107 protein-coding genes and 1 pseudogene (1 of these 108 running past the window's edge) are annotated in these 115343 nt (G+C 49.7%); 68 read left to right on the top strand and 40 right to left on the bottom strand.

The annotated features are described in order from the left end of the window. Positions 1 to 722, bottom strand: the 5' portion of a protein-coding gene (locus A7K91_RS04205) for a ParB/RepB/Spo0J family partition protein (RefSeq protein ID WP_068679980.1). 514 nt of this gene lie to the left of the window's left edge; 722 of the gene's 1236 nt are visible here — the first part of the coding sequence; the start codon lies at positions 720 to 722; the stop codon falls past the left edge of the window. Between the two features lie 160 nt (positions 723 to 882). Between A7K91_RS04205 and A7K91_RS04200 the strand changes: the two genes are divergently transcribed. The 7 genes from A7K91_RS04200 (at position 883) to A7K91_RS04170 (ending at position 7348) form a co-directional block, all read left to right on the top strand. Then, positions 883 to 3612, top strand: a complete 2730-nt coding sequence (locus A7K91_RS04200; protein WP_068679978.1) for a hypothetical protein — start codon at positions 883 to 885, stop codon at positions 3610 to 3612. A gap of 200 nt (positions 3613 to 3812) precedes the next feature. Next, entirely contained in the window at positions 3813 to 3974 is a 162-nt protein-coding gene (locus A7K91_RS25940; RefSeq protein WP_082967226.1) for a DUF1328 domain-containing protein, read from the top strand. A 106-nt stretch (positions 3975 to 4080) separates the two neighbouring features. Then, a complete protein-coding gene (locus A7K91_RS04190) occupies positions 4081 to 4518 on the top strand; it encodes a YflT domain-containing protein (protein WP_245697232.1) in 438 nt (145 codons plus the stop codon). An 80-nt stretch (positions 4519 to 4598) separates the two neighbouring features. After that, positions 4599 to 5738, top strand: coding sequence for a SpoIIE family protein phosphatase (locus tag A7K91_RS04185; RefSeq protein ID WP_068679972.1), 1140 nt, complete (start codon positions 4599 to 4601; stop codon positions 5736 to 5738). A gap of 144 nt (positions 5739 to 5882) precedes the next feature. Beyond that, complete coding sequence (locus A7K91_RS04180) at positions 5883 to 6485, top strand: hypothetical protein (protein ID WP_068679970.1); 603 nt, start codon at positions 5883 to 5885, stop codon at positions 6483 to 6485. A gap of 111 nt (positions 6486 to 6596) precedes the next feature. Further along, complete coding sequence (locus tag A7K91_RS04175) at positions 6597 to 6932, top strand: STAS domain-containing protein (RefSeq protein ID WP_068679968.1); 336 nt, start codon at positions 6597 to 6599, stop codon at positions 6930 to 6932. Next, complete coding sequence (locus A7K91_RS04170) at positions 6929 to 7348, top strand: ATP-binding protein (protein ID WP_068679966.1); 420 nt, start codon at positions 6929 to 6931, stop codon at positions 7346 to 7348. Before A7K91_RS04175 ends, A7K91_RS04170 begins: the two co-directional genes overlap by 4 nt. A gap of 56 nt (positions 7349 to 7404) precedes the next feature. Here the strand turns inward: A7K91_RS04170 and A7K91_RS04165 are convergent, their stop codons facing one another. Together A7K91_RS04165 and A7K91_RS04160 are read right to left on the bottom strand one after the other, a co-directional pair. After that, on the bottom strand, positions 7405 to 8286 hold the full coding sequence (locus tag A7K91_RS04165) for a CheR family methyltransferase (RefSeq protein ID WP_082967221.1): 882 nt from the start codon (positions 8284 to 8286) through the stop codon (positions 7405 to 7407). Further along, on the bottom strand, positions 8286 to 11069 hold the full coding sequence (locus A7K91_RS04160; RefSeq protein ID WP_068679964.1) for a response regulator: 2784 nt from the start codon (positions 11067 to 11069) through the stop codon (positions 8286 to 8288). Before A7K91_RS04160 ends, A7K91_RS04165 begins: the two co-directional genes overlap by 1 nt. A gap of 227 nt (positions 11070 to 11296) precedes the next feature. Between A7K91_RS04160 and A7K91_RS04155 the strand changes: the two genes are divergently transcribed. The 3 genes from A7K91_RS04155 (at position 11297) to A7K91_RS04145 (ending at position 13242) form a co-directional block, all read left to right on the top strand. Continuing rightward, complete coding sequence (locus A7K91_RS04155; RefSeq protein WP_068679962.1) at positions 11297 to 11764, top strand: DUF948 domain-containing protein; 468 nt, start codon at positions 11297 to 11299, stop codon at positions 11762 to 11764. A 258-nt stretch (positions 11765 to 12022) separates the two neighbouring features. Further along, on the top strand, positions 12023 to 12469 hold the full coding sequence (gene rsbW, locus A7K91_RS04150) for an anti-sigma B factor RsbW (protein WP_068679960.1): 447 nt from the start codon (positions 12023 to 12025) through the stop codon (positions 12467 to 12469). Then, positions 12466 to 13242 (top strand): sigma-70 family RNA polymerase sigma factor, encoded by a 777-nt coding sequence (locus tag A7K91_RS04145; protein ID WP_068679958.1) that lies wholly within the window; start codon positions 12466 to 12468, stop codon positions 13240 to 13242. The genes rsbW and A7K91_RS04145 overlap by 4 nt, the downstream gene beginning before the upstream one ends. A 273-nt stretch (positions 13243 to 13515) precedes the next feature. Here A7K91_RS04145 and A7K91_RS04140 read toward each other — a convergent pair whose 3' ends face one another. Continuing rightward, positions 13516 to 13923 carry a YtxH domain-containing protein gene (locus tag A7K91_RS04140; protein WP_068679956.1) on the bottom strand — a complete coding sequence of 136 codons (408 nt, stop codon included), beginning with the start codon at positions 13921 to 13923 and terminating at the stop codon, positions 13516 to 13518. A 178-nt stretch (positions 13924 to 14101) separates the two neighbouring features. Here A7K91_RS04140 and A7K91_RS04135 point away from each other — a divergent pair, with 178 nt between their 5' ends. Then, positions 14102 to 15061, top strand: coding sequence for a 1,4-dihydroxy-2-naphthoate polyprenyltransferase (locus A7K91_RS04135; protein WP_068679954.1), 960 nt, complete (start codon positions 14102 to 14104; stop codon positions 15059 to 15061). A gap of 139 nt (positions 15062 to 15200) precedes the next feature. Here the strand turns inward: A7K91_RS04135 and A7K91_RS04130 are convergent, their stop codons facing one another. The 3 genes and pseudogenes from A7K91_RS04130 to A7K91_RS04120 all read right to left on the bottom strand — a co-directional run. Beyond that, complete coding sequence (locus A7K91_RS04130) at positions 15201 to 16883, bottom strand: alpha/beta fold hydrolase (protein WP_082967220.1); 1683 nt, start codon at positions 16881 to 16883, stop codon at positions 15201 to 15203. Positions 16884 to 16952: 69 nt separating this feature from the next. Further along, on the bottom strand, positions 16953 to 17246 hold the full coding sequence (locus A7K91_RS27420) for an SdpI family protein (protein ID WP_425415639.1): 294 nt from the start codon (positions 17244 to 17246) through the stop codon (positions 16953 to 16955). Positions 17247 to 17434: 188 nt separating this feature from the next. After that, positions 17435 to 17722: pseudogene (locus A7K91_RS04120) on the bottom strand (autorepressor SdpR family transcription factor); the annotation flags it as partial. Between the two features lie 180 nt (positions 17723 to 17902). Here A7K91_RS04120 and A7K91_RS04115 point away from each other — a divergent pair. Together A7K91_RS04115 and A7K91_RS04110 are read left to right on the top strand one after the other, a co-directional pair. After that, complete coding sequence (locus A7K91_RS04115; protein WP_082967219.1) at positions 17903 to 18463, top strand: sigma-70 family RNA polymerase sigma factor; 561 nt, start codon at positions 17903 to 17905, stop codon at positions 18461 to 18463. Then, complete coding sequence (locus tag A7K91_RS04110; RefSeq protein ID WP_068679947.1) at positions 18450 to 19253, top strand: DUF4367 domain-containing protein; 804 nt, start codon at positions 18450 to 18452, stop codon at positions 19251 to 19253. The genes A7K91_RS04115 and A7K91_RS04110 overlap by 14 nt, the downstream gene beginning before the upstream one ends. 113 nt (positions 19254 to 19366) lie before the next feature. Here the strand turns inward: A7K91_RS04110 and A7K91_RS04105 are convergent, their stop codons facing one another. The 5 genes from A7K91_RS04105 to A7K91_RS04085 all read right to left on the bottom strand — a co-directional run bounded on the left by A7K91_RS04105 (position 19367) and on the right by A7K91_RS04085 (position 24510). Beyond that, complete coding sequence (locus A7K91_RS04105) at positions 19367 to 20476, bottom strand: GerAB/ArcD/ProY family transporter (RefSeq protein WP_068679945.1); 1110 nt, start codon at positions 20474 to 20476, stop codon at positions 19367 to 19369. A 6-nt stretch (positions 20477 to 20482) separates the two neighbouring features. Continuing rightward, positions 20483 to 20713: a hypothetical protein gene (locus tag A7K91_RS04100; protein ID WP_068679942.1), complete on the bottom strand. Its 231-nt coding sequence runs from the start codon at positions 20711 to 20713 to the stop codon at positions 20483 to 20485. A gap of 13 nt (positions 20714 to 20726) precedes the next feature. Then, positions 20727 to 21935 (bottom strand): Ger(x)C family spore germination protein, encoded by a 1209-nt coding sequence (locus A7K91_RS04095; RefSeq protein ID WP_068679940.1) that lies wholly within the window; start codon positions 21933 to 21935, stop codon positions 20727 to 20729. Next, positions 21932 to 23470: a spore germination protein gene (locus tag A7K91_RS04090; protein WP_068679938.1), complete on the bottom strand. Its 1539-nt coding sequence runs from the start codon at positions 23468 to 23470 to the stop codon at positions 21932 to 21934. Before A7K91_RS04090 ends, A7K91_RS04095 begins: the two co-directional genes overlap by 4 nt. Positions 23471 to 23610: 140 nt before the next feature. Further along, positions 23611 to 24510: a TIGR01777 family oxidoreductase gene (locus A7K91_RS04085; RefSeq protein WP_068679936.1), complete on the bottom strand. Its 900-nt coding sequence runs from the start codon at positions 24508 to 24510 to the stop codon at positions 23611 to 23613. Between the two features lie 191 nt (positions 24511 to 24701). Between A7K91_RS04085 and A7K91_RS04080 the strand changes: the two genes are divergently transcribed. Both A7K91_RS04080 and A7K91_RS04075 read left to right on the top strand, forming a co-directional pair. Continuing rightward, positions 24702 to 25208, top strand: coding sequence for a CYTH domain-containing protein (locus tag A7K91_RS04080; protein ID WP_068679934.1), 507 nt, complete (start codon positions 24702 to 24704; stop codon positions 25206 to 25208). 3 nt (positions 25209 to 25211) lie between these two features. Continuing rightward, positions 25212 to 25979 (top strand): AAA family ATPase, encoded by a 768-nt coding sequence (locus tag A7K91_RS04075; protein ID WP_068679932.1) that lies wholly within the window; start codon positions 25212 to 25214, stop codon positions 25977 to 25979. 36 nt (positions 25980 to 26015) lie between these two features. Here the strand turns inward: A7K91_RS04075 and A7K91_RS04070 are convergent, their stop codons facing one another. Next, entirely contained in the window at positions 26016 to 27404 is a 1389-nt protein-coding gene (locus tag A7K91_RS04070; protein ID WP_068679930.1) for a DUF5808 domain-containing protein, read from the bottom strand. Between the two features lie 93 nt (positions 27405 to 27497). Here A7K91_RS04070 and A7K91_RS04065 point away from each other — a divergent pair, with 93 nt between their 5' ends. Continuing rightward, on the top strand, positions 27498 to 28487 hold the full coding sequence (locus tag A7K91_RS04065) for a Gfo/Idh/MocA family protein (RefSeq protein ID WP_068679928.1): 990 nt from the start codon (positions 27498 to 27500) through the stop codon (positions 28485 to 28487). 803 nt (positions 28488 to 29290) lie between these two features. Here the strand turns inward: A7K91_RS04065 and A7K91_RS04060 are convergent. After that, the gene (locus tag A7K91_RS04060; protein WP_068679926.1) at positions 29291 to 30121 is read right to left on the bottom strand and encodes a WYL domain-containing protein; all 831 of its coding nucleotides are present in this window, start codon (positions 30119 to 30121) and stop codon (positions 29291 to 29293) included. Continuing rightward, on the bottom strand, positions 30108 to 31415 hold the full coding sequence (locus A7K91_RS04055) for a helix-turn-helix transcriptional regulator (protein ID WP_068679924.1): 1308 nt from the start codon (positions 31413 to 31415) through the stop codon (positions 30108 to 30110). The genes A7K91_RS04060 and A7K91_RS04055 overlap by 14 nt, the downstream gene beginning before the upstream one ends. 271 nt (positions 31416 to 31686) lie before the next feature. Between A7K91_RS04055 and A7K91_RS04050 the strand changes: the two genes are divergently transcribed. Beyond that, complete coding sequence (locus tag A7K91_RS04050) at positions 31687 to 33123, top strand: RtcB family protein (protein WP_068680023.1); 1437 nt, start codon at positions 31687 to 31689, stop codon at positions 33121 to 33123. Between the two features lie 15 nt (positions 33124 to 33138). On the opposite strand, the gene A7K91_RS04045 is transcribed toward A7K91_RS04050, so the two are convergent. Continuing rightward, positions 33139 to 34116, bottom strand: a complete 978-nt coding sequence (locus A7K91_RS04045) for an aldo/keto reductase (protein WP_068679922.1) — start codon at positions 34114 to 34116, stop codon at positions 33139 to 33141. A 159-nt stretch (positions 34117 to 34275) separates the two neighbouring features. Here A7K91_RS04045 and lplA point away from each other — a divergent pair, with 159 nt between their 5' ends. The 13 genes from lplA to A7K91_RS03980 all read left to right on the top strand — a co-directional run bounded on the left by lplA (position 34276) and on the right by A7K91_RS03980 (position 44732). Next, positions 34276 to 35268: a lipoate--protein ligase gene (lplA, locus tag A7K91_RS04040; RefSeq protein WP_068680021.1), complete on the top strand. Its 993-nt coding sequence runs from the start codon at positions 34276 to 34278 to the stop codon at positions 35266 to 35268. Between the two features lie 24 nt (positions 35269 to 35292). Next, the gene (locus A7K91_RS04035; RefSeq protein WP_156739313.1) at positions 35293 to 35682 is read left to right on the top strand and encodes a hypothetical protein; all 390 of its coding nucleotides are present in this window, start codon (positions 35293 to 35295) and stop codon (positions 35680 to 35682) included. Between the two features lie 259 nt (positions 35683 to 35941). Further along, positions 35942 to 36841, top strand: coding sequence for a GNAT family N-acetyltransferase (locus A7K91_RS04030; RefSeq protein ID WP_068679918.1), 900 nt, complete (start codon positions 35942 to 35944; stop codon positions 36839 to 36841). Between the two features lie 344 nt (positions 36842 to 37185). Then, positions 37186 to 37851 carry a winged helix-turn-helix domain-containing protein gene (locus tag A7K91_RS04025; RefSeq protein ID WP_068679916.1) on the top strand — a complete coding sequence of 222 codons (666 nt, stop codon included), beginning with the start codon at positions 37186 to 37188 and terminating at the stop codon, positions 37849 to 37851. 89 nt (positions 37852 to 37940) lie between these two features. Beyond that, positions 37941 to 38117 carry a hypothetical protein gene (locus A7K91_RS04020; protein ID WP_156739309.1) on the top strand — a complete coding sequence of 59 codons (177 nt, stop codon included), beginning with the start codon at positions 37941 to 37943 and terminating at the stop codon, positions 38115 to 38117. 69 nt (positions 38118 to 38186) lie between these two features. Then, a complete protein-coding gene (locus A7K91_RS04015; RefSeq protein ID WP_068679912.1) occupies positions 38187 to 38675 on the top strand; it encodes a hypothetical protein in 489 nt (162 codons plus the stop codon). Further along, positions 38668 to 40401, top strand: a complete 1734-nt coding sequence (locus A7K91_RS04010) for an ATP-binding cassette domain-containing protein (RefSeq protein ID WP_068679910.1) — start codon at positions 38668 to 38670, stop codon at positions 40399 to 40401. The genes A7K91_RS04015 and A7K91_RS04010 overlap by 8 nt, the downstream gene beginning before the upstream one ends. Further along, entirely contained in the window at positions 40398 to 40829 is a 432-nt protein-coding gene (locus A7K91_RS04005; RefSeq protein ID WP_068679908.1) for a TlpA family protein disulfide reductase, read from the top strand. The genes A7K91_RS04010 and A7K91_RS04005 overlap by 4 nt, the downstream gene beginning before the upstream one ends. A 35-nt stretch (positions 40830 to 40864) precedes the next feature. Continuing rightward, a complete protein-coding gene (locus A7K91_RS04000; RefSeq protein WP_156739305.1) occupies positions 40865 to 41371 on the top strand; it encodes a MauE/DoxX family redox-associated membrane protein in 507 nt (168 codons plus the stop codon). After that, positions 41364 to 41771, top strand: coding sequence for a hypothetical protein (locus tag A7K91_RS03995; protein WP_068679904.1), 408 nt, complete (start codon positions 41364 to 41366; stop codon positions 41769 to 41771). The genes A7K91_RS04000 and A7K91_RS03995 overlap by 8 nt, the downstream gene beginning before the upstream one ends. Positions 41772 to 41812: 41 nt before the next feature. Further along, positions 41813 to 42217, top strand: a complete 405-nt coding sequence (locus A7K91_RS03990; protein ID WP_068679902.1) for a hypothetical protein — start codon at positions 41813 to 41815, stop codon at positions 42215 to 42217. A 74-nt stretch (positions 42218 to 42291) separates the two neighbouring features. Further along, positions 42292 to 43641, top strand: coding sequence for an ABC transporter substrate-binding protein (locus tag A7K91_RS03985; RefSeq protein ID WP_068679900.1), 1350 nt, complete (start codon positions 42292 to 42294; stop codon positions 43639 to 43641). A 92-nt stretch (positions 43642 to 43733) separates the two neighbouring features. Continuing rightward, a complete protein-coding gene (locus tag A7K91_RS03980; RefSeq protein ID WP_068679898.1) occupies positions 43734 to 44732 on the top strand; it encodes a serine hydrolase domain-containing protein in 999 nt (332 codons plus the stop codon). A gap of 59 nt (positions 44733 to 44791) precedes the next feature. On the opposite strand, the gene cobA is transcribed toward A7K91_RS03980, so the two are convergent. The 4 genes from cobA to nirB form a co-directional block, all read right to left on the bottom strand. Next, the gene (cobA, locus tag A7K91_RS03975; protein WP_068679896.1) at positions 44792 to 45565 is read right to left on the bottom strand and encodes a uroporphyrinogen-III C-methyltransferase; all 774 of its coding nucleotides are present in this window, start codon (positions 45563 to 45565) and stop codon (positions 44792 to 44794) included. Positions 45566 to 45605: 40 nt separating this feature from the next. Next, positions 45606 to 46445 (bottom strand): formate/nitrite transporter family protein, encoded by an 840-nt coding sequence (locus A7K91_RS03970; protein WP_068679894.1) that lies wholly within the window; start codon positions 46443 to 46445, stop codon positions 45606 to 45608. A 33-nt stretch (positions 46446 to 46478) separates the two neighbouring features. Further along, positions 46479 to 46805, bottom strand: coding sequence for a nitrite reductase small subunit NirD (gene nirD / locus A7K91_RS03965; protein WP_068679892.1), 327 nt, complete (start codon positions 46803 to 46805; stop codon positions 46479 to 46481). Positions 46806 to 46910: 105 nt separating this feature from the next. After that, complete coding sequence (gene nirB / locus A7K91_RS03960) at positions 46911 to 49355, bottom strand: nitrite reductase large subunit NirB (RefSeq protein ID WP_068679890.1); 2445 nt, start codon at positions 49353 to 49355, stop codon at positions 46911 to 46913. A 278-nt stretch (positions 49356 to 49633) separates the two neighbouring features. On the opposite strand from nirB, the gene A7K91_RS03955 reads away from it, so the two are divergent. The 7 genes from A7K91_RS03955 (at position 49634) to A7K91_RS25935 (ending at position 56057) form a co-directional block, all read left to right on the top strand. Beyond that, positions 49634 to 50251, top strand: a complete 618-nt coding sequence (locus A7K91_RS03955) for an ANTAR domain-containing response regulator (protein ID WP_068679888.1) — start codon at positions 49634 to 49636, stop codon at positions 50249 to 50251. 15 nt (positions 50252 to 50266) lie between these two features. Then, positions 50267 to 51307, top strand: a complete 1041-nt coding sequence (locus A7K91_RS03950; protein ID WP_068679886.1) for an anthranilate phosphoribosyltransferase — start codon at positions 50267 to 50269, stop codon at positions 51305 to 51307. 258 nt (positions 51308 to 51565) lie between these two features. Beyond that, positions 51566 to 52156, top strand: a complete 591-nt coding sequence (locus A7K91_RS03945; protein ID WP_068679884.1) for a TetR/AcrR family transcriptional regulator — start codon at positions 51566 to 51568, stop codon at positions 52154 to 52156. After that, positions 52146 to 52757 carry a hypothetical protein gene (locus tag A7K91_RS03940; RefSeq protein ID WP_068679882.1) on the top strand — a complete coding sequence of 204 codons (612 nt, stop codon included), beginning with the start codon at positions 52146 to 52148 and terminating at the stop codon, positions 52755 to 52757. The genes A7K91_RS03945 and A7K91_RS03940 overlap by 11 nt, the downstream gene beginning before the upstream one ends. Positions 52758 to 52821: 64 nt before the next feature. Further along, a complete protein-coding gene (locus A7K91_RS03935; protein ID WP_068679880.1) occupies positions 52822 to 53376 on the top strand; it encodes a GNAT family N-acetyltransferase in 555 nt (184 codons plus the stop codon). A gap of 48 nt (positions 53377 to 53424) precedes the next feature. Next, complete coding sequence (locus A7K91_RS03930; protein ID WP_068679878.1) at positions 53425 to 54375, top strand: metallophosphoesterase family protein; 951 nt, start codon at positions 53425 to 53427, stop codon at positions 54373 to 54375. Beyond that, positions 54372 to 56057 (top strand): aminoglycoside phosphotransferase family protein, encoded by a 1686-nt coding sequence (locus tag A7K91_RS25935; protein WP_082967217.1) that lies wholly within the window; start codon positions 54372 to 54374, stop codon positions 56055 to 56057. The genes A7K91_RS03930 and A7K91_RS25935 overlap by 4 nt, the downstream gene beginning before the upstream one ends. Positions 56058 to 56098: 41 nt before the next feature. Here A7K91_RS25935 and A7K91_RS03920 read toward each other — a convergent pair whose 3' ends face one another. Genes A7K91_RS03920 through A7K91_RS03905 form a run of 4 tightly spaced genes read right to left on the bottom strand, consistent with a single transcriptional unit; the run spans position 56099 to position 60215 of the window. Beyond that, positions 56099 to 57214, bottom strand: a complete 1116-nt coding sequence (locus A7K91_RS03920; RefSeq protein ID WP_068679876.1) for a GerAB/ArcD/ProY family transporter — start codon at positions 57212 to 57214, stop codon at positions 56099 to 56101. Between the two features lie 17 nt (positions 57215 to 57231). After that, entirely contained in the window at positions 57232 to 57450 is a 219-nt protein-coding gene (locus A7K91_RS03915; protein ID WP_156739304.1) for a hypothetical protein, read from the bottom strand. Between the two features lie 21 nt (positions 57451 to 57471). Beyond that, positions 57472 to 58680: a Ger(x)C family spore germination protein gene (locus A7K91_RS03910; protein WP_068679872.1), complete on the bottom strand. Its 1209-nt coding sequence runs from the start codon at positions 58678 to 58680 to the stop codon at positions 57472 to 57474. Positions 58681 to 58682: 2 nt separating this feature from the next. Continuing rightward, a complete protein-coding gene (locus tag A7K91_RS03905; protein WP_068679870.1) occupies positions 58683 to 60215 on the bottom strand; it encodes a spore germination protein in 1533 nt (510 codons plus the stop codon). A gap of 130 nt (positions 60216 to 60345) precedes the next feature. On the opposite strand from A7K91_RS03905, the gene A7K91_RS03900 reads away from it, so the two are divergent. Both A7K91_RS03900 and A7K91_RS03895 read left to right on the top strand, forming a co-directional pair. Further along, a complete protein-coding gene (locus A7K91_RS03900; protein ID WP_068679868.1) occupies positions 60346 to 61281 on the top strand; it encodes a DMT family transporter in 936 nt (311 codons plus the stop codon). A 76-nt stretch (positions 61282 to 61357) separates the two neighbouring features. After that, a complete protein-coding gene (locus A7K91_RS03895) occupies positions 61358 to 61771 on the top strand; it encodes a VOC family protein (RefSeq protein ID WP_068679866.1) in 414 nt (137 codons plus the stop codon). A gap of 74 nt (positions 61772 to 61845) precedes the next feature. Here the strand turns inward: A7K91_RS03895 and A7K91_RS03890 are convergent, their stop codons facing one another. After that, on the bottom strand, positions 61846 to 62004 hold the full coding sequence (locus A7K91_RS03890) for an asparagine synthase (RefSeq protein WP_068679864.1): 159 nt from the start codon (positions 62002 to 62004) through the stop codon (positions 61846 to 61848). A gap of 186 nt (positions 62005 to 62190) precedes the next feature. Here A7K91_RS03890 and A7K91_RS03885 point away from each other — a divergent pair, with 186 nt between their 5' ends. Next, positions 62191 to 63060: an SDR family oxidoreductase gene (locus A7K91_RS03885; protein WP_156739302.1), complete on the top strand. Its 870-nt coding sequence runs from the start codon at positions 62191 to 62193 to the stop codon at positions 63058 to 63060. 370 nt (positions 63061 to 63430) lie between these two features. Here the strand turns inward: A7K91_RS03885 and A7K91_RS03880 are convergent, their stop codons facing one another. Beyond that, positions 63431 to 64315 carry an SDR family oxidoreductase gene (locus tag A7K91_RS03880; RefSeq protein ID WP_068679862.1) on the bottom strand — a complete coding sequence of 295 codons (885 nt, stop codon included), beginning with the start codon at positions 64313 to 64315 and terminating at the stop codon, positions 63431 to 63433. A gap of 168 nt (positions 64316 to 64483) precedes the next feature. Between A7K91_RS03880 and A7K91_RS03875 the strand changes: the two genes are divergently transcribed. The 6 genes from A7K91_RS03875 (at position 64484) to A7K91_RS03850 (ending at position 71492) form a co-directional block, all read left to right on the top strand. Next, complete coding sequence (locus A7K91_RS03875) at positions 64484 to 65479, top strand: helix-turn-helix transcriptional regulator (RefSeq protein ID WP_068679860.1); 996 nt, start codon at positions 64484 to 64486, stop codon at positions 65477 to 65479. Positions 65480 to 65515: 36 nt separating this feature from the next. Next, positions 65516 to 66760: an aminopeptidase gene (locus tag A7K91_RS03870; protein WP_068679858.1), complete on the top strand. Its 1245-nt coding sequence runs from the start codon at positions 65516 to 65518 to the stop codon at positions 66758 to 66760. Positions 66761 to 66879: 119 nt separating this feature from the next. Next, entirely contained in the window at positions 66880 to 67932 is a 1053-nt protein-coding gene (gene desA / locus A7K91_RS03865) for a Delta(5) desaturase DesA (RefSeq protein ID WP_068679856.1), read from the top strand. 133 nt (positions 67933 to 68065) lie between these two features. Further along, positions 68066 to 69244: a sensor histidine kinase gene (locus tag A7K91_RS03860; RefSeq protein WP_068679854.1), complete on the top strand. Its 1179-nt coding sequence runs from the start codon at positions 68066 to 68068 to the stop codon at positions 69242 to 69244. After that, positions 69241 to 69843 (top strand): response regulator transcription factor, encoded by a 603-nt coding sequence (locus A7K91_RS03855; RefSeq protein WP_068679852.1) that lies wholly within the window; start codon positions 69241 to 69243, stop codon positions 69841 to 69843. The genes A7K91_RS03860 and A7K91_RS03855 overlap by 4 nt, the downstream gene beginning before the upstream one ends. A 140-nt stretch (positions 69844 to 69983) precedes the next feature. Beyond that, positions 69984 to 71492, top strand: coding sequence for an ABC transporter substrate-binding protein (locus tag A7K91_RS03850; protein WP_068679851.1), 1509 nt, complete (start codon positions 69984 to 69986; stop codon positions 71490 to 71492). A gap of 147 nt (positions 71493 to 71639) precedes the next feature. Here the strand turns inward: A7K91_RS03850 and A7K91_RS03845 are convergent, their stop codons facing one another. From A7K91_RS03845 to A7K91_RS03830, 4 genes are all read right to left on the bottom strand, one after another. Further along, positions 71640 to 72605 (bottom strand): acetylxylan esterase, encoded by a 966-nt coding sequence (locus A7K91_RS03845; RefSeq protein ID WP_068679849.1) that lies wholly within the window; start codon positions 72603 to 72605, stop codon positions 71640 to 71642. 104 nt (positions 72606 to 72709) lie between these two features. Beyond that, the gene (locus A7K91_RS03840; protein ID WP_068679846.1) at positions 72710 to 73582 is read right to left on the bottom strand and encodes a tetratricopeptide repeat protein; all 873 of its coding nucleotides are present in this window, start codon (positions 73580 to 73582) and stop codon (positions 72710 to 72712) included. Between the two features lie 2 nt (positions 73583 to 73584). After that, positions 73585 to 74550, bottom strand: a complete 966-nt coding sequence (locus tag A7K91_RS03835; protein ID WP_068679844.1) for an ATP-binding protein — start codon at positions 74548 to 74550, stop codon at positions 73585 to 73587. Between the two features lie 191 nt (positions 74551 to 74741). Beyond that, the gene (locus A7K91_RS03830) at positions 74742 to 77252 is read right to left on the bottom strand and encodes a beta-propeller domain-containing protein (protein WP_068679842.1); all 2511 of its coding nucleotides are present in this window, start codon (positions 77250 to 77252) and stop codon (positions 74742 to 74744) included. A 434-nt stretch (positions 77253 to 77686) separates the two neighbouring features. On the opposite strand from A7K91_RS03830, the gene A7K91_RS03820 reads away from it, so the two are divergent. Together A7K91_RS03820 and A7K91_RS03815 are read left to right on the top strand one after the other, a co-directional pair. Next, positions 77687 to 79171 (top strand): glutamate synthase subunit beta, encoded by a 1485-nt coding sequence (locus tag A7K91_RS03820; protein ID WP_068679838.1) that lies wholly within the window; start codon positions 77687 to 77689, stop codon positions 79169 to 79171. Positions 79172 to 79780: 609 nt separating this feature from the next. After that, positions 79781 to 81694, top strand: a complete 1914-nt coding sequence (locus A7K91_RS03815; protein ID WP_082967214.1) for an MFS domain-containing histidine kinase — start codon at positions 79781 to 79783, stop codon at positions 81692 to 81694. Positions 81695 to 81786: 92 nt separating this feature from the next. Here A7K91_RS03815 and A7K91_RS03810 read toward each other — a convergent pair whose 3' ends face one another. From A7K91_RS03810 to A7K91_RS03800, 3 genes are all read right to left on the bottom strand, one after another. Next, positions 81787 to 82023 (bottom strand): NHLP leader peptide family RiPP precursor, encoded by a 237-nt coding sequence (locus A7K91_RS03810; RefSeq protein WP_068679836.1) that lies wholly within the window; start codon positions 82021 to 82023, stop codon positions 81787 to 81789. Positions 82024 to 82341: 318 nt separating this feature from the next. Beyond that, entirely contained in the window at positions 82342 to 82587 is a 246-nt protein-coding gene (locus A7K91_RS03805) for an NHLP leader peptide family RiPP precursor (RefSeq protein ID WP_068679834.1), read from the bottom strand. Between the two features lie 113 nt (positions 82588 to 82700). Further along, on the bottom strand, positions 82701 to 83687 hold the full coding sequence (locus A7K91_RS03800) for a hypothetical protein (protein ID WP_068679831.1): 987 nt from the start codon (positions 83685 to 83687) through the stop codon (positions 82701 to 82703). Between the two features lie 355 nt (positions 83688 to 84042). Between A7K91_RS03800 and A7K91_RS03795 the strand changes: the two genes are divergently transcribed. From A7K91_RS03795 to A7K91_RS03780, 4 genes are all read left to right on the top strand, one after another. After that, positions 84043 to 84612: a C40 family peptidase gene (locus tag A7K91_RS03795; protein ID WP_068679829.1), complete on the top strand. Its 570-nt coding sequence runs from the start codon at positions 84043 to 84045 to the stop codon at positions 84610 to 84612. Between the two features lie 130 nt (positions 84613 to 84742). Continuing rightward, positions 84743 to 85120, top strand: coding sequence for a LapA family protein (locus A7K91_RS03790; RefSeq protein WP_068679827.1), 378 nt, complete (start codon positions 84743 to 84745; stop codon positions 85118 to 85120). 14 nt (positions 85121 to 85134) lie between these two features. After that, positions 85135 to 86091, top strand: coding sequence for a TRM11 family SAM-dependent methyltransferase (locus A7K91_RS03785; protein ID WP_068679825.1), 957 nt, complete (start codon positions 85135 to 85137; stop codon positions 86089 to 86091). Between the two features lie 14 nt (positions 86092 to 86105). Beyond that, on the top strand, positions 86106 to 86321 hold the full coding sequence (locus tag A7K91_RS03780) for a hypothetical protein (RefSeq protein ID WP_156739300.1): 216 nt from the start codon (positions 86106 to 86108) through the stop codon (positions 86319 to 86321). Positions 86322 to 86387: 66 nt separating this feature from the next. Here the strand turns inward: A7K91_RS03780 and A7K91_RS03775 are convergent, their stop codons facing one another. Next, on the bottom strand, positions 86388 to 86702 hold the full coding sequence (locus tag A7K91_RS03775; RefSeq protein ID WP_068679823.1) for an ArsR/SmtB family transcription factor: 315 nt from the start codon (positions 86700 to 86702) through the stop codon (positions 86388 to 86390). A 136-nt stretch (positions 86703 to 86838) separates the two neighbouring features. Between A7K91_RS03775 and A7K91_RS03770 the strand changes: the two genes are divergently transcribed. From A7K91_RS03770 to A7K91_RS03730, 9 genes are all read left to right on the top strand, one after another. Further along, the gene (locus tag A7K91_RS03770; protein WP_068679820.1) at positions 86839 to 88242 is read left to right on the top strand and encodes an MFS transporter; all 1404 of its coding nucleotides are present in this window, start codon (positions 86839 to 86841) and stop codon (positions 88240 to 88242) included. Between the two features lie 165 nt (positions 88243 to 88407). Then, positions 88408 to 89100 carry a hypothetical protein gene (locus A7K91_RS03765; protein WP_068679818.1) on the top strand — a complete coding sequence of 231 codons (693 nt, stop codon included), beginning with the start codon at positions 88408 to 88410 and terminating at the stop codon, positions 89098 to 89100. A 75-nt stretch (positions 89101 to 89175) separates the two neighbouring features. Continuing rightward, entirely contained in the window at positions 89176 to 89820 is a 645-nt protein-coding gene (trhA, locus tag A7K91_RS03760) for a PAQR family membrane homeostasis protein TrhA (RefSeq protein WP_068679816.1), read from the top strand. Between the two features lie 207 nt (positions 89821 to 90027). Further along, complete coding sequence (locus tag A7K91_RS03755; protein WP_245697228.1) at positions 90028 to 90990, top strand: ABC transporter permease; 963 nt, start codon at positions 90028 to 90030, stop codon at positions 90988 to 90990. A gap of 54 nt (positions 90991 to 91044) precedes the next feature. Next, on the top strand, positions 91045 to 91935 hold the full coding sequence (locus tag A7K91_RS03750) for a carbohydrate ABC transporter permease (RefSeq protein ID WP_082967213.1): 891 nt from the start codon (positions 91045 to 91047) through the stop codon (positions 91933 to 91935). Between the two features lie 122 nt (positions 91936 to 92057). Beyond that, positions 92058 to 93827, top strand: coding sequence for an extracellular solute-binding protein (locus tag A7K91_RS03745; protein WP_068679812.1), 1770 nt, complete (start codon positions 92058 to 92060; stop codon positions 93825 to 93827). 121 nt (positions 93828 to 93948) lie between these two features. Further along, positions 93949 to 95733: a sensor histidine kinase gene (locus tag A7K91_RS03740; protein WP_068679810.1), complete on the top strand. Its 1785-nt coding sequence runs from the start codon at positions 93949 to 93951 to the stop codon at positions 95731 to 95733. A gap of 7 nt (positions 95734 to 95740) precedes the next feature. Continuing rightward, entirely contained in the window at positions 95741 to 97291 is a 1551-nt protein-coding gene (locus tag A7K91_RS03735) for a response regulator transcription factor (RefSeq protein ID WP_068679808.1), read from the top strand. 15 nt (positions 97292 to 97306) lie between these two features. Further along, positions 97307 to 99073: a type 2 periplasmic-binding domain-containing protein gene (locus tag A7K91_RS03730; RefSeq protein WP_068679806.1), complete on the top strand. Its 1767-nt coding sequence runs from the start codon at positions 97307 to 97309 to the stop codon at positions 99071 to 99073. 43 nt (positions 99074 to 99116) lie between these two features. On the opposite strand, the gene A7K91_RS03725 is transcribed toward A7K91_RS03730, so the two are convergent. Continuing rightward, complete coding sequence (locus tag A7K91_RS03725) at positions 99117 to 99935, bottom strand: lipase family protein (RefSeq protein WP_068679804.1); 819 nt, start codon at positions 99933 to 99935, stop codon at positions 99117 to 99119. Positions 99936 to 100101: 166 nt separating this feature from the next. On the opposite strand from A7K91_RS03725, the gene A7K91_RS03720 reads away from it, so the two are divergent. After that, positions 100102 to 101079 (top strand): Gfo/Idh/MocA family protein, encoded by a 978-nt coding sequence (locus A7K91_RS03720; RefSeq protein ID WP_156739298.1) that lies wholly within the window; start codon positions 100102 to 100104, stop codon positions 101077 to 101079. A 141-nt stretch (positions 101080 to 101220) separates the two neighbouring features. Here the strand turns inward: A7K91_RS03720 and A7K91_RS03715 are convergent, their stop codons facing one another. Continuing rightward, positions 101221 to 102501, bottom strand: a complete 1281-nt coding sequence (locus A7K91_RS03715; RefSeq protein WP_068679800.1) for a magnesium transporter CorA family protein — start codon at positions 102499 to 102501, stop codon at positions 101221 to 101223. A gap of 197 nt (positions 102502 to 102698) precedes the next feature. On the opposite strand from A7K91_RS03715, the gene A7K91_RS03710 reads away from it, so the two are divergent. After that, a complete protein-coding gene (locus tag A7K91_RS03710) occupies positions 102699 to 103259 on the top strand; it encodes a general stress protein (protein WP_068679798.1) in 561 nt (186 codons plus the stop codon). Between the two features lie 258 nt (positions 103260 to 103517). Here the strand turns inward: A7K91_RS03710 and A7K91_RS03705 are convergent, their stop codons facing one another. From A7K91_RS03705 to A7K91_RS03695, 3 genes are all read right to left on the bottom strand, one after another. Then, positions 103518 to 106232 (bottom strand): CARDB domain-containing protein, encoded by a 2715-nt coding sequence (locus tag A7K91_RS03705; RefSeq protein WP_068679796.1) that lies wholly within the window; start codon positions 106230 to 106232, stop codon positions 103518 to 103520. Positions 106233 to 106431: 199 nt separating this feature from the next. Then, a complete protein-coding gene (locus tag A7K91_RS03700; RefSeq protein WP_068679794.1) occupies positions 106432 to 107646 on the bottom strand; it encodes an NAD(P)/FAD-dependent oxidoreductase in 1215 nt (404 codons plus the stop codon). Between the two features lie 58 nt (positions 107647 to 107704). Beyond that, positions 107705 to 108574, bottom strand: coding sequence for an AraC family transcriptional regulator (locus A7K91_RS03695; protein ID WP_068679792.1), 870 nt, complete (start codon positions 108572 to 108574; stop codon positions 107705 to 107707). A 313-nt stretch (positions 108575 to 108887) separates the two neighbouring features. Between A7K91_RS03695 and A7K91_RS03690 the strand changes: the two genes are divergently transcribed. The 4 genes from A7K91_RS03690 to A7K91_RS03675 all read left to right on the top strand — a co-directional run bounded on the left by A7K91_RS03690 (position 108888) and on the right by A7K91_RS03675 (position 113711). Next, on the top strand, positions 108888 to 110060 hold the full coding sequence (locus A7K91_RS03690) for a galactokinase (protein WP_068679790.1): 1173 nt from the start codon (positions 108888 to 108890) through the stop codon (positions 110058 to 110060). A gap of 396 nt (positions 110061 to 110456) precedes the next feature. Further along, entirely contained in the window at positions 110457 to 111446 is a 990-nt protein-coding gene (gene galE / locus A7K91_RS03685; RefSeq protein ID WP_068679788.1) for a UDP-glucose 4-epimerase GalE, read from the top strand. Positions 111447 to 111469: 23 nt separating this feature from the next. Next, on the top strand, positions 111470 to 113062 hold the full coding sequence (locus A7K91_RS03680) for a UDP-glucose--hexose-1-phosphate uridylyltransferase (protein ID WP_068679786.1): 1593 nt from the start codon (positions 111470 to 111472) through the stop codon (positions 113060 to 113062). Positions 113063 to 113255: 193 nt separating this feature from the next. After that, complete coding sequence (locus tag A7K91_RS03675; protein WP_068679784.1) at positions 113256 to 113711, top strand: hypothetical protein; 456 nt, start codon at positions 113256 to 113258, stop codon at positions 113709 to 113711. A gap of 224 nt (positions 113712 to 113935) precedes the next feature. Here A7K91_RS03675 and A7K91_RS03670 read toward each other — a convergent pair whose 3' ends face one another. Beyond that, positions 113936 to 114166 (bottom strand): DUF1128 domain-containing protein, encoded by a 231-nt coding sequence (locus A7K91_RS03670; protein ID WP_068679782.1) that lies wholly within the window; start codon positions 114164 to 114166, stop codon positions 113936 to 113938. Positions 114167 to 114306: 140 nt separating this feature from the next. Between A7K91_RS03670 and yyaC the strand changes: the two genes are divergently transcribed. Continuing rightward, complete coding sequence (gene yyaC, locus A7K91_RS03665; RefSeq protein ID WP_068679780.1) at positions 114307 to 114993, top strand: spore protease YyaC; 687 nt, start codon at positions 114307 to 114309, stop codon at positions 114991 to 114993. The last annotated feature ends 350 nt before the right edge of the window (positions 114994 to 115343 follow it).

Raw genomic sequence — 115343 nt, 5'->3', positions numbered from 1 at the left:
TTGGCGCGTTCCTTGCGATTTTGCTCATAAACCGACCAGGTTTCGATCAAGCCATCGCCATTTTTGAGCAGCAGCTTTTCCTTCGTATTGTCGGAAATCGTTTTGTCCTTAAACAGCTTGGCAATTTTTTTGACATCGCTGACGGCCAGCTCGTCCCGGGCCGCAATAAGCGCAAGCGGGTCGCGATGCTCCATCGGCAAATCCTTTAATGGAATCAATTGATCCTCCGTCAGCTGGTCCTTGCGGATTTCTGTGCCGCTCACGATCAGTTTTTTAACGGCATTGCTGAATTTGAGCAGCTCCAGCTTGTTTTTTATGTAGCTCTCGGGTTTACCCAGCTTGGCTGACAAAAACTTGGTCGAGCTGCGGAAGCGCTCGTCATTAAGCAGCTTGTGGAAGGCCTCGGCCTCCTCAATCGGCGAAAAGCCCTCACGCGTCAGGTTTTCAGCGATTTGCTCCAGATAAATTTCCATTTCGTCCGTTGCGCTGGAGATGATACATGGAATGGCCTCGCGGCCGAGCATTTGGCAGGCCTTGTAACGGCGGTTGCCATAAATGATTTTGTAACGTCCTCCCGCTTCGGGCCGAACCTTGATCGGGGAAAGCAGGCCAAGCTCCTCAATGCTGTTCATCAGCTCCTGAAGCGCCTCTTCGTTAAACTGGTATCTGGGCTGATCCTTATCCTCGTCGATCAACGCCATTTTTATTTCAACAACGTTCATTCCGATTCTCCTTCACCGTTCTCGCGATCTCTATTATCTGTCCTTATTATATAATAGCTCAAAAGCAAAAGGTAACAAATCTTCCCTTTACCTCGTCTTATAAAAGACAACATGATCTACCCGCTGAGAGATTTTATTTCAACGGATAGGAGTATGGAATATGAATAAACCATTTTGGATGACGGCTTTGGCTTCCGTTTTTTTGTTGGCATTATTGATTGTTCCTGTATTAAGGACGGGAACTGATCAAAGCATCGACGCGGGCGACGAGAAGCGTACCCCAACGCTAGAAAGCATAGAAAACACGAGCCGTGAGCAGCACCGTAATCCAGCACAGGAACTACAACAGGCCGAGGTTATTCCGCCTTCCTTCACGCCAGTGGATGTAAAACCAAAGACGATTGCGGAGTCAATAACAGCCGCGGACGTCGACGGAGGAGGCTTCAAGCTTTCGTTTCCAGCAGACTCTTATGTTAATCTGCTGGCATTGGAGCGGACGGGGGACTCTTTTGTCCAATTGATCTCCTATGAGGACGGAAGCAAAGGCGAAGGGGAAATGGAAACGATTCGTTACGAAGCGCTGGTAGTGAATCCAGGCGAAAAGGAATGGAGAAGCATCCCTCTTTACGAGAGATATGGACATGAATATAGCTGGAATAACTTGTTTCGCGCCATCGACGACCGTCACATCCTGTTTGTAAGGCAAACAAGGACAGGTGACATTCTTCAATACGATTTGGTCCGTTTGGATGTGAAATCGGATAAGGTAGAAACTGTTGCGCCAGGATTCTGGATACGGTATCAGGAGCCGAACGTCTATGTTGATGATTTTTTGCTTGCAGACTGGCAAAGCGACAGCGGCGACAAATTGCTTTTATCATCGTTTATGGGAAAAATGTGGCTTTTTGACAAATTTAGCGACCGCGTTACTTCCTTCTCGCAAACGTTCCCGGCATATGGCGATACCGGCAGCAAGCCGCTACGAAGCTTGTCTTACCCTTCACCGGATTTGAGCCGGATGGTGTACCAGGTTGTCAACGGCTCACAGATTGAGCCAAGCCGGCATTTTCAGATCGTTGATTTGGAGAAAACCGACATTCTCGCCCAAATCAGCCTGGAGGATAGCGATATCGCAGGGGATGGAAGCGTGGTATGGAACGGGAGCGGAACGGCTTTTTTTCTGGAATATGCCAGTGGTAATGAACCTATGGGAAGCGTGTTGGAAAACGGCCAGACCGTATCAGCTCAAGGCATTGCCTTGTATGACCGAAACGGAAGGGAAATACGCAAGCTGACAGTTCGCCCCGGCTCACGGGAGCGAATGAACGTGTTTGGGTGGATTGGCGATGACGAGCTGCTGGTGGAGCATCATGTCCCGGCACTGCAGGGTGAGAACGGATGGAAGAAAAGCAAAGTTGTCTACAAGATCCATCATGTGAAAACCGGACAAACAACAGCTTTGGCGACGGTTTTGAATGGGAACGATTTGAAAGAACCGCAGTTGATCAGACGGCATGAAGGGGTAGCCGTTGGTTTATCGGGGTTTGTGCTGCTGGACAGGAGTACCAAAAAGATTTGGGATGCCGGGACGGAAGGGAGGACATGGGAAAACGAAGGCGAGGTTTACTTCCAGCCTTATAGCGGGGAGGCTACTTTTTTGTTCCGCTGGAATGAAGAGACGAGGGAGCTGGAATGGGTTTCCGATATGAGGAACCAATACATCAGCGCTTTTGCCGGAGACTGGCTAGCCTCATGGGATGATGACGGAGCATTACAATTCAGACCAACAACCCTCGAGCCATTTGATGTAAAAGACGATTTACCTATCCTTCCGGCGGCATTTTCGGAGGAGCTGTCGAACGGAGAGTGGTGGAAGGGAATAGGCGGGCACGTGACGACTATATCAAGCCTGGGCGAGAAACGGGCCGGGGGGAAAGGGAAATACGGATACATTGAGCTTTTGGCCAAGGACGGGGAGCAGTACATGCTGGACGGGGGGGAGCGCAGCTATTACGGTACCTATGAAACGGTATATATTGGTCAAGACGGGAAACGCCGTGTGCTGCAGCCCGAGCTTCGAGAGCTGTCCCTCGTCTTGGAGTCGGAGACGGCCTCTATGGGGGCATTTACAATGGGAGAGCATGACCTGTTTGTACTGGATACCGACCAGAACCGTTTTAACAGAGGCTTCAGAAGCGGCGTCCGCCCTATCGTCGCTTACGCCGCAACCAAAAGCGGAGAAGCATGGCCGCTGGAATTTCAATTCGCTTTGCCCGGCCAGATAGCTGCAGCCGAACGCATTTCGATCATTGGCGCCAGCCCGGCCATTACCAGTCAAGGGAATTTATTGACGGAGGCTGTTTTGGGAACGGCACGGTATGAGCTGGAGTGGAAGCTTGATCCCGACAACCGGGCATTAAAGCTGACAGCGATGCGTGACCGATCGGCAGAATATGCTGCGTTAGCTGAAATTTCCGGCAAGCTATCCTCAATTATGGAGCAGGGGCTGGGACTGGAAGACATCGCTTTGCCGGAAGGAAGGCTGCATGAAGAACTCTTGCGGGAGTTTTTTGGCGATAAAGCTTGGAGCAATCCCGGATTTCAATATTTGCGAAAAGATTTTGCAGCGCAAAAAGAAGGGGGAGAGCCTTCGCGCGCCTTTGCCTGGAAACCAATCAATCCGCAGTTTGATGGGAGGGGAAATATTTCGGTTACGTTTTCGCTTAATTTGTTTCATGCTATCGGCCATGCCGCCCATCTGGAAGCCTATCTTAAGCCGGTCAACAGAGAATGGCAAATCTATGATTTTGGTACGCTTGAAACGGAAAAGGTTGATGGCTGGCCGGGCTACAATGGATTTAAGCTTCAGGATCAGCTTGATGTGTATTAACGGCTATATACGGTAACAGACGCTTTACATGCGCCGCGCCAGGCAGCAGCACTTTCACCAAGTGTTGCTGCCTGGCGCGGCGTTGTTTGCGCAGACCCTATTGTTTCAAAGCGGGGAGATGCGGTTAAGAACTAACAAGCCGGCAGCAACTGATTGCATGAACAAGGATTACATTCTCAAAAGAAAGCGTGGTGACACTCATGTTACGTTGGGCATTGGCATTTTTTATATTCGCTATAGTAGCAGGTATATTCGGATTTATGGGCATCGCTTCAGCTATGGCAGGAGTAGCCAAAATCTTGTTTGTTATCTTTATAGTCCTGTTTCTTGTATCTCTCATTTTTGGCCGAAGACGCGCTTGACCAATGTACTACTCATGCAAGTTGAACCATTGAAACAAGCGGCTCCTTTCGCTGAAGCCTTATGTTCAACTGATATAGGTTATAACACTAGCAAATGGAGGGATTTATGATGAAAACAACGAATACAGCTATAACAAGAGTGTTTACAGTAGATTCCCGCGAGGAAGTGCAGGAGCAGGCCGAGAAATTCCGCCGGGACGGGTATAGAGATGAACATATTTTTGTATTGACCCATGATAAATCCAGAACTAAACGGATCGCCGAACAGGAAAATGTAGAGGAGATCGGGATTAGCGAGGAGGGTCTGGGAACGGCGATTGCCAATTTATTCCGCTCCACTGGCGATGAGCTAAGAGCCAAAATGAAATCGCTTGGCATATCTCCTAGCGAAGCGGAACGGCTGGAGCGGGAGATGGACCGCGACCGGATTGTTGTTATCGCATGGGGAGGCAGGGAGTACGGTGAAGACGATTTTGACCGGGATATTTATTATCATCCGGGACTCAACCATGGAAGCTTTCCGCATAACCGCCCGCCATTCTAAAAGGTTGCTATAGCCTGCTCGAAAGGGTAGGCTATTTATATGTCGCAGCAGTTGGGATTTGTTCTTAGGAGGATAGGCAGATGCGTATTATAATCGTAGACGATAATGTAACCAACCAGATGATTATAAGAACGATACTGAGCAAGGAGGGATATTCCGATCTGCGCATTGCTTCATCGGCCTCGGAGCTTTACGGCATGCTTCATCTGGACTCGGAATGCGGGGCGGAGGAGCCGGTTGATTTGATTTTGCTGGATATGATGATGCCGGAAATCGATGGTCTAGAGGCTTGCCGGCGTATCCAGTCGGAGGAGCGGTATCGCGACGTGCCTATTATTTTTGTCACGGCGGTTGGAGAATCGACCAAGCTGGCGGAGGCGCTGGATGCCGGAGCCTCCGATTATGTCATGAAGCCAATCAACAAGCTGGAGCTGATGGCGCGCATCCGTTCCGCTCTGCGTCTCAAGCAGGAAAAGGACTGGCATAAAAAGCAGGACAAGCGTATCCGCTACGAATTGGAGCTGGCCAAGCAGGTGCAGCGCAGCGTGCTCAGCGATCCTATTGTAAATGAGCGGATCGAAATCAAGGCGGAATACCGTCCTTCCTCGGAGCTGGCGGGTGATTATTACGCCTGGTTCCGGATTGACCGGAACCGATACGGTATTATTTTGCTGGATATGATGGGGCATGGCATTTCCTCTTCATTGGTATGCATGTTTATTTCATCGGTGCTGAAGGATTTGATCCTGCGAATTACGGACCCCGAGGAAGTAATGGTGGAGCTGAATCGTTATATGGGGCAGCTTTATCGCAGAGATGAACTGATAAATTATTATTTTACAGGCATTTTTCTTGTCGTCGATACAGATAGCCAAACGTATGAATATGTTAATGCAGGCCATCCGTCCGGGCTTGCCATTACGGAGAGCGGCTGCACAGAGCTTACCTCGGGTGGACCAGCAATTGGCTTGTTCCAGCAAATAAAGGTAACCAAGGAGGTCGTAGCTTATCAGCCGGGCACTGTCATTGCGCTTTATACAGATGGCTTGCTTGACGCAATGGATGACCGTGACGACGACGCACGCCGCGAAGTCATCAGCGGCGCTGTAAGGAGCGGGCGGAGCGTCAGTCCCGATATGCTGGTCAACAGCATGCTTGGCGAAGGAGCAGATAATGCGCAACGAGATGATATTTGCCTGGTTACCGTTACCTTGAGCTGATTTCCCCCATCCTTTCCGCTAATGTTTGAGCCAGTCCAAATTTACTCTCACCCGAATTGCCGAGTTATGGTTTCAAAATTCCGATTTCGGTTTATAAAGATAGTATCTAACTCTTAAGTGGCAATAAGCTGGGAGGCGACGGACATGAGAGTATTGTTTCTCGTCACGTTGATCATATGCGGAGCATTAGGAACAGCGGCCGGAGGCCAGGAGACGGATATTGGCGCTTCAATGCCGGAAAATCAGCCTTCATTTAGTTACGAGCAAGTAAAAGAGGATTCATCATGGATGCAGGATGCTGAAGGTGCCGTATCGGCAACAGAATCCGAATCTTCGGAACAGAGTGCTGCAACGGCGGAACCGGCGACTTTCAAGCTGGAGACGGTATGCGGCATTTCGCTGTACGACAGCCGTGAGGATGTTGTTGCCAAGCTGGGTCAGCCGTCCGAAATCGACAAAGATGAGTTTTTTGCCGATCTGGAGGTTTACCGGTACGAAGGATTGCGTGTTGCCTTTGCGGGCGATTTCATTCAATACGTCGATATTGATCCGGCGCATGGTCTGGACATTGACGGCAATCCGGTGGAAGCCACCCGGGAGGCTTTGGTGAAAGCTCTGGGCGAGCCGGATTATAAAGCCGAGGACGGGATTGTATTCCAGCGGGATGAAGCGTTGCTCAAGCTGTTTTTGGACCCGCAAACCGGAAAACCGCAAGCCGTCAGCTATTACCATATAGCGACTGTTTAACAGCCATACAATAGGTTTTTTCAATACAGTCCTATATTTTCCAGATCAAAGCTTGTCAACCATGTTTGCAACCGATAAGATTAAATTAAGATAACAGGGCGGAGTGAATCGATGATGAAAATGGTACCTTTTGCAATCCAGCAAAGCGAGCAGGATGGAGTTTATACACTAAAGCTGAGCGGCGAGCTTGATTTGTCTGTTGTGCCTCAGCTTCAGAAGTCGCTCCAGCACGTGCTGGAGCGTACGGATGTGGCGTTAAGTCTACATCTGGGAGGTCTGACCTATATAGACAGCACGGGCATTGGCATTATCGTATCCATATTGAAAGCCAGAGATGCCATAAACGCCCCGTTTTACGTGCAGGAGATTCCTTCCTCGATTCGCCGTTTATTCGATTTGACCGGATTGTCGGGTTATTTGAAGGAAGGGACAGAGGCGCAGGGATGAAAGCGATAGGATTGCAGATACCGGCTCAAGCCGAGTATATTGATGTAGCAAGATCGTGTCTCTATGGAGTAGCTGTAAAATTGGGCTTTACCTTTGAGGACATCGAGGATATGAAGGTTGCGTTATCGGAGGCTTGCAATAATGCCGTGTTGCACGGCGGCGCAGAGGGGCAAGAGGTAATCGACATCTCCTTTCAGCCGGGCGATGGCGTCCTTGTTATTTCCGTTACCAATAATGGTCCTTCATTTCTGTACGAGACGGCCAAGCATGATTCCTTGCCGCTCCAGGGACAAGATAGCAGCGAGCTTCGAGTTGGCGGACTCGGCATCTATTTGATGGAGGCGCTTATGGACGAGGTTAGTGTGCAATCGCTGGAGGGATCTACTGAGGTGCGATTATTAAAATACAAATCCTGAAAAGGAGGCCGGACCTTTTTGCCGACCTCCTTTTTTTGTACCCTATTCATGCAAGTTTAGTCCTCCACCGGCAGCTTACGAAAAATACGCTCATCCGGCATAAATTCGATAAACTGCGACTTGTGTGAGGAGATAAACGACTCCTTGCTGCCAAGCGCAAGAAATCCCCCCTTGGCCAGACTATCCGTCAATATTCCGTGTACGCGATTTTGAAGCTCCGGATTAAAGTAGATAAGCACGTTCCGGCAAAGGATGACGTGAAACTCGTTAATGGAGCCGTCCGTTGCCAGGTTATGCCGGGCAAACATCATTTGTTTTTTGATCTGATCATGAAAATAGGCATAGGAATGATCCGTGTCGTAATAGGCGGAAAACTCGCGCGTCCCTCCGGCCTGCAAATAGTTTTTTGTATAAGCCTGCATCCGTTTTAACGGAAAACGCCCCTTTTTTGCCATGGCGATGGCATCCTTGCTCATATCCGTTGCGTAAATCGTGGAGCGCTCCAGAAGCCCCTCCTCCTGCAGCAGAATCGCCATGGAATAAACCTCTTCGCCCGTCGCGCAGCCCGCATGCCAGATGCGCAGCTCCTTTTTTTCACGCAGGATGGGCGCAACATGCTTCCGAAAAGATAGGAAAAACTCCGGATCGCGGAACATCTCCGTCACCTTGATCGAAAAATCCTCCAGCAGCTTATCCAGAAAGCCCTCCTCATGAAGAACCCGGTTCAACAGAGATGTGACCGTAGGCAGTTTGTCCTGCGTCATCCGATTACGAATGCGCCGGCGCAGCGACGAATGCAGGTAATTGTGAAAGTCGAAGCCGCTGCGCCGGCGAATCGCCTCAAGCAGCAGCTCGATTTCAAGCTCCTCCAGCTCCGCGGGCTCCTCGTCGGTATCGGCATAGGGAATAACCTTGTTTTGCCACCATTCAATCGGCATTATTGATCCACCTGCTTTGTCAGCCAAACGCGCATCAGGGAGAATAGCTGCTCCATCTGAATCGGCTTGCTGATATAATCGGAAGCGCCCGCCTCCAGGCAGCTCTCCATATCGCTTCTCATAGCTTTGGCAGTTAACGCGATAATAGGCGTATTTTTCATAAGCGGATGGCGGCGCAAGGCGCGGGTAGTCTCAAAGCCGTCCATAATCGGCATCATAATGTCCATAAGGATCAGATCGAACCGGGAATCAGCGTCAACCATCTCCATACATTCCTTGCCGTTGCTTGCTACCGCTACCTCTAAGCCGCGTTGCTCCAAGGCCTGAATAATGGCAAAAACGTTCCGTGCATCATCCTCCACCAGCAGCACTCTTTTGCCCGGGAACGGATTATGCTTGCTGTCGCCGCTTTCCGATTCGCCGGCCAAGGGCGGTTGAGCGGTTTCCCTGAGCGCCAGTGCGTCGCTTGCCGCCGGAACGCCCGTATGCAGGTTATCTCTGGATGCGGCGGATTCCTGAACGGACTGCTCAACCTCCATAACGGCCGCATCATAATCGACTGGCATATACAGAGTAAAGGAGCTTCCTTTATGCAGCTCGCTGTCCACCACGATGCAGCCATGCAGAAGACGGGCAAACTCGCTGCAGATGGACAAGCCAAGCCCGGTACCTCCATAAATACGGTTCGTGTTGCCGTCAACTTGCTGGAATGCTTCAAAAATCAGCTCCTGCTTGTCTTTCGGAATGCCGATGCCGGTATCAATGATAGAAAAAGCGACAATACGTTCAGGATCGGCGTTTGGCAGGCGATGCTTTGCGACGATGGGGTCCGCTTTATGAATTTTCAAGGTGACGGAGCCGCTGTCGGTAAATTTGAAAGCGTTGGACAGCAGGTTTTTCAAAATTTGCTGAAGCCTTTGGCCGTCCGTGCGAATAATTTGAGGCACATCCGGCTGCATTTCGTGCTGGAACAATACCCCTTTTTTCTCGGCAACCGGATCAAAGCTCAGCTTCATCAAATCGGGAATTTCCGTTACATTAACTTCATCCAGCACAATCGAAACTTTGCCGGCTTCGATTTTGGACAAATCCAGAATATCGTCAATCAGGGTGAGCAGATCATTGCCGGATGAATGAATGACGCGAGCATACCCCTCCTCCTCGGAGGTTAAAGAGCCATTTCCATTTTCATATAATAATTGCGATAAAATAAGAATGCTGTTTAGCGGCGTGCGCAATTCATGCGACATATTGGCAAGGAAATTCGTTTTGTACTGCGCGCTTTGCTTCAGCCGTTCCGCATATTGCTCCAGCTCGGCCTTTGCGTATTCCAGCTCCTTCGTTTTTTGCTCGGCAAACAGATTTTGCTCCTCCAGATGCTCCGTTGTTATTCGCATTTCCTCCTGCTGCATCTGAAGCTCCTCGGACTGGGCCTGAAGCTCCTCTGTCTGAGCCTGAAGCTCCTCGGTAAGCGCCTGGGATTCGCCCAGCAGCCGTTCAACCTCCATACGTCCCGCGGCATTGTCGATGGCAACGCCCAAATGGTCCTCGATGGCCTCCAATAGCTGCAAATGCTGGGTTGTAAAAGGCTCCAGCGACGCAAACTCAATAACGGCGATGGCATGGCCCTGAAATTCCACCGGCACAACAAGCACGCTTTTTGCCCGGAACTCGGCCAGCCCGGATTGAATGCTCGCTTCGTAATCCTCGGGCTGATTCAGCAGAAAAGCCCTCTTATCCTGAGCGCATTGGCCAATCAGGCCTTCGCCCAGCTTAAAGCTTCGATTGTCCTGTTCCTCGCCAAATCCGACATAGGAAGCCAGCTGCTCCAGCCGATCCCGGCCGCCGCTGCTTCTGCGGATATAAAAGGCTCCGTGGCTTGCGGAGACCATAGGCGCAACTTTGCTCAGGAAGGATGAAGCCAGCTTGCCCAGATCGTCCATGCCCTGATTCATGGTAGCGACCTCCGCCACTTTTTCCTGCACCCAGCCTTTGGCCTCCAAATTATCCAGAAGAATGTTCATGGCGTTTGCCAAATCCCTGATTTCATCATTGCTTTGAACGGTAATGCGTTTGCTTAAATCGCCTTTTGCCCGCGAGATTTCTCCGATCACCGCAACAACCTGCTTAATGGTTTGCACGATGGAATTGGATACAAGCAGCACAATAAGCAAGGCAACAGCAGCGACGGCGGTTACAAGGATATAAAGTCCCGTTGTAAGCGCGGTGTTGCGGACATCCAGATCGTTCAGATAGGCCTCATTGTCTGCCAGATGTTTGACGCGCAGCGATTCCAGCAGCCCTCTCAGCTGTTCAATATCGCGTTTGCCGGGATCATCCTGGAAAAATTGAATAATGGCATCAGTCTGATTGTTGCGTCTCATCTCGATGGTTGGTTCGCCTGTTGTGGAAATCCACCGCTCAATCGTTGTTTTGATTTCCTCCAGCTCGCCTTGCTTGGAGGGACTGTCTCCAATAAAACGCTGAAGCGCTTTAAACTGTCCCTCCCATTCCATAATGCTGGTTTTGTAAGGCTCCAGATAGTCCTCGTTTCCGGTAATGAGAAAACCTCGCTGGCTTGTTTCCATATTTATGACATTGTAGCGGATCGTGGTGATCAGATTGGTGATCTCCATGTCTCTTGCCGTCATCGTTTCGATTTCGTTCTGAAGAGAGGCAATCCGGTTGGTGACAAGAAGAATAGCTGCTCCCATGCAGCAAATAATCAATAGATATCCAATAGCTATTTTGAGCCGAATCCCGGCCCGGAATGCTTTCGGCATAATGGCCTCCTTTAAGCGGCTTAATGTTTGGAGTGACTGCTGTATGTGTCGTTTTGCCTTAGGTATTGCCTTTGCGGAATGCCAGCTTTTCACGCGGTTATCCTGGTGTTGATGCGTTTTCGTGTTCTATTATACCATGCCGGAAGCAGGGGGGAGGTCCTTTTTTGGAGTTGTCGTTTCAAAGATAGAGTAGGCGGGTATATCGTTACAAAGGGAGTTGATGATGAATGGAAATAGTGATCGGTGTATGCGCAAGCGTGCTGACGGTTGTTCTGGTAGTGGTGCTTTTGGCGCTTCTCAAAACATTGCGGCAGGCCACGATGGCGATAGATGAGGCAAAGCGCACCATGAGCGAATTGCGGGCAGAGGTTGTTCAGGTCAGCCAGGATGCGCGTTCCGTCATTCAGCATACAGATGCAGTAACTCAGGATATCCGCGACAAAATGAAGGAGCTGGATGCCTTGTTCGGCAGCGTCCGGGAGATCGGTCATGCCACATACGCGTTAACCTCGGCTGTCCGGCAAACCGCAACTGGCGTGGCTGCCAAGGTAAAGAAGGCGGGTGCCGCAGTCACTCCCGCGGCTCCTCAGCCGCCAGAAAACCGCAAGGAGCAGGCAACAGTTGCAGCCATTGCGGACGGCGTGGCATCGGCGATACGTATTTGGAGCAAACTACGGCAGAACTATACCAGTTGAACAAAAGAGAAAGAAGCGTTTGGCCAGAGTGTGAGGGGGTCTGGAGAAAAGCTTATGCTTACGATGCAACGTTCTTTCAGAACGTTTTAAGCGTTCGCTTGTGTTCCCGGATTTCACCATTTGAAAAGTATATTCAGGAAATCTGGGAACAATTGCGATCGGAAGAACTTTTCACACGTCGGCCCACACCGCGGATACTCTTTTGTTCAACTAATATAGTTTATAATAATAAGACTTGGGAAAGGAACGTGCCGCAAAATGAAACAACCGCCGATCCTATTAAACATACCGGCTTCGGCCGATTACTTGGATATTGTAAGAACAACGCTTTATTCCGTTGCAAGCAAATCCGGTTTTCCGTACGAGGATATTGAGGACATGAAGGTTGCCGTAACGGAGGCTTGTACAAACGCGATACTGCATGCATACGGCGGAAGCGAAGAAGGCATTATTGAAATTGCCTTCCAGCAGTGCGAGGGCGGTGAGCTTCAAATAACCGTCCGCGACAATGGCAAAAGCTTTCCTTATGTCCCGTTGGACCCTCAGAGCGCTACGCTGCATGATACTCCGCTTCGTGATGCGGCTATCGGGGGGCTTGGCCTGTTTATGATGCAGGCGCTTATGGATGAGGTGGATGTGCGGTCGGGACAAGGCACCGAGGTTGTGCTCATCAAGCGCAGGAGCAGAAACGAGGAGATGGTATGACCCTTCATTCCTCAAAACTTACCCCGCAGCAAGCAGCGGAAATGATGGAGCTGTACCGAACGGAAGGCTGCAATGACAGCGCAACAGAGCTGCTGCGGCATTACGAGCCGATTGTCCGGATGGCGGCGGGGAAGATGTCGCGCAGCCGGCCGGATCTGTATGAGGACCTTTACCAGGTTGGCCAAATGTCGATGCTGAGGCTGTTCAAGCAATATAACGCCGATCGTGAAATTCCGTTTGAGGGCTACGCCATGAAAAGCATCATCGGCCACCTGAAAAACTATTTGCGCGATAAATCGTGGTATATCCAGGTGCCTCGCCGAATCAAGGAAAAAGGCTTGCTTGTCCAGCGCGCGATCGACGAATTAACGGTGAAGCTGGGACGTTCGCCTCAGGTCGAGGATATCGCCGAATATTTAGAGCTATCGGTGGAGGAAACAATCGAGGTGTTGGCTTCGAGGGATTCCTATCAATATGTTTCACTGGATACGCCCCTGTCGTCAGAGGGTGAAAGCGCGGCGACGATTGGCGACATGATCCAGTCGGACAACGACGACCTGCTGTCCCTGGACGGCCGGCTTGATTTGCGCGATGCGATCAGCAAGCTGAAAATTCAGGAGCAGAAGGTATTGGCGCTGGTCTACGACAAAGGACGCTCCCAGCGTGAAATCGCGGATGAGCTGGGCATTTCCCAGATGAGCGTATCCCGCATCCAACGCAGAGCGATAGAGCAGCTCAAGGGCTTGCTGGGAGAGGATTCCTCTTCCGGCTAGCCCGGTTTGCGGTTAAGCATTATTTCCTGCTGTAAGCCATACATAGAATTAAGACAAAGTTGGATGCTGCTGAAGCTGGCTATGCTGATAGCCGGCTTTGGCGTTGGTGATTTTATCGGCAAAATCCGGCGGGGGATGGCAGCCCGACAGGAGGGATGTTTTCAGTAAAAAAGTAAACTCCAGGAATATCGTATGAACGACGTTCCTGGAGTTTGCTTTACAAGGAGCGGATATTGGGCAACCCCTGTTCACTAAGAAGCTTTAAGATTCACCTTAGTTAGAAGAATTCCCATTAACCGGAGGCAATGAAGCAATATCTGCTTTGATGCCTTCAGCGGCATCCTGAATGGCCTCCTTGGTACCCGTGCTGAATGCTTCAGCGGCATCCTTGACCTCAGAGCCTACAGCTTCAGCCGCCGCTTTGGCATGCTGGCCAATGCTGGATGCAGCCTGACCGGCATTGCTGACTGCCTGGCTTGCTGTTTCTTTAGTGGTGCTGCATACGGAATCCGCCAAATCCTTGGCGCGTCTTCCTACAGCTTGCAGCTGTTGTCCCAGATCGGATCGAAGCTCCTGCCCCGACTTAGGCGCCAGCAGCAAGGCGGCAATGACTCCTACAGCTCCTCCAACCAGCGCTCCCGTAATAATTCCCGATGTTGATGTTGACGTATGCTTGGACATGGTACATCTCTCCTTTACCTGCTTTATGTGTTGTTGCCTATATTGGATACTTACCCTTGTTGTATGAAATTGAATCAGGAAGTTTCATCCGATTGCAATTGCTTTCGGTGTTTTGTGATAAAAGTCACTTTGGAGAATTTGGCATGGCGTTATACTGGCATTGAAAGGACTGATAGTCATGAACAGTATACGTAAATTTCTCCGTCTGGTGGAAATTCAGACCAAGGTCGCCAGCATGCTGCCCTTTTTGCTGGGCTCCGTCTATGCCTGGTTTCGATTTCAATCCTTCGATATCAGCTTGTGGCTGCTTATGTTTGCCTCGCTGCTTTTATTCGATATGACGACAACTGCAATCAACAATTTATACGATTATGTCAAAGCGCAGAAAAAACAGGGCTACGGCTACGAGGAGCATAATGCAATCGTCAAATACGGCATGAATCCGATTGCGGTCTTTATTTTGATCGTCGTGATGTTTTTAACATCTGTTGCCGCAGGCTTGCTGCTTGTTGCCCAAACGGGACTGGTGGTGCTGGCGTTGGGGGCCTTGTCCTTTGGAGTGGGCATCCTGTATTCCTTCGGACCGCTGCCGATTTCCCGCATGCCCCTTGGCGAGCTGTTTTCGGGTTTGTTTATGGGGTTTGTCATTACCTTTGTCGCCGCCTACATTCATACGGACGGCAATCAGCTAGCCGCTATCACGTTGGAAGGCGGAATGCTTGGCGTAAGCGTCAATCTGCTGGAGACATTTCTTCTGCTATTGGTTTCCATGCCAGCCGTGCTGGGCATTGCGGGCATTATGCTGGCCAATAACATATGCGACATGGAAGACGATCTGGCTAACAAGCGTTATACGCTTCCCGTGTACATCGGACAGGAAAAAGCGTTGCTTTTGTTCCATATCATCTATTATGCCGCGCTTCTGGATGTGCCGATTCTGCTCATTATGGGCGTTCATCCCCTTATCGCGCTGCCGCTGCTGCTTACGCTAATTCCAGTGCGCCGGAATATTAAGACGTTCTCTAAAGCTCCCGCCAAGGCAACAACCTTTGTCCTTGCGGTCAAAAATTTCAGTTTGACTACAGCGGCCCGTATAGCCGTCATGCTGCTGGCGATTTTTATCCCTTGGCATTATTAAAAAGGGGCTGCCCAAAAAGTCTGATCCGGTGAATAATTATTGGGCAAAACAGGTCCCTTCTGCCCAATAATTATTGCTTCCTCTTGACTTTTCGGACAGCCTCTTAATAGAGGGTCCATACTATTAAATCCAGGTGGATTTATTTGGCAGTGCTGTTGTTAACCCAATTGCTGATGTCGTTGATGACTTCAATCGGGATGTTGCCCGGCTTGAGGTATTCATTTGGCGTGCTCATGGCACCTTCGCCTTCGGTATAAAAGTGATTGAGTTTTGGATACAGCCGATAAGTTACGTCATTGCGATCTTTTAAATTTTCCTTCCAGATATCAAGCTGTTCCGGCATAACTTGATAATCGCGCCCTCCCTGCAGGATCAGCATTTTCCCTGACTGGTCCTTCGCCATTTCAGCTGGCTCATATCCGCGCAGATCCATAAACCAATATCCGAGCGAATATTCTTTGGGAGGGTTGGCCGTGGACAAGTTAGGGTCCTTCAAGATGGCAAACTGCCCTTTATAATATTCCAACACTTGGAGAGGCATCTGGTTCAAATCTACGAGATAAGAAAATTGCTTTTCCATTAGGTCAAAAAAGGAACCGCCTGGTGCTGACATTAGAACTGTTCCGGCAATTTGCTTATCTTCATCTGCTTCCACAAGGCGCGGCATCATAAAACCTCCTTGACTGTGTCCCAGCACGTAAATCTGTTCCGGATCGATGCCTTCCGTGTTACTCATTTGTTTGACAGCGGTAAGGGCGTCGTCGAGCGCTTCTTCTTTCATCGTTAGATTTGGCAAAAGACTAAGCTGCGCTGCATATTCAAGGCTGCGTTTTTCGTAACGCAAAACGGCAATTCCTTGTGACGCCAAGCCTGCTGCAAGATCGCTGAATGGCTTCAGCACGCCAAGCCACTCGTCGCGGTCATTCGCTCCTGATCCGTGAACGAGCACAACCACAGGATGAGGACCCTCTCCTGCCGGCAACGTCAGTGTGCCAGGCAAAGCCCAGCGACCTTCACCAACCATAACTTCTTTTTCGGTATAGGCCTGCGGATTTGCATAGCTTGGCAATTTGTAGCCTTCCAGCTTCGTTGCCGCGGAAAGATCAAGCAAAAAGTCATCGATCTCGCTACCATGATTAAATCTAAGGACGAACGGTACTTCGCCTTTTTCAAAAGCGAGCGCGAGCCGCACATTTTCATGTACGATGGTTTTATCGGTTGTGAGGCTGGTAATGCCTTTAAAGCTCCCAAGTTGACCTGTTGCGTTTCTAAAAAAATAGTCGATACGCTCCGCCGTAGCAACTGACCCAAGATTGGCGCTAAAATACTGTGTCGAGCTGATATTCGAAGAGCCCAAAGCGGAGGCAATAAAAGCTGTCACTTTGCTAGTGAGATCCATCTTGTCAACGATGATGGCTTGGGATTGTTCATCCCAACCGATTGTGATACCGAGCGCTTCATTAAGAGCTTGAAGTGTAATGTGGGTGCGTTTTTCAACGAGCTGCGCCGCCGATGGCATTGTGATCGCCTTGCCGTCGCTTACGGCTTTATTGCTCCCTATTTTCAAGGATAATGTATGTCCGAGATACTTGACGCTTACAGTCGAGCTGGTTTCGTCCCACAACACTTCTCCACCTAACATTTCGACAACTGCACGTAAGGGCACGATTTGCTCTGAACGGTCAGAGTCAATTTGGATATTTGAAGCTGGAGTAAGCACCTGATTATTCATTGACGCAGCACTTGAGATGGTCGGAAGACTGATGGACAAGGCCAGTATTGCCGAGATTGCTTTTAAGGGAATTGTTGGATTAGTTCTCAATTGTACATACCTCCATAATTTAAAATTTGAAATTTGAACGCCACTTCTGATCTTGTATATAAAATGATCTCATCGGAGCTTCCGACTTATTACATAAGAATACATTGTCGGGATTATGATCAACACTAAAAATGCGAATAAAATAATCCATACAGGTTTTTCGAAAAATAATGAAATAAGCATTAGAATTCCTGAGACTATAAAGATAGGTCCGCCAAAACGATGGGTGCGTCTCCACACATCCTCGTTCGCAAGCGTCCAGGGTGTTCGAAAGCCGATGAAATAATTGTAACGAATGCGTCCTGTTATGTTTCCGATCAAGATGAGAAAAACTCCTAACACAGGAATACCCCATCGTTCCATCGTGATCGTATAGCCTATGTTATACAAAATAGTAAGTATGAACAAAACACTCAATAAAACCGTTATTAAAAGGCGAATCATTTCGAAAGTATCTTCAAATTTAATGTAGTTAAATCGTTTTGGATCTATTTGACGTGTTATTTTAAACAACAAAAAACAACAATATATCCCGTCGTCCCAATTTAAGCTTACTTATCATGTTTAAAACCCTCTTCCTGAACCTTGTCTGAGAACATTTCCAAAAACCATCCCATGACTTCATGCACGACAGTTGTATTCAATGAATAAATGATGTTTTGGCCATTACGTTCATCCAAGACGAGTTTAGCATTTTTTAAAGTGCTTAGATGATGTGAAATACTTGGCTTTGTCATATTAAATTGATCTGCAATTTCTCCTGCTGTCAAATCCCTCTCTCGTAACAAGCTAATAATTTTACGTCGGGTAGGGTCAGATAAGGCTTTAAATGCATCGTTCGTTGTTGTTCACCTCATTCCTTCTTTATTTAGATGATTGTCTAACAATCTAATAGTAGCATTGTTAATACCATTATTCAAGTTTCAAACGCCCTATTGATTTTTATGTTGAAATTTTTTTGTTTTTCATGAAGCGAAATTCTGCCTTGGGGAGTCTAATAAGCAGGAGGTGGTTGAGGGATGAAGGAGCCGGCCGGCCCAATGGTTAAGGAAAGCTTTCCGAAGCATCCGGATGATGCGCTTGAAATGATGATGACGCAATATGGAACAACTGTGCTTCGTTCCGCCTATTTCTATATGGGTGATCGGCATCTTGCCGAGGATATGAGTCAGGAGGCTTTTTTGCGGGCTTATCGGGCTTGGCCCAAGTTTCGCGGAACCAGCTCGGTCAAAACGTGGCTAATGAAAATAACGATAAATGTATGCCGGGACAGATTGGGTTTAAAAATGTCGGGCGAGGAGCCTGCCGACCCGCAAACACTGGAGACGTCCCGCAGCTTTCATGTCGAGGAGGAGGCGCTGAGCAAGCTGGCGCGCAGCGAATTGCTGCAGCATGTTATGAAGCTGCCGATGGCGTTTCAGGAGGCGCTGTATCTGTATTATTATCTGGACATGAGCACGCGGGAGATGGCGGAAAGCCTGGCGCTGCCGGAAGGCACTATTCGCGGCAGATTGCATAGAGCGAGGGAGCAGCTTGGGATTTTGCTAACCAGGGAGGAGAGAGATCATGAAGGAGCTTGAGCAGCAATTGAGGGAGCAATACAAGGCGGAGAGCGACAGCTATATTTTTGGCGATATGGCAATGAACGATAAATTGAAGCAAAGCATCAGAGAAAGGGCAGGTATAAAAGGAGGCGGCGTCATGACAAACATGCAAGCGGATAATATTTCGCCGGTTAGCGGCAAGGATGGGAAAAGCAAGCGCGGGACGATTGTGGCCCGTTACAGATGGCTATCTGGAATAGCGGCGGCAGCACTGGTTATGACAGTAGCTATATCTGCTCCGCAGCTATTCACGGGAGGCAGCGACGGCGGGGCGGTCATATCGAATCCGGGAAGCGAACATGGGGTCATTACCGAGCCTGGAGACGGGAGTCATGTCACGACCCCTGGCGGCGAAGCGTCAGGCGGAACCAGCTTGTCTCCGCTCGTAACGGTTGAGGCCGGTTCAACGGAGGAAGCAAAAGGTTTGTTCGGGAATGATCTGCTTGCGCCATCGTTTGTGCCGGAAGGCTTTCAATTATCCAAAATTGAAGCTACCGGCATGAAGGAAGGAGAGAAGGCGGCGGTAACGCGGGTTGTTTATTTCTACCAGTCGGGCGAGCGGGAATTTACGTATATGATTGACCGGGCGGAAGCCGTCATCCCCATGGAGTTTTTCAGCGAGTCTGAGGTTTCGGGGACAAAGGCATATGTTTTCGCGCAGCCTAACATGACGGAGCTGTATTGGAAAAACGGAGGCCTGCAATTCAGCGTAGTTGGCGGCATAAGCGAGGAAGAGTCTCTTACGGTGGCGGAATCGCTGCAATAGCTGCGATGCAGAAATTGCACCTTAGCGGGAGTTGCTGCCATAACAACGCTGCAATGCTCCGCTTGGATTGCGGAGCGCGGGAGTAATATCAGCAGCGCAGATGGACCGGGGCGTCAAGTCGCCCCGGTCTTTTTTTGCCTGGATTTGAAGAGGTGGAGGAGATAAATCAATCCTACCAGCACGATGAGATTGGAAAGGGACCAGAGCGACCAGAAAGGGGCCAGCGAATTGAGAAAAACGATATCCGGCGCCATGATATAGGAGAAGCCAAACATCAGCAAGCCGACCGGCATAATAAATGCGCGGCCGTACCGCAGCTTGAACAACTGGATAATTGCCTGTTTGGCTGCGTAGATGAGAATGGCGCATTTGAAAAAGGTGGACATAACGTAGCTGATGACCAGAATAAACTCCAGCCGTTGAAGAAAATCGCCGATGCTGATTTTTTTGGCCATGGTATAGGTGGGGTAAAGCTGCTGTTCGGTCAAATAAGCTCCCAGCGACAGCAGAGACAACATTACCAGCATAATAATCATTAGGCCGCCCCACATAACGGCATGCAAATAATGCTTGAACATGCGCTCTTCCTTTTTCACTGCGGGAAAAATCATCAAAAAAGCCGTCATTTCCCCATAGGGAAAGACAGATAGCATCAGAGCCGACCTGGCAAATTCGGCGGGCGAATGATTGAGCACAGGGAGCAGATTACTAAATTCGAGTTCGCCGGTAAGCAGGGCCAGCAGCAGCACGGACAAGCCGACAAATAACAGAAAGAACACCTGCGCGGTGAGCGAGAGAGCCTCCAAACCCGCAAACAGGGCGATAACGACCGTTGCCGAAAAAACAAACAGAATAACGCGCATAGGGGTCTCCATCATAATTTGGGTGGTGACGAACTGTCCGATTGCTCTAACCTCCGCGGAAGCAGCGGACAGCATATGCACAATAAAGAAGAGCGACAGCAATCCGCCTATCCACTTGCCCGCAACATCCCGATGAATGTCTACAAGCGTTTTTCCCGGAAAACGCATGCCGAACCAAAAAATAAACGCGGCAAGTCCCCAGCCCGCAGCGCTGCCGATGATGGTGGCAATCCAAGCATCCTGCTGTACGATACTGGCGGCCAGGGACGGAAGGAACCAGGCAATATCTCCCACGATAAAGAAAATAACCAGCACTTTAAGCTGGCGAACCGACATATATGGCTCTATCTTTGAAGTCATGTCTAATCATTCCCCCATTCCAAAAAGCTTGATTGCCGGAGCGAATGCGGCTTTCAGCAGAAGAAAGGGGCTTGGAAGCGTGATTACATTAAAGGTACAGATGCTGAACCAGCCCCCCAGTGACAGCAAGAGCGTATAGAGGGCTGCCTCTTTATACCATCGCTTTTTGAAAAGAGTTAAGCCTTCCGCAAGAAACGGAATTAGGATGATCCCCAGCGTTATTAAAATGCCGAACACGGCAAACGCCCCCCTACTTTTTCAAGTGGTTAATAAATGAGTCGCGCGTAGTCCCGATCTTGTGGATCTGGCACTTAACATCGTATTTTATTTTCAGCTTGGGCCAATATGTTGTCGCCCATTCGTCTTTTATTTTTTTCCATTGCCGCGGATGGCTCTGATAAAGCTTTTGCCCAAAGCCGAATATATCGAAATCAAAGTTTTTCTGTGCGTAGACAACGGTTTGCTCAATGACATTTTTAAGCTTTTCACTGGCCTGATGCTCCAGATCCGTGATGGTTGCGGGATCGGACAGGTTAATCCTGCATTCCGTATCGGCAATGGTGTTAATATTGGTGACCTTGATTGAAATCAACGGCTCTCCATCAACAATGTCCGCCTTAACAACCGTCTGATTCCGCAGCGTTTCAAGTCCGATTAATCCGCCTGAGGGACAAGCCACATGGCCGGCAGAGCTTTTTACGTTATCCAGGATGTAGTTGTAGCCCCTGCTCTTGGATTCGTCAAGCCACCCGGCCAGCTTATCGCTGGAGAAAACGGCAAGTCCTGTGAAACGCACCTTCGCATCTGGCTTGACTTGCTGGACGTTGGAGATTTTTTTTCCCTGCTCCTTGTTGCCAAAAAGCTGAACGCCGGTTAATACGGGATTAATCCCTTCCGAGACCAACTGCTCAATCAAATTCTCAATTGTTACGGTTGTGGTAGGCGACCAATTTTTGGCGGAGGTGTCCAGCGCATAAAAGAGATTTTCTGCCGGTATGCGCTCCATGGAGGTTAAGGTTTCCAGTATGCTGATGGCGGAGCTATGCCTTGCCACTATGATATAAAAGTCGGTTCTGGTCTCGGGATTACGGGAAAACAAATCCAATACTTCGGAAATACCGTCCTCCGCCAGATTTTCGTCAATAATCAAAACCCGCAGGTGGGCGGAATAGATTTTGCGGGAGCTGCTCTCCGTCATTTTGCGGAAGGCTTCAATCATCGTAGGCGCAGTTGCTTGAAACAGGGTGACAGGAGACATGCCGCTGCTTGTTGTTTTGGCGGAAACTTCGCTGGGTATGACCACCTGGGAGGCTACCCGGTATTGCTTGCCCTCCTTGTCGATAGATGCTGCGAGCTGAATAGCGAGCTCATTCAGCTCCTTCCGGTTCCAGCAGCCGGTGGTGAGCATCATACAGCAGCACAACACCAGGATGGAGGCGGTCAATTTTCGCAGAGTCATGAGCCGGAGCCTCCTTTATTGTTGCCGGTAGGCCAATGACGCGGGTTCTGCCGGAAGCGGTTTAATTTGCCTGTTGATGAAGGACGCGTTTTCATCCATACCCATGGAGCGCGAAATAGGGCATCCTTCTGGTCGCGCCAATTAAACGGAGCGAAGGTATGCAAATAATGTACGCCAAATGATTTGATCGTTCCAAGGTGCAGGACGATGATCATCATGCCTAGCAGAATGCCCAGCAATCCGAAGGAGGCGGAAAGCCCCATCAGCGGAAAACGCAGCATGCGCACTGTTATTGAAAAATTAACCGCCGGTATAACAAAGCTGGAGATTGCCGTGATGGATACGATAATAACCATGGCGGCGGAAACGATGCCGGCGTCGACGGCGGCTTGGCCTATAACGAGGGTGCCGACGATGGAGACAGCTTGACCGACAGTTTTGGGCATGCGGACGCCTGCTTCCCGCAAAATTTCAAACGTAATTTCCATCAGCACTGCTTCCACAAAGGCGGGGAACGGGACCCCTTCCCGCTGCGCGGCTAAATTGATCAGCAAGCCGGTTGGGAGCATTTCCTGATGGAACGTAGTAATGGCTATATAGATGGAGGGCGCAAGCATGGCAATAAAGAAGGAGATATAGCGCAGCATTCGAAGCAGCGTGCTTATGTCTGCCCGCTGGTAATAATCCTCGGCAGATTGGAAAAATTGAACGAACAAGGCTGGCACAAGCAGCACAAACGGCGTTCCGTCCACCAGAATGGCAACTTTGCCCTCCAGAAGGCCAGCCGCGATCGTATCGGGCCGCTCCGTATTGTAGATTAACGGGAAGGGTGTATAGATTTTATCCTGGATGAAGCTTTCGACATAACCGCTTTCCAGAATGCCGTCGATGTCAATCCGGTTCAGCCGCTCCATTACCTCGTCAACGATGTGTTGCTCAGCAAGGCCTTCAATATGCATGACGGCCACGTTGGTCTGTGTAACGTCCCCGATTTTTAGCTCCTGCACCCATAGCCTGGGATCTTTGATCTTGCGGCGGACTAATGTTGTATTGGTGCGGATGTTTTCGGTAAAGGCCTCCATAGGCCCGCGAACGACGGATTGGGAGGTTGGCTCGCTGACACTGCGGTCTTTCCAGCCTTCAGCGATAATAGAGAGGCACTCCGTGCTGCCTTCCAGCAGAAGAATGATGCCTCCCGAAAGTAGCGAGGCGTAAATTTCGTTAGTGTGACTCAATATATTCGTATTGCCCGCTGTAATCACTTTGCTGCTTAAAAAGGAAACAGGGCTTTCGTGAATTTCGGAAGTATTGCGGGACTGGATATGCAGGAAATCCTGAATGGCGTGACGAATGGCTACGCTGTCCGCCAGGCCGTCTATAAAAAGGAGGGCTCCGGTCCAGCCTAAATTGTTGGTCAGCTCTTTGAATATCAGGTCCGAGCTGCTGCCCATTCCGCGTTGAAGCTCATCCAGATTGTTTTTTAAGTCGGGCTGAAGCGTTCCGTTACCGGGTTGAGGTTTATGTGTTTTTGGCACGCCGCTGCCTCCTTTCCATCCCTAAGCTCCCTATGTATCATCTCCGGCTGCCAAGTTTTTCATTCGCAGGAAGAGAATACAGGCATGGAACAGAGAGGAAGCAAAAAACGGCGATAACAGATAAGCTGCATGAGGCTTTTTTAAGGGAGCAAGCAATCCTTCAAGGAGGCTTCCGGCGAGGAAAAGAGAAATTCAAAGCAGCTTTCAACCAGCTTCTGTGGCAAGACGGCTTGTCCTTCAAGCGCCATAACGCTCATCTCGCCTAATAGAAGCTTGATTGCAAAAGCAGGAGCGGGGAGATAATGAGGTTTGCCCAGCACTTTACCAATGGTTTGGCCAAATGCTTTCATTGTTAAAGGCTTTGGAGACGTGAAGTTGACGGGACCCTGAAGAGAAGGCTGTTCCATACAAAACAGCACAGCTCTGACAACATCTCTAATATGAATCCAGGAAACGATTTGTCTGCCGCTGCCTAATGTTCCGCCAAAGCCGAGCTTGTAAGGCAGCGCCATACGGGGGAGCGCGCCTTCGCCCTGGCCCAATACAACGCCAAACCTCATCAGAACGGTGCGAATGCCGGCTCCGTCGGCTTCGGCCTCCCATTGGGAAACAACCTGCGAAAGAAAATCCGACGGCTGAACCTGGTGCTCCTCCGTGAAGGTTTGGCGCGTCGACGTACCGTAATAACCAACTGCGCTTGCGTTTAGCAAAACGGAAGGTTTATGGCTCAATGAGCGAATGATGCGTTTGATCTCGGCGGTTGCATGCAGCCGGCTTTCCAGTATCCGGCTTTTGCGGGCGGGGGTCCATCTTCCGCTGCTGAGGGATTCTCCGGCCAGATTAATGATGGCGTTCACGCCTTCCAGACGGTTTTCCGGCTGATCGCCTTCGTTTAGCCACTGTATATATTCGACATTTCTTTTGTTAGCTGCAGAAGCGGCGTCACGGGTCAACCAACAAACCTGATGGCCGTGCTTCAGAAGCTCGTCAGTGATCGCCTCTCCAATAAATCCGCTGCCTCCGGCAATGGCTACCTTCATCCGTAACGCCCTCCTTGAGTTGAATAATTCTATTATAGGCCAATCTTCATCTGGCGGACAAATTAGTTTTTTACGCCAGGCTGCAGGAGGGACTTGCTTCCGGCCATACATTTTGGTAGCGTTGGGAGAAAGTCGATGCTGACAGCTTTTAAATGGTAAAACCTACTATGACGCGGGGGGACGCAATTTTTATGGCGATGGAAATAGAACGTAAATTTTTGCTTGCAGAACAGCCGGAGACCTTGATTCAAGAAGGGAAAATAAAGGTTCGGCACACACAGAGCATATGGCAGACCTATTTGGCCATTGACGAAACGCAGGAGCTGCGCGTTCGCAAATTAAAAAATGAGGCTACGGGAGCCGTCTCTTATACGCATACCTTCAAAAACGGAAATGGGCTGCAGCGGGAGGAAATCGAATACGAGATTACAGAAGACATTTACGAGCAGGTAGTAGAGGCCTTTGGATTTGTGCCCCTGACGAAATCAAGAATAACTGCGGATTGGGAAGGCAGAACCGTTGAAATCGACGTCTATGATCAGATCCATCTGTCCGTGCTTGAGGTTGAATTTGACACGCTTCAGGAAGCAAATGCTTTTGAAGCGCCGTCCTGGTTTGGTGAGGATATCAGCACGCAGAAGCAATACAGCAACAAGACGGTATGGAAGAAGCTTCAAGGGAAAAAATGGGTTGATTAATGTATGTCAATTTATGAGCGCACAGCTTTTTTGCGGAGGGTGGAGCTGCTGAAGGAGGATATTGCGTCCTGGGAAGCTTATCCGTTTCAAATTGAAGCCGTTCGCCAGCTGGGGGAGCTTGCTTTTCATCCCAAGGTGACGTTTCTAATAGGTGAAAATGGCAGCGGCAAGTCAACCATTACGGAGGGCATTGCGGTAGCACTGGGGTTTAACGCCGAAGGCGGCACCATCAACTTTTCGTTCCATACTGAGGAGTCGCATTCGGAGCTTTATCGCTATTTGCGTCCTGTGAGAGGGCCGCAGCGGCCAAGGGATGGCTTTTTCTTTCGTGCCGAAAGCTACTATAATCTGGCTACCAATATAGATCAAATGGACCGCGAAGCATCGTTTGGCCCGCCGATATCTCATTCCTACGGAGGGAAGTCGCTTCATCAGCAATCCCATGGCGAATCCTTTTTTTCAGCGTTCCTTCACCGCTTTGGCGGAAAAGGACTATATATCATGGACGAACCGGAGGCGGCGTTATCTCCAACCCGCCAGCTTTCCATGCTGGGGCGCATCCATGATCTAGTTGACCAGCAATCCCAATTTATTATAGCCACCCATTCGCCCATCCTGATGGGATACCCCGATGCCTGGATTTATGAAATCGGCAGACACGGCATCAGAAGGGTAGAATGGGAGGAAACCGAGCATTATATCGTTACCCGCCAGTTTTTGGGCAATCGGGATAAAATGCTGGACGAGCTGCTGGGGGGACAGCATGAGTAATAGATTTGGAAATAAACAACTCAATAAGTCCAAGTGTTATTCAGAAGGAAGCTTTTTTAGGGCGGCCAGCCGTTCATACAGCTCCGTGGTGGCTGCGGCCTCTTCTTCGTTAAAAATAACATGAAGATCGGGCAGCTTGATGACAATAAACGGCGGCGATTTTTTGAACACGTACAGCTTGGAGTCTCCCAGCTCGTTTAAGGAGAAATTTCCTCTGGCATAGACCGAGGTGGCGATGCCGTTGCTGCGAAAGCCGGAGGGCAGCTGCTCCTCAAGCGTAACATCGAGCATGTCGTCCAGACTAAAGGTGTAAGAATACTTTGTATTTACAATGGAAACGGTACGATTCTCATTTATGACAAGAGAAGGTGAAACGGCATCGTTGTGCGCAAGCATAAGCATGACGGGGAGAAGGATGGCTGCGATTAAGGGCACACTCCCGTAAAAAAACAGCTTGCCGCGTTGCGACGCCATATTGACGGTGGAGCCGATACCAACCCGTTTGGGTACAAGCAAGGCTTGATCATCCGGATTGTAGTAAACCATGCCGTAGCGCCAATATTCATCATCATCATTGAAATACCTTTTTCCATCGGTATGGGCATAACGGTATTCCAAGCCGCGAATTTTATTATGCACCGCAATAATGACAGCTAACGGAATAAGCGAAACCATCAAAATGCCGCCAACCCAAATGCTAAAGTCGACGGACAGTCCATCTCGCAAAACAGCATAGGCAATAAAGGCATTGATGGCTTCAAAGATAGCCAGCGCCACCCACATGACAGACCAATACCGTCTCGCTGCGTTGTGAAGAGCGGAGCTTGGCCCGGAGCCGCCTTCCGGCTGGCTTTTACCCTTGCTGAAAATCCGGTATAGCAGAAACATGACCCCGGTCATAATCAAGGATGCCAGCCCTGCAAGGCGCAGCGGCCCCTCTGAGCCGACAGCCGCAACAAGCAGCAAGGCGCATGAAATAAGGGCCGGGAGCAGAAACCAATAAGACGATATCGGCTTCATTGCAGCCAAACGCTGTATTTCCGGCTCTATTGAAATTTCTCTTTTGGACTCTCCGAACCACTCTTTTTCATGCTTTAACCTGGTCGCCAGATAATGATAACGCCTGAACAAAATAGCAGGGGCATAGAGAGCTCCAGCGGTCCAAAATAGCAAATAAAGATAAGTTAACAAAGGCAAATTTGCAAGCAAAAGCAGCGGCAAGGCGGCGATCAGAATACATGCTGCAAAGATGTAATAGGTCCGCCGATATTGGCTTTGCAGCTGCCCCAGACGTTTGTCCTTAAGCGCTTTTTTGGGCAGCGATACGCCAAACCAGATTCCGTTCCGCGGCTTTGACTGGCTGAAATAAATACTCAGCACGGCTGAGAGGATAACGATGACGAGCAGAATTATTGGGATGATCACTAATCTCTTCCTCCTACTGATTTGCCGATCGTGTGTTCTGCCCCACTATAATACAAGAGATTCCATTTTGTCAAAAAAGAGAGGATACTAGCTATGATACGTTTTGGAGTGGTAGGCACCAACTGGATTACGGACAGATTTTTGGCCGCGGCGCTATTGCATGAAAAATTTTCATTGACTGCGGTTTGTTCCCGTTCCCGGGAGCGCGGCCTTGCGTTTGGCAGCAAATATGGAGTCGGTGCCGTATTCGGCAGTGTGGAAGAAATGGCTGAAAGCGGCGAGGTGGATGCCGTATATATCGCTAACCCTAACAGTCTGCATGCACGCACAGCCATTGCGGCAATGGAGCGCGGGGTTCATGTGCTGTGCGAAAAGCCTATAGCCTCCAACGCCATGGAACTGGCGGACATGCTGGCAGCCGCGAAGAGCAGCGGCGTTGCCCTGATGGAGGCTGTCAAATCAACGCTGATGCCCGGCTTCGAGGCTGTGAAGGAGCATTTGAATGAAATTGGGCCAATCCGCAGATATGCCGCAAGCTTCTGTCAATATTCCTCTCGTTATGATGCCTACAAAGCGGGTGAGGTGTTAAACGCTTTCCGTCCCGAATTGTCCAATGGCGCTTTGATGGATATCGGCATTTATTGCATTTATCCTGCGGTTGTGTTGTTTGGGCGGCCTCGTTCCGTCAAAGCTACGGGCTTTATGCTGGATTCTGGCGTGGACGGGGAAGGGTCTGTGCTGATGGAATACGAAGGAATGGACGCTGTTTTGCATTACTCCAAAATAACGAATTCCACAATGCCTAACGAAATTTTAGGCGAGGCTGGAAGCATTGTTATTAACAAAATCAGCGAGCCGTATAAGGTTGAGCTGCATCGGCGCGACGGCAGCGTTCGGGACTTGAGCCGGCCGACTGTGGAGCACAGCATGTATTATGAGGTGGGGGAGTTTATAGATATGATCCGGGAGAAGCGGCAGGAGTCGCGCGTCAACTCCTGGGAAAATTCCGTCATCGCCATGGACATTATGGATGAGGTCAGACGGCAAATCGGCCTTTCGTTCCCAGCGGACAACCGATCATAAGGCGCAATGGGAGCGGCATTAACTGATGCGTACTGCGGGCTTGATAGTAACTGATTTGTGTCAGGTGAATGGCAGCATTTGATGGGCGGAATGGACTCGACCAGTAGCTTATACGTGCCAAGTAATCAGCACAATATCTTGCTGCTGGGGATTTTGGGGATTTAGGAATTGTTACGGACATGAGTGACCGTAAGAAGCGAAAAATGATATTTTCTTTATTTGTACCGGACATTTTTGTCCGTCATCGCCTCAAAAAGGCGGATTCTGGCGTGATTTATGCCTGGAACGGACATGAATGACCGTTACAATAGTCAAAAGTGTTAAAAACACAATCTACCGGACATTTTTGTCCGGTAGATTTGATGTGCCAGCAAGCCAGATGTGCCAGCAAGCCAGATGTGCCAGCAAGCCAGATGTGCCAGCAAGCCAGATGTGCCAGGAAGCTAGATGTGCCTACAAGCTAGATGTGCCAGCAAGCCAGATGTGCCTACAAGCCAGATGTGCCTACAAGCCAGATGTGCCAACAAGCTAGATGTGCCTACAAGCCAGATGTGCCAGCAAGCTATATGTGCCTGCAAACTATTGATGTGCCTGCAAACTATAGATGTGTCAGCAAACTTGATGTGTCTACAGGCCTGCTGCTCTTCAGATGCACTGTGTCGCACTCCAGCTATGTTTTGTAACCCCGCAATGCACTACCGGTTTGTCAGCAACCCGGTTGGTGCTATACCGATGGGTCCTATAGCAGCTGCGTTTGCATAGATAGAGCTTCCTAGCAGCTGCCGAAAGCTCCGGTGGTGCTTCTATCCGTCCGGGGAAGCTTCGGTAGTGCTTGCTTCATAACGCGCCAATGCCCAGGCGGCTGTCTGGCGCATACGCTGGATGAGCCGGTCTCCGGTTACTACCCGGACTCTTTTGCCCAGAAAGCGTAGTCTGGAGAGCACAAATTCAGTTTCATTTTGCGAATAGTTCAGCTTGATGATGTATTCATCCTTTTCGGCATCGTAACGGACATCCCGCTCAAAGCATGAAAAAGCGTAGAGGATTCGTGAAAGCTCGCCGTTATAGGCGGGAATAACGGCGATTTCAGCGTAAACCGCCGCCGCCGCCAATCCGGCCTCCGCTTCGGAGGCGCGGGCAGCAGCAAGCTCAGGACTTAGCGGCTCAGCATGCCTCTTGACTGCGCTTATTTTGTTCAGCCGCGTACTCATAACCTTGCGCTTATTCCGGCTCAGCCACAGCAAATACCACTCCCGCTTGACCATGGAATATTCCAGCTTGTAAGGAAATGCATGATGCTCGACCCGCGTTTCGCCGTTTTTTAGCGTAAAGCTTATCGTCAGGGCATATCCGCCTTGAATAGCGCGTCTCAGCTGCCGGATAAGGGGGTGGTAAACCATAACCTCGCGGCTGGCAGCTTTGTGGATGAGATGGGACTCCCAATGCATCTCGGCTTCGTCTTGCAGGATGGATTGGAGCTTGGCTAGCGTTCCCGGCAAAAAGGCCTCGCTGGCAGCGGGATGATTCAGCATGCTTTTCAGCCAGGCGCGTTCATGGGAGGAAATCAGGCAAGCGCCGCGGTCCTCAAGCCGCGACAGAAGCTGATAGTTGAATATTTTTTCAAAAGGATTCATAATAATCTGCCAGCTCCTTCCATTCCTGAATCAGCTCATCCCGCAGTTGTCCGGGCTCAAGCACCTCACAGCTGGAGCCGAAGCTGCGCAGCCATGGCTTGATTTCCAATATGCCGTTTACCTCGATTTCATAAATAAAATCCTCAATGCTTTCTTCGGTAATGACGCCCCATCCGCCCTGATGCTGAACCCGCTCCTTCACAAAATCCGGTATGCCCGGACCGGGCTTGAAAAATTTTGCCCGCACCAAAACCTTTCTCCCCGTATCCAGCAGCCAGCTATCCCGTATACGAAGCTCCAGCAATTGAAGCTTTTCCTCCATAAACGCCGGACTGACGGCATCCTCCTCCTGAAGTCCCGTTACACCCTCCAGACGAAACTTCTTGATGCCCTGTTTGCCGCACCAGGCCAGCAAATACCATCTGCCATATTGATGATCGTAGACCACCTTAAGAGGCAGCACGGTCTGGCGTTTGACGGCGGCTTCTTTTTCATAGAGCGGATTTGTATTTTGAGAGGTATAACTGATGTCGCGTTTGGGAGAAAAGTAGAGAAAGGAAACTCTCCTGCGTTTCTCTATAGCCCTGAATACATTAAACAGATGCGCTTCATCCAAAATGCGAGAGTAATAGTGATATTTGTAGAGCAGCGCCCCGTCCGCTCCAGCTCCTTGGAGCAGCCTTCCCAAATTGTCTCGGAGCAGATAGCCCTGAATGGAGGGAAGCTGGGTATTTGCCATCATATCGGTAAAATCGTATAAATCCAGCAGCTCGTCATAATCCAGAGCTTCCGCAAAACCTCTCCACAGCCTGTAGCGGTAGGGACGCGGCCCCGGCTCTTTGATAATTGCGCCAACGCTCTCCAAATATTTAAGGTCGCCGCGGATCGTTTTTTCATCGGGCAGAGGCAGCTCGGCCGGCATGCTTTCGCTTGCTGCATCCAGCAGCTCCATCGCAGTGAGAGAATTCTCTCCCATGGCTGCAATAAGAATGGAAAGCCGCTCGCTTTCCGAGTCCTTTAATGACTTGGCCCGGAACAGAAACAGCAAGAGAGGGTCGGAGGAGTCCAGATAGCTGTAGCGGACCATTTCCGTCATGTCCCGTCCGCCCTCCGCGCTTCGAGAGTTGCGTGGACCGGTTGTTCCTGCAATAGTCTTGAGTCTTTTCATCATTTTATCAAAGGTGTGGATGGATATCCCGAGACGCTGCGCGTATTGCTGCCGGTTGTAGGCGGAGCCCGTCAATGCCAGCATGCGCAGAAACTGGATTTCCTTATCAAAGCTCTCCTGAGCCATTGTTGTCCTCCCTCCTTTTTTTACATTGTAGCAGGATTTAGAGGCTAGTAATACTTTTGCCATGTTCGCAGGCATGCGGTACGGCTACTATAGGAATCAGCCATACGATACCAAAAGAGGAAGCTCTATAAAGCTAACAAAGCGAATAACAAGTCGGGCGGCGGAGCTCAAATATACGTGATCAAAACTTTAGATGGAGGAATGAAAAATGAATATGAGCAAAATTTTGAATGAAAGAGAGAATGCAGAGAGTGGAATAAAGGACAATATGATGCAAAAAAATCTGCAGTTTAAAGGCCATTATGTGCATCACGGAAAAAATCATCATGAATGCGAGCTGGAGCATGGAAAGGTCCATGTTTTTGCCAACGATGATGTGTTTGGTTCATTTGAGGCTGGCGTCTACACGATGGCGGATAATAATTTGCGTATTCCGCGCAATCAATATTTCAGCTATACGCCGGATGCCCATATCGGAGTTGGGACTTGCATCGGTACAACGGCTGTATGGCGGATGAGCGACGGCTTCGTGTCGCCTTCCATAGTCGGGTCCGATATCGGCTGCGGGATGCGGGTACATCTGACGCCGTATCATAGCAGCGAGTTATCTCATAAGGATACGCTGAAAAAGCTGGTTGATGCCATTGGGAGATTTGTCCCGACGAATGAAATAACCAATACGAATTATAGCGATATTGATATATTGGAGGTTGTCCGCTACGGCTTAAGCGGCTTGCCGGAGAAATATAGGTCTGACCAGCAATGGCTTAGTCATGTTGAAGCGGCTAACTTCCCCTATGACCATGCTTATCTGGAGAAGCTGCCGCCGATAATCCGGAAATATGCACAGGGCCAATTGGGGTCGCTGGGGGGCGGGAATCATTTTATCGAGCTGCAGCGCCTGGAAATTCCTCAGGACAAAAAGGAGCTGGCGAAATCATGGGGAATGTTCGACGGTCAATTGATCGTGATGATCCATTCCGGCTCCAGAGCGTGGGGAGCGATGGTGGGCAAGGAGCATAACAAGGTCATCAAAGCAGCTATGGATTCATGGGGGATCAGCAACCCTGACCCCGCGCTGATCTATGCGCCTATAACCAGCGAAGAAGGGAAGGCTTACCTTAACCTGATGTATTCCGCACTTAATTTTGCTGTTGCCAATCGGCATATGATCGCGTTTGGGGTGCAGGAGGCTTTTCGCGAGGCGTTAGGGGAAGACATTAAGCTTCCGGTATTGTACGATTTGATGCACAACTATGCGCTAAAAGAATTCCATCGCGGCCAGCCCATGCTTGTTCACCGCAAAGGAACAACGCGCGCGCTGCCGCCGGGACATTTCCTGAACGTCCCGGCTTATAAGGAAACGGGACATCCCGCTTTAATTCCCGGTTCCATGGGGACGGCCTCCTACATTATGGCGGGAAGAGCGGAAGGGGCAAAAAACTTTTATTCCATCTGCCACGGAGCGGGACGGCTTCGTTCCCGGAAGGCGACAAAAGCGCTTGTCAGCGTTGAGGAATTCCAGCGCTCCATGAAGGTTGGGCTGGAGGATGAAATTTTGGTCAACCATGACTCTCTGGAAAGCATTCTGGATGAATGCCCGCAGGCCTACAAGGATGTGGATGCTATTATTGATAGCGTGGTAGGCGCGGAGCTGGCGGATGTTGTAGCCAAATGCTTGCCGCTCGCCGTTATAAAAGGACGTTAAGGATGGCGGAATAAATCAATCATTCAAGCGGTAAAAGCCAAACGGCTCTCCCTGGGCAAAAGGCGCGCTTATTTTATCCAGATGCTCAAGGGTGGAAGCCTCCAGCTTGATAGTAAGACTGTCCATATTAAGCTTAAGCTGCTCCGGCGAGGTTGCTCCCGCAATGACCGTGGATACAGCCGGCCGCGTCATGAGCCAGGCCAAAGACAAAGCGCTTGGCGATTTACCCAACTCATTCGCTATTCCGGATACCTGCTCCGCCAGCTTCAATTGCGCCTCGCCCAGAAACCGCTGAAAGCCGGGGTCGGAGTCGCCGCGCGAGCCTGCGGGCGGCTGAGTTCCCTTGCTATATTTGCCGCTTAGAATACCGCCCGCGAGCGGGAAATAGGGAATAATGCCAACGCCTTGGTCCAGGCATAGAGGCACCATCTCGCGCTCCGGCGTCCGGTCGGCGAGGGAATAGCTTGTCTGCATGGAAACAAAGCGGTTTAAACCCAGCCTGTCGCTGATGCCAAGCGCCTTCATCAGCTCCCATGCGTAATAGTTGGACGCCCCGATATACCGAACCTTCCCGGAGGTTACCATGTCCTCCAAAGCCCGGAGTGTTTCCTCCAGCGGCGTTTCCGGATCAAAGGTGTGGATTTGATACAAATCAACATAATCGGTGCGCAGCCGCCTAAGGCTCCCCTCCAGCTCCATGGTGAGATGTCTGCGGGAGGAACCGCTCTCGTATGGCCCCTGGCCGCGCGGCAAGCCGGCTTTTGTTGTTAGTACAGCCTCATGCCGCCGTCCCTCAAGCGCTTCGCCAATGATGCTTTCCGAAGCGGTGCCGGCATAAATATTTGCTGTATCAATAAAGGTAATGCCGTTGTCGAGCGCTTCTTCCATAATCCGTTTTGACGTTCCTGCATCGGAACGCTTGCCAAAAGCATTGGTTCCAAGCCCCAGCACCGAAACCTTAAGCCCGCTATTGCCTAATCTCCGATATTCCATTATGAATCCCTCCCGGCAGTTTTAAAACTATCCTCCTATTTTACCTCCTTTTTCTCGCAATCGCTAATTTTGACGCTGTTTCTTGCGTTATGTTAAAATGTGTGGATTAGGGCGGGGCGGGTTTGCAGATACACGCCCTGTAGGAGAGGGATGAGTATGATGCGTTTTGCGGACAACAAGGGAATTACAGATCCAACGCTGAATCTGGCGCTTGAGGAATATATTTTGAGAACACTGCCGGAAGGCGAAAACTGCCTGCTTTTTTACATAAACGAACCTTCGATTATCATTGGCAAAAACCAGAATACGCTGGAAGAAATCAATACGGAATATGTGGAGGCGAACAAGCTGCATGTTGTGCGCAGGCTTTCCGGCGGCGGCGCCGTGTACCATGACCTTGGCAATTTGAATTTCAGCTTTATTATGCGGGATGACGGCAGCTCGTTCCATAACTTTCGCAAATTTACGGAGCCGGTCGTCAAGGCGCTGCAAAAGCTGGGTGTAGAAGCGGAATTAACGGGCCGCAACGACCTGCAGGTCGGCGAACGGAAAATTTCCGGCAACGCGCAGTTCCATACTAAAGGGAAAATGTTCAGCCACGGCACGCTGCTGTTCGATTCCGAAATCGAAAACGTCGTGTCGGCGCTTAAAGTGAATGCCGAAAAATACGTATCCAAAGCGACCAAATCAATTCGCAGCCGGGTGGCCAATATATCAGAATTTCTTAATGAGCCGCTAACGATCCAGCAGTTCCGGGATTCATTGCTGGATTCCATTTTCGAAGGGGAAAATGGCGTTCAAAACTACGAGCTTACGGAAGAAGACTGGGCAGCCGTACGCAAGCTGGCCGACGAGCGTTACCGGAGCTGGGAGTGGAATTACGGACGTTCTCCGAAATTCAACATGCAGCAGCGCAAACGGATTGAAGGGGCAGGCACCTTTGACGTTCGCTTGAACGTAGAGGATGGTCTCATTAAGGAGGCCGCGATTTACGGCGATTTCTTCGGACGCGGGGATAGCAGCGAGGTAGCCCAGAAGCTGGTGGGCGCGCGTTATGACGCGGCAGCGCTGGACGCAATCAGCAGCGAGCTGGACTTGACGTATTATTTTGGGCCGATTACAAAAGAACAATGGCTGGAGCTGTTGCTGTAGAAGGCTTCGAAAGGAGTGTCTACCTTGAAAAAGATTACTTCACTTTTAATGGTATTGTTTATGGGTTTGCTTGCGGCATGCTCGCCAACTCAATCGGATGCCATTACATCCATGGCCTCTAGCGAAGAGGGCGCGTATAGCATTTATGTATTTTGGGATGGGGAACAGACAGACCTTCAGCCATTGCTGGATGAGGCGCTTACGGTCATCAATTCCGATAAAGTCATGAATTCGCTAAAAATCAGTAATATTACGATAGTGAGCTTAAATGACAAAGCGCAGCCATATCCATATAAAAAGCTATTTGATATTAAGGAATCTCCCACCCTGATTCTTCTGGATACGGAAAAGGTGCTTTTGCAAACCGGGAATCTGGAGGATTTGTATGACTTCGTCGACAATGCAGCTAAATAGCGTTACCTATATAAGATCAACACGCCCTAGTTGAACTTATATAGAATGGGAACGAGGATGCTCTACCGCCCATGCGGTTTCGGAGCACCCTCGTTTTTTGCTGTAATGGTAAAATGGTAAAGAGGATTTTTAGGGTAAGCAGCATTTATATTGTACGAAACAGGTTAAATGGTTTTTTACCATGACGCCGGCAGCTCCGCTAACTATAATCGGGTTATCGCATGAAGAGATAACAGCTAATAAAAGGGGGGGATTGCGGATGGCTTCATTTTACCGATTGGATGACAATTATGCGCTTGTAAGGGCAGAATACAAAACGTTTTCGATACACTTCAATACGTACAGGGAAAATATATTTTTTAGACAAAGCTGGGAAAAGCGGCTGCCCATTTTTGGAGATGACGACCACTGCTACTGGATTACGTATCAGCAAAAAAGAATTGGCGGCGTATGCATAGAGCCTAATACGATGTCCGCCTTGTTCCTTGAACCGCCATTTACCAACCTGCATGAGGTTGCAGGCAGACTAAAGAAGCTGCTGCTCAACATCTCCGATTTGAACAAGCCTGTTCGCGTCTATGCTGTTTTGCCGGATCAAAGAGACTCCATGCTGCGTCTGGGCTTCCTTCCATCGGAGGCAAGAAAGATTATGATCCGGCCAACGGAGAGATTCGAAAGCCAGGAATGGGACAAAAGCTTCGATGTGATCCCGCCTGAGCCCGAGCATGGCGCAAAGCTGGCTGAACTGTTTTATGATGCCTATTCGGGCAGCGACAGCATAGGAATGCCGGGCGAGCATAACATGCGGCAGGTGGAGTCGGATATTCAGTATTATTTTCAGCATAATCCATTTGATATTGTAAAGACGGCTTCTACTGTTGTTTTTGATCGCTCGACGGGCAGGATCGCGGCTGCGTGTCTGGTCTCCTTGTGGGAGGAGCTGCCCCTAATCTATGATATTGCCGTATCGCCAGCGTATAGGGAAGCGGGCATGGCAGCCAAGCTGCTGAAAATAGCCCTAAGCGAGCTTTATGGCCATTTTGATACCCTGCGTTTGTTTGTTACCGTTGGCAACCCTGCCGAGACGCTTTATTATAATCTTGGTTTTTATTCCGGGTTGCCTCAGGAGGACTTTTATCTGCCGCATCGCCGGATTTAGGCCCTAGCCCTCAAAAGCGTACTAAACGTTTTTGAGGGCTTTTTAGTAATGGCCGTCAAACGAATGACAGCCAAACGGCAGGCGCAGTCTTTAAAATGCTGGAGGGTTGGCGTTTGACAGGATGAGGCGAATAGTGAGCTAAAGTCCAATAGATTTCCATATTTCTACCTTGGTATGCCTTTGACAACGCCTCGTTTTTTGTAATTTACATCACAATTTGACAAAAACTCGGTTTACAATTTTAGTAACGATGTTAAAATATTACCTGTAAAGCAAATTTCAAAAAGTTTCCAATGAGCGGTGTTCTGCAACTAAAATTCGCAAAGCTGGGGGGAGGATTATGATTGAAAGTTCTCGTATGGTCTGATGAATACATCAAATCAAGTTATTATTCGTATGAACTTTCGAAAATGGGCTATACCGTCACATGCATCCTTAACGAATCGCAGCTGTATGAAAAACTGTTAAGCAATCTGAACTCTATTTTTATGTTGTGGTCAAGCTTTAACCAGGATGAATTTAACAAAATGAAACGTGTATGCCAGATGGCATCGGGTATTCCTATATATGTAGTGCTGTCGAGCTATTGCAGCGAAGACAAAAGAAAAATCGAAAAGCTTGGCATCACCCTGCTCTGCGACCCCATCACGCTTCTGCACAGAAGCGCCCTGCAGGACATTGGCGGCGCAAGCGATTTGGATGTTACTGTCGATTATTGTAACCGGATCATTTGCAAGGGCGGCGTAAGGATTGAATTGAGCAGAAGAGAAGCGCAGGTGCTGGAGTATCTCTATATCAAAAAAAACAAAATCGTTTATAAAGAGGAGCTTATTCGGGATATCTGGAACGACAAAGCCGAAGATGCAAACGTATACATGACTATTAAAAAAATTAGAAGCAAGCTGGAGGAGGACCCTTGCAACCCCAAATTTTTGCTAACGAGAAAGGGAGGGGGCTTTATGTTCCGGGAAGACGGACATGGCCAGGTTATGAAATACGTAAATTTATGAAAAGTTTAGAGAGACTTTATTCACACTAGCAAAAGAAGGTTTTATATTTAATGTGTAGTTAAAATGTAAATTTAAAGGAGGTAGAGATTATGGCATGTCCTACAGGAAGCAACTCTATTGGGGAATGCGACAACACGTATTCCTGCTCCGATGGTTGCCAAGGCTGGCAGAACTACTACATGCATTCCTACAAGCGCTGTCAATACCCTGGCGGTCACACGGAATGCAGCTGGTACGCAAGCACATGGATTGACTGCTGCGGATAAAAAGCTGTTTATGGTCCCTATCCTATTGCCGGATAGGGATCATCACTATGTGGATGGGGGGAAATCCAAATGACGGTCACCGCTGACTTTAGTCATAGAAGGTTTTTCAAAAATATAAGCAATACGCTGCTGGTTGGAAACCATCTGCCCAATGTGCAAGTCATGGCGCATGGTGTCGCAAAGCCGCTTTACTCCTATATCAAGGACTATATGATTTTGACGTTTATCAGCACGAGCTGCAAGTCCTGCATCGACGCCTTGAACGCAATGGAGACTGTTGTATCGGAAAAGCCCGGATTAAATATCGTTGTCTTGATTGACGGCGACGAGCGGACCATAGCAACACTGGATGAGCTCTTTTATCATAAGGTTGTCTTTTTGCCCTATGCCCGTAAGGAGATGGGCACTGCAATAGGCGTCAAAATGTATCCGTGGAGCTACGGCATCAATGCAAAGGGGCAGGTTGTCACAAGCTATAACTGCGAAAGCGTGGAAACCTTTTATTCGGCTTTAAGACCTTTTTTGTCCTTGATTGATGGACGTGAGCGCAATGATTAGCTACAAAGCCATTGTAAAATATATGATGTCGGGTCAGGTCAAGTATATGCTTTCTTCGCTTGCGCTTGGCATCGGTCTTTCGCTTATATCCGGTTATTCGCTTATTTTGACCAAGCGTCTTGTGGATGAATTTGTGGACGCCAGGGGGATAGCCGATCTCGCCTTTATTTTGCTGGCCATTCTGCTCATTAAGCTGCTGCAGGTGGCGCTTCAGCACACCAATATGTACGTGGAGCAGCTAGTGTCGAATAAGACGACGCAGCGGCTGAATACCCTGCTTGCCGATTACGTCCGGCCCAAAACGATAACCGCTATTGAAACCCCTGCTTATCGGAACGAAATCGGGTACTTGCGAAATGCCATTCAAACCTTTTCGAGATTAATCCCCTCTTTATCATCTATTAGCAACCAGCTCCTTTTGTTGGGCACGTATTCGGTCGTTATTTTTAATTTTAACAAAATGGTTGTTTTTGTTTTGCTCGCCACGCTGCTGCCAACCTTTTTCTTTGAAAATAAACGAAGCAAGCTAACCGAAAAATTCAGCCAATCCACGATTCAGCTTCAGCGGGAAAGCGGAAGCGTATACGATGTTTTAATTACGCCGGATTATCAAAAAGAGGTTTTGCTGTTTCAAACCAAAACGTTTCTATATAACAAATGGCTGAAATCGTCTAATGAGCTTATCCAAACAACGCTCAGATTCAAGCTCAAGGAAGTTAAAGCAAGAATGTTAATGAGCAGCATCGGCCCTATCCGTTATGTGCTGATTCAATTTTTTCTCATTGCCAGCTTTATTAAGGGAGCGCTTTCAATTGGCGAATATGTGTCCATCGGGGTGGCGGTTACGGCGCTGGAGGCCAGCATGAACTCCATTGTTATAAACGTTGGCGTTTTGAAGCAGGCAAGCCTGATCAAAAACAAGCTGAAGGATTTTTTGGCCCACTATCAGTTTTCCCGTAATGAGGAGCAGCCAAAAATCGGCAGCATTGAGAGCATTTCGCTCGTGGATTTGAATTTTAGCTATCCCGCCAGAAAGGAGCTTACGCTGGAGGCTATTAATCTGGATATTTCCTTAGGCGAAATCATTGTTATTGCCGGGAGCAACGGATCAGGCAAATCAACATTAGGCAAAGTTATTCTGGGGCTTCACGAGGTGGGCGAAAACAGCCTGCTCTACAACGGAATCGACAGCGCCAGACTTAATCGGGAAAGCATCTACAACAATATGTCAGCCGTTAATCAGGACTATATCAAATATCCGTTCAGCTTGAAGGAAAATGTAGCTTTTGGCCCTGTGGAAGAAGCCGAGCTGAGGCGCAGATATGGCGGCCCAAGCTTTGATTTGCTTCCCGAGGTGGATTACGATGCCCGGCTGGGGAATGAATTTATGGGCTCGCAGCAGCTTTCCGGAGGACAGTGGCAGAGGATTGCCATTGCGAGGGCTCTGTATGCCAATCGGCCGTTTTTGGTGCTGGATGAAGCAACGGCTTCTTTGGACCCCCAGGCCGAGATTTCACTATTGAATCATATCATTCACCAACGAAAAGGATTAACGACGATTCTGATCACTCACCAGCTCTATATGGGGCAATATGCGGACAAAATTGTTTTTATGGACAAGGGCAAAATCGGGGGGATCGGCACCCACGAGGAGCTGTATAGAAGCGTGCCGGAGTATAAGCTGATGTTTGATGAAAAAATGAGCGAAGGAGCGGTTCCCGCATGAGTAGTTCCAAATTTGATTTTTTGCTGAGCAAAGTGGTTGAAAATACGGATGTGGTTCCATTCGCCCCGTCGGAGTCCTTTCCTTATGAGCGGCTTCAGCTTGGCGCGCATCCCGGAGGCTCCCTTCTCATCTGCTTCATATCGTTGTCCTGCATGAGGTGTATCGACCTGTTGCCTAAGCTAAACGATATAGCCGGGAGATTTGACGGGCAATTTGTTTTGGCAAGCTGCGGCCAGGAGGAGGAAAACCGGGAAATCGGAGAGCATTTTCATTTTCCTTTTCCCCTTGTAACCGCAACGGAGGAAGATTTCTCAGGTGTTTTTCGAGTGCAGCATACGCCGTATATTTATGTCATTGACGCCAAGAGCAAGGTTGTGACCGGCGGAATGATACAAGACGAAAAAACGTTTAAAGAGCTGGGAATCTAGTAAAGGTTGTCCGCTATTGGGCTCCGAAGGAGTGGATAGTCATCCAATCTATCATTCATGTGCTGATTGCGTTTTTCTTTTTTCTGGCCTGTTATATGAAAATGCAAAACATAAGCGAATTCAAGTATGAAATTATGACCTACAACGTCATTCCCCGCAGGCTTGCGCCGCTTGCCGCCTATCTTTTTTTGGCTCTGGAATGGGTTATTGCGGGTTTGTTTTTATTCCATAACAAGGGGCCGTTGAAGGAAGTGCTTGCTGTTGGTCTGCTTTTGTTGTTTGCTCTGGTCCTGCACATTAAAAAAAGCGGCGTCCAATCCTGTACCTGCTTTGGCGAGCTGAGCTGGCTCAACAGGCGGCCCATTGCCAGAAATACAACGGCGGCAGCCGTCATTTTATTGAATGCTGCGGTTGTTCCCGGCGGAAGCTTCTTGTCTGCCGTTGAATCCTCGTTTGTTTTTTTAAGCTTTGTTTTGATTCTATTCCTTGTGCAGGCACGATCCAACCATCAACAATTGAAGGGGGTTAAGGCCATTGAATAACGGATTGATCATACTGGCGTTTGTAACGTTTATGGCGTGGCTGGTCAATGTCCGGCAAAAGCGGATGGTATGGAGCCTGCAGATGCAAACGATCCGGCATATCCAGACCTTAACGAAGCATAAGCCCGCTATTAGAGGGGTCCTGTTTTTGGCGTATTCCAATCAGCATCTCAAGCTGGTCGATCGGGTGATGTCCGACTCTGGCCGCAAGGACCAATACGCCATCGTGCTGGATGCGCCGAAATGGTTTTTTGAGCTAAAGAAAAAAACCTGGTCCAATCACTGCTTATTTAGCCCGGAGGAGCTGGCCGGCATGCCTCGGATAAACGACACCATTTTTCGCTTTGAGGGCGGAAAAATAATAAGCAGCACCAACGCGGAAGCATTGTTAACGGTGTAACGCCGCCTTAACGGCTTTGCTCAACTAAGGGGGAATTTGGAATGATGGATTGCGATATAACGGGACAAATTGTACTGTGCGAAGAGATAGAGCCGAGCTACGAAAAAAAGACGCTTTCGCTTATTCATATTATGAATGCACTGGTTATTGAAGCCTATCCAAGCATCGTTTTGTCCAAAATTTTGATAAAGCTTTCCCACAAGCCTAACAAAACCTATGTGATCAACATCATCGTAGAGGATCGGGAAGGCCATATGCTGTATGCGTCGCCGCCCAACGAGATATATATTGAAGGAGACCCAACCAAAACGTATTTTAACGAATCGATAGCGGACCTGAGATTTATGGTTGAAAAAAGCGGAGTTTATTTTATCAAATTGGTTCTGGACAAAACAGCAACATTAGCAACTTGGCCGTTGTTTATAAAAGAGAGCTATACAAGTTGAACAAAAGAGTTCGGCGGTGGAGGCCGGCGTGTGAAAAGTTCTGTAATAGCTATTGCAAGGAGAGGGAGGAAGGCATGAATTTACGCCTATTAAGCTTGGCGATCAGCATGTCGCTGCTGCTTGGCGCGTGTCAGAGCGGTAAAAGAGAGATTGTGGAGAACGCAACCCTGAAGGTCGTTTATTACGATCAAAATACGTTTCATCGCGATTATGGCGAGTTATTTGCAGCCAAACACCCCGGCATTGAAATTGAAGTTTTGCCAATCACCTATTACTCCAATGCCCCTGACGGCGGGACAGACTCCACGGCGGACAACATTAGCGAATACATGTTAAGCAAAGGGCCAGACGTCGTTCTGCTTAGGGATATTGATTTGCAAGCGCTGGCGCAAAATAACGAGCTGGTGAACCTGTCCCCCCTGATTCAAGAGGACAACTACGATCTGTCGTCGATGCTGCCTTCTGTTATTGATTTAATCAAAAAGCGTGGTGACGGAGATCTGTACGGCTTGGCGCCTACCTTTCAAAATACGGCGCTTTATTACAACAAGGATATTTTTGATCAGGCCAGAATAGGCTATCCTGTCGATTATATGACATGGCAGGATGTGCTGCATCTAAGCCAAAGCTTTAATGGAAACGAATCGGTATACGGCTTTTACAAGGGCAAAAATGCCAGCTTGTTTAACTTTGTGACGAAACGGATCGGCTACTTGAGCGGCATCCATTTTTACAACGCAAAAGAAAAAAAGATAACATTGAATACGGACTTTTGGAGGTCCGTATTCGAGCAGGTTATACAGGGCTACAAAAATAATAGCTTGTTTCTGGAAACGAGCCAGGAAATCCAGACCCGCTACAAGCTCAGTGAGGAAGCGGATTTTATTGTGGGGTCCAATTTATTTTTGCAGGGCAAAGCTGCCATGACGTATGACTCTATTAGTCTGGCGAGCGACATCGAGAAAGCGCAGCAAGCCTCCGGCAGCAATAAGCCCATTAATTGGGGGGTTGTGACCATGCCGGTAGATCCTTTGAACCCGGATGAAACAACGGCCTTTCATTTGAATCAGATTTTTTCCATTAACGCCAAATCGCAGCATGCCGCCGCCGCCTGGGAGCTCATTAAATTTATTAATGGCGAAGAGCTGGCCAAAATAAAATCAAATTCGTCGCCTGCGCTTTTAACGAGAATCCAAAATAGCAAGGATATGTACGGACGCGACATTGAAGCCTTTTACAAATTAAAGCCCAATGGCCGTTATTACAGCTCCGATGATTTGCCTGATGCCTTTTATGAGCAGTTTAATGCCTTTGGAAACGCCAAGCTAGAGGAAGTTATAGAAGGAACCAGCACATTAGAGGATGCGCTAATTAAGATTGAAAGCGAGGGACAGGCCATTTTGAGCCAGTTCGTTTCATCATAGCGGGAAAATCCCCTCCCGTTTGGACAATAATGATATTGTGTTATTTTTTATAACATATTATGGTTATTTTTGAACGATAAAGGAGGGGCATCATGAACATCGGAAAAAAGGTCCAATTGGACCGGCTTATAGGGAATCAGTACAGTAATATCGCGGGAATTGTGGTGATGAAAAACGACGTCATCTGTTATGAAAAATATGGGGATGGCTATACCGCCGACGATACGATTCATATTGCATCTGTCACAAAAAGCATTGTGTCCGCTCTGATTGGAATCGCTATTCACAAGGGCTATATCAGGGATGTGCATCAGAGGGCGCTGGACTTTTTTCCGGATTACGTTCCTAAGCGCGGGGAAAAAACAATTCAGCGTATAACGATCAGCCATCTTTTGACCATGACCGCGCCTTACAAATTTAAATCCGAGCCGTATACCAAGGTGTATTCAAGCAGCGACTGGACAAAAGCGGCGCTGGACTTGCTCGGAGGAAAAAGAGATCCGGGCGAATTTCTGTATACGACGGTCGGATGCCAGATTTTGACCGGGATTCTTGCGAATGCAACCGGCCAGTCCGTTTTGGATTTTGCTAGTGAGCATTTGTTTGCTCCGCTTGAGATCAAGGCGCCTCGCAGCGCGGAGATCAAAAGCAAGGAGGATTATTTTGTTTTTCTCAAGGGGAGACAACCAAGTGGGTGGGTCGTTGATCCCGAAGGTATTCATACGGGAGGATGGGGACTTGCTTTAACGGCTCGCGATTTGGCGAAAATCGGCCAATTGTACAGCAATGGCGGCATGTGGAACGGAGAGGCGATTTTGCCCGCCCAATGGATCGAGATCAGCACAAGGGAAAGCAGCCGCTGGGGGGACAAGCCCTACGGTTATTTGTGGTGGGTTGTTAACGATGGGGATCAAACCTGTTATGCGGCTATGGGGGACGGCGGGAATATTATTTATGTCAATCCCGAACAGCATACGATTGTTGCCGTCACTTCCACTTTTATGCCTCGGGCAAGAGATAGAATGGAGCTGATCCGCAGCCATATCGAACCGCTGCTTGAAAAAGACGGGGCAGGAGGAGGAGCCGGATAGATGAGTCTCCCCGCAACCGCAATCCCCGCAAGGTATCATTGAGGGAAAGCTATCATCGCTTAGCTGATCAGGCTGGCTGCCGCCCGGCATGCGGCATACTGAAGCTGCGCCCGCACGTTTACAACCTCCCCGATAATAATTAAAGCGGGGTTGTCCAGACGGGATATCGTTGCAGAGTTGTGCATGTCGTCTAACGTCGTGACGATGGTGCGTTGCCTGGCAGTTGTGCCATTTTCGATTAGTGCAGCCGGCGTTGAAGGCGATTTGCCGTGCTTCATCAGCTCCTCGCGAATAAAGGGCAGCTGACTGACGCCCATGTAGATAGCCAGCGTATCGACGCTGTGCGCAAGCAAATCCCAGCGAATCGGCGAACGGGCGTTGTGGCAGCGGCTGCCCGTTATGCAGGCGAAGGAAGCTGCGCTCCCGCGATGAGTGAGCGGAATGCCCGAAGCGGCAGCAGCGCCAATGGCGGAGGTGACGCCGGGAACGATCTCGAAAGGAATATTTTCCTCGGCCAAGGCCGCCGCTTCCTCGCTTCCTCTTCCGAATACGAAAGGATCTCCGCCTTTTAGACGAACCACCGTTTTGCCTTGCTTGGCGTATTGAACTAACGCCTCATTAATATGCTCCTGCTGCATCGCATGTGCGCCGGGAACCTTGCCGCAATAAATGCTGACGACGCCGGGGGGCGCGCAGGACAGCAGTTCCTTGTTTGCAAGCCGGTCATACAGAATAATTTCCGCTTGCTGAAGCGCCTTTAACGCTTTGACGGTAATCAGATCGGGGTCTCCCGGCCCGGCTCCTACAATAAAAACCTTTCCGTATTTGTTCATGCGGCTCGTCTCCTTACGCCTGTTGGCGAATATGTCGGGCTTAAACGGCTCTGGAGCTCTGCTCCTTTACGGGCGGCGCCTCTTTCACAGTCGCGGCCTTTTTATGATGACTCCAATACAGCAGCAATCCCGTAAACAAAGCGCCTCCGATAAAGTTGCCCGCCAGTACGGGAAGCTGATTCCACAGCCACCAATCTCCGAGTGTTACATTTGCTCCTAACAGCATGCCTGCCGGGATGACAAACATATTAACGACAGCATGCTCGAAGCCTTGGGCAAAAAAGATAACAATCGGCAGCCACATGGCTATTATTTTTCCTGTGGTCGATTTGGACGTAAAGGCCATGACAACGCCTAGCGTAACCATCCAGTTGCACAGGATCGCTTTGGAAAAAACAACCAGAAGGCCATCCATGCCAAGAGCTTTATAGCTTAATGTTTTGCTTTCGCTTATGCCGATCAGCATCGACGCAAGCGGATTGGAGAGATCATGTCCCATTTTGGTAATGGAGATTAGGTATAACCCCGCGTATAGGGTACAGCCGATCAAATGGCCCGTAATTGCCCAGCCAAATGCTGAGAGCATGGCGGCCGGCTTGCTTTTTCGCTGCAGAAGGGCCAGCGGAATCAAGGCAAAGCTGCCTGTCACCAGCTCAAGCCCAAGCAGGACGATAATGACGAAGCCGGCTGGAAAGATGAGTGCGCCTGCCAGCCCGATGGAGGTTTGCTGTACAGCAGTAAAGGCCAGTGTTGTGGAGAAAGACAGTATGGCCCCGCCCAATATGCCGCGCAAAACGGTTTGAGCCGGAGACAAAGAGGCCTTTGCCGCTCCTGCGTTCACCATGGCCTGGACAACTTCATGCGGTTTTACATATGACATGATGATTAACTCCTTTTCTGAAGTTGAATGTGGTTAAAGGTTCAGGTAGACGCCGCCGCTTGCGGAATCAATTTCGACATCGTAGGTCGTGACGCAGCCGTCGTCAGGCTCCTCGGCCTTGCCGGTGCGCAAGTTGATTTTCATATCATGCAGAGGGCAATGAATATGCGAGCCGCAAACCATGCCTTCCGAGAGTACGCCGCCTTTATGGGGGCATTTGTTGTCGATGGCATAAACGCTTCCGTCTGTTAAACGAAATAGGGCGATATCATTGCCCTGTACTTGAACGGTGCGGGAGCTGCGAACATCAATATCGGATAAATGGGCGACCAGCAGCCTGGTTGTTTTTGTCGTAGTCATACAATGAGACCTCCTTGATTGTTGGGCATGTCTCGCCATAAACAGCGTGCATGCCCGGCGCAGAGTAATAGAACTGATAGATGAAAAAACAATTGATTTTAATGGCTAGCTGTTTACAGGCTGGGGCTTGGCTAACGGCTCGAAGTTTTTGCGCAAATCGTCGGACTGCACGATTTCCTTCCATGGATCGCTAGTCAAGCTCAGCGTTTTCTGCAGACGCCCAACCAGCGCCTGGCGATCCTCTGCTTTCTCCAACGCTTGTTTGACATAATCAAGACCTACGCGCTCCATCCAATGAGCGGTCCGCTCGTTCCATGCGGCCTGCTCGCGGTAAAGCTGAAGATAAGCCGAGGACCACTCCAGCACTTCATCCTCCGTTTTGACTACAGTCAACACCTCGGTTGCGCGCACCTTGATGCCGCCGTTGCCGCCAACATGGATTTCCCAGCCCCCGTCGATGGCGATAACGCCAACGTCTTTAATGGAAGCCTCTGCGCAGTTTCGCGGACATCCCGATACAGCCAGCTTTACTTTCGCAGGAGCATTCATCCGTTCAAAAGCCTTCTCCAGCTTGACGCCCATGCCCATAGAATCCTGCGTGCCGAAGCGGCAGAACGTATTGCCGACGCAGGTTTTGACCGTGCGAAGCGTTTTGCCATAGGCATGGCCGGACGGCATATCCAGGTCGCTCCATATTTTGGGCAGGTCTTCTTTTTTGATGCCCATCAGGTCAAGACGTTGACCGCCGGTGAATTTTACGAGCGGCACCTCGTATTTCTCCGCAACCTCGGCGATTTTTTTGAGCTCGGTTGGCGATGTAATGCCGCCATAGATACGAGGAACAACGGTAAACGTGCCATCCTTCTGGATGTTTGCGTGGAAACGTTCATTGGTCACGCGGGATTCTTTTTCATCCACGTATTCCTCCGGGAACAGCATGCCCAGGTAATAGTTGAGCGCGGGGCGGCATTTGGAGCAGCCTTCGGAATTGTTCCATTCCAGCACGTTCATCACTTCGTTTACGCTCATAAGACGCATTTCGGATATGCTTGCGACAATTTCATCGCGGCTTAACGTGGTGCAGCCGCAAATGCCTTCCTTGACCGGCTCGCCGATGGAATCGCCGGAGTAGATTTGCAGCAAGCCCTCCACCAGCGGCTTGCAGCCTCCGCAGGATGCGGATGCTTTTGTGCAGGTTTTGATAGCGCCAACTGTGTTGCAGCCTTTGTTCAATATGGCGTCGGCGATTGTGCCTTTGGATACGCCGTTGCAGCCGCAAATAATTTCATCGTCAGCCATGGCTAGCAGACGTGCGCTGCCTGAGCCGGAGCCGCCGGCGAGCTGATCGGGGGATACGCCGAGCAGGAGCGATTTCTCGCGTCCCTCGATGGATTCTTCTTTTTTGATCATGGAGAACAGCTCGGCTCCGTCAGAGGTATCGCCGAACAATACAGCGCCAATCAGCTTGCCGTCCTTGATAACGAGCTTTTTGTAGGTCCCGCCAAGCTCATCCTGAATCTTCAGCGAACGATTGCCTGGACCGTCATTAAAAATGCCGCCCGAAAACACATCGACCCCGGACACCTTTAGCTTGGTAGAGGTGACGGAGCCGCCGTAGCCCTCTGTATTTACGCCAGCCAAATGTTTGGCAAGCACGGCGCCTTGTTCATAGAGCGGGGCGACCAGGCCATAAGCGATGCCGCGATGCTCGGCGCATTCTCCGACCGCATACACATCCGGCGCGCTTGTACGCATAAAATCGTCGATAACGATGCCGCGATTAATTTCAATGCCGGAAGCGCGGGCCAGGTCTACATTGGGCTTGATGCCAACCGCCATAACAACAAGATCGCCGTCTGCCTCGCTGCCGTCGGAGAAGACGAGACCGGTTGCACGCTTCTTTCCCTTAATTGCAGTTGTGCTTTTTTTGAGCATAAATTCCATACCCTGGGCTTCCAGCTCGCGTTGCAGCATCCGGGCAGCCGTCTCGTCCAGCTGGCGCTCCATCAGATAGTCGTTGATGTGGACAACCTGCACCTTCATGCCAAGATGGAGCAAACCTCTGGCGGCTTCAAGACCAAGCAATCCGCCGCCGATGACCACTGCTTTTTTATAGGAACGGGCTGCTTCGATCATCGTTTCGCAATCCTTGATGTCACGGAAAGCAATGACGCCTTCCTTGTCTGCGCCTGGCAATGGAAGCATGAAGGGGTTGGAGCCGGTTGCGATCAGAAGGGTGTCGTAGGGGACAGATACGCCCTGCTGGGATGTAACGACTTTACGGTCCGTATCGATGCGGGTTATGGTGTGGCCTGTATAAAGCGTGATGTCGTTTTCGCTGTACCAGTTCCAGTCGTTAATGATGATTTCCTGCAGGCTGGCTCCGCCTGCCAGCACGGAGGACAACATGATCCGATTATAGTTGGGATGCGGCTCGCTTCCGAAAATCGTAATCTCGTACCGCTCGGGGGCAAGCTTTAATAAATGCTCGATGGCTCTTACTCCGGCCATGCCGTTGCCGATCAGGACTAGCTTTTGTTTGGTGGTCATACGGAAATCTCCTCTCCGGTGCTGCTCTTTATTTGAATAAAAAAAGCCTGCTTCACAGAGGAGTAAACATACGTTACCCTGGGTCTGTGAAAGCAGGCTCCATTGCCGCTTCAAACGAATACGCCATTGTATTCGTGAAAATGTGTTGTGACTAATGTCACTATACATCACATAAAGATAAGATGTCAATATATCTAACAACTAATTTGAATGATGACAGAATTATTTGAAATGTGTTATATATAGTAACATGAATTTCTGATTAGGGGGCGAGCCGATTGCGCTCTTTGCTGATAGTTGAACCGGATGTTGCTGCGGTAAGAAGGGCGGACCTATCGCCGTCTATTTCGTTGCCCAAGAAAAAAACACCTGTTTATGTGTTGGAGGAATACGGCTACGCCGTGCTTGCAGCAAGGGATATCGGCAAAGCGGAGACGTTGATCGGCAGTGCCGATGCTTTGATTCTGCATATGCCACTTAACGATGTCAAGCCTGTGGGCCATAGGCTTACCAGAGCCAAGGCGTTGCCGCTGTTCTGGTGGTGCAGCGCCGCTTCTGCCGCTGATTCTCTGCAATATTGCGAGGAGGATGCTCCGGTTGACGGATTGCTGACAGCATCCATGAGCGAGCAGGAGCTGCATTGGAGCCTCCATTTCGGAGAACGGCAGTTTATGGAGCGGCAGCAATGGCTGAGTGAAAAAAAACAGCTTGAAGGCCGGCTGGAGGAGCGCAAATGGATTGATATGGCCAAGGGAATCCTGTGCCAAATAAAAAATATTTCGGAAGCCGAGGCATACGAAGTGCTGCGTAAGCAGGCCATGAACGATCGCAAGCGGATGGTGGATGTAGCCACTTCAATCGTAAGAGTGCATCAGCTGCTTCAGGATCAAAAATAAAGGGGGCCGTCTCACATGTTCGCGAAGTTGTTGAAGGAAGTTGGCAGGGGCAAGCGGGGAGCCCGGGATCTCAGTTATGAGGAAGCCCGGATGGCCGCCGAAATGATTGTTGACGATAAGGTTACGCCGGCTCAGCTTGGCGCATTTTTTGTTGCCGAACGGATCAAAATGGAAAGCGTCGAGGAGCTTCAGGCATTTGTTGAGGTATTGCGTGAGCATGCCTACAGAGTGCCGGTTCAGGAAGGCATCGACTGCACGGGACCTTATGATGGACGGAAAAAATCGTTTTACGCTACCTTTGCCACCGCTTTTGTAACAGCAGCAGCCGGTTTGCCCGTAACCTTGCATGGCACGGCTCCCATGCCGCCCAAATGGGGGATTACGCTTCAGGAGCTGCTTCAGGAGGCGGGCGTTGCCGCTGCGGAAATGTCCAGGGAGTCTGCTGCTCATGCAGCAAAAGAAACTGGCGTGTTGTATGCTTCCTCCGAGCAATGGTGTCCGCCGCTTGCCAAGCTGCGCCCCGTAAGGCTGGAGCTGGATATGCGCACCATCATAAATACGGCGGAGAAGCTGGTGGATTACAGCCATTCCCCTTATCTGCTGTTCGGCGTATTCCACAACACGGTATTTGAACGGATGGCTAAGCTGTCACAAAATCTATCGTATCGCAAAGCGCTGATCGTGCAAGGGGTGGAGGGCTCCGAAGACCTCTTTATCGAACGTCCAACCCGCACCTACGACGTAAGCGGAGGCGAAGCCACGCTGTATGTTATTAATCCGGATGCCTACGGCCTGGAGACAGCCGTTCCTGAAATCGCCTGGACGCCCAAGGAGCAATTGAATGCCACGGAAGCGGTTCTGCAAGGAAAAGGACATCTTGCTTTTGTTAATCAGGTGCTGCTGAACGCTGCTGTCCGGCTGCAGCTGGCGGAAAAAGTGGAATCCGTAGAAGAGGGCTTGTACATCTGCAAGGCTCTGATGGATGAAGGAGCGCCGTTTGAGCGTTACCGGACCTGGATTTCCCTGATGCAAAAACAGGGCGCCCAGACTGTATAAACAAATAGGATGCCGCACAAAAGCATACAGAATGGGTTTTTCTAAGTTAACACAAAATAAAAAAGAGGCTTCTTCTAGCAGTCAGGCTTTATTGACTTGGGGAAAGCTTCTTTTTTGCGTGACCAATAACTAAAAAACGATGCGAGGTAAAGGTTGAAAGCACGAATCCGTTTATATATAATAAAAATTGAACAATGTTCAGAACAATGTTCAGTTTCAGTCGAAACCGTTTTTTAACATATACTCAGGAGGTTCTTTATGAAAAAGCAGGAGGAAGCAAAAACGGCAATTTTTAATGCAGCAATGGAGCTAATCCATGCAAGCGAAGGCAATGTTGATGAAATTACTACAAGGATGATTGCGGAAAAAGCAGGCGTTGGCGTTGGGTTGATTAACTACCATTTTCAGACGAAAGATCGGTTAATTGAGGGCTGTGTGCAAACCATCATCCATCATGTAACGGGAAACTTTAAACCCGGACTTATCAAAAATCTCAGCTCACAAGAACGTCTAAGCGCCGTTATGAAGCAAGTAGCTGATTTTTTGATGGAAAATCAGGCCGTATCGCGTATTTCCGTATTGGGCGACTTTGCAAAACCGGAACCAACTGACAATACGATGCGCACCGTTGAAGGATTTTGCAAAACGATGGATTTGCCGGAAGGTGAATCTTTCATAAAGGAGAAAATAGCCATGTTTGCATTGACTACTACTCTTCAAGCCGCCTTTTTACGCAAAAATAGTACGCTTGTAACCTTTGGATTCAATTTTGAAATCAAAGAAGAGCGGGACCGATTCATTGATCTGTTGGTCGAACAGATTGCGAGGGGAAATAACAATGAACAATAGAAGCCTGGGTTTGTACGCACCTGCCATAGCTGCGGTTTGCACAATTATATTTTTTATCGGACTGCTTTTGAATCATGATACGCTGAATTTCGCTTCATGTCTGGTTCTCGGCTGGGCCTATGTTTTGACGGCATGCGCATATGCTGCCTTGGCGGACCCAGACAAAAAAGCAATAGGTTTTGGCGGCGTTGCAATCGCGATTGTTTATTGCGTGTTCACTAACCTGGTCTATTACACGCAATTAACGACCGTTAAATTCGAATCGGCTGATCCTGTTATCGTGAAGGCGCTGGCTTTTAAATCGGGGTATTGGTTGTTTGGTTTTGATCTGATGGGCTACGGACTGATGGCGCTGTCCACCGCCTTGCTTGGCTTCAGCTTCAAGGCTGCATCCAAGCGGGATCGGGCTCTCAAGGGGATGCTGCTGGCGCATGGGCTATTTTTCCCAGTCTGTATTATTGGACCTATGCTTAATCTGTTTCAGGCGGGTGGAGATGATGCCGCAGGGATTATGGCTTTGCAAGGGTGGTGTCTGTTTTTTACGCCGTTGATGCTGTTGTCGGCAAACCGCTTCTACCGGATGAAATCTACTATCTATTGAAAGCGCTAACCAGGTGATATAATGGAGACAAATGGATGGCTTAACAGAAAAGGGCTGATATAACTTGCTTGAAAGGGAAATCAAATTTAGAAGACTTGTCATCGGGGAGCTGAACCCGGAGATGCTGCTTCCGTTTCAGCGTTATCAAGAGGTTAATAGGGTTTGGCGAGTGATAGACGGCGAGCGAAAGCTGGTTTCGGAGCCTTTTGTCGATAATTGGGATGAAGAGACCAAGGCTGAAATCGTAGAGCAGGATTTCAAGCATTGCCTGCTGGGCGGCGGAAGCGTGATTTGTGCAGAGGATAACGGGAAGCTTGTAGGTTTTTCCTCATTGCTTCGCCAGTTGTTCGGAAGTGAGAGCCAATATGCTGATTTGATGCAGCTGCATGTATCCGCCGATTATCGTGGCAAAGGACTTGGCAAAGCGTTGTTTGCCGAATGCGCGCGTCAAGCTAAGGTCTGGGGGGCGGACAAGCTTTATATTTCTGCTCATTCCGCTGAAGAAACCGTTGCATTTTATCGGGCGATGGGCTGCGTGGACGCGTTGGAGATTAATAAGGAGCATGTGGAGCGCGAGCCGTTTGATTGTCAGCTGGAGTATGTTTTAAACAAGGGATAGAATGCATTCCGTTTCAGGTCATAAACAGAAAACCGGGAGGTTTGGAGCATGGGGCAGAAACGCTTGACGTTCAGGGAAGACGGCACTTTTAAAATAGTACAATTTACGGATGTGCATCTGATAGACGGCTCGGGAGAAGAGAAGGACCAGCGAACGCTGGCATTGATGAAGGACATAGTGAAGCGGGAGCAGCCGGATCTGATTGTTTATACCGGCGATCTCATTTTCAGCGAACGCGCAGGGGAACCAGCCGAAGCATTCCGCAGCGTGATTGGCGTTGCCGAAGCGGCCGGCATTCCGTATGGCGTTGTTTACGGCAATCATGATTCCGAGCAAGGCGTTACCCGCGCTGAATTGCAGACTATTTTGGAGGAGAGGGAGCTGTCGCTTTCCAAAGCCGGTCCCGCCGACATTCACGGCACGGGCAATTATGTGCTGACCGTTCAGAGGTCGTCAGGGACGGGGGAAGCGGCTGTGCTTTATTTTGTTGATTCGGGGGAATATGCATCTCCTTCAGTCGGAGGTTATGCCTGGCTGCATCCCGATCAGGTGAATTGGTACAGCGCACAGTCCAGCCGTATTTCAGCCTTGAACAAAGGCCCGCTTCCGGCATTGGCATTCCTGCACATTCCTCTGCCTGAATATCGCGAGGCGGCTCTGAAGGGCGAAATTCTGGGCACAAAAGGCGAAGAGGTCTGCTGTCCCGTCATTAACAGCGGCATGTTCGCCGCCATGCTGGATGGCGGCGACGTCATGGGCGTTTTTGCCGGGCATGACCACGACAATGATTACATGGCTGCTCATCATGGCATCACGCTGGCGTACGGCCGGGTTACGGGCTGGAATACGTATGGAGCGCTGCAGCGTGGGGCCCGCGTCATCGAGCTGCGCGAAGACGCGTTTTCTTTCCGCACGTGGATCAGGCTGGAGGATGGCTCTGTTGTAAACGAAGCCAAAGCGGCAATGGAGAAAACGGGCGAGGTGTCGGGACGAATATGACGAAAATTGCTGAAGGACGCACGGCAGAGGTACGCATGTATGGAGACGGGAAAATCATCAAGCTGTTTCATTCCGGTTTCCCAAAAGACGCCGCTCATTACGAATATAAGATGAGCAGTCTGGTATATGAGTCCGGCATCGCGACGGCAAAGCCATACGAGCTGCAGGAATACGAAGGCAGAACGGGTATCGTGTACGGCTATCTCCATTCATCCTCGACTATGCTGGCACGGATGTCGGCCGAGCCCGGCAGCATTGAATTTTATGCCGAATGGATGGCGCGTCTGCATGCCGAGATGCATAGCCGATCGGTAGATGCTGCCCGTTTCTCTTTCGTCCATTCCTTGCACGAAGCCTTGCAGCATCGTATAGGAGAGTCGGAGGGGCTGACAGAGTCGGAAAAAGAGGCCGTCATCCGTTATTTGAAGGATTTGCCGCGGGGAAATAGCTTATGCCATAGCGATTTTCATCCCGAAAATGTGCTTATTGGAAAAGAAGAAGCCTGCATCATCGACTGGATGACCGGAGCAATCGGACATCCTGCGGCGGATGCCGCGCGCACGGTCCTGCTGCTTGAAATGGGAAGCTTGCCCGAAGGCGCTCCGCAATTGTTAGTGGAAGGTTTAGCGAAGACGCGGAGCCATTTTAAAGATAGCTATTTACGCTATTACACCCGGTACTCGGGCATTTCCGAGGCTTCAATCAGGCAATGGATGCTGCCAATAGCCGCTGCAAGGCTTGTCGAATGGATACCGGATGAAGAAAAAAGCCAACTGCGCGGCTTTATACGCGAGGAATTGAAGGGAGAAACAGGGGCTATGTCGCATGTCAATATATCATTAAATCGTATAGAGTGGGTGGAAGGCGACGCCGCCGTTTTATCGTCATTGAAGGGAAAGCATGAGCTGCTGCCGCTTAAGCCGGGTCTTGAAGCGGAGGTTGCTCTTGTGGAGTGCAGTGAGGGAGCCTTTGTGGCAAAGCTGTGGAACAAGGAATCCAGACCCGATATCGAGCGGCAATACAAGCTGCTTAATATACTTGACGCACAGGGTGTCCGCGTATCCAGACCGTACGGCTGGGGCAGGGATGAAGGGGGAAACCTGCTCCTGTTAATGGAATACGGCGGCAAACCTCTAAAGCGGCTCGATTCTGATACTCTAAAAAAAATGGCCGAGCTGTTGGTGGAGGTGCATGCATTTCAAACCGACCAGCTTCCAATGGGAGTAATTCCGACGTATGATTTTGTTTCTTATTTTTTTCCTGCGCTTGATCAACATTCCGATATTAACCTGACGCTTCAAAAAGCATTGGATCACGCTCAGTACAAGCAAACTTCGCTTATTCACGGCGACTACAATTTGGGCAATTTGCTGGAGCAAGAGACACGCCTTATGATCATTGACTGGACAAACGGGCAAATGGGCGATCCCAGGTATGATGCAGCGTGGTCGATTTTTTTGATTACAATCTATTCGGGAGAGCAGTACGGCCATCAATACGCCAAGCTGCTGCAGGAATTAGGCGCGTTTGAGCAAAGAGAATATTCAGCATTTCAGGCGCTTGCATGCCTGCGCTGGCTGCTGCTTAGCCGAATAAGCGATGTGCCTAAAGATGCCTCCGTCATGAAGAGGATTCGCGCCATTGTAAGCTCCAATGCTTTGCTTGACGACGGGCTTCTTTAGGACGTGACGCTCCAGAACGTTAAGCAATTTCTTCAGTGCGATCATCCTGTCGGCTTTAACATGCCGTTATTTCCCCGGTTGCGGATTTTGTAAGCTAATATGGCGATCAGGGGGATGATCGTGCTGCAGGTAATGTCCCAATCGATCCAGTAATACACGATTAAGGATACATAATAGGTAATATTGGGAGCAATGATGATCGCCATGCCAAACAGCATCATGCCTGTCGGCAAGATAAGGGGACGGAATGTTTTCAGCTTGAGAAACTGGGCTGTTCCCAGAAGGAAGCAATACAAATAAATAACCGCCTTGAAGTAGGTGGAGATAATCCAGACCGTCGCCATAATCGCCTCGATCCGCTCCAGAAAGTTGCCGATGCTGATTCGCTGAGATAAAGTAAACGATGCATAAATATTATGCTGGGTAAAAAAAGCGCCAAGCACCATAATCGAAATCATAACAATGCTGCCAAGCAGCAGCCCTCCGATAATGGTGGTAATTATAATATCGCGTTTGCGATGCTGCGATTTGGCAGTGTAGGGTAGCAGCATCATAATCGCCGCCAATTCTCCGTATGGATAAGCAATGGTTACTGACATGCCTTTTGCGAGCGGCAGCCAGCCTGAGCTCAATATGGGCTTGACACGATCAAAATCGGCTTGCGGCAAAATACATATGACCAGAAAAACGATAAACAGAGTGACCAGGGGCAATAAAATTTCTCCGGTGCGCGCAATACTTTCGAGGCCATGCAAAACGCCCCAAACCAGCAAAAGAACGAACATCAAATGTACAATTCGTATCGGCGTGCTTGGAATGATCTGCGTTGTCAGGAAATCCCCTACCTCCCGGGTTGCAATGGATGTCAATACAAAGAAAAAAAACAAATACCAGAGGTTGAACAAGCCCCCGATCCAATTGCCCCAAATGCCAGTCATAGCCTCTATCAGCGTTTTACCAGGCTGAAGCTGATAAAATTTCAACATAATCAGGATCGATAACAAACCGATAGGTATCCCTATCACCGTAGACAGCCATGCGTCCTGATGGGCGAAAAATGTAATGACCGCAGGATAGATTAGAATCATATCCCCGATTTGCGCAAGCAGCAGCAATACGATTAATTGCCGATTGCTGATTCGACCTGACTCCAGCATTATGCCTGCCTCCCTGTCTATGTAAAAATCATCTCCAGCAAGTGATTAAAAGGAGTGTAAATCCAGATAATCATATCCAACGGACTGGGCACGCTGATTAGCTTTGCGGCAATAACGCTCATCACCGAGCCCGCGATCAAAAAAAATACAACAGTTGCAGCCTCGCCCTTCATGCCCCCGCGAATGAGCGAAGGCAATTCCTTTATACCAATTGCAGCAGCGATTCCAGTCACCACGATATAAATAAGCAGGCTGCGTCACTCCTTAATGTCGAGTTGGAAGGAGTCATCCAGCGACCCTACTCGTTTGATCATGTATTTGATATGGTAATTTACTTTGAGGCGGGTTAGATCATTATCCCAATTGTCCCGATGTGCAAGCCACCATTTGTGATTGGTACGATCTATCTCCTGCCCAAATCCAAAAATATCCACCTTATATTTCTTTACGACTGTTTTCACTGTAGATTCCAGCAGCTTAACAAAAGCTTGCTCGGCTTTTTCTTCTAACTCTTTAATAATATCCGGATCTGCGATTTTCGTTTTGCATTCCACTGAAGCGATTATGCCTACTGCTTGAATCGTGAGATCAATTTCGGGCTCCGACTTTTTGTTGAAGGAAGCCTTTATTTTTGTGTTGACGCGAAGGGTTTTAAGTGCAATCTTCCCATTGTCGTCGCAGCCAATATGACCTACCGTCGATTTCACGTTATCGCGAATATAGTTATATCCCTTGGACTCCGCCTCGTTCAGCCAGCCAATGAGCTTGTCCTTCTTGAAAACGCCTAGTCCGGTATAATATAGCTTGGCCGGCGGATCGCTTGTCGCCACGTTTTTGTCGGAAGCAGCCTCCTTTTTGTTGCCTCGCAGCTCAACCCCGGTAACAACGGGAGAAATCCCGTCGCTAAGCATATCCTCCAGCAGCCGGTCAGCGGTGACGGTTGTTGTGGGAGCCCAGGTTTTGGATGAAACCTCCAATGCGCTGTATAATTTTTCTGCAGGTATTCTTTCCAGAGATGTCAGCGTAGATAAGATGGTTTCGGCGCTGGTATTGCGCGCAATCATAACATAATAATCCGGCCTTACGCCGGGATCGCGCATAAGCGCCTCCAGTATATCGCCAATGCCTACATCCCTCGCGAATTTTTCGCTGAAAACGAGAACCCGGATATGGGACATAAAAATATTGCGGGGATTGCTGAGCGTCAGCTTCTGAATCGCCTCGAACAGCGTTGGTCCGGTTGCATGAAATAAAGTAACGGGAGTACCAGCGTTTTTGCCGGTATTGGAGCCCAATGCGGAAGGGATGGCCACCTGTGCCGTCACCTTGATCTGGTCACCCGCCTTGTCGACGCCAAGACCCATCATAATCCCTAAGTCATTCAGTTCCTCCCGGTCCCAGCAGCCTGACAGCAGAAGAGATGCTGCCACTAGCAATGCCGGAAGCAACAGACAGGCTTTTCGCATGATCAACCTCTTTTCCGCCTGGAGGGCTTGCCGGTATTGTCTATGCCCTGCCGCATCAAGTTGCTGATACCATTGGACTTTGGCCGTGTGCGCATGAATGGCCAAGGAGTCCGGTACAAGGTGTCTTTCAGATCGTTCCCGATATACGGTCCGAACGGACTCATATAAGGGACGCCGAACGAACGCAGCCCGGTCAAGTGGATCGTTACCATAATGAGGCCGATCAATACGCCGTAAAGACCAAAGCTTGCGGCCAGCGCCATCAACCCAAAGCGAATGATGCGTACAGAGATGGACAAGCCGTTTTCGGGGATGACGTAGCTGGATATGGCAGTGATTGATACGATAATGACCATCGCAGCGGAAACAACCCCTGCGTCAACAGCGGCTTGTCCAATAACCAGCGTGCCGACGATGGATACCGCCTGCCCCACGGTTTTGGGAATGCGAACGCCGGCCTCGCGCAATATTTCATAGGTCAGCTCCATAAGCAAAGCTTCGATAAAAGCCGGAAATGGTACGCCCTCTCGCTGGGCGGCTATGCTGATGAGCAGCCTTGTAGGCAGCATCTCCTGATGAAAGGTAGATATAGCAATATAGAAGGAGGGCGCCAGCATCGCGATAAAAAAGGACAGGTAGCGAATCAGGCGCAGCAGAGTGCTAATATCAGCTCTTTGATAATAATCCTCGGCTGACTGGAAAAAATGGACGAACAAGGCCGGCACAACAAGCACAAACGGCGTTCCGTCCACCAAAATGGCAATGCGGCCTTCCAGCAGAGCTCCGGCGATTGTGTCAGGGCGCTCGCTATTGTACACGGTGGGGAATACGGTTCGGCGGGTATCCTGAATAAACTCCTCGATATAGCCGCTTTCCAAAACAGCGTCTATATCGATTTTGTCCAGCCGTCTGCCAACCTCTGCAACGATTTCGGGGTCGGCCAGGTTTTTGATGTACATGACGGCAATATCGGTTTTGCTGACCCTTCCGATTTCCCGGGACTCTATCCACAGAGAGGGGTCCTTGATCCGTCTGCGCACCAAGGTGATATTGGTACGAAGGTTTTCATTAAAGCCCTCCATGGGGCCGCGGACGACCGACTGCGATTGGGGCTCGGTAATGTTCCGGTCCTCGCGGCCAACGGCTCCTATTTTCCAGGCTTCGGGCCTGCCGTCCAGAAGCAGCAGCACATTGCCCGACAGCAAATCCGTAAACAGCCGATCCATAGCGTCGATACGGTGAACATCGCCGGCTATGAGCACCTCATGCAGTAGATAATGAATAAATTCATCGCCATCCGTTCTTTCGTCAAACTCTTGTTCGGAAATGAGCGAGGGGAAAATAGAGCCGTGCAGCAATTGCTTGTCAATCAGCCCATCGATATAGATAAGCGCGGCGGGCCACCTTTTCAGACATTGAAACTCTTTTATGATCAGGTCCTGGCAGTTTCCCATCGTTTCCCGGATATATTCAATATTGTCGCGCAGGCTTTCTGCAAGGTGCTGACGCTCCTCTGTTTCAAGGGCTTCCGCCATGACTGATACCTCCTGTCGCACAGTCTGCAATGACGTTAGCGTACCCAGAAAAGATTCCCATTATGTCATATGACGCTATCCGCTTTTATGTTATAATTTCCGTTATTCATCAGAGAGAGGAACTGCTGCTGTGAACAACCGTCTTTATTTTGGCAATGCCAAAATCGTTGCTTTAATTGCGACCTTGTGCTGCGCTTTGTGGGGAAGCGCTTATCCATCCATTAAGCTGGGATACGAATGGTTTGCAATAGAGGCTGCCGACATTCCATCCAAATATGTGTTTGCAGGCTACCGCTTTGTATTGGCCGGAGCGCTGCTGCTTATACTGGCCAGATTGACCGGAAAGCGCGTATTTTCCCTGTCCCGCCAGGAAATAGGGAGCCTCGCTGTTTTGGGCTTTGTGCAAACCGCCGTGCAATATCTATTTTTTTATATTGGCGTTTCCAATACAACCGGGGTCAAAGGCTCCATTATGAACTCCACAACAACTTTTTTTAGTGTTGTTTTAGCCCATTATCTTTACAAAAACGATAAATTGGGCCGAAACAAGCTGCTGGGCTGCCTGCTCGGTTTCGCCGGCGTGGTGGTCGTTAATTTTCATCAGGACTTGCTGACTTTTTCCTTTTCCATGACGGGTGAAGGCTTTATTGTTATTGCTGCCTTTGTTTTTTCGGTGTCGGCTATCTATGCCAAGGCGTTAACGAAACGTTTGGATGTTATGCTTATAACGGGCTACAGCTTGTTCCTCGGGGGTGTCGTATTGACTGTGCTTGGCCTGGGTATGGGCGGAAGCGTCACCCATTTTACCCCGGCATCGACGAGCATTCTGATTTATTTGGCCTTGCTCTCATCCATTGCCTTTTGCCTGTGGAATGTGTTGCTGAAGTACAATAAAGTAGGCCAGGTGTCGGTATACAATTTCCTGATTCCTGTATTCGGCACGCTGCTGTCGGGGCTTTTGCTGGGAGAGACGGTGCTGGAGCTTAAAAACCTGATTGCATTGGTATTTGTGTCATTCGGCATATTTTTGGTCTATCGGGAAAAGCCGCCATTGGAGCGAGCCTAGCGTTTAGCTCATAAAAAGGGGCCGAATATGGTAAACTGAGGAGGCAAGCAACCTGACCTAATAGGAGAGTGCAGCTGTGGCCATCAACACTTATCTCAATTTTAAAGGGAATACCCGGGAAGCTGTAGAGTTTTACGCAAGCGTGTTTGGGGTTGAGGTGCCGGAGATTATGACGTTTGGACAAGCGCCGCAGAATCCCGACCATCCGCTGCCGGAAGGCATGGAAAATGGGGTCATGCATGCCCGTCTTGATGTTGCGGGAGGCACGCTTATGTTTTCCGATACATTCCCGAACATGCCTTTGACGTTTGGCGACAACATTAGCCTTGTGCTCAACTTAAGCAATCAGGATGAAGTGACGATGTATTACAACCGCTTGAAGGATGGCGGCAATGTCCAAATGGAATTGCAGGAAACGTTCTGGAGCAAATCCTATGGCATAGTAAAGGATAAATTCGGCATTACCTGGCAGGTTAGCCTGGAAGCATAACAACTATAAATGATTAGAGGCCGTTCCGAAACAGCGATTGCTGCCGGAACGGCCTTTTCATGTTGCCGCCAAACCTAACGATGCTCCACCAGATCGATGGCTCCCAGAATGATATGAGCCAGGCCAAACCCGAGAACGCCTGTACCAACTAGCTTGTACCTGCTTTTCATCAATGAGGCCCCGCCGGCCGACACTACAGCTCCAAGAACAGTAGGAATCAAACCTTCGCGCATAGTATTCACTCCTTACAGTTTTGTTTGGCAAGACACAGCTTAGTATTCCATCCCTATATGGGCGTATGCACGCGCTTATTGCCGGTGGGATGACACATATCTCCATGCAGCATGTTTGAGGAACGGGAGGGGTATAGTACCAAATGGATCATTCGGAGTATACATGCGAAGGAGCGTAACGTAACAATGAGTCAAACACCGGAGAAAAAGCAAGTGCTGCCGCCGCAAAACCAAAATCGTCAGCCTGGCATCGAGTCAGAGATGAACCCCCGGCCAGCGTTCCAATCGCCTAGCTACAAGGCTGCCGGAAAGCTTGCGGGCAAAACGGCGATTATTACTGGAGGGGACAGCGGTATTGGCCGGGCTGTCGCCGTTGCGTTCGCGATGGAAGGAGCCTCGCTCTGCATAGCCTATAAGGACGAGCATCAGGATGCGGAGGAAACCAAAAAATTGATCGAGGGCCATGGGGGAGCCTGTCTTCTCGTACCGGGAGATATAGGTGATGAAGCCTTTGGAGGACAGCTTGCGAAAGCTGCTGTGGACCGGTTCGGCAAGCTGGATATTCTCGTCAATAATGCAGCCGAGCAGCATGTACGAAAAAGTCTGACGGATATTACGCCCCAGCAATTGCAGGCGACCTTCCGCACCAATGTATTCGGCATGTTTTATACAACGATTGCCGCATTGCCTCACCTGACTCCCGGGAGCAGTATTATCAATACGGCTTCCATTACGGCTTACAAGGGCAATCCGGGCTTGATTGATTATTCCGCAACAAAAGGAGCGGTGGTTTCCTTCACCCGCGCGCTTGCAGCCAATTTGGCGGGAGGCGGTATTCGCGTTAACGGAGTTGCTCCGGGGCCAATCTGGACGCCCCTTATTCCGGCGAGCTTTGACGCACAGGCGGTCTCCCGGTTTGGCTCCGATACGCCGATGGGCAGACCGGGCCAGCCCTATGAGCTGGCTGCGGCCTATGTTTACCTGGCTTGCGACGATTCCAGCTACATGTCGGGCCAAGTGCTCCACATCAACGGCGGCGAACCAGTCAACGGCTAGCCTACAAATCAAAATTCAAAAAGTTCGGTTCACAGTGCCAAGAAGATGGCAAGAAGCTAGAAATAGAGGACCGGAGCTTAGTGAGAGCTAAGTGAGGACCGGATATTTCGGCTGAATGCCATATTCGCCGCCGGCCATGCCGCCAGGCATGACCCGCAATGTGAGGCGGACTTTTTGAATGTCCGGTTACAAATCAAAATTCAAAAAGTTCGGTTCACAGTGCCAAGAAGATGGCAAGAAGCTAGAAATGGAGTAGCGCAGCTTAGTGGGAGCTAAGTGAGCAACGGACATTTCGGCTGAATGCCATATTCGCCGCCGGCCATGCCGCCAGGCATGACCCGCAATGTGAGGCGGACTTTTTGAATTACCTCTAAAGGGTTTTGGAGTAGTTGCCCCAGTGGGGATGCCTCCCATCCACATCCTCTATGCCGTACATGTCGCTAAGGGTCCAGCTTGGCAGAACAGTGCCGCTATGCTTGTTATATGCCGGGTCGGCTGCCAGCGCGGCGATGCCTCTGCCGATAAAAAATGGCGTTTCGGATTCCGCAAAATGCTGGCTGTCCGGCATCCCGCCCGTAACAGCATCGCGCCAATTAGCCTCCGTAACGCCAAAATGCTCCAGCATTTCCTCCGAGCGCAGAAACCCTGGCGTTACGGCCAGCGCTGATACTCCGCTGTCGGCCAGATCGCTGGACATGCTTTCCGCCAGATGAATAGGAGATATTTTGGCCAGGCTGTAATAGAGGTTGCCCCGGTAACGGTAGTCGATACCGTCAGTTACCTCGATAATGAGCCCTTTTCCTCTTGCGATCATCAGGGGAGCGGCGTAAAACGATGTAATCATATGCGCCTTAACAGCCCTATCCTGTGCGAGAAGACCGTTTTCCAGGGAATGCTCCCAGAAGCGCTTGCCCCATTGAATCAGCTTTTCGCCTCCCCAGATGTTGTTAACGAGCAAATCCAGCTGGCCATTTTGCTCTTCGCGGATAATTGAAATCAAGCGCTCTACGTTTTCTGGAATGGTGTGGTCGACCGCAACGGCGATGCCTTTTCCTCCTGCCGCGGTGACCAGCTCCGCTGTTTGTTGAATGGTTTCTTCGCGGTTCAGGTCGGAACGCTGCTCCGTTGTGCTTCGGCCTGTGCAATATACGGTTGCTCCCGCGGCTCCCAGGCTTATGGCGATGCCTCTCCCGGCGCCTCTGGTTGCTCCTGCCACCAAAGCCACCCGATCCTGTAAAGGTTTGCTTGCTGTCATGTTTTTCGCTCCTTTGCTATTTGTATCATAGGGGACTAAAGACGGCGTATGTGCCGTTTTCATCTCTTGTTCAAGTATAAAGGGGATAAGATGACATCTATTGTCATCATTGGTTGTTATAATTAAGAGAAGGCTGCAATGTTGTTTGACGCAGGGGGAGAGTGTTTTATGTCGGCGTCCAGATTGTTATCCATTGTTTTATTTCTGCAAAATGAAGGAAAGTTATCGGCGCAGCAATTGTCGGAGCGGCTGGAGGTTTCCAAGAGGACGATTTTACGGGATATGGAGGATTTAAGCTCTGCAGGCATTCCGGTTTATTCGGAGCGGGGACCAAACGGAGGATGGCGGCTGACGGAGGGCTACCGCACTAGCCTGACTGGAATGCATGCCGGGGAATTGGCGGCGCTGCTCCTGTCGAGCCATGCGGGACCAATTAACGATTTAGGCCGGCAGGGCGAGCTGGAGTCCGCTCTGCAAAAGCTGCTTGCCGCGTCCACGGAAGCGGCGCGAGCCAGCGCGGCTGCGGCAAGAAGCAAGCTTCATATCGACGGTGCGGGCTGGCATGACGGAAAGGGCTTGCCGCAGGGACAGGGACAACGACTGTTGAGCATCATACAGGAGGCTGTCTGGGAAGAACGGCGTCTTAGGCTTACCTCGCTTCGGAATGACGAACCTGTGGACAGGGTTGTTCATCCGTTAGGGCTTGTGGTGAAGCGGGGCGTATGGTATCTGGTTGCAGCGCTTGAGACAGATGAAGCTCCGAAGCATGATGATGAAGCGGTCTTGCGGACCTTTCGTATCGAACGTCTGGTGGATGCCGAAGCAGAAAAAGGAGCTTGCATAATCCCGCAGGGCTTTTCACTGAGTGAATATTGGGAGTCTTCGCTGAAGCAGTTTAAGGAGCGGCTCCCCCGCATCCCCGGCAAGGTCAGAGTAACGAAGGAGGCGCTTCAACTGCTGGAGGGAGACCGTTATACAGAAATAGGACAGGTTACTTCTTTGCTGCAGGAAGACTGGCTGGAAGCGCAAATAACGTTCCAAAGCCTTGACAATGCCAGGCGGCTTGCCCTGTCCTGCGGAGCTGGAATCGAAGTGCTTGAACCTGAGGAGCTGCGGATGCTTGTGGCGGATGAAATCAGGCGGGCAACAGTGTTATACTGGTAAGATTCCATGTCTATAATTAAGGAGATGTATGTACATATGACAGCAACAGTAAAAGCAAAACAGCATTTTGAAAAATATGCCGAGCTGATCGTGCGCACAGGCGTTAATGTTCAGAAGGGCCAAGAGGTATTTCTCGCCGGGGCCTCCATCGAAATCGCGGACTTGGTGCGCGTCATCGTAGCCAAGGCATACGAGGCGGGAGCAAGCAATGTTCATGTGGACTGGATGGACGAAACGGTTTCAAGACTAAAATATGAACATGCGGATGAAAGCACGCTGTCCAGATTTCCGGCATGGGAGACGCTGAAGCGCAATACCTTTGTGGAAAACGGCGCCGCCTTTATTTCCATTACGTCCTCCAGCCCGGATTTGCTTAAGGGCATCCCCTCCGGCAAAATTTCGGCCTACCAGAAAGCGGCGGGCGCAGGACTGAAGGAGTTCCGCCAAGCCGTTCAAGCCGATAAGGTTAGCTGGACGGTTGTGGCGGCGGCCGGAAGCGAGTGGGCGAAAAAGGTATTTCCAAACCTGCCTGCCGAAGAGGCGGTGGAGCGTTTGTGGAGCGCTATCTTCGATTCGGTTCGGCTGCATACGGCCGATCCCGTTCAGGAGTGGGTGAAGCATAACGAAACGCTGCATAGCAAAGCCGAAATTTTGAACAAGCTGCGTTTCAAAAGCTTGCATTATACCGCGCCTGGCACAGATTTGACGGTTGAGCTGCATGAAAAGCATATTTGGGTCGGGGCAGGCAGCACCAATCAGGACGGTTTGGACTTTATGGCCAACATGCCGACCGAGGAAGTGTTTTCCGTACCGCTCAAAACCGGAACAAACGGCTATGTGTCCAGCACAAAGCCGCTTAGCTATGGCGGCAACATTATCGACCGCTTCAAGCTGACGTTCAAGGATGGCCGAATCATTAAGGCTGAGGCGGAGGAAGGAGAAGAAATTCTTCAGAAGCTCGTTGAAATCGACGAGGGCAGCCATTATCTGGGGGAAGTGGCGCTTGTGCCGCATTATTCTCCAATCTCGGAGTCCGGCATCCTGTTCTATAACACTCTTTTTGACGAAAATGCGTCTAATCACTTTGCCATCGGCAGCGGCTACGCGTTTAATGTGGAGGGCGGTAAAACAATGTCGGCCGAGGAGCTGGAAGCTCATGGGGTCAACGCCAGCATTACGCATAACGACTTCATGATTGGCTCCGCCGATATGGATATCGACGGCATTCAGCATGACGGCACGGTTGTTCCGGTATTCCGCAAGGGCAACTGGGCCATATAGAGGGGTAAGACAGGAGCCCATATGACATTTGTCATATGGGTTCTTTGACGTTTATGACTGTTTCCTGCCTTGTCCTGCCCCTACAATAAAAGTATAAGGCAGGATCGGGAGGAATAGCGATGTCAGAATTGAAGCAAACCCATTTGAAAAAAAGTGTGGCCCCTTATGAAAAAACGAATATTGCAATCAGCATAAGGCAAATAGGCAATACTCTTTTGCCGCTTGTGCTGCTGTGGGCGGCTGCTTATGCAAGTCTTTCGGTATCCTATTGGCTTACGCTTTTATTCGCCATACCGGCTTCGGCCTTTGTTGTGCGCACCTTTATCATTTTTCATGATTGCTGCCATGGATCGTTTTTCCAAAGCAAACGGGCTAACGACATTATGGGAATCATTACTGGGGTTTTGACGCTGGTGCCTTATCAGCAGTGGAAAAATGCACACGGCATCCATCATGCAACAAGCAGCAATCTGGATAAACGCGGAGTTGGGGATTTATGGATTCTGACCATTAACGAATACGAGGCGTTGACGCCTTTCCGCAAATTTATATATCGGGCTTATCGAAATCCGCTGGTTATGTTTGGACTTGGCCCAATTGCCGTATTTATTGTGCAATATCGCTTTAATCGCAAGGGAGCTAAGCGCAAGGAACGCTTGAATACGTATCTAATGAACATTCTGATCGTAGGTTTCTATGCCCTTATGTGTCTGACACTGGGCTGGCAATCCTTTTTGCTGGTGCAATTCCCGGTTTTCTATTTGGCGGGAGCTATGGGGATTTGGCTGTTCTACGTCCAGCATCAGTTCGAGGAATCTTATTTTGAGCACAATGACGAGTGGAGCTATGTGCTGGCGGCTGTGGAAGGCAGCTCCTATTACAAGCTGCCGAAGCTACTGCAATGGCTGACTGGCAATATTGGTTACCATCACGTTCATCATCTGGCTCCGAAGGTGCCCAACTATTATTTGGAGCATGCGCACGAGTCTACTCCTCCATTGCAAAAGGCAACAACCATTAATATTCGCCAAAGTCTGGAAAGCCTGCGCTTTCGGCTTTGGGATGAAGATAGAAAAATCTTTGTCAGCTTTCGGGACGCGAGGCGCCATCGTATGGCAAAGAGTAAGGAGCTTGTAAGGGGCGCCGTTTTTACGAAGCCCAAGGCAGGTTAAGGGAAGCTCGGTTAAGCGGGGTGTGAGAGCGGCGAAAGCATTAATGCCGACTTCTGTTGTGTCTTTGCATCTGTGAAGCTGATTGATGTACGTTATGCTACAATAGAGGCAAAGACAGGCAGGGGGGACTACCGTGAACAAATGGCATCAGATTTTCAGTCGCAGCACGGGGCTTAGTCCTTATGTATGGCTGGTTTTTTATATTTTGCCCTTTTACTTTATTTTTCGCTCATCCTCAACGCCGGAGGTTGTATCCGGCATCGTTATGATTATTTTGTTTTTTGCCTGTTATCGCTTTGCCTTTATGTCAAAAGGGTGGCTGGTTTATTTCTGGACCAGCCTGCAAATTGTTTTGTCCATTGCGATGACTTTATTGTTCAGCTATGTTTATTTTTCGATATTTCTTGCTTTTTTTATAGGCCAAATCAGCAATCGCAAAGGCTTTTTTATTCTTTACGGCATTCATCTGGCCAGCACCTTTGCTACGGTCAATTATGGCTTTGTGACGCGCAGCCCGTTATTTTTTACTCAGTTTCCGTTTATTCTGATCTGCCTGATTGTCATCATTCTTCTTCCGTTCAACACCTACAATCAGAAAAAGCAGGGAATGCTTGAGGGACAGCTGAAGGATGCCAACAAACGGATCGACGAGCTGGTCAAGCTGGAGGAAAGGCAGCGCATTGCGCGGGATTTGCACGATACGCTTGGTCAGAAGCTTTCTCTCATCGGCCTGAAAAGCGATTTGGCGGCCAAGCTAATGAATAGAAATCCGGTTCAGGCGCTTGCTGAAATTCGCGATGTTCAGCAGACTGCGCGGGCTGCCCTGAAGGAGGTCCGCGAAATGGTGACGGAAATGCGTGGCGCACGACTGGACGAGGAGCTGCGGCGAGTCTCGGAAATGCTGGAGGCGGCGGATATAACATGCGAAATAACGGGAGAGTCGGCATTGGGTAAAACAACGCTTTTGGCCGAAAATGTGCTGAGCATGTGTCTGAAGGAAGCGATAAACAATGTGGTCAAGCATAGCGGCGCAAGGCATTGCCGAATAAGTATCGCATCCATTGCCCAGGAGCTTGTTTTAACTGTGAAGGATGACGGAACCGGTATGGAAAACGGCCGGAGCTATGTGTATGGCAACGGTTTGCTTGGCATGAAGGAAAGACTCGAATTTGTTAATGGAAGTTTGGAGTTATCTCCTGCCGGAGAGTGGCATCCTCACGCCAAAGCTAGCGGCGACGGCAGAGTTGGAACAAAGGTTTCGATCAAGGTGCCGCACGCGCTTGCCGGATCGGGAAGGAGGAGAGGCAGATGATTTCAATCGTAATTGCCGAGGATCAGCGAATGCTGCTTGGAGCGTTGGCCTCGCTTCTGGAGCTGGAGCCCGATATGACGGTTGTGGGCTGCGCTGCTAATGGGGAAGAGGCGTTAGAGCTTGTTGGGAAACATAAGCCTGATATTTGCATTATGGATATCGAAATGCCGGTCATGAGCGGTTTGGAGGCGGCGGAGCAGCTAAAGGGCGACTGCAAGGTCATTATTTTGACCACGTTTGCAAGATCGGGTTATTTTGAACGGGCTATTAAAGCAGGAGTTAGCGCATATATGCTGAAGGACAGCCCCAGCGAGGAGCTGGCGGGCACTATTCGCAGCGTGATGGCAGGACGGCGCGTATATGCGCCTGAGCTAATGGATGAAGCCTATGGCGCGGGCGGTGACAATCCCCTTACGGAACGGGAGAAGGAAGTATTGGGCCTGGTGGCCACCGGGAAAAATACGAAGCAAATTGCCAGCGAGCTTTATTTGACGACGGGTACGGTTCGCAATTATATTTCCGTTATTCTGGATAAGCTGGGCGTCAGCAACCGGATCGAAGCGATTACTCGCTTTAAGGAAAAAGGCTGGTTTAAATAGGACTGCATTTACCGTTCTCAATCAGGGGGGCGGATTTTTTTTGTGGACTGTACTGCAACCTTTTCCATTTTTAAAACGTATAGCTATATGGTACATACTGGAGAGTTTGTAAACTCATAAAAAAGGGGAGAGCATAGGATATGAATAAAGCTTTGCAAAAAGTAGTGCCTGCCGTGCTGCTGACTTCGGTGCTTGCAGGTTGCAGCTTTGGGAGCGGTGGAGCAGAGGATCCCAATAAGGAAAAGGTTCTAAAGGTCATGTATTACGATGAACGGGCATTTAATCAGACCTATGGCATGTTGTACAGCGCATTGCATCCCAATGTTAATATTGAGGTGGTTTCTACCCAAAACCTTTATCGCGGCTCTAATAATAACGAGGAAGGCGAGGAGTTTGATTACGATAAAGCGTTCGCCAAGCTGATCGAGGATGAAAAGCCGGATGTTTTAATTCTGGATAGCCCCCAACAATACGAACAAATGTCGCAGGATGGCAAGCTGCTTGATATGGATGCGATGATCACCAAGGATAAATATGATACCGAGGGACTTCTGACGGGCATGGTGGATTATATGAAGGAGCTCGGAGGCGGACAGCTTTACGGCATTCCAACCAGCTTCAATTCCCAGGTTATGTTTTATAATAAGAGCTTGTTTGACAAATATAGTATCCCTTATCCAACGGACAAGATGACATGGAATGATGTCATCAATTTGGCCAAGCAATTCCCGATTGATGGCGAGCCGGAGGAGCGTGTATACGGCTTGAAGGCGGGATATAGCGGAGATTTGATGGAGGTTAGCCAAATGCTCGCCGCTTCCGAGGGCATTACGTATATCATTCCGAAGAACAAGCAGCTGACGATTAACACCGACGGCTGGAAGCGCATTTTGGAAACCTCGCTGGATGCGATAAACTCCAAGGCGCTTTATTTTGAAGATCGCAACTCCTGGGGCATGGCGCGTTCTGTGAGCATGGATGATTATTATATGCAAAATCCATTCCTGGCAGGCCGACTGGCCATGACCATTGAAAACAATTGGCTGATGCAGCAGATCAAGGAAGCCCAGGAATATTCGCCAAACAAGGATCAAATCATAAGTGATTGGGATATTGTAACGGTGCCTGTCAGCGCGCAAAATCCGGATCAAAGCCCTAATATGTACTACAGCAGCATCATGGCTATATCCAAGGACTCCACCAGCCCGGATGAGGCATGGAAATTTATCTCTTATGTAACTGGCGATGAATACGCAAGGGTTAATTCAAAGGCTAGCTATAATTATAATAGTTTTCCTGTTCGGACCAAATATATCAAGGACGAGGAAGGCCGCAACTTTGAAGCCTTCTATAAGCTGAAGCCTACTAAAGAGGTTATTAATTACCGCGATTATGATAAACTGCCTACACAATTCTCCTCACTGTTCAACGAAATGATGAGAACGGAATTTACCGCTCTGCAAGACGGCAAAAAGACCGTTTCGGAAGTGCTGGAGCTGCTTCAGGTGAAGGGCGAGGAGTTGCTGGCCCAGGATTCCTGGACCGACGAAGAGATGAATAAATATTATGAAGATCTATATAAAAACCAGGAACAACAATTGAATCAAGCCGCAGGCGTAACCACCGAGGACGAGACTGCTTCCGAATAGGGCTGCCCAATTCATATTCAATTGCTTGTGATGAATTTCCGTCTGTCAAGCAAACAAGGCGTTTGTCTTCCCTTTAGAGGGAGGGCAAACGCCTTGTATTTGTATGGGTGAGCTTATCTGTCCGCTAATGCAGGATTGACGCTTTGTTTAATTTTGAAGATAATCCATAAAAAGCTGTAATCTTGGCATGATAGAACCAGGTATAAGCTCATGGCCATGGTACCGGTAAACGGCGATATCCTTGTGACACACCATATGGTTATACGTTGCAAATACGGTGGAAGGCGGCGTAATGGTATCCACAAGTCCAATTGTGATCCAGCTAAAGCAAGTGATGCGCGGCGCCAGGTTCATCAAATCGAAGTAGCTTAACGTTTCCATCGCTTTTGCTTCAATCTCAGGGCTGCCGGAGTGGCGCTTGAAATATTCATTTAGCTCCCCGTAAGGACCGTTTGGCGTCATTTCGATAGCGCGCTGGAAATGCGAAAGATAAGGATAGTCTGCAACGGCCAGCTTGGGAACGCTTGATAACGCTGCCGCAGCCAGCGTTATGGCTCCTCCTTGGCTGCCTCCCGTGACGGCGATGCGGGCGTCGTCCACTTCCGGCATGGAAGCCAATACATCGATAGCGCGAACGGCATCCATATAGACGGCCCGGTAATAATATTCCTCCTTGTCCTGAATGCCCTTGGCCATCCAACCCGAAACATGTCCATTGGAGGAAATGACATTGTCTACGCTTAGGCCATGCTGGCCTCGACACATCATTCGGAGAACGGCATAGCCTTTAAGAGCCAGATCGACTGTATCGTGGATATCGTTGTCCATACACCAGTTGTAGCCATGGTACGCGGCTATGCCCGGAAGAGGCTGAGAGCTTTCCGGCATGGCCAATATTGCTTCAATACGGGCATGATTGTAGCCCTGATAGAGGACGCGATAGACCTTGATTCCTTTTACGGGATAAGGGATTTCCGTGCGCTCGAAGGAGAGAGGAACCTCGGCCAGCTTGTCCAGCGTATCGCTCCAAAAGGCGTCAAAGTCGGGCCGTTTTGTTAGCTCGGGCTTGTAAACGCGTAGTTCCTCTAGCGGCAAATCATAGGGCTGTGCCATTTTCGCAATCATCCTTTATTCATTTATAGGTATCATAATTGCATCGATAGTGTCATCTTGCCACAAAAATGTATGCATCACAATAGCGATTTCATTAGACATGCTTACATACGCCTGCGCCATCCAAATACTTTGATGTGCACAAGCAGCTTAGTGATCCAATGCGTTGCGACATAAAGAATTAAAAAGATAAAAATAAAAGGCCTGAACACAATGGCAATTCCGATCCAGATAAGCAAAATCTGCCATGGCTTCATGCGTTGAAACCATTTGACCGGCGCAAGGAAAAGCCGATACAAGGCGTAGTTTTTTTGCAAGGCATCCAAATATTCTTCGCGGATTTGTTTGTTGGAGGGATCAAGCTTGATAGCATTACTGAGCATTTCCAGATGCTCGTCGTAATCATTGCGATGCTCGGCTGCCCACCCCAGGTAAAGATACACATGGTCGGACTCCACCTCAAGCCGCAATGCCTTGCTCGCCAATTCCCGTGAGCTTTCCGTGTTGCCCAGAAGCGCTTCCGTATAGCTCAGTGTAGCCATAAACAACGGGTTGTCAGGGTCCAACGCCAACGCGGTTAATAGCTGCTCCTTAGCCCCCGCGAACTGGCTGCGGCGATTCATGGCATTTGCCCGCAAAAAGCAATAAAAGGGCTCTTCCGGGTCAATACGCTGTGCTTCATCGAGACTGGCGTCCAGCGACTTCCAGTCGCTCATTTCGTATTTTGTTACCGATCGGACAAACCAGCCAATCCGGGATTCAGGATCGCGGCGCAGCGCTTCGCCTGACCAATGCTCGGCATCCTTGTATTGCTCCATGCGGAGGGAAACCTGCGCAAGCACCGCATAAGCGTTAGGATCATCGGGCGATTCACTAATTAGAGCCCTTGCTTCCGTCAACGCTTCGTTGTACCGCTTCCATTCAAGCAGCTTGTATATTCTGGAGTAGCGAAGCTCTTCATTTTGATGGTTAGCCATCGTTACTTCAGTCCATTCGCCTTTATATAGTCAAGCACATGCTGGTAATCCTGGTTGACATCGCTAAAGGTCGCATAGTTTTTGGCTGTAGCGAACCATTCAAGAGTGGTTGCTTTGCGTCCCTTGCTTGACTTCCTCATGTCCTCTTGAGTGATGGGCTGCAGCTCGCCGGTTTCAATACTGCGCTCCAGCGCATTCTCCACCGCGTCTTTTACGATTTGCTCCAGATCGGCGCCTGAGAAGTGACGGGTTTCCTTGGCGATTCGGGACAAATCCAGCTTTTCCATCGGCTTTCCCTTTAGTTTCAGATTCAGAATGCTTTGGCGCTCGGCCTCCTCCGGAGGCGGCACAAAAATGAGGTGATTGAAGCGCCCGGGCCGGCGCAGTGCGGAATCCAGATACCAAGGCGTATTGGTGGCTCCGATAACAAAGATGCCGTCATTAAAAGCCTTCAGCCCGTCAAGCTCAAGCAGCAATTGATTGACCAGCATTCGGTCGTGATGCTGGCGCATCGTATTGCGGCTGCCGCCAATGGCGTCAAGCTCGTCAATAAAGACGACACAGGGTTTGTTTTCTCTTGCCTTCTGGAATACATCATGGAGATTGGTTTCGCTCTGGCCTACATACATGGACAAAATAGCTTGGAGCTCTATGTGGAGAAAGTTGGCTTCGATTTCTCCGGCGATTGCGCGGGCGAGGAAGGTTTTGCCGCAGCCGGGCGGTCCAAACAGAAGCAGGCTGCCGCCAGCCTCGCGGCCATATGCGGTAAACAGCTCCGGCTGCTGCAGAGGCAATATAAAGTTCATGCGGATTTTCTTTTTGACATCCTCAAGACCGCCAACATCCTGAAACGTTTCGCCGGGCTTCTCTGTTTCCACCAAATCTTTCCCAGCCTTGTCGAATTGCAGCAGCTTTAGCTTGTTGCGGCGACGTTCCGCCAGATCATCGCGATCGTTATGGTCGGACATGGCTTTCACCCATTTCTGCTCAGTTTGGTTTTTCTATTAGTATACCAGATTTCGGAAGATTTGCAGCCGGGCAGTGGTGCTGCGCCAAACGCAAACAGCGCGGGTTTATACCCGCGCTGTTTCAATTTTGCCAGAGCGTGTCTGAATTCTCCAAGAGCTGTTTTCAGACATGTTCCAGCATTGTTTCAGGTCTATTGCCGTGATTGCGCCGGCTCCGGCTCCACGCTGATCACATCAACAATGCTGTACCCGTATTGGGATGGAATACCGGGATAGCGCAGAGAGCCGCGCAGACTCAAGCTATTCAGGTCATTGGCTTTAAGCATGGCGTCCGATAAGGTATACAGGGTATTCCCTGCATAAAGAATCCGTCTGACCGCTTTGGAATAGTCATAGCCGTAATAGCCGCTTTTCAGCAAATCCTCTTTAGCCAAATGGCTGATTGTGCCGCGAAGCGTAAAGCCTTTTTCAAGATCGATTCCGTATACGTATGCGGCTTGATTAACAAACTCTCCATAGGTAGTTGCAGCTTCTTCACCAGACAGATTTTTGTTTTTCACTTCATATAGTTCAACCGGGAAAGCAAGCAGCCCCTTACTTTTGGAGAACAACAAGGCTTTGTGGTTTGAGAGCAGCTCGGAGCTTGTTCCTCTATCGCCAATCAGCTCTTTAAACTTTTCTTTTGGCTGGCTGACGTCGCTTACGTCAAACAATGCCATCTTGAGCCCCTGGTAATAAGCCGTCACATTGTCGCCAGTGCCAGACTTGTTCGAAACCGTTGCTGTATCCTTGCCGAAGCCGATCAGGTGGTTTTCGTCATAGGGGTGCAGATAGTCGCTGTAGCCCGGAATTTTTAATTGGCCCAATACAGCCGGCTTGGTAGGTTCGCGAAGATCTATGGCGAATAGCGGGTCTACATTGCGGAAGGTGACCATATAGGCGCGCGCGCCCATAAAACGGACGGAATAAATCCGTTCCCCGGGAGCCAGTCCTTCAAGCTTGCCGCTAATTTGCAGCCCTTCATCAAGCACGTACAGGTTGTTGACAGAGGTGTCTTTTCCCGTAGACCACATGTTTCCGTTCGTCAGTGCAACCCGCAGATACCCGCCGTGCTCATCCATGGAGAACTGGTTCAGCAGGGCGCCTGGCACGGAGCCTTGGCCTAGATACACGGTTTGGCCGTTGTCCAGCCTGAATTTGTGGAAGACGGTTTCCTGCTTGTAATCGCCGCCTTTGTCGGGCACAAATCTGCTCAACGCTACGTACAGGTTACGGTTGGAGGCGTAGACGGTTTCACCGGACCCCATATAGGCCGAAACCTGATATTCTCCCTCCGGCTTGCTCAAATCGACGGCTCCAACAATCATCATGGAGGCATCCTGCGGCTCGGGGAAATATCGGATATCGTCCAGCGTCAGCTCCAAGGGTTTGTCAGAGACAGCCGAATCCTTGTAGGTGACTGTAATCTCCTTCTCCAGGTTCTGCAAGGTCGTTTCCGTCTTTATCTTATCGCTGGATTTGGACGTCATCATATCAAATGTCCCGTAGATGTAGTTGTTTTTGTTGGTTACGATATACAGGTCGCTGCCGATTTTGCGGGAAGAAAGGTAGCTTCCTTCCTGGACCAGCTCCCTGGTCAGTTTCGGCTGGCCTTGTTTATCTATATCGTAAACAAAGCTTTTAATGACGCTGCGTGTCTGGTAAGGATACGGTAAAATCATGCTGGGTTCAACAGCAGCATCAGGCGCAACGGAAGGTTCGCTCATCCCGGCTGACGATGTATTGTCCTCCAAGCCCGATTCGGCTCTATAGAGCGTCAGACTTTGCTGACCAATCACAATCAGCTGACCGTTGTCTACGTAAAGCTCCTGCGGCATAAAGGCGTCGTTCGTTCCATAATCCAGGCTTGCCGCCAGCTTTGGCGCATCGGGATTGGATATATCTGCAATAATGACGCGATTGCTGCTGATTTGATAAATGAAGGAGCCGTCCGTTTTGGCCCAATCGGCTTCATCAACTCCCGCTACCTGGACATTGGTTGTAGAAAAATCATCGCTGCCTGAGAGCTCACTTTCTGCTCCCGGCGAGGCGCTTTGATCCGATACGGCTCCTCCTTCGACTGCCGCAGGCACCGCACCGCTTGTTTCAATGGCGAGGTAAACACGGCTATTCATCTTGGATTTCCGTTTTTCCGCTTCGTTTAGAAGCTTCATTACATTTTCCGCCGTGCCCAGGCTTGGCAGCTCCTTGGGATCATCGATCCGGATGCTATGCTTCGAGCTGTCCCAAATCACTATAGAGCCCAGCGCCTCCGAGATGGCGCGCACCGGCACCAGCGCAGTTCCGTCTACAAGTCGGGGGGCGACGGGAAGGTCGACCTTTCTTCCATTTGCGGTCATCGTTTTGGAGCCAATGGTTAGCTTGGCGCTTCGATTGCCTCGTGTCAACCCGATTGCACGTGCTTCTTTTCCCTCGTCCTGAAATGTTACTTTTGCGCCTAACGCCTCTGCTATTTCTCTGAGAGGCACTATTGTAACAGAATTTTCAATAAACGGGGGCGACTCAAGCTCAAGCAGCTTTCCTGCTACGTAAACCTTGATTTCGCCTTGCGCCTCCACGGCCTGACCAGGACTTCCCTTCAAAAAGGGAAGGGCGCAAAGAGCAAGCGCAAGCATGCTTGCAATTATCACCTTTTTTCTCATCCTTTTTCCTCCTTTAATCGTTTGATGGTGCCGACCCCTGCATTTGACCATTTGTTTTGTTGACATATAAATTCAACTACAAAACGGTAGGAAAAGGACAGAGTGGGAATGGTTCTGGAGAAGCGAAGCGCTCGCTTGTGTTTCCAAAATTTCACCATTAGCCCCTTACAATCAGGAAATTTGGAAACAACTGCGATCATAAGAACCATTCCCACGGCGGACTCCTGCCTATAATCATTAGTTGAATTTATACAGATGCAGCTTTATTGCCATAGACGTGCCGTCATGGGGATAGGTTGCGGAAAAAAATGCCTTTGCAGAAATAATGTGAGCCCGTGATATGCTTCACTTCGTTGCCGGAATGAAGCGTGTTACGATGAGCGATATCGCAACTATCTGCAGGCAGGTTTCAGATTCGAAACGGAGGAATTGCCATGGGAAAAGCGACAGGTTTTTTGGACTATGAACGGGAAATGCCGGGGGAAGCTTCTCCGCTTGAGCGGATTAGCCATTGGAATGAATTTTCCATGCCCATGGCGGAAGACAGGCTTCAGCAGCAAGGCGCAAGATGTATGGATTGCGGAACGCCGTTTTGCCACTATGGAGATATGCTGGCGGGAATGTCGGCGGGATGCCCGCTGAATAATCTGATTCCCGAATTTAACGATTTGCTTTATCGGGGCTGTCTGGAGAAGGCGCTGCAGCGTCTTCACAAAACGAATAATTTCCCGGAGTTTACGGGAAGAGTCTGCCCCGCTCCCTGCGAGGGCTCCTGTACGGCTGGCCTTATCGGAATGCCCGTTACAATCAAATCCATTGAAAAGACGCTGGTGGACAGAGGGTTTCAGGAGGGCTGGATCAAGCCGGAGCCTCCGCTTGTCCGCACAGGCAAAAAGATCGCGATTGTTGGCTCTGGTCCAGCGGGTCTTGCCTGCGCCGCCCAATTGAACAAGGCAGGCCATGAAGTAACGGTATATGAACGCGCCGACCGGATTGGAGGCTTGCTCATGTACGGTATTCCCAATATGAAGCTGGACAAAGGGACCGTCCAGCGAAGAGTGGAATTGCTGGCGGCGGAGGGCATACGGTTCGTAACAAATGTCCATGTCGGAGCTGATATTCCCGGGGAGCGATTAAAAGCCGAAAACGATGCTGTTGTGCTGTGCGGAGGAGCAACGAAAGCGCGTGATCTGCAGGTTGAAGGAAGACAGCTAAACGGGATTTATCAAGCCATGGATTTTTTGACTCAAAATACAAAAAGCCTGCTCGACTCCGGGCTTGAGGACGGAGCATATATTTCCGCCAAAGACAAGGATGTTATTGTTATCGGCGGAGGAGATACGGGAACCGACTGTGTGGCCACGGCAATTCGCCACGGCTGTCGAAGCGTGCTCCAGCTGGAAATTATGCCGCAGGCTCCACGGAGCCGAAGCGCAGATAACCCTTGGCCGCAGTGGCCCAAGGTGCTCAAAACGGATTATGGTCAGCAAGAAGCCGCCCAGCTGTATGGCGGAGACCCGCGCCAGTTTACGATTTCCACCCGGAGGATCATAAGCGATGGGCAGGGAGCGGTTCAGGGTGTTGAAACGGTTCAGCTTCTCTGGCAGACGGATGAGGAGGGGCGCAAAACGCCAACAGAGGTTCCGGGCAGTAGTGTTGTGCGTCCAGCCCAGCTTGTTCTTTTGGCTTTGGGATTTACCGGCCCGGAGGAGGGGCTTTTGGAGCAGCTAAATGTTTGTCGGGATTCCCGTTCCAATGTCATGGCGGAATACGGGGCGCATACAACGAATGTTGCCGGTGTTTTTGCCGCAGGAGATATGCGGCGCGGTCAAAGCCTGGTTGCCTGGGCGATTGCAGAAGGACGGAAATGCGCAAGAGAGGTTGACCGCTATTTAATGGGGGGAACGCAGCTTCCTTAAATGCATATTCGCTTCATAAAGCCATGCTCGTTCATTAAATCCATGTTTGTTCGTTAATCCAGGTTCGGGATTTGTATAGAATTTGCGAGCCAAGTCTATAGGTTTTAATTGAGCAATCCCCAGGAATGTTGCGTTTGTGCATTCTTGGGGATTTTGCGTACTCACACATTTGCTAACTTTCTTGCGTGTGAACATGTTATGTTTAATGGACACTTTTGTCCGTAAGCAGACCGTTTTAGCCATTTATTAATGTGCAATGGCCAAATGTGTCCTTTACGGCATGGTTTTCCAAAAATTATGGGAGTTTTTAGCATGTGATGGACATTTTTGACCATTAGAAATACAAATGTTGCGTTTTATGGTCTATAGCGGACATTTTAGTCCATTACCAGGTACGGACTTTAGCGATCGAATTGATAGAGATTTTTTGTTATGAATGTTCGATTAAGCGAACAATTTTTAAAAATAGTTTGATTTTGCTAGTTGATATTCTGTCCTGCATCCCCCAAAATAGAAATAGGGAATATTTGCCGAACTGCGTCGAAAAAAGTCAAGCGCTGTCAGCTGCAAACCCATAAATGTTGCATATGTTTGGTTAGAGGTGTAGGGATGACCATAATTCATAAAACGCTGATGGCTGTTTTGACTTTAGGCATTGCTCTGGTGATCTTATTAACGCCCGAAGCCCAACTGACCTACGCAGCGAACGGAACGAACGAAACAACGATAATGGAATGGCAAATGATGTGGGAAGAACCCGGTTTGGAGCGGGGGATAGAGGATATGATGGAGCTGGGAGATCAGGGAGACTGGTTCCAGGTATCGGCAAGCGGCGATTATCCTGTCTTGCCGCCTAATATAACCTCTGCATGGATACGCTTTAAATTACCCGAAATGTCACAAATGCGTCCAGCAATGGAATTGAAAAATATGTTAGCCCAGGATGTCGTTATTTATATTGAATCTGCCAAAGTATATGAAGTCCACCGGAATTATGTGTATGACCGGAACATTATTATGGTCCCTCTATCAAGCATTGAAGCCGGGCAGAGTGTTTATATGCATTTAAAAAGCCAGACCATGAGAATCGGATTGCAATCACCGATCATAATAGACAATCATGACAATATGATTAAAGAGGGTATGCGCAGCGATATTACAGATGTAGTCATCGGTTCTTCCTTGGTTATTATTTCTTCCTTTATGCTTTTAAGCGTTATCTTTTTGAATCGAACATTTTTGCCAGGGTGGGTGTCCCTTTTTTTGGTGATGCTTTCAATTGGTATAATGATTCTGAGTTATTCTACTTTTTTTGATAAGTATTATCCTGAGCTTGGAAACTTTATGTATTATGCATTTGACGTTGCATCAGCTATTTTAATTCCTACCCTTCTCATATTTTTTGAAAAGATATTCGGTAAGGGGCCTTATTCCTTATTATCCAGATTTAATAGATATTTGTTGATGATGATGTTTATATCCTTATTTTTGATGCTTGTCAGTATAGCCTGGGAGCCCTTTAGAGATATTTATACTCTAATGAGCATGATCTTTTTAGGCTTCGAGGTTGTTGTTGGAAATATTATTCTGATTGGTTCGTTAATTTATTATTGCAAAAAGAAATATAAAGAAGCTTACATCATGGCTATAGGCTTAGGCAGCTTTACGCTTATTACATTGGTCGAGATGCTATGGTATTTTATATCTGACGAATTGTATGCGATGATGTTTTGGAAATATGGCATTATCTTTTTTCTAGCTTCACTCATTATAATGCTGGTCCGACGCATTATGAGAAACTATGAAACGGCGCTTGAATATTCGAAGCAGTTGGAAGTATTTAATAACGAGCTTCAGCGCTCTGAAAAAATCGAGATGATCTCTCATTTAGCGGCATCTATTGCTCACGAGGTGCGAAATCCGTTACAAGTAACCCGAGGGTTTCTTCAAATATTAAGGGACAAATCTGCGGATGAGAAATCAAAGAATTATACCAAGCTGGCAATAGATGAGTTGGACCGTGCCGCAGAAATTATTACGGACTTTCTGACATTCGCCAAACCTGATCTTGGCGAAGTGACGAGGCTTAATTTGGCTCAGGAGCTTCAGCAAATTGAAGCCATTTTGATGCCGTTTGCAACGATGCAAGGTGGAGTCATACAGCTTTCCGTAGAAGAGGATTTGTTTGTAAAGGGGAATACGTCAAAGTTTAAGCAAGCGTTAATCAATATTATTAAAAATAGTATAGAAGCGCTTAAAGAAGATGGCTATGTACTTATTCAAGCTTCCAGAACAGAAGTGCCAGACTATCTTATGATTACCATCAAGGATAATGGAGAAGGAATTGAAGAACAGGATATCAAACGTCTTGGAGAGCCATATTATTCGAAAAAGTCAAAAGGAACAGGCTTGGGGCTTATGGTGACCTATCGAATAATCGAGGCAATGCAAGGAGATATTGTGATAAACAGCAAAAAGGGAATTGGGACGGAGGTTTGTCTAAGACTTCCCATTAGCAATTAAGGCAAAAAAACATGCAGGTACAAAAAATAACCTTCAAAACCACTAGTCACTAGGTGGGATTGAAAGGTTATTTTTTCGTTTATTATCAATGTTTAAAGCCAGCGAGGGCCCATAACTTGATTTTTGCTAGCCGAAGGGCTTTGCGGAAGCACCAGATAATATTTATCTGCGGTTTCCTCAAGAACCTCAACGTTAATATTCGCTGGAATATCTAAACCAAATGCTTCTTTTAGTGCAGCTATTGGATTAGCAATCAGTTTTTTCTTAAAATCCTCGTCCGCCCATGCTTTTTCAATGATTTGCGTTTGAAGTTCTTGTTGGCTGGCCATGACCATCACCCTTTCAGATATGTATGAGATTACCAGTTAAGTGTATCATGTTTACTATACAAATTCTACTACTTTTTTACTATAAAGGGCAAATGATAGATCATATGTCAGGGCAAGTGAATATCATTTTTAAGTCTAAAAGCCTATTAATGTCTCCGCCGAAAGTCATTTTTTGCTTGGTCGAAACTCCTCGCGGAAGCAATCAATAACCAATTATAGAGGTCGTGCAAGGCGAAATCTAAATCTGCAGCACAAAGAAAAGCCCCTATTCTGCAAAGGCAGTATAGGGGCTTTATAAAAATGATAGGTCTAGTAGGTCTAGTACCAACGGGCATCGATAACTCTAATGATTTTTCTAGTCGAAGGGTTTTGAGGAAGCACCAGATAAAAATGATTGCTGGTTTCCTCTAGAACTTCGACATTGATATCCGCCGGTATATCCAAATCAAATGCTTTTTCTATAGCGGCTTTTGGATTTGCGATCAGTTCTTTCTTAAAGTCCTCATCTACCCATGCTTTTTCAATGATTTGATTCTGAAGTTCTTGTTGGCGGGTCGTTACCATAAACATTGCCCTCACCCTTTCAGAATTGTATGATATTCCCAGATAAGCGTATCACATTTACCATACAATTCAAACTGCTTTTTCTGTATAAATGGATATTTTAGTAGTATATGTTAGGTTTGAGCGGAATCGCTATTTAAACTGTACAGCATATTGATGCCTCCGCCCAAAGCCTTTTTTTTGTTGGACCGGAGTTCCTCCGCAACAGCTTTCAGGCCATCACTCATATACAGGTGAAAAGCGATCAGCTCGCAGGGCGTTTGTTTGATGCCAATTAATAATTCGTGGTGCTGCTCCCCATATTCTGCAAAACGGCTCATGCAATCTTTAATGTAAATGGCGGCTTCAGCCTCCTTCAAGGACGGCGGCCGCCAGGGCGCTGAAGCCCGCTCCATTCCAGATGCTGCTGGAGAATGAGAATATTCCGCTGCAATCAAAGCAAGGAGGCCGTTATAATTTCCGTCGTGCAGATCCTCTCGCCAATCGCTCCAATCATCCAGCATTTGGAGGGTCGTCAATGTGATGTCGACGGCATGCTCCAGGCTGGAGATGCGCTCCGGGCATCCCCCCAGCAGGCAGGCGCCAACGACGGTTATTTTGAGCGGGGCCGCTTTCCCGGATGTTTGTAGTCTATCCGTCATGAAGTAATTACCGGAAGCTTCGTTTATAACGCTGTCCGCCCACTGCTTCGCATATTTATCGAAGAAGTCCCAAAAGATGCTTTCAGAGCGAAATAAACGCCGAAAACAACGAAGCATGTTATGATAAAGCAAATGTCCCAACGCAAACGGCTCCTTTTGCCCTTCGCTTGCAACTTTACTATCCATTAAATCGTCTTGAATAAAGTAGTACAACATGCCATAAATATTGGCAAGCGACAGCTCAGCGCATTGCGTTTCCGTAATGCCGGTTTCCTCCCTGAGCCAAAAGGGCAGCAAAGTACAGATATAGTCCCTTCCCTCTTCGTGGGCAACGGGATTAAACAGCTCCGCGTAGCGAAGTCCAAAGCTGTCCAGCGGAGCGGGAAAAGCCGAAATCTGGCATTTGGCGGTTTCATAGATTTCTGTCAGCTTCGGCTTGTGCATGGTATACCACAACATGGCGTTTCCTCCTGTCCACGCGACCAAGCGTCTGTGTTGGAACTGCATCCGCAGCCCTATCTTTTACTATAGCATGTATAAAGTCGCATGTCGCAAATAATGTAAAAAGCTGCAATATATTAGTGAAAAACTTTTGCCTGATGATATTGAGTAAATGTTAAAAATCCAGTAAAATGGTTTTGACTAACGCCAAAATTATCAAAGGGTCAGCCGTCAGCAGCCCGATGAACAGCCAACGCAGCAAACTGGACCAAGGTCTGGGTATCATCCCAACCTCAGCAGGTTATTCAATTGCTTCTCCTGCATTAAAGTAAAGAAAAGACTAGGAAGTTCTTTAATGTGGAGGTAATCAGAAATGAGTAATGATAAAGAGGTCTATATTCTATTGACCGATACCGGAACTGTTTTAACGAAAATAATTAGAAGATTTACTAAAGATCCGCTTAATCATGCCTCCATAGCGTTTGATAGCGATTTGAACGAAGTATATAGCTTTGGCAGAAAAAATCCCAGTAATCCCTTTTTTGCAGGATTTGTAAGAGAAGATGTGCGAGGTTCGTTTTTTGATGACTCCATGTGCGCGTTATACCGCATTAAGGTAGACCAAAACGTGTATACAAACTTGAAAGCCCAGATCAGGCATTTTGAACAGAATCAGGAAATGTATAAATATAACTTAATCGGCATGCTTGGCGTAGTGTTCAATATCGAATGGGAGCGCAAATATGCTTACTTCTGTTCACAATTTGTAGCGACCTTGTTTAAGCGAAGCGGTATGGAATTGGTCGACAAATCGCCATTGCTTGTTACTCCGGGCGATTTGCAGCAAACCTGCCGGCTTGAACTGGTTTATGCCGGGCGGTTGCATGCGTATACGGGCTTTGACCAGATGCCAGCCGCTGCAAGCTCATACCGAACGGCCTGAAAAAGAAGACCCCGAAAGCTGGTCTTCTTTTTTTATGCCTCCATTCAAGTGGCAGGATTTAGCTGGACGAGAGCAGCTTTTTATGAGAATCTTAGGATATATGGCCTATAACTACTTGGAGGGATTACACATGAAAAGTCAAGGCACATTAATAGCTGCTTTTGCATTTGCGCTGGTTGTTGCGATATTTGCGGTTATTAACGTAAGCTCCGTTGAAGTTAACTTTCTGTTTGCCAAAACGAGTACTCCGCTTATTTTAGTCATATTGGTTTCGACACTGCTTGGAGGTTTGTCAGTTGGGTTGTTCGGTATGTTCAAAATTTTCAAATTGCAGCGGACGATCAAAACACTGGAGAAACGGGCAGCCGGGCTGGAAGCGGCAGCAGAGCCGTTTGAAGCCAGCTTTGCAGCAACATCCTTTGCAGGAGGAAAAGCCTCCGTGTCGGATAACGAAGCAGAAGCCGATAATACGGCAAGCGCAAGCTCTACAACCGACGAAGTTAAATAAGGAACGGAGACAGGATGGAAAAGGTATCACGCGTCTATATGTATGCCAGACATGAGGACGAGGCGGAGCTATGTACGCTTGAGCTTGAGTCGTTGTTCGGAGGCTGGCGTGAAACAGCGGGCGGTCCGCACGTTGTGGCAGTTAATGATGGGGCAGCAAGTGACATAGCTCCCGGAAGAAGCCCCTTCGTCAAGCGCAAAATAGAGGTTGCCGTCCAAGCAGAGTCCATGGAGGAGCTGGCTGAACAAATCAGGGAATACGACCTGCGCGGGGCCACCTTCAAGGTGCTTTATACGGAGGGAGACGAGCCTTGCTCCTATGGGGAACGAAGAAAGCTGGAACGGATGGCAGGCGGGGCGGTAAAAGGTAAGGCCGATATGCGTTCTCCCGAGGTGACGCTTGGACTCATACGCTGGCGGGGGCAATGGCTGTTTGGCCCCTGCAGCGATAATGACGCCGCCTGGCTTGCGCACAGCAGCAAGCCGCAAAATTATTCCACGGCGCTGCCGACCCGAATGGCCCGCGCTTTGGTGAATATCGCTATGGGGGAAACCCCGGCAGGTGCATCGTTGCTTGATCCGTGCTGCGGTATGGGGACGGTGCTCATCGAAGCATTGTCCATGGGCATAGACGCCGCAGGGGTTGATCTCAACCCTCTGGCGGTTAGGGGCGCGCGCGTTAATTTGCGGCATTTTGGCTATGCCGAGGATCTGGTTCGCATCGGGGATTTGCGGCGGCTTGAAGGATTTTGGCATGCGGCCATTGTCGATATGCCTTATAATCTGTGCTCCGTGCTGCCTTCCGAGGACCAGCTGGACATGCTTAGAGCCGTCAAACGGATTGCAGGCAGGGCAGTTATCGTTACGACCAAGGATATAGGGCGTGCTCTGGAGAAAAGCGGGCTAACGCTGATTAACCGCGCCTGTATGAGGAAAAGCTCTTTTATACGGTATGCAAGTGTAGTAGAATAAAGGAGATTCAATGCATGAAGGAAGGTGATTCCATGTCCGAAAAAGAACAAAACGAGGCTGCCGAGCCAAAAAAGCTGACTCAAGCGGAACGGGCCAAGCAATTGCTTGCACAAAAAAAGCAAGGAAACGGCGGAAAGCCTGGACAGCAGCATTTTTCGACCGGTACTCAGGAATTAAAAAGCCAGAACACCAAAAAGGTCAACAATCAGCGTAAAAAAATGGGTGTATGATAACTGCTCCGGCGCTATCGGCGGAACAGTAATAATAAGGCGCGTGCCGATTAAACGGCACGCGCCTTATTTTTCCTCCTGCACATACGCTTTTACGATGGAGTCCAGCAAGCCGGGGAAACGCTCCTGCAAATCCTGCGAGCGCAACGAAATCAAACGCATGGTGCCTTGCGGGCGGGTGTGTACAATCCCGGCCTCGCGAAGGATACGCATATGATGCGACAAGGTAGACTTGGCTACAGATGTATGGAAGCAGCCGCAGGACTTTTCCCCGTGATTGTATATTTCTACCGCAATTTTCAAGCGAACGGGATCGCTTAAGGCATATAAGACGGAAGCCAACTGGATGGCTTCGCGTTCGGGATGATGCAGCACTGCCATGGGATCTCTCCTTCCCGGAGGTATGTTCATCAGGCACTAATTGGCACTAATTGAATAGTAAACGAAAAAGTGGTATATTTCAAATGTTCGATAATTATCGAAATATGCTTTGAACAGAAAGAAGGATGAAATAAAGATGGCTGGACAACAACGAAAACTTAACACCTTAGATTCTGAAAGCCTTCTTCAGCGGGAAGGCGTCATCATTTTGCTGCTAGGCATTTCCGTTGTTCTTGTCATCATGAATACGGCCATGTTTAATCTGGCGCTTAACGATCTTGGACATTATTTTAATTTGCCTCCCTCCACAGTAGCTCTTACCGTAACGGGCTATTCTATTGCATTTGCGATTTCCTCCATCACGTTTAGCCGGTTATCGGATTTTGTGCCGCTTCGCCGGTTATTCGCCATCAGCCTGGTCTCTGCGGGCGCTGCTTCCCTTGTTGCTATGCTGAGCACGCAATTTTGGCTGCTTCTTGCCGCGCGTATTGTGCAGGCGCTGGGAGCAGGAGCGGCTATTTCGTTATCTATCGTTTTATTAACCCGTTATGTGCCGCTGGCCCGCAGGGGGAAAACGATGTCGGTCATTATGTCGTCGGTATCGCTAGGATTAGGCTTGGGCCCTGTAGTGGGCGGGTTTGTCGTGCAATATATGGGCTGGAAGTATTTATTTGCCATTACCGCTTTATTGTTATGTATCGCCCCCTTCCTGGTGCGGCAAATTCCGAAGGAAAAATTTGAGAAACGTCCGTTTGATGTGCCCGGCGCTATTACTCTCAGTGCGGGAACGGCGGGCCTGCTGCTTTTCCTTACCAGCTTTAACCCGTTGCCGCTCCTGATAGGCATAGCGGGATTGGCCGCTTTTGCATGGCGTATCCGAAAAACGGCGCATCCCTTTGTTTTGCCGTCGCTGCTTGCGAATAAAACGTATCTTGCGTTGTCTTTTGTAGGCGTGTTGTCCTATTTGTGCAGCTTTTCCACCTTGTTTTTACTGCCTCAAATGCTGCTGAAGCATTTTGGACTAAGCGCAAGTCATGCGGGCTTTATCATCTTTCCGGGTGCGATTTTGTCCATGCTTCTCTCCAGAGCGATTGGCTCCATCATAGACAAATACGGCAATGGCGGCATTTTGCGGCTGGCGCCCTTTATGATTTTAACCTCCGTTATTTTATTTGCCCTGCTTGGCACGCGGTTTTGGATTGCCGATATAGCTGTATACATGTTAATGAATGTTGGATTCGCCATGATCGGCAGCAGCGTTTCCAATGAAATATCCAGAATTTTGCCCAAAAGCCAAATCGGCTCGGGAACCGGCTTGTACCAGCTGATGCAGTTTTTTGCCGGAGCCTTTAGTATAGCGGTTGTATCAAGCGCGCTGGAGCTGCAGCATAACCTGCCGCTTGGACAAGCTTTTGCCAACCTGTTTTGGGGGCTTGCCGGAGTAGCGATTCTGGCAAATTTATGCGCCGTTCTGTACAGCAGACTAAAAAATAAATTTGGCTTGGCCGGAACATTGGCAAACGCTGAGCGGTCTGAATAGGATATAACCTGAATAAGCCCGGATGTCTCCCAAAGGAAACTTGTCTTCCCCAATGAGTTGTTATTATGGATGGCGGGAACTGACAGCCTGAACGGAGAATGAATTGATTGACTTTCCCGCATAATGAAAAGAAACCATTATGAATGACTTTGGGAGGGGTTCTCCATGACGGTCAAACCAAGCCATATCAATATTTATTTGCTGGCTGGCGTCAAAACCGCGAGCAGCTGTTTTACTGCATGCAAAAAAATGCTGGAGGATCAGCTAAGTCAGGATGGCCGGCAGGGCAAGGTACATGTCGTATTTCCTTACGGCGATTACAATCGCAATTTGGTCAAACAGGTGCTTGAGGTCAGAAGCGACATTTCCGGAGGCTCCAAAGGCGAGCGGATCGGCGGGCGCCAGGCGGCAAAGGAAATCAAGCAAACGCTGGGAGGCAGCGAGCAGGTGCTGCTAATTGGGCATAGCGGAGGCGGAGCAGCCGCATACCAGGCGGCAAGGCTGCTGGAGCAGGAGGGGCTGGAAAATTTTCGCGTTGTACAGATCGGTTCTCCAAAAACGCCGATCGAGCCTCGTTTGCAAGACAAAGTCAGCTACTTCCATGCCGTCGACGACACGGGCAAAATAAGCGATCCCATCAGCTTTATTGGCACATGGGGCGGCTGGATTATGAGCAAAGGCGTAGTGCCAATCTGGAATTCCTTTAAATATGCGCCGGGTTATATGGAGGGCATTCCTACAATCGGCGGCCATGCGGATTATTTCCGTCATACGGAGCCTTTTATGGATACGGAATCGCGCTGCAATCTTGACAAAACGATGGAGCGTGTCCAGGCCTGGTTGAAAGGTTGGTTATAATGCTTTAAACTTAAAGGCAGGAAGGACGCGGCTTCGGGAGAGGCTAATGCGCCCGTTAATCGGGAGATGATTGTTATGGCTAATACGCACACGTACTCCAAGGGCGAAGAAATCGCCAACGCCATTACGCATGGCATTGGGGTGCTGCTCAGTATTGCTGGGCTTGTACTGCTTGTTGTTTTTTCAGCGATGAAGGGGACGGCATGGCATGTTGTCAGCTTTTCCATCTACGGTACAGCCATGCTGCTGCTATATGTTGCTTCAACATTGGTTCACAGCTTTCCGCCGGGGAAAGCCAAACGGGTTTTTGAGTCGCTGGACCATTCCTTTATCTATGTGTTCATTGCGGGAACCTATACTCCCATTTTGTTTCATATCGTGCAGGGAGCCTTAGGCTGGGTTCTATTCGGAATCGTATGGGGCTGTGCGGTAGCCGGGGTTATTTTCAAATCCTTTTTTGCATCGCGGTTTCTGTTTACCTCCACTATCGTTTACATAGCGATGGGCTGGATAATCGTATTCGCCTGGGGACCGTTAACGGAGCAGCTTGCCCCGGGAGGGTTGAGGCTTCTTGTGGGAGGCGGCATTATTTATACGGTAGGAACCGTCTTTTATATGTGGAGAAGCTTCCCTTACCACCATGCGGTGTGGCATATGTTTGTGCTTGGCGGCTCTATCGTGCATTTTTTCGCAATATTGCTGTATATGCTGCCGGCTTGAGGCGAGTCGTGCTTAACTGATGTAAGTCCAATACCATAGCAAAAAACGAAAAGAGCAGGCAGCCCTTCGAGATGAGAAGGGCTGCCTTTTTTTGTATGCGGGTCACAAATTCCGTTGATTTTTGATATCGGAATGGTTATTTGGTATTTCGGAACCGCTTGCCATATTTCTATAATGAAGTTGTCAATGTTACAAAGGGGGACCAAGATGAACAACATTGCAACAAAACAAACGACCCGCCATAGAGCTCCGTTGGGTCAGGCATCATGGTTGAAAAGCAAGTACAGGCTGTTTTTGATGGCGGCTCCGTTTTTAGCGCTGGCCTTCGTATTTTCGTATTTGCCGCTGTATGGGTGGATCTATTCCTTTTTTGACTACCGGCCGGGCATACCGCTCAAGGATAGTGAATTTATGGGGTTTTATTGGTTTACATCCATGTTCTCAAACGCCGTTCGCCGCCAGGAAATTATTCGCGTCTTGACCAACACCTTTGCGATGAGCGGACTAAGCTTGTTGTCTTCTGTGCTGCCGGTGGCGTTTGCCATTTTTCTGACGGAAATAAGAAGCACTTTTTTCAAAAGAATAGTGCAAACGCTAACAACGCTGCCTAACTTTATTAGCTGGGTGCTTGTTTATTCCTTCGCATTTATGCTGTTTTCGGTGGATAACGGCTTTCTGAACAATTTGCTGATGGGGCTGGGCTGGATTGACAGGCCGCTTAATATACTCGCCTCGGACAGCAATACATGGCTAGCCATGACGCTATGGGGCATCTGGAAAACATTGGGGTGGAGCGCCATCATGTATATTGCCGCAATTGCCGGCATTGACCAGGAGCTCTACGAGGCGGCGCGCGTCGATGGCGCGGGACGTTTCCGGCTTATGTGGCATGTAACCGTGCCGGGCATTATGCCAACCTTTTTTGTCCTGCTGCTTCTGTCGATTGCCAACTTCATCAATAACGGCTTCGAGCAGTTTTATGTGTTCCAGAATGCTATCAATCTGGCGCGGATTGAGGTGCTGGACCTGTATGTGTACAACATTGGCATGATGAACTCCAACTTCTCGTTTTCTACCGCAGTCAGCCTGCTGAAGTCGATTGTCAGCATCGTTCTTCTTTTTGTAGCTAATAGCTTGTCCAGACTATTCCGAGGAGAAAGCATCATCTAACTTAGAGGCTGAACTTGTATTGATAAGAGTAAAGTAGTGGAGAGGAGAGGCTTTATGGGGAAGAGAGAACGGCTAAATGCCTTTCAACTATTTAATTACGGCTGGTTTGTGCTGTTTACGCTAATTTGCGTGTTTCCATTTTATTATCTGTTTATTAATACGATCAGCAACAATGATTTGAGCAGCAGAGGGCTTGTCCTGTTTTATCCGCTTGATATTCATCTGACGAATTATGCCAATGTGTTCAAGCTGCCGGGGCTTGGGCTGGCGGCGGTCGTTTCGCTCTCGAGAACCGTCATCGGAACGGCATTGACCGTATTTTCCTCTGCTTTTCTTGGTTATTTGTTTACGAAAAACGAAATGTGGGGACGGAAGTTTTGGTATCGCTTTCTCATCATTACAATGTACTTCAACGCCGGGCTTATTCCCTGGTATTTGACCATGCTGAATTTGGGACTGGTCAACAACTTTCTGGTATATATTTTGCCCGCAATCGTTTCGCCGTTTTTCATTATTCTGGTCAAAACGTTTATTGAGTCTACGCCTGCTGCCCTTCAGGAATCGGCTCAGATCGACGGAGCTGGCTATTGGGTTATCTTTACCAAAATTATTTTGCCGCTCAGCATGCCGATTTTGGCGACCATTTCGATTTTTGCCGCAGTTGGCCAATGGAACTCGTTTACGGACACCTTGTTTTTAGTTACGAATCAAAAGCTGTTTTCTCTGCAATTTATTCTGTACCGCTATATGAACGAAGCAACCTCGCTTGCCCAGCTTATGCGTCAAACAAGCGGAGCAGTCAATATCGATTTGACTAATATGGCGACGCCAACGTCGATACGCACAACCGTCTCCATGGTTGTTGTCACGCCGATTTTGCTTGTGTATCCGTTTTTTCAGCGCTTTTTTGTAAAGGGCATTATGATTGGAGCAGTCAAAGGCTGATGTGAAATTGTTACGGGAGGTGAAAGCAGGCACAGGCTGGCTTAACGCAACGCCGGTCCAGACACCTGGTTATTTTGCAGAATGATTGTACTCGCAACAACAATCAGAAAGGGGTATTTACTATGATTATAAGAAAAAAATGGTCTGCGCTTGCCTTGCTGATTTGCTTGGCGCTTGTTATTTCGGCTTGCAGCGGCAACACAGGCGGCAATGCAAAACCAACGGCGGCGCCAGCAACTGAAGGCGGCGAATCTCCTCCAAGCGACGCGCCAAGGGAGGAGCTGACGATCACCGTATTTTCCATGCTGGCCAATTATGCGGGCGAGCAGCCTGGCTGGTTTGCAAAGATGCTCAAGGACAAATTTAACATCAAGCTGAATATTATTGCGTCCAATCTGGCCGGCGGCCAGCAGAAGATTGCCACAATGATGGCATCCGGCGATTTGGGCGATCTGGTTGTATTCGGAAGCAACGGCGAAGATTATCAGGACGCCATTAAGGCTGGTCTTTTGCTGGACTGGACCAAGGATGATTTGCTGAATAAATACGGTGCTGATATTTTGAAAAACGCGAGTCAGGCAATCGAAGCCAACAAGACGCAGTTTGGAGGAGGCACTGCGGTATACGGCATCGGACATGATATCGGCAGCGGCGATGGCCCGTCCGAAGGGGCGGACATGACGTTTGGCCCCAACCTGCGCTGGGATCTGTATCAGCGTCTAGGCAGCCCGGAAATCAATACGCTGGACGACTACCTGGATATTTTGAAGCAAATGAAGGAGCTGGAGCCCAAAAGCGATTCCGGACGTCCGACATACGGCTTGTCCCTTTGGTCTGACTGGGATGGCAACTACATGACGCTTGCCAAAGTTATTGGCCAATTGTACGGGTACCAGGATGGAGACGGCTTTAACCCGGCCGGCTTGCTTCTTACCTCGGTCAACTCGGATGAGTGGCAAGGCGTTTTGGATGAAGACGGCTATTATTTTAAAGGGCTGAAATTTTATTTTGACGCAAATCAGGCAGGTCTGATGGACCCGGATTCCCTGACGCAGAAGTTTTCCGATGTATCGAACAAGTTTCAGGATGGCCAGGTGTTCTTCTCGCATTTCCCTTGGCTCAGCAATGTGTACAACACCCCGGAGAATACGTCGGCGGGCAAGGGCTTTATGCTGGTGCCGTTTAAGGAAGAAAAGGTGATGTCCTACGGCTTGAATCCGTATGGCGGCGTTCGCGTGTGGGCAATAGGCTCCAAAGCGAAAGATCCGGGCCGTATCCTTGAGCTAATCAATTGGCTGTTTACGCCGCAAGGCATCATGGAATCCAACTACGGCCCGCAAGGCCTGGCATGGGACATTGATGCTAATGGCAAGCCGTTTGTCACCGAATACGGCTACAAGGCGCTTCCGGCCAATACGGAGCCGGTACCGGAGGAGTATGGCGGCGGCACCTTTAAGGACGGCACTAACCAAATTAACAATACAACCTTGCGTACCTCGCTTATTAATCCCGAAACGGGCGAGCCTTACGATTACAACCTGTGGGAGTCCGTATTGAACCATGATCCAGATCCGGTAACGAAGAGCTGGCGCGAAGCAATGGACGCATTAACGGCGAAGGATTATATGGTTAAAAATGACTTGATCGCCGTTCAAAAGATTGTGTTTACCGGTTCAACGCCTACAACTCCGCCGGCCACTATTCAGCAAAATATAAGCGAGATCGGAAAGGTCATCAATGAATATTCCTGGAAAATGATTTTTTCCAAAAATGAGGATGAATACAATAAGCTCAAAGCTCAGCTGATTCAAAAAGCTAACGGGCTAGGCTATGAGGATGTTATCAAGTATGAGGTCGATTTAGCGACAAAAACGGTTTTTGCCAATAATTAGCACAGAGGCGTTTTTCCCGTTCCGGCAATGGCCGGAACGGGATTTTTAGATGTCAAGCCGATGTTCAGCTATGTTAAAATAAGGAAAGGTGTGACATGCAAACAGATGGGGTGTTTATCGCGTGCGTTTGCCAATTAACTTGAATTTGAGCGTCACCTCCAAGTTTGTGCTGACCTTTCTGCTCATTCTTACCGCTTCTATGTCAGTCATGGGCATTATTCTCTATCAGCAGGCTTCCCGGGCGGCAATCGGGCAAGGCAAAATTTTGATGAATCAAAATGTACTTCAAATGAAAAACAATATCCTGCAAAAAGCCGTCATGGTGCAGAACCTGTCGGAAATTATTGCTTTTGATCCAAAGGTTCAAAATTTTCTTGAAAATACATTTCTCCAGGCCCCCTATCAATTGGAGGAATATCGGGATACCATTTCTCCGATTCTGGCCAACCTGATGCGCCAAAATACATATATCCATTCCATCCGCATCTATATGGCGAACAGCACGATACCGGAGATGTATGACGGCTTTTACCATTTGACTCGATTGTCTGCCAATTTGCGCTACGCGCCGTTTATTAACGATTCCCGAAAGGTATCTATCTGGCAGGGCCTGCACAAAGAGCAGGTGTTAATTGAAATGCCAGGCTCCGACTACCAGGCGGATGTGTTTTCCTACAACCGGAAAATTTTCTCCAGCAACTATACGGATGTTGTTGGGATGATTGAAATCGAGGTAGAGCGGAACGTATTTTTTGAGGCTATCCGCAATCCCGAAGCGCCTTATTCCGGGAATATTTATATTGTGGATGCCGAGGGGCGAGTCGTATCCGAGGAAGGCAAAGAGCAATGGAGCAAGACGGAGTCGCTTCGGGAGATGGGCCTTGCCTATTTGCCGGATGGAGAGTTTAACGGGGTGATGGATGACCTGGATGAAAGTTCAATCGTTATAGTGATGCCGCTGGAAAGCCCGGAGCTGCGTATGGTCGGCGTATTTCCGATTATGCCTTTTATAGCCGGGATGAAGGAGTCCCAGCAACGCTTTTTTGGCGTATTAATCATTGCTATGTCGTTGATCGGTATTATCGTTTATTTCATTACAAGAGCTCTGCTGCGAAGAATGAAGGTGCTGCTCAGTGCCATGAAAGCCGTTCGTGAAGGCAATTTGAACGTATCGGTTCCGGTTGTATCCCGTGATGAATTTGCGCAAATGTCGTTAACCTTCAATTTGATGACAAGCCGTATTCACGAGCTGGTTGAAACCGTTTACAAGACTCGTGTTTTGGAGCAGGAGGCAGAGCTTCGCGCTCTTGAGGCGCAAGTTAATCCCCACTTTTTGTATAATACGCTTGCAACAATCGCATGGGTGGGCCGCAAGGCCAATTCCAAAGAGGTCGTTTATTTGTCCAACTCCCTAGCCAAGTTTTATCGCCTGGTACTGAATAAAGGGAAGTCGTCCATTCTGGTGCAGGATGAGCTGGAAATGGTGCGGGCGTATGCCGATATTCAGAAGTTCCGGTTTGAAGGCCTGTTTGATATTCACTTTCAGATTGATGAAAATGCGCTGCGGTATTGGATTCCAAAAAACATATTACAGCCGCTGGTGGAAAATGCGTTGACGCATGGCATAGAGCCTAAACGGGTTCACGGCGTTATTACCGTAACGGCCGCCTTGAAGTCCGGGGAGAACGCCGTAATATTGAAGGTTGCCGATGATGGAATCGGAATGGAGGAGGAGCGTGTCGATGCGATGCTGGCTGGTGAAATTCAGCAAACGAGCGGCAGCGGCTATGCCATTAAAAACATTATGGAACGCTTGAAGGGCTACTACGGGGAGCGGGCTTCTTTTGAGGTTTCAAGCAAGCCGGGCAATGGAACCGTGATCACCATTACGCTGCCGAAGGAGTGAAGGCAATATGTTATCAATGCTGATTGTAGAGGATGAGCGCTGGGAGAGAGAAGGACTGGTGGAGCTGTGGGACTGGAGCGAGCTTGGTATTGTTATTGCGGGGTCGGCCGTTGATGGCGTGGACGGTTATGAAAAAGCGCTGCAGCTTCAGCCCGATATCATCATTACCGATATTCGCATGCCTGGCTCCAATGGTTTGGAGATGTCCAGGCGGATCAGGGAAACGCTGCCGGATGTCGGCATCATCGTGTTGACCGGCTACAGCGATTTTCATTATACGCGTGAGGCGATTATGCTGAACGCCAACGATTATGTGCTGAAGCCGCTGGAGGAGGAGGGCCTTCGCGCAACTGTCCTGCGTGTTGCAGAAGATTGCCGCCAAATAAAGTACCAGCGCGCAAGAGAGCAGCGCCTTCAGGCCGGAGGAAGGCTTGCGGCGGAAAAGCTGCTTCTCGATGTGCTGGAGGAAAGAGATGCTGGAGGAGATATTTTGGCGGAGCTGCTGGCGCATGATCCTTTGTTCGCCGCGTCACTCTTTTCGCTTTCAATTGTTGTGCCGGGCGAACAGATTGGTCTGGCGAGCTGGAGGTCGTTGCTCCCATCCTCCTGTTATGTTGTGCCAAGCGGCAAAAATCCGGCCAGCTGGGCATTAGTGCTGCCCGTGCTGGAAAACGGAGAACGATGGGATGAAGCCTCCTTGCTGGAAGGCGCGGGCGCTCCAGCGGTCGTACTGGTTATTGGCGGCAAAGCCGCAGTTGGCCTTGAGCGGCTTGGCGAAACGTATCGCGAGCTGCTGGAGACGGCCGAACACAGCATTTTTCATGGTCGGCGGGGATTTGTTATGCCGGACAGCTTAATGGCGGAGCGCCTGCTCTGGAGAGAAGCGGCCTCTTCATTTCGTGCCGAATGGGGGGAATTGTGCCAGAATCTCAGGCAGCATATCCTCAATCTTCGGGAGCAGGAAGCCATTAAAGCCGTGGAAAGGCTATTTGAGCTTTTAAGACAACATTCCGGCGCTGATAAAGCCTATATTACAATGGTGTTCAACAGTTTGTTTAACGAGCTGGCATCGCTTGAAAACGGGCAGCTGCATGAGGAAGGGATGGCGGCCACCGGACGAATGGACGGCAAATCGCTATATGAAATCCAGCGTCTGGATGAGCTTAACCGCTTGCTGCACAAATACATTAGCGAGTTAATTCAAAGACTGGACAGGAAAAAAAACCGCAAGGATGATTACATAGTGGAAAAAGCTGTGAAGCTCATTGAGGAAACGTACGGCTCGGCCAAGCTTTCCTTAACCATGCTCTCAAGCGAGCTGTTCCTTTCCTCCAATCATTTGGGCGTTGTTTTTAAAAAAGCGACCGGCATTACCGTTCATCAATACATTATGGATGTCCGTATGCGCAAGGCGGAGGAGCTGCTTCGCCAAACGAAGCGCAAGGTGTCCGAAATAGCGGGGCATATCGGGATGTCGAACCAGTCTTATTTTTGCGCGTTATTTAAGCAAAAGCACGGGATGACGCCCGGCGAATATCAAGAACTGATGCAGCGATGATAAGGGGAGCGGCGTATGAGCGGCAAGGGAATAACAGGGTACTCGGCATTGTTGATGGGGACAGTTCTTATGCTTTTTACTGTGCTTTTTTCAGGCTGCAGCAAATTGCCTCTGAATGCTGCCCAGCAGGGAAATGATCATGAGGTAACGGAGCGGGATGAACGAAGCATGTCTCCATATGCTTCAAACGCTATGAAAATTTCTGAGTTAACGGACCAGCTGCGCCTGGAGGTCGCCATTCCTGCCTGGAAGGAGGATACCTCTCCCTTTCAATTTACCCAATCCATTTATGGCAATTGGGCAAACCATTACGTCTGGAACGGGCAATATGCGATGAAGCGAATACAAGAAAAAACAGGGGTGCGAATCAATCGGAAGCTGGCTGTGGGCAATGACGAGGATTATTTGAACATAAACGGCGAGCTCCCGGATACGATTATGCTGGACTGGAGCAGTCCGGCTGCCGCTAAGCTGATTGACGGAGGGCTGGTCTATTCCATCGACGAATTGATTAATGCCTACGCGCCTAATCTGTGGCAGATGCTGGACCCGGAAATGGTTCAATATCATAGCGTCAACGGAAAGCTGTGGTATCTGCCTAATTTATATGAGCGCGAAAGCCGTCTGAGAGACGGTAAGCCCCTTGTACCGATTCGCCCCTGGTTTATTCGGCGAGATGTGTACGAGGAGCTTGGCAAGCCCAGGATGGAAACAGTAGAGGATTTGAAAACCATACTTGCCGAGATTAAACAACAGGATTTAGCCCGCTACCCGCTTGCGCTTGATTATTTCGACGTTGCCCAAAACGGCTTTGCCGGAAGCAACTCGCTAGATTACCTCATTTATTCCTTTGCGCCTTATTTGTCGGAAGAGCGTATTTCCGATGAGCGACAGGAGCTTGTTTATCCCATGCGCAATGAAGGGTTTATCGAGGCGTTTCGCTATTTGAATAGCTTGTACAGGGAAGGGTTGTTAGACCCCAAGTTTCTTATTGCCAAAGGAGCGCAATACGAAGCGGGGATGTACCTTGCCGAATATGGCGTAGCTTCACAACAAATGACGGGTTTGTATGCCCGGTTCAACCCCGTTATTGCAAGTACGCTTAGCGAGGAGAAGACCTATCTGGTGCTTGACGGGGTGGCAGCCGGCGAACGGAAGCCGCGTTATCCGGCATCGCGGCTTCTAGGCGGACAGGGCTTTTTTATTACGAAGCAGGCGGAGAATCCCAAACGGATTATTTCGTTTGTGGAATATGCCCTGTCGGATGAAGGACAGCTTGATTTCCTTTATGGCGCGGAAGGCGAAACGTACGAGATGGTAAACGGACTGCCGCAGTATGTACCGGAAGTCCGGGATTTGATGAATAGCGATTACATAGCGTGGCAGAGCAAATACGGCTTTGGCGCCTCAACCTTGCTATGGAATGGAAGTCCAATGTTTTTTAAAGCGGAGCTCAGGGAAATGATATTGTCTCGTCCCGATGAATACAATGCCTCCATGAAGCTATCCCGTTTCACTTATGACGATTACGCCTTGGGGATGGGCAATCTGGAGCCTTCCGTATCGTCTCCCGAAGGCGTTATTAACGCTAAAATCAAAGACCTGTGGAACAAAACCATCCTTCATTTGATTATGGCGTCATCGGATGAGGATTTTGATAAAGCCTACTGGACGTTTATTGAAATGATGGATTCGGCAGGAGCGAAAAAGGTAGAGCGGGCCATGTATCGTAACCACCTGCTGGATTTGGAGAAAAAAGGGATTATAGCTGCAAAGTCATAGGCGTGTATAAACCTGCAATCGATCTCTAGTGCAGACAGAGACCTCAGGCTTCTGTCAGAGGACACCATCCTGGGGGCTCGCCGCATACTGCTTCCGCTGTTGCGGGCTCTTCCTCCATGAGATCGGCGAAATAGCTGGGCAAAATATGATTGCTCGCAACCGTCCCCATTCGGAAGGAGCGCATGACCTCGCCTTTTACATGCATATAGTAATACGTCCGTTTGGTTTGCGGAGAAGTATATAGAATGGGCGGAAGATGGGGAACCATATCAAACTCGTTTTGGAACCGGAAATGGGTCGGAACTGCGTAGTTGTAAGCTTTTACAAAGGCGGGATCGCCGACGCGGGGAGCGGCAAAGGTATAGACGACGGGTGATTTCCAGGGCGTATTGATGGCGATGTCCAGCGCGGCCAGGGTTGCGAGCGCGCCGCCCAGGCTATGTCCGGTAATGAACAAGGCTTTGTCCGGCGACAAACCGGATAGAAGGTCCATGACCTGATCGCGGGCGGACATATAAATGTCGGTAAAGCCTTTATGGCTTTGTCCGGCTCCTTTGACCGGGCGGTAAGGCGTTTGCTGGGCGATAAAATCGGAGATCCAGTCTACGGCCGAGCCCGTGCCGCGAAAAGCAAGCACGATGCAGCAGTCCGACTCGATGACAAACCCGAACAGCTCCGGGCGGCTTTCGTAGGAGCTGGCCGTAAAGCTTCCTACAAGCCGGTACGATCGAGGCACAAGAAACAAACCATCCTCTTCTTTGTTGGTATATTGCACATAGGTTTGTCCACAAACAGCAGCCAGAAAAATGGCTGTGCTGTAATCCGGTTTTTCTTGCCTTTGTTGCAGTCTGCTTGTATTCATCAGGCATCCCTCCGTCCGCAGCGTCCAAAGGGACGGCGATTATTGCTGTATCATATGCAGGGAACAGATGCGGAGTGTCGGCAAATACGAGGGGCCCGGCAAATGACATGGACAAGCGTAATCGCTTTCTTTTATAATGATCCCAAAACGAAAGGCGGTTGTCACTTTGACATTGAAAATAGGAATAGCGGGAACAGGCTGGTTCGGCATGATGCATGCGGAGAAGCTGGCCAGGCTGGAGGGTGTAGAGATTGCGGCGTTTACAGCTACAAGCCAGCAAAAAGCGGAGGCCGCTGCGGCTAAATATAAGGGAGCGCTCGGTTTTGATTCTCTGACGGATATGCTGGATGCCGTTAAGCTGGACGCTGTATATATATGTGTCCCGCCATTTGCGCATGGAAGCATGGAGCTGGCTTTAGCTGAACGAGGCATCCCTTTTCTGGTGGAAAAACCGATTGGCGTTGATCTTGAGACGCCATCCGCTATAGTAAAAGCGGTGTCCGACAAAGGATTGATTACGTCGGTAGGGTATCATTTCCGATACATGGACGGAACGCGCAGGGCGAAGGAGCTGCTTGGAGACCGCCAGCTTGCAATGGCGCTTGGGTATTGGATGGGAGGCATGCCGGGCGTAAGCTGGTGGCGGTCGATGGCCGGCTCGGGAGGCCAATTCGTGGAGCAAACGACGCATATCGTCGATCTGCTGAGGTTTGTCGCCGGCGAGGTGAAGGAGGTTTACGCCGCTTACGGCAGCCGCGTCATGGCCGGGAAAGAAGAGAACGTGACAGTGCCGGACGTTGGCAGCGTGGTGCTGAAGCTGGAATCCGGCGTTATTGCAACTATTAGCAATACGTGTGCTATTCCGGCCGGTGACCGCAGTGGACTTCATTTGTATACCGACAAGGGCGTGCTGGAGCTTGGGCATGGCGGCTTGACGGATATTGCCGCGGGCGTGCGAACAGAATACGCCAATGCCAACGACCCTTACGATGCTGAAAATGCCGCTTTCCTGCATGCGGTCAGAACAGGAGACACCTCGCTGATTGCTTCAACCTACAGCGATGCATGGAAAACGCATCAGGTAACGATGGCTGCCAACCAGTCTGCCTTAACCGGCGTGCCGGTTATACTGGAAAAGTCTTAAAGCGTTTATACTTGACCAAACCTTAAGCCGGGGATGTTGTAAAAACAAGATGATTTAAATACAAAATAGGGGCTGATCCGAAAAGTCAGGCGGACGAATAATGATTCAGCAGTGAGGGCCGACAAACTTTTCGGACAGTCCCTATTTTTTTCGGCTGCGGGATAATCCCGTCGCCGTTTCGGATTTTGATAGTGTAACGGCCCCGTCTTGTTTACCGGTTCCGTACGAAAAGGTCGAATGCTTGGAGGACTCCTGTATAAAGCTCCACGTACTGCTGTCGGTCCCGGCATTGTTTCTGCCGTGGCCCAAACGCGAAGCGCTGCTCCATTTATTGTCTTGCAGCCTTGCTTTTTTTCTGCCGGATCGAAGCGCCGTTTCCGAATTTCTGCTTTTGTTCAGCAGATCGCCCGTCCAGCCTTTTCTCCAAAGCCAGATATAAATGCCGAGCGTAATAACGGCGATGCCCGACATCATAACCGTAAAGCCCCAATCCCGCTCCTTCCAGGGCAGCCATTCAAAATTGACGCCCCATAGAGCGCCCGCGATCGTAGCGGGCAGGAACAATACGGTAAAGATCGTTAAGGTTTTCATAATATCGTTGCCTCTGAAGCTGGAGATGGCATCGTCCATGGATATTAGCGTATCAATTTCCAGGGCGTAGTGCTTCAGCAGCGATTCAATTCGCTCCAGCTTGTGGGTCATGCGCATAAAGGCATCCCGCTCTAGAAGGTGCTCCATAAACGCTTCTTTTGCCGCTCCATGCACCTCTCTGATGGGAATAAACAAGTGGCTCCAATGCAGGAGGTCGAATCTGCGCTCGAAGATGGTGTCCAAGAGGCCTGTCCGGTTGCTCCAGCGCATGTTGGACTCCAGCTCGCCCAGCCGCCGTTCAAACCCGTCCAGGCCGGTGTGAAAGGTTTCCAATATAACGCTGATCATGATGAAAAAGGCTTCGGGGGCGCTGGTGCATGCTTCAAGCTGTGCCCGATGCGCTTCATTCTGCAGGCGAAGCGGCAGACGCAGCTCGGTATGAAGCGTAATGAGCGTTGTGCGCGAAATCCAGAAGTGGAATGGCAGCAAATCCTGCTCGTTTTCGGAAATCTGAATCATCAAGGTGCCGCATAATACGGCTCCGCTATCTTCCGTATGCTCCACCGATATATGGTTGGTCACCCTGCCTCGGCAATCGTCAACCCAGGCGCTGCATGAAGGCAGGCTCATTTTCAGCTCCAGCAAATGCTCCTCCGACTCTGAAGCTTCCTCCCGCGCTTTACCCGGCAAGACGGCTGCAGCTTGGCGCTCCTTTAACGGCTGTCCCGTCTTCCGGCTGGGAAGGGGTTGTCCGGCAGCTGCCGGTTCCGATGAAAGCTGCAGGACGCGCCACTCCCATCCCGCGTTATAACGAAGCAACCGATGAATCATTGTCCGTCTCCTTTATTCCAATTTCCGCTTATTCTCCATCATACCTTGAACCCTATGAAGCACACAACCTTTTGAGCTCCGTTCGTCAGCATTTGCCAAAGTATTCCCCTTCTCGACAAAACGAGTGACAGGCCATGCAATAGGGTATACCTAAGCTATAGGCGAACAGCATCTACTTTGAATCGGAGGACTAAACTATGGCGCGAAAAATTGGCATCTTTCAAAGAGAACGGGACGTGGTCAACGCCATCAATCAATTGGAGCAATTTGGCCTGAAGCCGGGCGAAATGATGGTGCTTGCCAAGGACTATCTGCATACAAGGGCGCTGCGGGCGGAATGCGATGTACATGCGGACGGCATCATGGAGCTGGAGGCGGCGCTGGATGGAGAAGACCACAACGAAGGGGATTATCATACAACTATGTCAGCGGGCTTGCCCGGCACAGCCTTTTCGCCGATTTACGGGTTTAATGCCATGGGCGGCTCATCCTCTGCGGGACTTCCGTTTTTTTCGCCGTTTATTGCTGGCGGGGGCGGCGACAGCCATGAAAGAACGTTTATGCGGCTTGGACTGGACGAAAAGGAAGCGGAGCTTTGCGCCGGGGAGGTTATGGGCGGAGCTTGGGCGGTTATTGTTGAAACCTCTGAAAGCAAGTCGCTCCTGGATAAGGACGGAGGTCCCGATCTATCCAGCCTTGGCATCGCGGAAGGCGTCTTCCGGAGCTGCGGGGCTTCCAGAATTGTTAACGGAAGCTGACTACCGCTATCTGTAAAAGGAAGGGACTGCCCGAATGTTTGCTGCGGTGAATAATGATTCAGCAGAGGGAGCGGAAGGGAAAGGGTGACTTGAGGGCGAGTTTTTTTGTCTGTTTTTATCCACTAAAAATAGGATCAAGATAAAGCGGACAAATAGGTTTGAGCTTCCAAGACACCCTTTTCCGGTAGGTACAGGTTTTGCTGAATCATTATTCATTCCGCATGACTTTCCGACAGCCCCTTTGCTTGTTAAGACCTATTAAGGTGTTAATACAACGACATCGTCAAATGATCCTGCGGCATTGTAAGCCCGCAGTCCGATCCCGCCAGACCCAAGGCTGCTGTCCACCAGTGAGAAGGCCTGCTGTCCGTCGAAATAGGCGGTGATTGTGGAGCCCTGAAACCGCAGAGAAAATCTGTGCCAATCGCCATTTGCTATAGATTGATCAACGCTTCGCAAAATGGTGTTTTGCCCGCCAACAATTTTGACCAGCTGCAGCTTCTGATCATTGAGGTTGTAGCGCAAATAATACATGTTGCTGGCATTCTGGTATCGCCCGAGCAGTCCGATAGAAGGCGCCTGCCCGCTGCCGGCTCCGTCTATCCGCAGGGAGGCTGATACCGAATAATCGCTCCAGCCGCTGCCGGAGTAGTGGGCAAGCTGTACGCCGCTAAGCGCCGGGGCTTTGTAGATTCCTTCCGTTCCCCCGGCCGTCCATGCTCCGCCGGAAGCCGTCCAGCCGCTAGCCGCGCCGGTTGTAAAAGAGTCGGAGAAGGCTTCGCTCCACAGGTTGAGCTTTTGGGAGCGGCTGTTGTTGCGCTCCTGGCTTTCGGCGATAAGCAAGCCGGGATCGGCGATGGCGGAAATTGTATAGGTACCGCCGGCTGCCGGTGACCACCCTTGCGCGCTGCCAGCGTAAAGAGTAGCTTTTTCCCCTGGCTGAAGGGCTGGCAAAGGCAAGGAGGCAACAAAAGCGCCGTTTGCTGTAATGTCTACGGTTGAGCCGCTGCCGGCAGGAAGGGCCAACGTTCCGATATTTTGCACCTCAGCACTGAATTCCACTCCGTTCCCCAGCGCAGGTTCAGCCGGATACCAGCCTATATCGTTGACGACCAGGTCTGCCGCAGCTATGCCGTTATAAGGGCAGGACGTTGTCCACGCAGCAAAATCATAGCTGCATGCCCCGCTGCCGTTTTGAATGGTCAGGATGCCTTGTCTCTGCTGCTGCATCCAGGGATTGTCGATCAGCGGCCAATTGTTGTAGTCGTAAGCAACGCCGTCTACGCTTCGGGCGCCGCCGAAGACGATGTTCATGACTTTGCCTTCCAGATTGGTGAAGGTCAAGCTTGGATTAGCCGACGAAACGCCGGAGTCGTCGATCGGCAGCGTTTTAACGGCATTGGCAAAGGCTTGCAGATCGGTAAAATCCTCCGCCGGAGCCGTTTCGATAATGATGCCGTTGCGCGGCTCCGTATTTTTGAACCAGCGATATCTGCCGTCATCCTCAAAGAAGGTATAGGAGCCTGCCGTCATTTTGGCCCCGATATAGACCGGACCTGCGTCCATAAAAATCCATCCTGCCTGCTCCAGCACCTCATTCAGCGCCGTTTTGGAAACTAGCCCCCGAATATAGGGATACGGGTCGGATGCCGACATTTTGATAACGGAGACCTGAGTGCCCTTGTGCTGAAGCGTTTGCATATTGGACGTTGCTCCGTCCAGCCGCAGCTGGCCTTGAACGTTGGCATTGGAGGTGTCCTTAAGCGGCTGATTAATAAAAAAAGTGCTGTTAGGCTGGTCCGAAACCCATTTGACCTGTCCCTCAAAGACCTGATCCCGGTAGAGCGGGCCTCCGCCATAGCCGTTGTAGGTGCTTGTAACGCCATATTTTTTGTTGATGTAGGTGTACCGCTTAAAGCCGTTGGCATTGTCCCCGCCCACATCCGACGTTTCCCGGTGCACATAATCCGTTGTCCGGTCAAACGCCGCTTCCAGAACAGACGCGGGAGGGCGGTAAGAAGAAATGGCTGCTGAAATGGAAAAAATGCCATCGGGATACCATTCGTTGTTGGAGTCCAAAAACCGCATAAACGTAGCAGGGTCCTCCCCGCCAAAATAAAGCCAGCCCAGAATCAGGCTCTCCGATGGATGCTTGGGCTCGAATTCCGGCGTAACCATGCGAAAGCTGGAGGTTACATGATAACGCTCAAGCCACTCGGGCGCCCATTGCGCCAGCAGCCAGTCATAGGTGAGCCTGGCTTTATTGCGCATCTCGTTGTCGGTTGCATGGTCGATCAGCGACAGGAGGGCGCTAGTGTAGGTTGGCATGTAGGTAGAGGAGTCCTGCTCCATGATCCCTTCGCGGGGCACCCGGTCAAAAAAGGCGAGCAGCCAGTCCCGGCCTTTATTGGCGCCGACATGCTGGGCCACATCGGGCCATTCCTGGCCAGCCAAATAACGGGCGACCGAATGCATCAGATGATGATTTTCCGTCGTGCCCCCGTCATAAGCGCCTGAGGGATGTCCGCCGATGACCGTTTTGGCCAGCTCGCGCATCTCGGGCGTATAGTCGTCCTTGTACCGCAAATAGCTGTCCATTGCGGAGTAGTAATGAAACATATCGTTTGAGCGCAGCAAAGCTTCCTCGGCCATCTCTCTGGCTCTGTCGAGATTGCCGAGCTCGAAGCTTGCTTCGGCGATCCAGGTATGGTATTTGGAATAATTGGCGAAACGATTGTCGACCCCGTTCTGAATCGGCGCTTCTACGGGAGAGTGACTGTCAAAATAGTCCAGAAGCATAGCTGCCCGGGATTCAAATGTCGAAGCCTCGGGCTGGGATGGAGCGGATGCATGCGCGGAGAATGAAGCATTTCCCTGCCAGGGCGGCTGGGACACGGAAACGGATGCAACTGCAAATATAAAGCAAAACGCCCATTTTGCAATAACAATCCTTCCCTTGCGGTGATTGATCATAGTCGTACCTCCTCTTTAGTTGTAAACGCTTACCGAATTACCGTACCAAATAATTTGCATGCTTTAAAGCAACGCATTTGTGTAATTGCGATATTTTTTTGGGATGAAACCGATGGAGGGGTGGGCGGCAGCCCGCTTGGCTGGAAGCGGGCCATCGTCGGAGGATAAGGCGGGAATCAGGTAAGGAGAAGGTGAGCTGCTAACGTACAGCTATAAAAGGGAGAGGATGCCGCCGCTCCGGTCCGCTCTGAATCAGCTCCAAAAGTAATTTCGCTCCCAGCATGCTGTAGACCGAGCCGTTGCCTCCGTATCCCAGACAATAAAACAGATTCTTTTTTTGAGGATCTTCCCCGATAAAAGGCAGGCCGTCCAATGATTCGCCAAAGGTTGCGCTCCACTCGTAAGCAATGGAATTGTCCGCTTGCGGAAAAAGACTGCGGAGCAGCGACGCAAGCTCACGGCTTTTGCGATTCAGCCGATTTTCGTTTGCAACGGGCTGCTCCTTGTTTTCGTCCAGACCGCCAACAATAATTCTCCCGTCGGCCGTTGTGCGCAAATAAAGGTAAGGCCTTGCCGATTCCCAAATCAGCCAGTTGCCATGCCATGCTTTGAACGACTCCTGAATGGGCGTAACGATAACAAAGGAGCGGTTCAGGTCGGCCTTGCGCAGCTTGGGCCGCAGCTCTTCAGGCTCGTAGCCTACTGCATAAACGACGAAGTCCGCTTGAATGGCGTGTCCCAACGAGTCCTGCAAGATATGTTTTCCGTCATTTTCTGTTCTGTGGGAGACGACATCCGTATGCTCGTAAATGCGCAGACCGCTGGCCGCAGCCGCCTTGGCTGCAGCATTCACGAAGCGGAAGGGGTTTACCTCCGCGTCTCCATGAGTCACCATCGCGCCGGGCTTGCTGAATCCGAAGGCCGCCTGGATCATCTCTTGTGTCCAGAAGTCCACCGGAAAGCCGGCCCTTTTAAGAGCGTCGTATTCCTTGCGCAGCTTGGGCAAATCTTGCTCCGTTGATGCGTAATAAAGACTGCTTCTAGGGTAGAAGTCAGCATTGTCCGGCAGCTCGGACGCGATTGCACCCAGGCTTTTGACCGCGTCCAGGCATGCTTTGTAGAAGGTTTCGGCATTTCGGGCTCCGATTTGGACGGCAAGCTCGGTCATCATTATATCGTTGGAAAATTGCAACAATCCCGTATTGGCGCTTGTGCTTCCGCCCGCTACTTCTCCCCGCTCCACCAATACGACATCCAAGCCGTGCTTGACAAACCAGTAGCCGCATATGGTTCCCGACATGCCGCCTCCAACAATCGCAACCTGCGCCCGTTCCTCGCGGTCAAGCGAGGGATAACGCTTCGGCTCTGTCAAGGTTTCCGGCCAATACAGCGTACCCGTGTGAAGCTTTTTCATAAAGGTTTCACCCTTTGCAATAAAGTGGCTTACTGCGTTAGTGTGCCACCGGAACGGCTCAGCTATCACCAAGCACTTGCTTGCGATAGGCGGTTGGGGAAGCGCCGTGCTGCTTGCGGAACTGCTTGGAGAAATAAAGGGCGTCCTGAAGCCCTACGGAGGCCGATACCTGCTCCACGGTCAGCTCCGGGCGCTCGCGAAGCATCAGCTTGGCTTTATCCAAGCGGAGCTTGAGCAGGAAGGAAATAGGCGACAAGCCTGTATGCCGCTTGAAAACCCGCGACAAATAAGCGCGATTGTAGCCAAGCGATTCCGACATTCGTTCGATGGAAACAGGATAAGCGTATTGTGTGGACATATAATGCACAATCTGCTTATAGAGCCGTTCGCTTTCGCCCTCTCGCAAAAGTGTTCTTCCTTCGTCGTTTGCCTTTGCTTCGCCGTACAGGGCCAGCAGCAGCAGCAAGGAGGCCGAGGCCTCAAGCGCCGCCGAGGGCTTTGACTTGCGGAAGGTGGAAAAAATGCGGCGGTAAAGCACCGAGGCTTTGCGGATATCCTCCATGTGGAGAAGCTGGCTATCGGTTTGAAAGCCGGCATCGGCAGCAAGCTGGGAGGCGGAATTTCCTTTGAAGGCAATCCACCGGTATCTCCAAGGCTCGGCTGTATGCGATTCGTAGCTAATCAGCTGCTCAGGCGTTATGAGAAAGGTATGGCCCGCGGACAGCTCATGGCTTTTGCCGTTTACCGTAAACACGCCTTTGCCGGACAACACAAGATGCATCAAATAAAAATCGTACACCTTGGGTCCAAGCCGATGTCCGGGCGTAGTCTGGCTTTCCCCCGAGAACAGCACATGTGGCAAGCCTGTTTCCTTATGCTCCAGAACCGGATTGGACGCCACCATGTAGAAATCTTCTTCGTTTGTCATTAACGCATATGCCTCCTTGCTATATTCAAATAAAAGGATATTGAATGAGGAGCCGGGTTTATTGGGACATGTATTTACTTTCATCATAGCATCCCCGTAAAGGATAAGTGAAGTCACATAAATCCATATGATTGGCACTTCAAGCCATTTTGTTTTGCCAGGACCATCCGATATACTGTAACTATAAAAGGTTGTTCAGAAGGCCTGTCTTTCCACGGTGCTGAAAAGCGGACCTTTTGGGCACGTATTGCAACAACGGCTTCAGTCCATGAGGGTTGCGGCCGCTACTCCAAGCAAAGGATCGTGATAACAAATGGCTAACATCGAAGCGCTTAAAAAAACTTTTATCGAACGTTTTGGCGGTGAAGAAGAGGGCATTTCCGTATTCCACGCGCCAGGCCGCGTCAACCTGATTGGTGAACATACAGACTATAACGGAGGTTATGTATTTCCTGCCGCATTAACCTTCGGCACAACGCTCATTATTCGTCCGCGCGGCGACAAGGGACTTGGACTGTCTACAACAAATTTCCCGACCTCCAACACGCTGAATATCGACTCCGTTGCTTACGATGAGAAGGACGACTGGATGAACTATCCAAAAGGAATCGTGAACGAGCTTCACAATCAAGGCGTTACATTCCAACGCGGCTACGACCTGCTTTACCACGGCGAAATTCCAAATGGCTCCGGCCTCTCCTCCTCCGCCTCCATTGAGGTTGTGACGGCTTACGCGCTGCTGTCTCTGGAGAATCAGCCGCTTGATACGGTCAAAATCGCGCTGCTGTCCCAAATATCCGAAAATGAATTCAATGGCGTAAAAAGCGGCATTATGGATCAGTTCGCGGTTGCCAACGGCAAAAAGGATCATGCGATTTTGCTCATGTGCGATACGCTTGAATATGAGCTGGTGCCATTCCAGCCGCAAGGCTATACCCTTGTTATCGGCAATACGAACAAACGCAGAGGGCTGGTTGATTCCAAATACAACGAGCGCCGCGCCGAGTGCGATGCAGCCGTTGAAGCGCTTCGCGCTGCCCATCCCGAGCTGGAGCTGCTTGGCCAGCTGAACGTGGAGCAATTCAATGCCTCCAAACATCTGATTGAAAACGAGGTTGTCCGCAACCGCGCAACTCACGTAATCGAAGAAATCGACCGGGTGCTTCAATCCATCACTGCGCTTAAAGGCAATGATCTGAAGCAATTCGGGGAATTGATGAACCAATCGCATGATTCCTTGCGCGATCTGTACGAAGTAACGGGAATTGAGCTTGATTCTATGGTAGACGCAGCCCGCAAAGTGCCGGGCGTGCTTGGTTCCCGCATGACGGGAGCGGGCTTTGGCGGCTGTACGGTATCCCTGGTCCATGAGGACAGCGTTGAGCAGTTCAAGGAGCAGGTTGGCCGCGAATACAAGGAAGCTACCGGTCTTGAGGCGTCGTTCTATGTATGCAGCATAGGAAACGGAGTAGAAAAACTCTCCTAGAGAGGAAGTCAAAAAGTCCGCTTCCCATTGCGGGTCATGACTGGCGTCATGGCCGGCTTCGAATATGGCATTCAGCCGAAACATCCGGTCCTCACGTAGCTTAAACTACGCTCCGGTCCTCTGTTTCTAGCTTCATGCCATCTTCTCGGCACTGGAAACCGAACTTTTTGACACTTATTGTATGAAGTCAAAAAGTCCGCTTCCCATTGCGGGTCATGACTGGCGTCATGGCCAGCGTCGAATATGGCATTCAGCCGAAACATCCGGTCCTCACGTAGCTTAAACTACGCTTCGGTCCTCTGTTTCTAGCTTCATGCCATCTTCTCGGCACTGAGAACCGAACTTTTTGACACTTATTTGTTGGAAGTCAAAAACAAAATGAGAGGGGATAGAATAATGGCGGTATTGGTAACGGGAGGAGCCGGTTATATCGGCTCACATACTGTGGCGGCTCTGCAAGAGCGAGGCGAGGAAATCGTTATCGTTGATAATTTACAGCAAGGTCACAAGGAGGCGCTGCTGGGCGGCAAGCTGTATGTAGGCGACCTGCGCGATTCCGACTTCTTGGATACGGTATTTAAGGAAAACAGCATCGATGCGGTCATTCACTTCGCTGCAAACTCGCTGGTTGGCGAAAGCATGAAGCTGCCGGGCAAATATTACCACAACAACGTGTACGGAACCTTGTGCCTGCTGGAGAAAATGAATGAATACGGCGTTAACAAAATCGTATTTTCCTCGACAGCCGCAACCTACGGCGAGCCGGAAAATGTGCCAATCGACGAATATGATCGCACGCTGCCCACTAACGCATACGGCGAAACCAAGCTGGCTATGGAAAAAATGATGAAATGGTTCGATGTTGCCCACGGCATCAAATACATTTCGCTGCGCTATTTTAATGCGGCTGGCGCTCATGACAGCGGCAAAATCGGCGAAGATCACAATCCCGAAACGCATCTGGTTCCAATCGTGCTGGAAGCTGCTCTTGGCAAGCGTCCGCATATCTCGGTATTCGGCGACGATTACGCGACTGAAGATGGAACATGCATTCGCGACTACATCCATGTCAGCGATCTGGCGGACGCTCACGTGCTGGCTGTGCAAAAGCTGCGCGGCGGCTCCGAAAGCTCGGTTTACAACCTGGGCAACGGACACGGTTTTTCCGTCAAGCAGGTGATCGAAATCGCCCGCAATGTAACGGGACGGGAAATTCCGGCTGTTATTGAGCCGCGCCGAGCGGGCGACCCTGCCGTGCTGGTAGCTTCTTCAGACAGAGCTCGCAAGGAGCTTGGCTGGAATCCGACCCGCAGCGCATTGGAGAACATCATTCAAAGCGCCTGGAACTGGCATGTAAGCCGTCCTGACGGCTATGGCGACAAATAGATTGGCGGAAGGAGCAAGCGGAAATGACAACAAGTGAAGCCGTCAATACGGTAACGCCGCAGGAGGCGTTATCGCTGATCGAAAGACTGCTGCAATTCGGGCTGCAGAAGGAATTGCTGGAGCGGAGCGATCTTTCCTTTACCCGCAACGCGCTGCTGGACCTGTTCCGGTTTACAGAGCCGGCGGCAGATGCGGCGCCGCAGGAGGAGCTTGAGAGCGCAAGAGAGCTGCTGGAGGGGCTGTTGGATTACGGCTGCTCCATCGGCCTGACACCGGATAACACAACAACCTCGCGAGATTTGCTTGATGCGCGCATTATGGGCTATTTGATGGCGCGTCCATCGCAGGTTGCCGCCGAGTTTAAGGCGCTGGCCGAGTCGAAGGGTATTACAGCTGCAACGGACCGGTTTTATGCATTAAACATTAACAGCAACTATATTCGCATGGACCGGATTCGAAAAAACCAGTATTGGCTGCATCCGACGCCTTACGGCAAGCTTGAAATGACGATTAACCTGTCCAAGCCGGAGAAGGACCCCAAGGAAATCGCCTTGCTCAAAACGCTGCCGCAGGCTCATTACCCCAAATGCTTGCTTTGCGAAGACAATGTCGGGTACGCAGGCAGAGCGGATCATCCCGCCAGGCAAAATTTACGGGTCATCCCTCTGCAGCTTCGGAACGAGCCTTGGTTTTTCCAATACTCGCCTTATGTGTATTACAATGAGCACAGCATCGTGTTCAAGGGCGCGCATGAGCCGATGGTTGTTTCTCATGCCTCCTTCGGCAGACTGCTGGATTTTATCGAGCAGTTCCCGCATTATTTTATCGGCTCCAACGCCGATTTGCCTATTGTGGGCGGCTCCATTCTGAGCCATGACCACTTCCAGGCGGGTCGCCATGTGTTTCCGATGGAAACAGCTCCCGTAGAAGCGGAATTTAGCGATGCCTCGCGTCCCGGCGTGTCCTACGGCATCGTAGCCTGGCCGATGTCCGTGCTGAGGCTTCGCGGCTCCGTGAAGGCTGAAGTGCACGAAGCAGCATGCCGCGTGCTGGATGCCTGGAGAGAATATAGCGATTCCGCTTCCGACATTCTGGCTTATAGCGAAGGCAAGGACGGCGTCAAAACGCCGCATAATACGGTGACGCCGATTGCCAGACTTCGCGATAACGGAGAATACGAGCTGGATCTGGTGCTGCGTAACAACCGTACAAGCGAAGAGCATCCGGACGGTATTTTCCATCCGCACAGCCACCTTCACCATATCAAAAAAGAAAACATCGGCTTGATTGAAGTTATGGGACTAGCCGTTCTGCCGGGAAGGCTGAAATCGGAGCTGGAGCAAATCGCGTCTTATTTGACAGCTGATGCTCCTGGTCCCGTCTCTGCCCTGCAGGAGGAAGGCAACCCTCTTCGGAATCATGCTGGCTGGGCAGCGGAGCTGGTGGAACGCTACGGTGCAGACCACAGCCTTGAAGAGGCAATCACGATCGTGCAGGAGGGAACGGGAGACAAGTTCCTTGAGGTTCTGAAGGATGCCGGCGTCTACAAGCGAACCGAGCAAGGAGCGGCTGGCTTTGCCCGCTTCCTGGCCTCCATTGGCCTGCAACGCGTATAAAAGACCTCCAAAAGCCCTTCCTTAGAGACGGGAATGGAGGGAGCAAAAATCGACCCTGCGATGCATCTTTTGAGATGCTTCGCAGGGTCGATTGTGTTTCGTGAAAAATTATGGTATTTTTTATATGATTAATATTATTTTTTTGATAATATTATTTGCAACACTATGATAACGATAAACGGAGGGGTTGTTCATGCCGGAAAAAATGCTGCCGCTTGATGAATTTCTTAAGTTGGAAACAGACGAGCAGGTTGAGAAGCTTAAGCGCTGGAAGATGGATTATACACTGAAGGATATTCGCGAGGCCTGGAATTTCAAACATTCTGCGCAATATTACATGCTGCTCAAAAAGCTTCGGATTTACGAAAGAGTTGTGAACAAATCAGACAAATTTTACCCGGCGCAGGAATCGGTGCAGCAGCGCCCCGGCTCCCTTGATGAAAGAGGCTGGAGAGGCGGATACGCATCCAGACTTCCTTCTGATAGCTTTGACTACCACCTCAATACGACGCTGACAGGCGCAGAACTGGCCGACAAGCTTGAGCGTCTGGCTCATTTCCTGAAGGGCGAGCGCAAGGATATTGCTATCAAATTGTCCATTGAAGCTATTGAGCCTCGTGAAGCTGAAGAGGGACAGTCCGAGGGCTAGCCTCAAGTAACGAAATGGCTGGGCCCGCCCTGCCATGTGCCTATGAAAAGGGACCGGAATGATTAATTCCGGTCCCTTGCGTTGCAATTCGTTATTTTCCGACGAAATGTTTCCCTGAAATAAGTGAAATGTCTAATTATGAAAAATAATGGTTATAATTTCATGGAAATTCGACACATTAACGCAACAGATGACAAGACGCAAAACTATTCCTCGACAAAGCGTCAATCATTTCTTCGAAGTCTTCCCAGCTCGGATACGAGCGCTTCAACCTCGCTGATACTGAATTTATCCTTGCTCTCGACAATGTCATACAGCTCTTTAATATCCTCATATCTTGCCAAATCAAAGCTGGAAGATTGCATCGCGGCGGCCGTAGCCATTTTCAGCTTGGTTTTGATGGCGTCTATCATAAACTCCACGTTTTCCATTGTTGGTTGTTGCAGGTCCGACATCACTTTTCACTCCCGCTTAAAATTCTTGTCACGTTATTGTAACACGGCAGCCCTTTACGCCACAAATTGAACCAGTTGGGCAAATCCGATACAATAATGCAATAGAACATAACGGTGAACCATGCGAAAGGAGACATGGGATGAGTCAAGACGCCATCATTAAATCAACAGTCGCCAGCAAGGATAGAGGGCTGGAGCTGTTTCTTGCAAAAGCGGCGATGGCGGAGCCGGACCGGAAGCGTGTCTGCTTTCTCTGCATCGGCAGCGATCGCTCCACGGGCGATTCTTTTGGCCCGCTGGTAGGAAGCCTGCTCAAGGCCAGCGGCTGGCCCAGAGTAATAGGTACCCTTGAGCAGCCATGCGATGCCAATGCCGTTGAAGAGGCTTGCCAGGAAGCGGCAGCAATACGGGCGCAGGGGCAAGGGATTGTCATTGCGATCGATGCCTGTTTGGGCAAGCCTTTGTCTGTCGGCAACTATCTGGTAGCGGAGGGGCCGCTGCAGCCTGGCGCGGCAACTGGCATGAAGCTGCCTGCCGTAGGCGATTATAGCATCGCCGGCGTCGTCAATCTGAACAGCCCCAAAGCTTATGCGATGCTGCAATCCACTTCGCTTGCCAGCGTGCTGGCTATGGCGGGGGAGCTAGTGACTTTTATCAACAACGCTTGGAGCGTAAATCCAAGGCGTGACGCAGAACTAAGCCGGGATGCCAAACCAGGCCGTGACGCAGAACTAGACCGGGATGTTAACACAGGCTTTGGAGATAGCAGCGATAGGGAAAAAAACAGTATCGCGACTCTTGCAGCTATTTTAGGCCACTGGTACTGATAAGCTATTGATACTGATAATCTGTTGAGTGCAAACACGAAAAATCAAATAATGTGGCAATGTCCCATTGCATTATTCACTCATTGGATAGTCAGACGGTCATCCGTGACCGTTAAAATGCCAAAAAGACGATATTCATTTTTGTAACGGTCACCCTTGTCCGCCAGCACTCAAATGTAACGTATATAAAGCTGAAAATGAACCCGTACGGCCGTTAATGTCCGTTAAAATCAGTACATTTGCAATAAGCAGCTTCTAATGGTCAAAGATGTCTACGCTTGACCCATAACACTTCCTTAAATTTACAGTAAAAAGCGATAGCTGCTCAAGACGTTTTGGAACACTTGGAG

It is taken from the genome of Paenibacillus oryzae (assembly GCF_001675045.1).
GTDB lineage: Bacteria > Bacillota > Bacilli > Paenibacillales > Paenibacillaceae > Pristimantibacillus > Pristimantibacillus oryzae.
The sequence above is the reverse complement of the archived record's forward strand: the minus strand, read 5'-3'. Positions and strand labels throughout refer to the sequence as shown.

Coding starts and splice junctions, on each gene's coding strand:
- A7K91_RS03920 (WP_068679876.1), bottom strand. CDS start 57,214: ATGCTGGAGTCAGGTCGAATCAGCAATCGGCAATTAATCGTATTGCTG.
- A7K91_RS25940 (WP_082967226.1), top strand. CDS start 3,813: ATGTTACGTTGGGCATTGGCATTTTTTATATTCGCTATAGTAGCAGGT.
- A7K91_RS03680 (WP_068679786.1), top strand. CDS start 111,470: ATGACAACAAGTGAAGCCGTCAATACGGTAACGCCGCAGGAGGCGTTA.
- A7K91_RS03700 (WP_068679794.1), bottom strand. CDS start 107,646: ATGAAAAAGCTTCACACGGGTACGCTGTATTGGCCGGAAACCTTGACA.
- A7K91_RS03840 (WP_068679846.1), bottom strand. CDS start 73,582: ATGGCTAACCATCAAAATGAAGAGCTTCGCTACTCCAGAATATACAAG.
- A7K91_RS04060 (WP_068679926.1), bottom strand. CDS start 30,121: ATGAATCCTTTTGAAAAAATATTCAACTATCAGCTTCTGTCGCGGCTT.
- A7K91_RS03990 (WP_068679902.1), top strand. CDS start 41,813: ATGATGGATTGCGATATAACGGGACAAATTGTACTGTGCGAAGAGATA.
- A7K91_RS03790 (WP_068679827.1), top strand. CDS start 84,743: ATGAAAAGTCAAGGCACATTAATAGCTGCTTTTGCATTTGCGCTGGTT.
- A7K91_RS04200 (WP_068679978.1), top strand. CDS start 883: ATGAATAAACCATTTTGGATGACGGCTTTGGCTTCCGTTTTTTTGTTG.
- A7K91_RS03950 (WP_068679886.1), top strand. CDS start 50,267: ATGTTCGCGAAGTTGTTGAAGGAAGTTGGCAGGGGCAAGCGGGGAGCC.
- A7K91_RS04180 (WP_068679970.1), top strand. CDS start 5,883: ATGAGAGTATTGTTTCTCGTCACGTTGATCATATGCGGAGCATTAGGA.
- A7K91_RS03810 (WP_068679836.1), bottom strand. CDS start 82,023: ATGGCCAGCCAACAAGAACTTCAAACGCAAATCATTGAAAAAGCATGG.
- A7K91_RS04140 (WP_068679956.1), bottom strand. CDS start 13,923: ATGTCCAAGCATACGTCAACATCAACATCGGGAATTATTACGGGAGCG.
- galE (WP_068679788.1), top strand. CDS start 110,457: ATGGCGGTATTGGTAACGGGAGGAGCCGGTTATATCGGCTCACATACT.
- A7K91_RS03765 (WP_068679818.1), top strand. CDS start 88,408: ATGACGGTCAAACCAAGCCATATCAATATTTATTTGCTGGCTGGCGTC.
- A7K91_RS03800 (WP_068679831.1), bottom strand. CDS start 83,687: ATGTTGTGGTATACCATGCACAAGCCGAAGCTGACAGAAATCTATGAA.
- A7K91_RS03980 (WP_068679898.1), top strand. CDS start 43,734: ATGAACATCGGAAAAAAGGTCCAATTGGACCGGCTTATAGGGAATCAG.
- A7K91_RS03870 (WP_068679858.1), top strand. CDS start 65,516: ATGACAGCAACAGTAAAAGCAAAACAGCATTTTGAAAAATATGCCGAG.
- rsbW (WP_068679960.1), top strand. CDS start 12,023: ATGAAACAACCGCCGATCCTATTAAACATACCGGCTTCGGCCGATTAC.
- A7K91_RS04095 (WP_068679940.1), bottom strand. CDS start 21,935: ATGACTCTGCGAAAATTGACCGCCTCCATCCTGGTGTTGTGCTGCTGT.
- A7K91_RS03690 (WP_068679790.1), top strand. CDS start 108,888: ATGGCTAACATCGAAGCGCTTAAAAAAACTTTTATCGAACGTTTTGGC.
- A7K91_RS04030 (WP_068679918.1), top strand. CDS start 35,942: ATGGCTTCATTTTACCGATTGGATGACAATTATGCGCTTGTAAGGGCA.
- A7K91_RS03835 (WP_068679844.1), bottom strand. CDS start 74,550: ATGTCCGACCATAACGATCGCGATGATCTGGCGGAACGTCGCCGCAAC.
- desA (WP_068679856.1), top strand. CDS start 66,880: ATGTCAGAATTGAAGCAAACCCATTTGAAAAAAAGTGTGGCCCCTTAT.
- A7K91_RS03905 (WP_068679870.1), bottom strand. CDS start 60,215: ATGGCGGAAGCCCTTGAAACAGAGGAGCGTCAGCACCTTGCAGAAAGC.
- A7K91_RS04055 (WP_068679924.1), bottom strand. CDS start 31,415: ATGGCTCAGGAGAGCTTTGATAAGGAAATCCAGTTTCTGCGCATGCTG.
- A7K91_RS25935 (WP_082967217.1), top strand. CDS start 54,372: ATGACGAAAATTGCTGAAGGACGCACGGCAGAGGTACGCATGTATGGA.
- A7K91_RS04175 (WP_068679968.1), top strand. CDS start 6,597: ATGATGAAAATGGTACCTTTTGCAATCCAGCAAAGCGAGCAGGATGGA.
- A7K91_RS03885 (WP_156739302.1), top strand. CDS start 62,191: ATGAGTCAAACACCGGAGAAAAAGCAAGTGCTGCCGCCGCAAAACCAA.
- A7K91_RS04145 (WP_068679958.1), top strand. CDS start 12,466: ATGACCCTTCATTCCTCAAAACTTACCCCGCAGCAAGCAGCGGAAATG.
- A7K91_RS03890 (WP_068679864.1), bottom strand. CDS start 62,004: ATGCGCGAAGGTTTGATTCCTACTGTTCTTGGAGCTGTAGTGTCGGCC.
- A7K91_RS03735 (WP_068679808.1), top strand. CDS start 95,741: ATGTTATCAATGCTGATTGTAGAGGATGAGCGCTGGGAGAGAGAAGGA.
- A7K91_RS04190 (WP_245697232.1), top strand. CDS start 4,081: ATGATGAAAACAACGAATACAGCTATAACAAGAGTGTTTACAGTAGAT.
- A7K91_RS03785 (WP_068679825.1), top strand. CDS start 85,135: ATGGAAAAGGTATCACGCGTCTATATGTATGCCAGACATGAGGACGAG.
- nirB (WP_068679890.1), bottom strand. CDS start 49,355: ATGACCACCAAACAAAAGCTAGTCCTGATCGGCAACGGCATGGCCGGA.
- A7K91_RS03875 (WP_068679860.1), top strand. CDS start 64,484: ATGTCGGCGTCCAGATTGTTATCCATTGTTTTATTTCTGCAAAATGAA.
- A7K91_RS03945 (WP_068679884.1), top strand. CDS start 51,566: ATGAAAAAGCAGGAGGAAGCAAAAACGGCAATTTTTAATGCAGCAATG.
- A7K91_RS03930 (WP_068679878.1), top strand. CDS start 53,425: ATGGGGCAGAAACGCTTGACGTTCAGGGAAGACGGCACTTTTAAAATA.
- A7K91_RS03710 (WP_068679798.1), top strand. CDS start 102,699: ATGGCGCGAAAAATTGGCATCTTTCAAAGAGAACGGGACGTGGTCAAC.
- A7K91_RS03745 (WP_068679812.1), top strand. CDS start 92,058: ATGATTATAAGAAAAAAATGGTCTGCGCTTGCCTTGCTGATTTGCTTG.
- A7K91_RS03730 (WP_068679806.1), top strand. CDS start 97,307: ATGAGCGGCAAGGGAATAACAGGGTACTCGGCATTGTTGATGGGGACA.
- trhA (WP_068679816.1), top strand. CDS start 89,176: ATGGCTAATACGCACACGTACTCCAAGGGCGAAGAAATCGCCAACGCC.
- A7K91_RS03750 (WP_082967213.1), top strand. CDS start 91,045: ATGGGGAAGAGAGAACGGCTAAATGCCTTTCAACTATTTAATTACGGC.
- A7K91_RS03715 (WP_068679800.1), bottom strand. CDS start 102,501: ATGATTCATCGGTTGCTTCGTTATAACGCGGGATGGGAGTGGCGCGTC.
- A7K91_RS03970 (WP_068679894.1), bottom strand. CDS start 46,445: ATGTCATATGTAAAACCGCATGAAGTTGTCCAGGCCATGGTGAACGCA.
- A7K91_RS03725 (WP_068679804.1), bottom strand. CDS start 99,935: ATGAATACAAGCAGACTGCAACAAAGGCAAGAAAAACCGGATTACAGC.
- A7K91_RS04045 (WP_068679922.1), bottom strand. CDS start 34,116: ATGGAATATCGGAGATTAGGCAATAGCGGGCTTAAGGTTTCGGTGCTG.
- A7K91_RS03850 (WP_068679851.1), top strand. CDS start 69,984: ATGAATAAAGCTTTGCAAAAAGTAGTGCCTGCCGTGCTGCTGACTTCG.
- A7K91_RS03805 (WP_068679834.1), bottom strand. CDS start 82,587: ATGGTAACGACCCGCCAACAAGAACTTCAGAATCAAATCATTGAAAAA.
- A7K91_RS04050 (WP_068680023.1), top strand. CDS start 31,687: ATGCAAAAAAATCTGCAGTTTAAAGGCCATTATGTGCATCACGGAAAA.
- A7K91_RS03855 (WP_068679852.1), top strand. CDS start 69,241: ATGATTTCAATCGTAATTGCCGAGGATCAGCGAATGCTGCTTGGAGCG.
- A7K91_RS04015 (WP_068679912.1), top strand. CDS start 38,187: ATGACGGTCACCGCTGACTTTAGTCATAGAAGGTTTTTCAAAAATATA.
- yyaC (WP_068679780.1), top strand. CDS start 114,307: ATGAGTCAAGACGCCATCATTAAATCAACAGTCGCCAGCAAGGATAGA.
- A7K91_RS04010 (WP_068679910.1), top strand. CDS start 38,668: ATGATTAGCTACAAAGCCATTGTAAAATATATGATGTCGGGTCAGGTC.
- A7K91_RS03985 (WP_068679900.1), top strand. CDS start 42,292: ATGAATTTACGCCTATTAAGCTTGGCGATCAGCATGTCGCTGCTGCTT.
- A7K91_RS03815 (WP_082967214.1), top strand. CDS start 79,781: ATGACCATAATTCATAAAACGCTGATGGCTGTTTTGACTTTAGGCATT.
- A7K91_RS03830 (WP_068679842.1), bottom strand. CDS start 77,252: ATGAGAAAAAAGGTGATAATTGCAAGCATGCTTGCGCTTGCTCTTTGC.
- A7K91_RS04065 (WP_068679928.1), top strand. CDS start 27,498: ATGATACGTTTTGGAGTGGTAGGCACCAACTGGATTACGGACAGATTT.
- lplA (WP_068680021.1), top strand. CDS start 34,276: ATGCGTTTTGCGGACAACAAGGGAATTACAGATCCAACGCTGAATCTG.
- A7K91_RS04165 (WP_082967221.1), bottom strand. CDS start 8,286: ATGCCGATTGAATGGTGGCAAAACAAGGTTATTCCCTATGCCGATACC.
- A7K91_RS03845 (WP_068679849.1), bottom strand. CDS start 72,605: ATGGCACAGCCCTATGATTTGCCGCTAGAGGAACTACGCGTTTACAAG.
- A7K91_RS04135 (WP_068679954.1), top strand. CDS start 14,102: ATGAACAGTATACGTAAATTTCTCCGTCTGGTGGAAATTCAGACCAAG.
- A7K91_RS03940 (WP_068679882.1), top strand. CDS start 52,146: ATGAACAATAGAAGCCTGGGTTTGTACGCACCTGCCATAGCTGCGGTT.
- A7K91_RS04005 (WP_068679908.1), top strand. CDS start 40,398: ATGAGTAGTTCCAAATTTGATTTTTTGCTGAGCAAAGTGGTTGAAAAT.
- A7K91_RS04105 (WP_068679945.1), bottom strand. CDS start 20,476: ATGACTTCAAAGATAGAGCCATATATGTCGGTTCGCCAGCTTAAAGTG.
- nirD (WP_068679892.1), bottom strand. CDS start 46,805: ATGACTACGACAAAAACAACCAGGCTGCTGGTCGCCCATTTATCCGAT.
- A7K91_RS03755 (WP_245697228.1), top strand. CDS start 90,028: ATGAACAACATTGCAACAAAACAAACGACCCGCCATAGAGCTCCGTTG.
- A7K91_RS03820 (WP_068679838.1), top strand. CDS start 77,687: ATGGGAAAAGCGACAGGTTTTTTGGACTATGAACGGGAAATGCCGGGG.
- A7K91_RS04160 (WP_068679964.1), bottom strand. CDS start 11,069: ATGCCGAAAGCATTCCGGGCCGGGATTCGGCTCAAAATAGCTATTGGA.
- A7K91_RS03670 (WP_068679782.1), bottom strand. CDS start 114,166: ATGTCGGACCTGCAACAACCAACAATGGAAAACGTGGAGTTTATGATA.
- A7K91_RS03695 (WP_068679792.1), bottom strand. CDS start 108,574: ATGACAAACGAAGAAGATTTCTACATGGTGGCGTCCAATCCGGTTCTG.
- A7K91_RS27420 (WP_425415639.1), bottom strand. CDS start 17,246: ATGGAACGATGGGGTATTCCTGTGTTAGGAGTTTTTCTCATCTTGATC.
- A7K91_RS03775 (WP_068679823.1), bottom strand. CDS start 86,702: ATGGCAGTGCTGCATCATCCCGAACGCGAAGCCATCCAGTTGGCTTCC.
- A7K91_RS04020 (WP_156739309.1), top strand. CDS start 37,941: ATGGCATGTCCTACAGGAAGCAACTCTATTGGGGAATGCGACAACACG.
- A7K91_RS03795 (WP_068679829.1), top strand. CDS start 84,043: ATGAGTAATGATAAAGAGGTCTATATTCTATTGACCGATACCGGAACT.
- A7K91_RS03780 (WP_156739300.1), top strand. CDS start 86,106: ATGAAGGAAGGTGATTCCATGTCCGAAAAAGAACAAAACGAGGCTGCC.
- A7K91_RS04185 (WP_068679972.1), top strand. CDS start 4,599: ATGCGTATTATAATCGTAGACGATAATGTAACCAACCAGATGATTATA.
- A7K91_RS04110 (WP_068679947.1), top strand. CDS start 18,450: ATGAAGGAGCTTGAGCAGCAATTGAGGGAGCAATACAAGGCGGAGAGC.
- A7K91_RS04155 (WP_068679962.1), top strand. CDS start 11,297: ATGGAAATAGTGATCGGTGTATGCGCAAGCGTGCTGACGGTTGTTCTG.
- A7K91_RS03910 (WP_068679872.1), bottom strand. CDS start 58,680: ATGCGAAAAGCCTGTCTGTTGCTTCCGGCATTGCTAGTGGCAGCATCT.
- A7K91_RS03880 (WP_068679862.1), bottom strand. CDS start 64,315: ATGACAGCAAGCAAACCTTTACAGGATCGGGTGGCTTTGGTGGCAGGA.
- A7K91_RS04170 (WP_068679966.1), top strand. CDS start 6,929: ATGAAAGCGATAGGATTGCAGATACCGGCTCAAGCCGAGTATATTGAT.
- A7K91_RS03770 (WP_068679820.1), top strand. CDS start 86,839: ATGGCTGGACAACAACGAAAACTTAACACCTTAGATTCTGAAAGCCTT.
- A7K91_RS04080 (WP_068679934.1), top strand. CDS start 24,702: ATGGCGATGGAAATAGAACGTAAATTTTTGCTTGCAGAACAGCCGGAG.
- A7K91_RS03675 (WP_068679784.1), top strand. CDS start 113,256: ATGCCGGAAAAAATGCTGCCGCTTGATGAATTTCTTAAGTTGGAAACA.
- A7K91_RS03705 (WP_068679796.1), bottom strand. CDS start 106,232: ATGATCAATCACCGCAAGGGAAGGATTGTTATTGCAAAATGGGCGTTT.
- cobA (WP_068679896.1), bottom strand. CDS start 45,565: ATGAACAAATACGGAAAGGTTTTTATTGTAGGAGCCGGGCCGGGAGAC.
- A7K91_RS04075 (WP_068679932.1), top strand. CDS start 25,212: ATGTCAATTTATGAGCGCACAGCTTTTTTGCGGAGGGTGGAGCTGCTG.
- A7K91_RS04115 (WP_082967219.1), top strand. CDS start 17,903: ATGAAGGAGCCGGCCGGCCCAATGGTTAAGGAAAGCTTTCCGAAGCAT.
- A7K91_RS04085 (WP_068679936.1), bottom strand. CDS start 24,510: ATGAAGGTAGCCATTGCCGGAGGCAGCGGATTTATTGGAGAGGCGATC.